This is a genomic window from Streptomyces violascens, assembly GCF_014649955.1.
GTDB lineage: Bacteria > Actinomycetota > Actinomycetes > Streptomycetales > Streptomycetaceae > Streptomyces > Streptomyces violascens.
This window is the reverse complement of record NZ_BMUA01000006.1, coordinates 169,862-283,039: the sequence shown is the minus strand read 5'-3', so window position 1 is coordinate 283,039 and position 113,178 is coordinate 169,862. Positions and strand designations below refer to the sequence as shown.

The following is a 113,178-nucleotide window of genomic DNA, read 5'->3' as shown; positions in this document are numbered from 1 at the left end:
TCGTCCGCCTGCTGCACGAGACCGTCCAGCATCGGAATGAGTCGCTTTCCCCGGGGGGTCGGCACGATTCCAGAACTCGACCGGACGAAAAGATCCCCGCCGAGCATTTTCTCTATACGGCGTAATTGGGCGGTCAGGCTGGGCTGTGGAAGATTGAGCCGGACTGCCGCCTTGGATATACTCCCGGCCTCTGCGATGATCGAAACAGCCCGTGCGTGTCTCAGTTCCAGATCCATATTCCTGCAACCTCGTAATTCAATTGGCGCGGCTGAATTGCAATGATGCCCGCTGTCAGAGCGCCCCTCCCTTCCCTCGAATCACTGGTCCAGGCATCGCTGTTCCCTCCCCCCCCCGGCCTTGGCCGGGAGCAGCCGGAACGGCAAGGGCCCCCGGCCCTGTTCCCTCTCCCTGCTATCGGTGCAGCCGACACGCCGAAGCTCTCGACGGCAAGGACCCATTTCGCCGTGGGCTCGCCTTCGAGCGATCGCAGGTAGTCCACTCACGTTAACATTTAAGGCATTGCGGTGCATCAATTCTAAATTCCGTGAAACCTTTGCGGGTAAACCGGACATTATCCGCAATGGGGTGCTCGGTGAAGGCCCCGCACGCATGAGCCCGCCTGCCCTTTGGCCCCGGGGTTTCCGGGGCCAAAGGGCAGGCGGGCTTACGGGTGCGGAGGCGTTGACGGTACGCGGGGTGTCAGAGTGCCTGGCCGGAACCGAGCAGAGCGCGCCTCGGCAGGCCGAGCACCACGTCCTGCTTCAGGATCGCCTCGTACGCCAGGTGCAGGGCGGGACCTGGCTCCAGGGCCAGGTCGCTGGCGAGCCGTCTGCGAGCGCCGTGGAAGACCTCGAGGGCCTCGGTCTGGCGGCCGTCGCGGTAGAGGGCCAGCATCAGGAGTTCGCTCAGCCGCTCCCGCTCGGAGTGCTCGGCGGCCAGCTGGCGCAGCTCGGACATCGAGACGCGCTCGGCATCGACCGCGAGCTTCGCCATGGTCAGGTCCTCGAACGCGGTGATCCGGCGCTCTTCGAGGCCGACCGCGTGGATCTGGCAGCGCATCCCGTCCCGCGCGTCCATGAGGGCGGCCCCCCGCCACAGGTCGAGGGCCTGCTCCAGCTTGACTATGGCCTCGGCCGGGGCGCGCTGCACCAGATCGGCGCCGGCCTCGGCGAGGGTGAGGAAGCGGTGGGCGTCCACGGTCTCGGCGGGGACGTCGAGGAGGTAGCCGTTGCTGCCGGTGCGGACGATCTCGTCCCCCTTGGCCCCGGTCACCGACTCCAGGAGTTTGCGCAGCCGGCTGATGATGGCCTGCAGGGCGTTGCGCGGGTTGGTCATCGACTGGTCCCCCCACAGCTCGTCCACGAGCTGGTCGAAGAGGACCGGGACCTGGGGAGTCATGGCGAGCAGGGTCAGGACGGCGCTCGCGCGCTTCGACGCCACGGGGGACTGCCGGTCCCCGTCGGACAGAGAAAGCTCACCCAGGACCTTGATTTCCACAGCGGTAACCCCCGTTATCAGCAAGTGTTGATGCCACTGTCGGCCACGTCCGCCAGGCCGGGGAAATATCACTTGCCCTTCGGCCGCAGAGGCCGATGGTATGGCTCCAAAAAAACCCACTAACCGGTTTGCGGGATGGCCTCCATGGATGTGGAGAGAACGTGGGGATACGGCGGAGTGTGTGTCGCTCACGCGGGCCCGAGCGGGCGCTCAGGACACTGACGTGTGGCTGGCATCCAGGGCTCCGCCCGGTGAATTCATTTCGTCGGTGAGTTCCCACCTCCGAGTTTCAGCCAAACCTTAAGGAGGTGGCCCGGGCATTCGGCCCTCCCTAGTGTTCCCCTCCGTGGCGCCACCCACCGGTCACCCGCCGGATCGGCTCCGGGCCTTCGGCGTCCGAACCGGGAAGGACGCCCATATGAACACGCTCGATCAGCTCGTCGAGGGAGCCCGCGCGGACCTGGCCGTACGCCAACAGCAGGTGCCGTTGGCCGAGTTGAGGGAACGCGTGCAGGGCGCCCGGCCCGCTCGGGACTGTGCGGCGCTGCTGCGCGGCACCCAGGGGGTGCGGGTCATCGCGGAGGTGAAGCGGGCCAGCCCCTCCAAGGGCGCGTTCGCCGAGATCGCCGACCCGGCCGCGCTCGCCGCCGACTACCGGGCCGGCGGCGCCGCCGCGATCAGCGTGCTCACCGAACGGCGCCGCTTCGGCGGCTCGCTCGCCGACCTGGACGCGGTGGCGGCCCGGGTCGATGTGCCGCTACTGCGCAAGGACTTCGTCGTCGACCCGTACCAGGTGTGGGAGGCGCGGGCGCACGGCGCGGAGCTCGTGCTGCTCATCGTCGCCGCGCTCGATCAGCCCCTGCTCGCCGATCTGCACGCGCTGGCCGTCGGGATCGGGCTCACCCCGCTCGTCGAGACGCACAGCGAGGAGGAGGTGGAGCGGGCGCTGCGGGCCGGGGCCCGGGTCGTCGGGGTCAACGCCCGCGACCTGCGCACCCTCGAAGTCGACCGCGCCACCTTCGCGCGCCTCGCCCCCGGAATCCCCGAAGGCGTGGTGCGCATCGCCGAGTCCGGCGTGCGCGGCCCCGGGGACGTCATCGCGTACGCCGCCCATGGGGCCGATGCCGTACTGGTCGGCGAGGCGGTGGTGACCGGCGGCAGCCCGGCGGCCGCCGTCGCGGCCCTGGTCGAGGCGGGCCGCGGCGCGCCCGCCTCGACCTGAGCGTTCAGCCGCCCTGGGCCGCGTACTTGGCGGTGACCGTCGTCCAGCGTTCCAGGACGGCGGCCGCGGCCCCCGAGTCGATCGCGTCGCCGGCCCGGGCCACGCCCTCGGCAAGCCGCTCCGCGACGGGCCGCTCGCTGGGGTTCAGGGCCGCGAGACCCGCCGCGGCCGAAAGGAGCACGGCGTCCCTGACCGGACCGCGCGCCCCCGCGAACGTCTCGTGGGCCACCCGCGCGTTGTGCGCCCGGTCCCCGCCGCGCAGGGCGTCGGGGGACGCGTACCCGATGCCGATGTCGCGCGGGTCGAACGACTCGGTCCGTACCTCGGACCCGATGACCGACCAGACCGTGGAGGTAGTGGTGACCGTCAGTTCGTCCATCCCGTCGTCGCCCCGGAACACAAGCGCCGACACCCCGCGGCGGGCCAGCACCTCGGCGAGCAGCGGCGCGAGCCGCCGGTCCGCGACGCCGACCGCCTGCGCTGTGGGGTCGGCCGGGTTGGCGATCGGACCGAGCGCGTTGAAGACGGTACGGACGCCGAGCTCCCGGCGCGGCGCGGCCGCGTGCCGCATCGAGGGGTGGAACACCGAGGCGAAGGCGAAGGTGATGCCGGTCTCCTCGGCGACCGTCGCGACCACCTCCGGCTCCAGGTCGAGGGCCACGCCCAGCTCTTCGAGGACGTCGGCCGAACCGCAGGCGGAGGACGCCGAGCGGTTGCCGTGCTTGACCACCCGGGCGCCCGCGGCGGCCGCCACGACCGCCGACATGGTGGACACGTTGACGCTGTTGGAGCCGTCGCCGCCGGTCCCGACGATGTCGAGGGCGGGCCCGGGCACCCGCAGCGGCACGGCGTGCCGGCGCATGGAGCCCACCAGGCCCTCGATCTCGTCGGCCGTCTCGCCCTTGGCGCGCAGCGCCACCACGAAGGCGGCCAGGCGGGCCGGGCCGACCCCGCCCGACATCACCTGATCCATCGCCCAGGCGGAGTCCTCGGTGGTGAGGTCCCTTCGGTCCAGTAGCGAGTTCAGCAATTCCGGCCAGGTACGACCCTGCGGCTCGGCAGTCACGGGGAATCTCCTTGAACGGCGCCATCGGAAGTATGCACAACCCATTCTGTGAGGCGCGCAAAGCGCCCTCCAGACCACTGTCCGGCGAGATGTACGGTCCAATTCGTAAAGGGGGGCAGGACCGGTGGCCCTGCACATGGCGGTGGAGGTGGTCAGGGACTCCTCGAATTCCCTGACCTCGCAGATCCAGAATTTCATCAAACGGGAGATAGCCGAGGGAATTCTCCATCCCGGCACCCGGCTGCCGTCCAGCAGGCGGCTCGCCGACGACCTCGACGTGTCACGCAGCGTGGTCGTGGAGGCGTACGGCCAACTCGTCGCCGAGGGCTACCTGGAGGCGGTCCAGGGCGCGGGCACCCGGGTCGTACGCCATCTCGGGGACGACCGGTCCGTGGTGCCCGCGCTGCTCGACGACCGGGCGGCGGCCGACCCGCTCGACGCGCCGCCCGCGCCGGTCCGCTGGGACCTGCGGCCCAGCGGCGGCAACCTCCCGGCGTTCCCGCGCCGCGAGTGGCTCGGCTGCTACCAGCGGGTGCTGTACAAGGCGGACTCGGGCGACCACGACTACCCGTCGCTGGCGGGAGAGCCGGACCTGCGCCTCGAACTCGCCGGCTGTCTCGGCCGGTTGAGAGGAGTGCGGACCACGCCCGCCGGGCTGATGGTGGTGGCCGGGTTCGCCCAGACGCTCGGCCTGATGTGTGCGGTCCTGCCCCGGATCGGCATCGACGCGCTCGCAATCGAGGACCCGGGCCACCCCGGGCAGCGCCAGTTCGTGCGCGAGAGCGGGCTGCGGGCCGTGCCGGTCCCGGTCGACGCGGAGGGCATCGACGTCGAGGCACTGGCCGCCTCGGGCGCCCGCGCCGTCCTGGTCACCCCCGGCCACCAGTTCCCGACCGGGGTCACGCTCTCGCCGCGCCGCCGCGAGGCCCTTGCCCGGTGGGCACGCGACGTCGACGGCTGGATCATCGAGGACGACTACGACGGAGGGCTCTGGTACGAACGCGGCGCCCGGCCCCTCGCGTTGCAGCGCACCGACCCCGAGCGGGTCGTCTACGCCGGCACCGCGAGCAAGTCCCTCGCTCCCGGCCTGCGGCTCGGCTGGCTGGCCGCGCCCGCGCCCCTGCTCGACCTCCTGATGCGAGCCCGCGCCCGCCAGGACCTCGGCACCGAGACCCTCACCCAGCTGACCTTCGCCGAACTCCTGCGCACCGGCCTCTTCGACCGCCACCTGCGCCGGCTCAACTCCCTGGCCCGCAGCCGCCGGGAGTCCCTGGAGGAGGCCGTACGCCGCCACCTTCCCGGGGCCGCGGTGCTCGGCCGGGGCGCCGGTCTGCACGCCTACCTCCAGCTGCCCCGGGGCACCGACGAGGCGGCTCTGGTCGCCCGGGCGCTGCGCCGCTCGGTGCTGCTGCGCGGCGCGGCCAGCTTCCACGCCGGGCCGGGACGCGGCGCCCCGGCCCTGGTGATCGGCCACGCCCACCTGCCGCGCTCCGGAGTCGGCGAGGCCGTCCGGCAGCTGGCGGCGGCCGCCCGCTGATGGATCAGACCCGGGAGAGCCCCGCAGGGGAGTGCCAACTCACCGCGGAAGCAAGGAAGTTGTCCAGCATCGTGAGCCCGCCCGTGGTGGTGATGCTCTCCGGGTGGAACTGCACGCCCTCGATCGGCAGGGTGCGGTGGCGCAGCCCCATCAGATAGCCGTGGTCGACGGCGACCGCCGTGGAGACCAGCTCCTCGGGGAGCGGCTCGGCGACGATCAGCGAGTGGTACCGGGTCACCTCCAGGGTGTGCCCGAGCCCCTCGAAGAGCCCGGCCCCGTCGTGCCGCACCGTGCTGGTCCGCCCGTGCATCACCTGGTCCGCCACCTCGACCCGCCCGCCGTGCGCGAGCGCGATCGCCTGGTGCCCCAGACACACGCCGAGCAGCGGAACCCGTCCGGCGAACTCGTGCACCAGCTCCACATGGCCGGACTGCGCGGGATGCCCGGGCCCGGGACCCAGCACCACAGCGTCGGGCTCGCGCCCGGCGAGCTCGCCGGGGGAGAGCGTGTGGGACCGTACGACCTCGGTCCGCGCCCCCAGGGTGCGCAGATACTGGTCGATGATGTGCACGAAACTGTCGTACGCGTCGATCAGCAGCACCTTCATGTCCGTGACGTCTCCTTCGGCCTGTGCGGTTCGGGTCACGACGACAGCTCCTGACCGGTGAGCGCCCAGTAGGCGGCCCCCATCTTCGCCAGCGTCTCGCGCCACTCGGACTCGGGCTCCGACTGGGCGACCATGCCCGCCGAGCTCTGCGTGGAGTACGTCTCGCCGTCGTACTCGATGGTGCGGATGGTGAGCGCCAGCTCGCTCCAGCCGCGTACGTCGACCAGGCCCACCGCGCCCGCGTAGCTGCCGCGCCGCTCCTGCTCCAGGCTGTCGATGATCTCCATGGCGCGGACCTTGGGCGCACCCGTCATCGTGCCCGCGGGGAAGGTCGCGCGCATCGCCTGCCAGGTGTCGACGTCCGGCTCCAGGCGGCCCGAGACCGTCGAGACGAGATGGAAGACGTGCGAGTACGTCTCCACCGCCATCAGCCGGTCCACCGGCTGGGTGCTCGGCCGGGTCACCCGCCCGATGTCGTTGCGGCACAGGTCGACCAGCATGATGTGCTCGGCCTGCTCCTTGGTGCTCTCGCGCATCTCCTTGATGCGGCGCTCGTTCTCCTCCGCGTCCGCGCAGCGCCGCGCGGTGCCCGCGATCGGCCGCATCGTGATCTCGTCGCCCTCGATCCGGTAGAACAGCTCGGGGCTGGCTCCGATGAGGGTCCGCCCGGCGCGCGGCATCAGGTACATGTAGGGCGACGGGTTGCGGCCGCGCAGCCTCCGGTAGACGTCGACCGGCTCCAACTCGGTGCGCACATCGATGCGGTGGCCGAGCTGGATCTGGTAGATGTCGCCGACCCGGATGTGCTCCAGGCACCGGTCGGCCCAGCCGAGGAAGGTCTCCCGGCTTACGCTGTCGCGCACGGAGAGCGGCTCCGGCGCCTCAGGCACCGGCTCGTCCCCGCCTGCGCCCCAGGCGGCCCCGGCGGCGAGGACCGCGTCCGCACCTCTCGGCCGGTCCGCGAACGCCGGGCTCTCCGCGCTGAGTTGGCGCACCCCGCCGTCGGCCAGGTCGTACCAGACGGTGTCGCGGAAGAGCGTGAGCGTGATGTCCGGGCCGTTCGGCGCCTTGCTGCGCTCGGGCAGGCGCTCCATGTGCCAGGCGGACTCGTACGCGAAGGTCGTCAGGAACCCGAAGGCGTACGCCGTCGTCGGGATGTCGGTGGCCACGTCGAACAGCGCCTGCGCCCCGGCCAGTACGTCCCACATCTGCCCGGCGTCGGCGAACGTCAGCCGGTGCACCCCGGACTCGACCGTGTGGCCGGCGAGACCGGCCGCACCGGCCCGCCCGGCCAGCGCCTCGGCGATCCGCGCGGCCCCGTCGATCTCCAGGTAGTCCTCGTGGACCCGGATCTCGGCGAGCCGGCCGAACCCGACGACGGCCCAGCGGCGGTCCTGGTCGGCGCCGTCCACGCTTTCGAAGAGGAATACGTCATCGGCGGCGAGGCTTTCGCGCAGCCGGACGTACAAATCGAGAGGATCGTGGTGCGGCAGCGCCGTATCGGTGACCCGCACACCGATCGTGCTGATTCCCGGCATGGTGAACTCCTCGTGCAGGAAGGACGGTTGGGAATGTGCGCCGACGCGGACCACTCGGCCATGAGCAGCAAATCAGCGGGCATACCACCGGTGCCAGACCAATCGGCGAGCCCCGATACGGACCACTCGCGATTCGCTTGACCCCGGCGGCCCGATTGGGCTGATCTGTTACCGGTCCGGTCCGACGCAGCCCTGTTATCGCCTGTTGTGGACCCGCCCCGAAACACTTTTCTCGCCCCACTTTCGCCAAGCCGCTCCTCCTCCCCGCCAGCCGTACCGGAGGCAGTAATGAGAAACAGCATCTGGGACCCGACAGCGAAGACTGCGGCCGAAAGCGCCGCCGAATCCTGGCGCGCCCGTCCCGCCGCCCAGCAGCCCGAATGGCCCGATGCGGACGAACTGCGTTCCGTCACCGCGGGGTTGGAGAAGTCACCGCCCCTGGTCTTCGCCGCCGAGTGCGATCTGCTGCGCCGGCGCATGGCCGCGGTCGCCCGCGGCGAGGCCGTGCTGCTGCAGGGCGGCGACTGCGCCGAGACGTTCGCGGGCACCACGACCGACGGCATCCACGGCAAGCTCAAGACGCTGCTTCAGATGGCCGCCGTACTCACCCACGCAGCGGCCCTGCCGGTCGTCAAGATCGGCCGGATGGCAGGCCAGTACGCCAAGCCGCGCTCCCAGAACCAGGAGCACCGCGACGGCGTGACCCTGCCGTCCTACCGGGGCGACGCGGTCAACGGCCTGGAGTTCACCGCCGCCTCGCGCCGCCCCGACCCGCAGCGGCTGCGCAAGATGTACGAGGCCTCGACCACCACGCTCAACCTGGTGCGGGCCCTGACCACCGGCGGTTTCGCGGACCTCAGCCAAGTGCACGCCTGGAACCGGGGGTTCGTGGCCGACTCGCACGTGGGCGAGCAGTACGAGGAGCTCGCCGACGAGATCGACCGCAGCCTCGCCTTCATGAAGGCGTGCGGCGTGGACACCCGGGAGCTGGGCACGGCCGAGTTCTTCGTCGGCCACGAGGGTCTGCTCCTCGACTACGAGGCGGCCCTGACCCGCACCGAAGCCGAGTCCGGCCGTACGTATGCCACCAGCGCCCACCTGCTGTGGATCGGCGAGCGGACCCGGGACCTGGACGGGGCGCACGTCGAGTACTTCTCGCGCATCGACAACCCCATCGCGGTCAAGCTCGGGCCCACCACCAGCCCCGACACCGTCCTCGGGCTGCTCGACCGGCTCGACCCGGACCGCGACCCGGGCCGGCTGACCTTCGTGGTCCGGGCCGGCGCCGAGCGCATCCGCGATCTGCTGCCCACCCTGGTGGAGAAGGTGAATGCGGAGGGGGCGCAGGTCTGCTGGGTCAGCGACCCGATGCACGGCAACACGATCACCGCCGCGAGCGGGCACAAGACCCGCCGGTTCGACGCGATCCTGGACGAGGTGCGCGGCTTCGTCGAGGTGCACGACGCGCTGGGCAGCCACCCGGGTGGCATCCATGTGGAGCTCACCGGCGACGACGTCACCGAGTGCGTGGGCGGTGGCAACGCGGTCCTCGCCGAGGAGCTGCACCACCGCTACGAGACGGCCTGCGACCCCCGCCTCAACCACACCCAGTCCCTGGACCTGGCCTTCCGGCTGGCCCGGATGTACCGCGAGCGCGGCCCGGTCAACGCCCGGCCGCGGAGCCTTCGATGATGTCGAACGGCGGGTGCTGGGCCAGATAGAAGTGATCCCCGGGCAGTGTCCGCACGTCGAACGCACCCCGGGTCGACTCCCGCCAGGCGGACGCCTGCTGGAGCGTCACCCGGGGGTCGTCGGCCCCGACCAGGGCCGTCACGGCGCAGCCCAACGGGGTGCGCGGCGGCGCGTCGTACGAGGCGAGCATGCGGAAATCGGCCCCGATATAGGGCAGGACGAGTTCCACGAAAGCGGGATTGCGCAGGAGCTCGGCATCGGTGCCGCCGAGTTCCACGAGAGTGGTCGCGATGGATTCGTCGTCCCAGTGGGCACCGGGATCGGGCCGCATCAGATGAGGGGCCCGCGCGCCCGAGGCGAAGAAATGATCGAGCTCCATTCCGCGGCTCGCAAGCTCCACGGCGGCCTCGTACGCGACGATGGCTCCCATGCTGTGTCCGAAAAACACCGTGGGCCGCCCGTCCTCACCCATCAACCGGGCTGCTTCCTGGGCGATTTCCCGTGCCATGGGAATCAACTCGGCGGCGGGCGTCTCGGCAATCCGCTCCGCACGTCCGGGATAGCACACCGCGTGAACATCGAAATCGCCGAGCGCCTTGCCCCAGCCCCGGAAGAAATAGGGCGAGCCTCCGGCGTGCGGAAAACAGACCACCCGCCGCGCCGCGAACGGCTGAGGCGCGACGCGTTGTATCCAGACCATTTGTTGCCCCCAAGACCCGTGCGGCGTGGCTCCGCATACGTGCGGTCCATGATCCGGTCGGGGGCTGACAGGGGGCTGACATCCTCGGCCGCGCGAAAGAGGCGCACCCGGTGCCGCGGGCGCGCCTCTCTCTGCTCTGCGGGAGACGCTCGCGTCAGACGTCGTAGTCCTGGTCGAAGCGGTCCTGCGCCTCCTGCTGGGCGCGCTGGGTCTCGCTCTGGGCCTTGTCCTGGGCTTGGCGGGCGCGCTCCTGAGTCTGGTCCTTCTTGTCGCCCATCGCCTGCTTGGCCTTGTTCTTGAGCTCCTGCGACTTGTCGTCGAACTGGTCCTTGATGCCCATCTGGCGTCACTCCTACAGGGGTGTGAGGGGGCGGGGGGCCGGGGCTGTTCCCGCGGCTCCCCGGGGCCTCGACCAGCGTGGCACGGAGGGACATTCCACGCATGTCAAGCCGTTACGGACAGTGCTCGGGCGTGGACGCGCGCGGTAGGGTCGAGGTCCGTGATCGAATTCAGGCCTCCCGACGCTCCCCTCCGTATCGCCGCCGCGCAGGCGCAGGCCGTTCCCGGCGATGTCGAGACCAACGCTGCCGCCGTGGCGCGGATGATCCGGGCCGCCGGGGAGGGCGGGGCGCGTGTCGCCGTCTTTCCCGAGAAGTTCCTCAGCGGCTACGAGATAGATCTGATCCGCGCCGACCCCGAGCGCTGTGCCGTACGGCCGGACGACCCCCGGCTCGCCCCGATCGCCGAGGCCTGCCGGGCGAGCGGGGTCACCGCCGTGGTCGGGGCCGCCGTACAGGACGGCGGGGAGCTGTACGTGTCCGCCCTCGCCGTCGACGGAACCGGCGTCGTCGGCCGCTACGACAAGCAGACCCTGTTCCAGCACGAGCGGGCGGTCTACCGCCAGGGTCGCGCCGGTGCGACCCTCCAAGTGGGCGGCTGGCGGCTGGGGTTGGGGGTCTGCTACGACTCCGGGTTCCCCGAGCACGCCCGCGCCGCCGCCCTCGACGGCTGCCACGCCTATGTCGTGGGCGCCCTGTTCGGCGAGGGCGGCGGCCACCACGAGTCCCGGATCTGGTTCCCGGCCCGGGCCTTCGACAACACGGTGTACGCGGTGCTCTCCAACCACGTGGGCGTGACCGGGGGCTGGCGCGCCTGCGGGGGCAGCGCGGTGTGGGGCCCCGACGGACGCGTCGTCGCCGAGGCCGGCCCCACGGACGAGGAACTCGTCCTCGCCGACCTGCTCCCTGAACACCTGCACGCGGCCCGCGAGGCGGAGCCGATGCTGCGCGACCTGCACGACACGGGGGCCGAGCCGCGCACGGTCCTGGGGTCGAACCGGGCCCGGTAACCCGCTGGTCGAGCGGCCCGCGGTGCGCCAGAGTGGGAGCCGACCCCACCAGGAGGAGATGAGCGATGTCGTACCCCGAGCCCCGGTATTTCGGCGAGAAGGGCGAGGTCAACGCGGTGTTCCGGCCGGCGGACACGCCCGCCGAACTGGCCGCGCCGAACGGGAGCCGTACGCATTACCTCGCCACCACGGAGTCCACGCAGGGCGAGTTCGGGCTCTACCGGCTCGACATGGCGCCCCGCGCCGGCGGCCCCAGCACCCACTTCCACCGCACGATCTCGGAGACCTTCTTCATCCTCGACGGCACGGTCCGCCTCTACAACGGCGAGCGGTGGACCGAGGCCGGCAAGGGCGACTTCCTGTACGTCCCGACCGGCGGCCTGCACGGCTTCCGCAACGACTCCGACGAGGCCGCCTCGATGCTGCTCCTCTTCGCGCCGGGCGCCCCGCGCGAGGAGTACTTCGAGAAGGTGGGCGAGGTCGCCCGGCTGAGCCCGCAGGAACGCACCGAGTTCTTCCTGAAGCACGACACGTACTGGACGGACTGAGGGCCCCATCGGGCACCCCCTAGCCCGCCCGCGGGGCCGGCTCCGCCACCCAGCCCGCGGTGAGGACCAGGCGTGAGGTGCGGTGTACGGCCAGGAAGCCGAAGGGGCGGTCGAAGGCCGCCTCTAGCCGCCTCACCCGGTACGGCGGGGGAGGCGGGACGCTGCCTGGGGCCGTCGCGACCGCGGTCACCGTGCCGGCGCGGAAGCCGAGTTCGCCGAAGGTCGCCCTCGCCGCCTGCCGCGCCGAGGCGATGGCCAGCGGTGCGGGGCTGATGCCGTCGAAGTGGCCGCTCGTCCGATCGCTCGCCGCCGCCAGGCCGAACAGGCGTGCCGATGCCAGCAGGTCGTGCTCTGCGGAGAGGTCGAACGGCACGGTGGTGACGTCGAGTTGGGGCTCCTGGGTGTTGCTGCGCACCTCCTGCACCGTCAGGCCCGGGCCCACCGCGCCCTGGACCAGGCGGTCCCCGGGCACGACCGGGCAGCGCCCCGCGAGGACGTCGACGCCGCCTGCCAGTACCTGACCTGCCATCAACTCCTCTTCGCCGAGCAGGAGATGGACGTCCACGCCGGTGTCGCCGAGGGCCCTGAGTACGGTCAGCGGGCCGTGTGCGGTCTCGGCGACGGCGACCTCGTCGAGCAGTGCGGTGGAGCGGCGCAGGGTGGTCGGCCGGCGATCGGCCCACGGCCCGGACCCGGGGTGCCTGGTCGAAACCCGGAAGGGCTCGACCCAGTCCGTCCGTACCGCCTGGGCCGCCGCGAGGATCAGCTCGGTGTCCGCGTCTGCCGCCACCGGCATGGCCTCGATCAGCCCGTCCGTGTGCTCGGATGCCCAGGCGTCCAGGGCCTTGCGGTCCGTCGCGGGGTCCGAGGTGAGCACCCCGTGGGTGCCCGGCGGGAGTTCGGCCGACCACTCGGGGCGCAGCGGCAGCGTCCGCCTGGTCCACAGCCCGGTCGCCGCGCGCACCCCGGGGATCATGCCGACATGGGCCAGGAACTCCCGGGCGGCGGCGGCCGCGTCCTCGGGGCGCAGGCCCACGGCGTCCGCCAGCTCGGCCCTCGCCGGGCCGTGCGCACCGGCCGCGAGGAGGGCGAGCAGCGGCCAGACGCCGGCCGCCGAGAAGACGGTGCCCGTCCTGCCCGCGTGGGTGCTTCCCCACCGTGCCGTCAGCGCGTTGGCCGCTTCGATCGCGGCAGCCCCGGATGCCATCCCGCCCCTCATTCCCCCGTGCTCGCCCGCGTACGATGCGCATTCGCGCAACAGTTCGCCGCAGCCCTATGAGGAGCACCGTACCCGTGGAGATACCGCCGCCGCCCGCACCCGGGCAGCAGCCACAGGAGCCGCAACCGGGCCAGGGGTACGGCTGGCCGGCGCCGCCTCAGGCGCCGGGGGGACACCCGGGTCCGGGCCCGGGCCCGTACCTCGGGCAGCCGATGAACGGCGGGCCCTGGTATCCGTATCCGCAGGCGCCGCAGCAGCCGCCGGTGAGCGGGCTCGCCATCGGCTCGCTGATCGCCGGCATCCTGTGCTGCATACCCCCGCTCGGTCTGATCCTGGGTGTCGTCGCGCTCGGGCAGATCAAGAAGAAGGGGCTGCGCGGCAAGGGCATGGCCGTCGCCGGCGTCGTGCTCTCGGCGCTCAGCACGCTGCTGCTGATCGTCTCGATCGCGACGGGCGGACTCGCGGACGGCTGGCGGGGCTTCAAGGACGGCTGGAACGACTCCGTCTCCGGCACCCGCAGCACCCTCGACCTGCGCAAGGGTGACTGCTTCGACGTGCCCGGCGGCAAGCTGGAGCGCGAGGTCGTCTCCGTACGGACCGTGCCGTGCAAGGGCAAGCACGACGCCGAGGTCTCCGGCTCGTTCCGGCTGAACGAGAACGGCGTCTACCCGGGCGCGGACGCCATCTCCACCGAGGCCGACGCGCGGTGCTGGGAGGTGGAGCAGGCGTACGCCATGGACAGCTGGAAGATCCCGGCGGGCGCGGAGCCTTACTACTACACGCCGAGCCCGAAGAGCTGGGCGCTCGGCGACCACAGCGTCACCTGCGCGTTCGCCTCGGAGGGCGGCAAGCTCGAAGGGTCGGTGCGCAATGACGCCGGCACGCTCGACGCCGACCAGCTCGCGTTCCTGAAGGCCGCGAACGACGTGGAGCGCACGCTGGCCAAGGCCCCCGACGAGGACCGGGTCGAGGACGACCTGCCCGGCTTCAAGAAGTGGGCGGGGGAGATGACCGGCACGCTGGGCCTGGATGCCGAGGACCTGACCGCGCACACCTGGTCGGCCGGCAAGCTCGCGTCCGTGCAGGCGTACATCGACGGCATGAAGACCGCGCAGATGGAGTGGGTGAAGGCGTCGGGCGCCGCCGACGCGGACGCGTTCTACCTGCACTCCGGGGCGGCGGACAAGGCGATGAAGCAGGCCGACGAGATCGCCGCGCGCGCCGCCCTCGGCCTCGCGACGACCCCGCCGTCCACCGACGGGCACCCCGGCGGCGGTGGCGGCGGAGCCGGCGGCAGTGGGGGCACCGGTTCCGGAACCGGTGGTTCCAAAAGCGTCTGAGGGGGTCTCGGGGAGGGCAGAACGTATCCGCTGTACCGCGGGTTCGCCCTGGGCAGAGGCTCTTCATCACTTCGAGTGAATGTCTGGCCTTTGCTTGCGGTCACCAACCCACGGTTGCCACGCTGTTGCTGTCTGTCAACCTGATGGGAGTGGCCCGTGACATTCGGTGAGCAGCCCGCCTATCTGCGCGTAGCCGGCGATCTGAGGCAGAAGATCGTGGACGGTTCGCTGCCGCCGCACACCCGGCTCCCCTCGCAGGCCAGGATCCGCGAGGAGTACGGGGTTTCGGACACCGTGGCGCTCGAAGCCCGCAAGGTCCTGATGGCCGAGGGCCTGGTCGAGGGCCGCTCCGGATCGGGCACCTATGTGCGCGAGCGCCCGGTGCCGCGCCGGGTCGCCCGCTCCGGTTATCGGCCCACGAAGGGCGCGAGCCCGTTCCGTCAGGAGCAGGCCGAGGAGGCGGCGCGCGGGACCTGGGAGTCCCGCAGCGAGCAGGAGGAGGCCACCGCCGAGATCGCCAAGCGGCTGGGCATCCGCCCCGGCGACCGTGTCATGCGCACGCGGTACGTGTTCCGCGACGCGGGCGAGCAGATGATGCTGTCCACGTCGTGGGAACCCCTCTCCGTCACCGGCCGCACACCGGTAATGCTGCCCGAGGAGGGGCCGCTCGGTGGGTGCGGGGTGGTCGAGCGGATGGGCGCGATCGACGTCGTGGTGGACAACGTGGTCGAGGAGGTCGGTGCGCGCCCGGGTCTCGCGGAGGAACTCCTCGCGCTCGGCGGGGTCCCCGGCCATGTCGTCCTGGTCATCGAGCGGACGTACTACGCCTCGGGGCTCGCGGTCGAGACGGCCGACGTCGTCGTCCCGGCCGACCGCTACCGGATCGCGTACCACCTGCCCGTGAAATAACCGCCCCGGCACACCGAGAAGGGGGCGCACCCGAGAGGTGCGCCCCCTTCTCGGTGTGCCGCCGATGACCGAATTCGTATCTCTTTGTGTAAACCCGTATCCGCTGAGTAAAGGTCAGGCGTAGGCTCGGGCATATGCGGATTGCGGTTTCCTGGGGATGCTTACTGACCTGCACGCCGACGCCGGGAGAGGTGCGATGAACGACAGTGGGGCTGTACTCGCCTGGCAGGTGATACGTCAGGACGACAACGGCAACCAGTACCGCGTCGGCAAGTACGCCACGCGCGCCGAGGCCGAGCAGATGGCCGACCGCCTCGACGTCCGCGGGCACAAGCAGCTCTACTGGGTCGAGCGGATCGGCGCCCCCGCCCAGCAGTAGCCCTTCCCGCAGGCAGGATGCGGGACGGCCCACGGGCGCGCGTTACGCTCCGGCGCATGAACGAGACCGTGGTGGTGGCCGGAGCCGTGTACGACCGGGGGCGCCTGCTCGCCGCCCGCCGCAGCGCCCCGCCCGAGCTGGCCGGCCGCTGGGAACTGCCCGGCGGCAAAGTGGAACCGGGCGAGAGCCCGCAACAGGCCCTCGTACGCGAACTCCGTGAGGAACTCGGCATCGAGACCGAGCCCCTTGAACGCATCGCGGGGGAGTGGCCCCTGAAGCCCGGCCTCGTCCTGCACGCCTGGACCGCGCGGCTGCTCGACGGCGAGCCCCGCCCGCTCCAGGACCACGACGAACTCCGCTGGCTCGCCCCCGAGGAGGCCGACGCCGTCGACTGGCTGCCCCAGGACCTCCCGGCGGTAGCGGAAGCGATGCGCATCCTGGGGGCCTTGAGCCGTTCGGGGCCCGGCGCCGCGCCCTGAAGGGGCGCGGGGCTGTGACATGGTGCGGCTCCGCCGCGTGGGCGCGACCAGCCCCGACGGTCCGCAGTCGGATGCGCCCCTTGGTCACCCCTTCTCACCCTCCCTGCGGAGCGAGACGCCGCCATACGCCCCACTTGGGGATAGGCCATACCAAATATCGGGTATGTGCCTATTAATCGTTTCTAAACCCCCCGAACCATCGGATGCGGGTGATCGGCGTGATCGACACCTCGGGCGAGTGCGCCGAGTGGACCTTCCCTGCTGAACCGGGGGCCGTACGGACCGCCAGGCACGCCGTCCGGGACGCCCTGCGCGGCTGGGCCCTCGACGGCGCGGCCGTGGACGTGGCGGTGCTCCTGGTCAGCGAGCTGGTGACCAACTCCCTGCGCTACGCGTCGGGGCCCATCGGGGTCCGGCTCGACCGGCTCGACAACACCACCCTGCTGGTGGAGGTTTCCGATCCGCTTCCAGATCCGCCGGTCGAACGCACAGCCGGAATCGACGACGAAGGGGGCCGGGGCATACAGCTCGTAGCCTGTTCCGCCCGGCGCTGGGGGACCCGCCACGGCAGAACGGGCAAGACCGTGTGGTTCGAGCTGGCTCTGCATGGTTAGAAGGAGGGAGGGACGGACGATCACAAGCCCCGGTTGAGAACCGGCCGACATCGGCTGGAAAAGAACGAGACCGGGTCGTGATCGTGAACGCCGTGCCGGCTGGGGCCGTAGTGCTGAATACTGCGGTCAAGGCCGGTCCGGTGCGGTGAGCTGGAGGGGACGGTCGCGTGAGCGAGATACCTGAGACGGCTGGCGATGTCGTGTGGCAGAGCAGCCCGCCTGGCTCGATCTATGACTACATCCGCGTCGCCTCGTTCTCGATCGGGCCCGACGGGCTGATCGAGCAGTGGAGCCTGCGGGCCGAGGAGCAGTTCGGCCTGGCCGCGGCCACCGTGATCGGCCGCGACCCCGTCGAGGCGTTCATGCCCCCCGAGCTGCGCCCGCGCGGCCACCGCCGGGTCACCGAGATCCTGGACGGCAAGGAGTGGACCGGCGTCGTCCCCTTCCGCATGCCGTCGCCCGACGGGGGCGACCGTGCCCAGGGTCTCGCCGAGCTCTACGTCATGCCGAGCCGTACGGCCGCCGACGAACGGGCGGCCCTTTGTATCGTCGTCGACGTACGCGCCCTGCGCGGCATCGAAACCGACCTGGCCGCCTCGCAGGCCATTTTTGGTCAATCTCCCTATGGCTTCCTGCTGTTCGGTACGGATCTCACGGTGCTGCGCGCCAACCGGCGGTTCGCCACCGTCTTCGGCGGGGCCCCCGAGGAACACCGTGGCCACACCGTCCACGACTACCTCTCCCGCCCCGAGGCCGACCGGATGTCCGTCGCGCTGCAGCGGGTCCTGGACACCGGGGAGTCCGTCAACGACCTGCAGATAGTGGGCTCCGCGCCCGGCGGCAGCGACCACAGGCACTGGTCGATCAACCTCTACCGGGTGCACAGCGGCACCGGGCGCCCGATCGGCGTCGCGGGCCTCGGCATCGATGTGACCCGCCGCCACAACGCGGCCCGCGAGGCCGCCGACGCCCGCCGCAACCTCGCCCTCCTGAACGAGGCGGGCGCCCGCATGGGCAACTCCCTCGACCTGGAGACCACCGCCCGCGAACTCCTCGACATCACCGTCCCCGGCTTCTGCGACCTCGCCTCCGTCGACCTCTACCAGACCCTGCTCGCCGGCGACGACCCCGGCGCCGGCCCCTCCGACGGGCGCGGCGAACTGCGCCGGGTCGCCTTCGCGAGCGCCGTCTCGGACGGGCCGCTGGCCGGCGGCGAGAGGGAGGTGGGCGTCGGCGACGTACACCGCTACCGGTTCCACTCGCCGTACGCGAGCGCCCTGCGCACCGCCCGTGTGCACACCGTGCGGGGCGCGGACGGCGGGCTCGTGCACACCATCCTCGCCGTGCCGATGGTGGCCCACGACACCGTCGTCGGCCTGGTGCAGTTCGCCCGCGCCAAGGGCAGCGAGCCGTTCGGCGAGCGCGACCGGGCGCTCGCCACCGAGCTCGCCTCGCGCGCCGCCGTCTGCATAGACAACGCCCGCCTCTACCGAAGGGAGCACGAGCGCGCGCTGATCCTCCAGCGCTCCCTGCTCCCGCCCGGCGACCCCGAGGCCGCCGGGCTCGACATCGCCTGCCGCTATCTGCCCGGCAGCGCCGAGTCCGAGGTCGGCGGCGACTGGTTCGACGTCATCGAACTGCCCGGCCACCGCACCGCGCTCGTCATCGGCGACGTGATGGGCCGCGGGCTGCGCGCCGCCGTCGCCATGGGCGAACTGCGCACCGCGGTGCGGACGTTGGCGCTGCTCGACCTCGAACCGGCCGAGGTCCTCTCCCACCTCGACGAGATCGCCCGCGGGCTCGGCGCGCCCGGCGGCAGCCAGCAGGCGTCCCGGGTCGCCCACAAGTCCCGCGACGCCGACCTCTCCGAGGTCTACCTCGCGACCTGTGTGTACGCGGTCTACGACCCGGTCACCCGGCGCTGTACGTTCGCCAACGCCGGGCACCTGCCACCCGTCCTGGTCGAACCCGGCGACGACCCGGGCGAGCCCGCGATGCTCCTGGACGTCCCGCCCGGGCTGCCGCTCGGGGTTGGCGGCGAGCCCTTCGAGGAGGTCGAGGTCGACCTGCCCGAGGGTGCGCTGCTCGCCCTCTACACCGACGGCCTCGTCGAGTCCCGGGACCACCCCCTCGACGAGGGCCTCAACGCCTTCCGCAAGACCCTCACCGACCCGGACCGCCCCCTGGAGGACGTCTGCGACCAGGTCCTCGGCTCCCTCGACACCCGCCACGGCGAGGACGACATCGCCCTGCTCCTCGCCCGCATCCAGGGCCTGCCCGCGGACGCGGTCGGCGACTGGCGCCTGCCGCGCGAACCCCGCTCGGTGGGCCGAGCCCGCGAGCTGGCCCGCACGCAGCTGCTGGCCTGGGACCTCGACGACCTCGTCGACACCACGGAACTCCTGGTCAGCGAGCTGGTAACCAACGCGCTGCGCTACGGCGACGGCGAGATCCGCCTCCGCCTCCTCCGCGACCGCACGCTGGTGTGCGAGGTGTGGGACGCGGGCCTGGTCCAGCCCAGGCGCCGCCGGGCCCGCGACACGGACGAGGGCGGGCGGGGCCTTCAGCTGGTAGGCCTGCTGAGCGCGGCCTGGGGCGCCCGCCGCACGCCGCGCGGCAAAACGGTGTGGTTCGAACTGCCCCTGCCGGACGGTGAGTCGCCCCCGCCGGAACTGACAGAGGAACAACTCCTGAGCATGTTCTGACCCCGTCTCCTCGAACGCCGGAGGGGCTCGGGCCGGGCTCGCAGGGCTTCCCGCGCCCTTGCCTAGGGGGTTGGAGGTGTTCCGGGTGGTGGGTGGCCCTGGCCGGGGGTGGTGCGGGTGTGGGTTCGGCGCTTTCGCTTCAGGTGGGCGTACGCGGCCGACGCGGCCGCCACGACGACCACGACCACGGGCAGCACGAGATCACTGGCCGAACTCCCGGATTCGTGGGTGCTGTTGGCGAGGGCGGGAGCGGCGCAGAGCAGGCTCCAGCACAGAGCGGCGAACGTGCCCAGGGCGGCACGGCGCCGGGCTCTTCCGACGGGCGGCGTCACGCTCCGAGCGTATGGCCGAAACAGAACCCTGGCGACCGGAAAGCGCCCCTGCACCGCATCCCGCCAGGCGCGCGGGACAGCGGGACTGTGCGACTCCGCGCGCGGGCGCGACCGGCCACCGATGGCCCGCCCCCGCCAGCTAATCTGGGGGGCAGGGCATCCGAGGGGGAGACGCAGGCGTGGGCGGGATACGCAGGTGGTGGGGCGGTCGCGGAGGCCGGTGGACGCGGCGCACCCTGCTCGCCACCACCCTGGTCGTGGTCGTCACCCTCGCCGCCGCCGGAGTGGCACTCCGCGCCCAGTACGCCGGCGCCCCCGGCGAGGACACCCGCACCCGCGGCCGGGACGCGTACTGGCTCGGACACGCCTGGGTCGACGGCCGCAAGAACGACAAGGACCTCGACGCCTTCACGGCCAAGCTCCGCGGCAGCGGCATCAAGGACCTCTTCGTGCACACCGGCCCCCTCGACCACGACGGCACCCTCCCCGCCACCCGCTACCCGAAGGCCCGCTGGCTGGTGGAGGGCGTGCATCGCAGGCTCCCGGACGTCCGGGTGCAGGCCTGGCTGGGGGACCAGCTGGCCAGTGAGGGCCCCGTCGGGCTGCGGCTGGGCAACCCCGCCACCCGCGCCGCCGTCGTCACGACCGCCCGCCAAGTCCTCGACGACGCCCACTTCGACGGCGTCCACTTCGACCTGGAACCGCTCCCCTCGGGCGACAGGAACTACCTCGCCCTGCTCGACTCGCTGCACGCGCTCACCCGGCCCCGCGGCGCCGTGCTGTCCGTGGCCGCGCACCAGATAGACCCGCTGCCCGCCCTGCACTCCGCGGCCGAAAGCCTCACCGGCCACGGCAAGTGGTGGGCACAGGCCTACTTCGGGCAGGTGGCCCGCCGCGTCGACCAGATCGCCGTGATGTCGTACGACACGGCGATGCCCGTGCAGAGCCTGTACGGCGGTTACGTCGCCCGCCAGACCGCACTCGCCCTCCAAGTCACCCCGAAGCAGACGGACTTGCTGATGGGGCTCCCCTTCTACGACGACGAGAGCATGTCCCACCACGGCTCCGCCGAGACGGTCGAGGCGGCCGTGCGCGGGGCCCGCCTGGGCCTGGCCCGCACCGACCGCCACCGCCAGCACTTCGGTGTCGCCCTGTACGTCGACTTCGCCGAGCGCGATGAGGACTGGGCCGCTTATCGAAAGGGCTGGGGCCGGCCTCAGAGTTGACGGCTCGTCAGGAGTCGCGGCGTCGGATCCGGCTTCCCAGCCACACCAGCGGGTCGTACTTGCGGTCCGCCGCCCGTTCCTTCAGCGGGATCAGCGCATTGTCGGTGATCTTGATGTGCTCGGGGCAGACCTCCGTACAGCACTTGGTGATGTTGCAGTAGCCGAGCCCGTGCTCGTCCTGGGCGGTCGCCTTGCGGTCCAGGCCCGCCTCGGACGCCGCGTCCAGCGGGTGCATGTCGAGCTCCGCGACGCGCATCAGGAAGCGCGGGCCCGCGAAAGCGCCCTTGTTCTCCTCGTGGTCGCGCACCACATGGCAGGTGTCCTGGCACAGGAAGCACTCGATGCACTTGCGGAACTCCTGCGAGCGTTCCACGTCGATCTGCTGCATCCGGTACTCGCCCGGCGCCACCCCCTTGGGCGGCACGAACGCCGGCACCTCCCGCGCCTTCGTGTAGTTGAACCCCACGTCCGTGACGAGGTCCCGTACAACGGGGAACGCCCGCAAGGGAGTTACCGTGATCACATCCGCCGGGTCGAACACCGACATCCTCGTCATGCACATCAGCCGCGGCCGCCCGTTGATCTCCGCGCTGCACGAACCGCACTTGCCCGCCTTGCAGTTCCAGCGGACCGCGAGGTCGGGGGCCTGGGTCGCCTGGAGGCGGTGGATGATGTCGAGGACCACCTCGCCGTCGTTCACCTCGACCGTGAAGTCGGTGAGCTCACCGCCGCCGGTGTCGCCCCGCCAGACCCGGAAGCTCGCATCGTACGTACTCACTCGTACAGCTCCTCTTCGGCGAGGTACTTGACCAGCTCCTCCTTCTCGAAGAGGGAGAGCAGATCGGCACGGATGGGGTCGGTCTCCTCGCGCACCAGCCTGATCTGGCCGCGCTCGGAGTCGGGCGGGGCCAGGCCCTCGGTGGGGTCGGCGAGGTGGCAGAGCAGGTTCACCCGGCGCCAGGCGCGGTCCATCGACGGCCAGTCCTCGCGGGTGTGGCCGCCGCGGCTCTCGGTGCGCTCAAGGGCGGCCCGCGCCACGCACTCGCTCACGAGCAGCATGTTGCGCAGGTCGAGCGCGAGGTGCCAGCCCGGGTTGAACTGGCGGTGCCCCTCGACCCCGGCCCGCCGCGCCCGCATGCGCAGCTCGGCGAGCTTGCGCAGCGCCTGGTGCATCTCGCCCTCCCGGCGGATGATGCCGACCAGGTCGTTCATGGCCTGCTGGAGCTCCTGGTGCAGGGTGTACGGGTTCTCGACGGGCGAGCCGTCCTCGGGAGCCTCGGCGCTGAACGGGCGCAGGGCCTCCGCGGCCGCCGTGTCGATCTGGATCTCGTCCACGGCGGGGCGCGCGGCGAGCGAGGCCGCGTACTCGGCGGCGTGCAGCCCGGCCCGCCGGCCGAAGACCAGCAGGTCGGAGAGCGAGTTCCCGCCGAGCCGGTTGGAGCCGTGCATGCCGCCCGCGACCTCGCCGGCCGCGAACAGGCCGGGCACGCCGCGGGCCGCCGCGGTGTCGGACTCGACCGCGATGCCGCCCATCACGTAGTGACAGGTCGGCCCGACCTCCATCGCCTCGGCCGTGATGTCCACGTCCGCCAGCTCCTTGAACTGGTGGTACATGGACGGCAGCCGGCGCCGGATCACCTCGGCGGGCATGCGCGTGGAGACGTCCAGGAAGACGCCGCCGTGCGGGGTGCCGCGGCCCGCCTTGACCTCGGCGTTGATGGCTCGGGCGACCTCGTCGCGGGGGAGCAGCTCGGGCGGGCGGCGGTTGTGGTCCGGGTCCTCGTACCAGCGGTCGCCCTCCTCCTCGGACTCCGCGTACTTCTCCTTGAAGACGTCCGGCACGTAGTCGAACATGAAGCGCTTGCCCTCGGAGTTCCTGAGCACCCCGCCGTCGCCGCGCACCGACTCGGTGACCAGGATCCCCTTGACCGACGGCGGCCAGACCATGCCCGTGGGGTGGAACTGCACGAACTCCATGTTCAGGAGCGGCGCCCCGGCGAGCAGCGCGAGCGCGTGCCCGTCGCCGGTGTACTCCCAGGAGTTGGACGTCACCTTGAACGACTTGCCGATGCCGCCGGTCGCGAGCACGACCGCGGGGGCCTCCAGGACGAAGAAGCGGCCGCTCTCGCGCTCGTAGCAGAAGGCGCCCGAGACGCGCTCGTCCTCCTTCAACACCCTGGTGACGGTGCATTCCTGAAAGACCTTCAGGCGGGCCTCGTAGTCCCCGAACTCCTTCTTGTCCTCCTGCTGAAGACTGACGATCTTCTGCTGCAGAGTGCGGATGAGCTCCAGGCCCGTACGGTCGCCGACGTGGGCGAGGCGCGGGTACTCGTGGCCGCCGAAGTTGCGCTGCGAGATCCGGCCGTCCGCCGTGCGGTCGAACAGGGCGCCCCAGGTCTCCAACTCCCATACGCGTTCGGGGGCTTCGCGGGCGTGCAGCTCCGCCATGCGCCACTGGTTCAGGAACTTGCCGCCGCGCATGGTGTCGCGGAAGTGGACCTGCCAGTTGTCGCCGGAGTTCACGTTGCCCATGGAGGCCGCGATGCCTCCCTCGGCCATGACGGTGTGCGCCTTGCCGAAGAGGGACTTGCAGATCACCGCCGTGCGGGCGCCCCGCTCGCGCGCCTCGATGGCGGCCCGCAGGCCCGCCCCGCCCGCGCCCACCACGACGACGTCCCACTGCTGCCGTTCGAGTTGTGTCATGTCTAGAAGAACCTCGGATCGTCGAACGCCCCGGTGGCGAGCAGGTACACGTAGAAGTCGGCGAGCGCGACACTGATCAACGACGCCCAGGCGAGCAGCATGTGACGCTCATTCAGCTTTCCGACCCAGCCCCAGAGCCGGTAGCGCACCGGATGCTTGGAGAAGTGCCGCAGCCGGCCGCCGATGATGTGCCGGCAGGAGTGGCAGGACAGGGTGTACGTCCAGATCAGCGCGATGTTGACCAGGAACACCAGACTGCCGAGCCCCATGTGGCCCCACCGGTAGTGCTCGTCGCGGAACGAGAGCACCGTGTCGTACGTCAGGACGCCGGCGACCAGGACCGCGAAGTAGAAGAAGTACCGGTGGACGTTCTGCAGGATGAGCGGGAAGCGGGTCTCGCCCGAGTACTTCTTGTGCGGCTCGGCCACCGCGCAGGCGGGCGGCGAGGCCCAGAAGCCCCGGTAGTACGCCTTGCGGTAGTAGTAGCAGGTCAGCCGGAAGCCGAGCGGGAAGATCAGGATGAGGAGCGCGGGGGACAGGCCCCACCAGCTGCCGAAGATCTCCGCGTTGGGGCCGTGCCGCATGGGTGCGCAGTTGTCGGCGAGGCACGGGGAGTAGAACGGCGAGACATAGGGCGCGTGGTAGTAGTCCGCATTCGCGAACGCCCGCCAGGTCGAGTACGCGATGAAGGCGAGCAGCCCCGCGGCGGTCACGGCCGGCGCCAGCCACCAGCGGTCGGTGCGCAGATGGCGGGGCGCGATGGCGGCGCGCGAGGCGTCGTGGACGCCGGTGCCGGTCCCCGCCGGGGGAGAGGGTTCCGTGCCTGTGGCCAAGAGTGGCTCCAGTGGAAGTCAGGGGGCGCGTCGGCCGCGGGACCGGGTGCTCCCGAGCCCTTCGTCGTCCGCATCGGTCCAGAGCGAGGTGTCGTACGGGGTGTCGGGGATGGTGACCAGGTCGGGCCGTGGCGCCGTGGCGCCGGGAGCCGTCTCGCGGAGCAGCGCGAGGCTCTCGCGCAGATGGTCGGCGTCGGTCTTCACCCGCCTGATCTCCAGGCCGTGCCCGACCTGTTTCTCCAGTCGCCCGAGGCTCTTCACGAGGTCGTCCAGGCAGCGCTGAGCCGCCGTCAACTCGTCCTGCAGGGACATGACTTGCCTGCCTTTCGCCGGAGCGGGTGGCAATGTTCATGCGCCTGAGAGTGTCGCGCCTCACATGCGCGGTTGTGAAGGTGCGTGCACGACGTTGTGGGGTTGCGGAATCGAGGCGCGCCCCCTATAGGGCCGGTGTTCGAAACGAGGCCGGCCGGGGGCGGCCGTGTTCGCGGGTGCGTTCGGCCGCACGGGTGGGGTTCGGGGCCCGCTGCGCCGTGTCGCCGCCGGGGCGGCGGGCCCGTCCTCTTCAGTGGCTGGGATAGGTGTGATCATCGCGAAATGGCATCGAGTCCCACAAATCTGACGAAGAGGTACAAGCCATGTCCCACGTCGGTGACCCGAACGGGAGGGCGCCCCGGATCGTCACGGCGATCCGGACCGCGGCCTCCGTCCGGGCGCGCTCCATCGCGCTCCTGACCACCGGGGCGCTCGTGCTCCCCGTGCTGCTGACCGGCTGCGGCTCAGCCGACAGCGGGACCGAGGCCGGAGCCGCGCCCCAGGACATCGCGGTCGCGGAGCGGCAGCAAGTCGCCGACGGGGGCACCCTGAAGTGGGCCGTCGACGCGATGCCCGAGACGCTCAACACCTTCCAGGCCGATGCCGACACCGCGACCCAGCGCGTCGCCCAGGCCGTGCTGCCCGCGCTGTTCACGCTGGACGAGCGGGGCCGGCCGCAGCGCAACGCCGACTACCTGGAGTCCGCCGAGGTCGTCCAGCGCGAGCCCAAGCAGGTCGTGCTCTACAAGCTCAACCAGAAGGCGGTGTGGAGCGACGGCCGCGAGATCGGCGCCCCCGACTTCGTCGCCCAGTGGCGCGCGCTCAGCGGCAAGGACTCGGCGTACTGGACCGCGCGCAACGCCGGGTACGAGCGCATCGAGAAGATCGAGAAGGGTGCCAACGACCTGGAGGTCAAGGTCACCTTCGCCAAGCCGTACGCCGACTGGCGCTCCCTGTTCAGCCCCCTCTACCCGAAGGACGTCACGGGCACCCCCGACTCCTTCAACGACGGCGCCCGTACGAAGCTGAAGGCGACCGCGGGGGCCTTCCGGCTCAAGGAGGCCGACCGCGCCAAGGGCGCCGTCACCCTGGAGCGCAACCCGCGCTGGTGGGGGCATCCGGCCAAGCTCGACACCCTGGTCCTGCAGGCCGTGCCGCGCGACAAGCGGGCCGCGGCCCTGGCCGCCGGCACCGTCGACATGGCCGAGATCGACCGCGCGGACGCCGACCGCATCACCCTCGCCGAACGCGACAAGGGCCAGGCCGTCACCCACGGGCCGGCCGCCGCGATCACGCCCGCCTCCGCGCTGCGCTCCTGGGCGATCGCCCACAGCGGCGAGGAAGAAAAGGCCGAGGCGGAGCAGGAGGCCCGCAAGGAGAGCCGGGCCGCCGTCGAGAAGTACGCCAAGGAACAGGCCGGGCTGCGTGGCTTCGCCATCCGCAAGACCCTGGAACCCGCCTACACCCAGCTCGCCCTCAACGGCGCCTCCGGGCCGCTGGCCGACGAGCGGGTCCGGCGGGCGGTCGCCCGCGCGCTGAACCGCCAGGAGCTCGCCGAGGAGGTCCTCAAGCCGCTCGGCCTGCCCGCCAAGCCCCCCGGCAGCCACCTGGCCCTGGCCGGCCAGGACGCGTACACCGACAGCAGCGACGCGCTGGGCAGCCATGACGAGAAGGAGGCGCGGGCGCTGCTCGCGGATGCCGGGTGGACGACCGACGGCGCCCGGATGAAGCCGAAGCAGGTGCCCGCCAAGGCGGGCAGCGAGTCCGACGGCGAGGACTCCGACGACGGCAAGCGCCTGGCGGCCGCGACCCACCCCGCCACCGGGAACCACCCCAACGACGAGGGCACCTACATCGTCGGCGACGACAAGCCCGGCAGCACCGGGTCCGGTACGTACGGGCTCACCCCGGCCCGCTCCGCCGCCGTCCAGAGCGCCGCGCTGCTCAAGCAGGCCCGCATCTTCGACACCGAGCCCGCCGAGCAGGGCAAGAAGGCCGCCGACAAGAACACCAAGACCGAAGCGCGGCCCAAGGGCGGCGCCCCCGGTGCGTACGCCCCGAAGGGCACCGCGGCCCCCGCGCCGCAGGGCGGCCCGCTCGGCAAGGACGGCAAGCCGCTCACCCTGCGCTTCGTGCTGCCCGCGGGGCCCGGCTCGCAGGCGCTGCGCACCATCGGCGACCGGATCGCGGCCGAGCTGAAGTCCGTCGGCATCAACACCGAGATCGTCAAGGTCGCCGACGACAGCTACTTCAAGGACCACATCGCGTCCGGCGACTTCGACCTGGCCCTGTACTCGTGGCCCGGCACCGCCTACCCGGCCACCGACGACCGGCCGATCTTCGCCAAGCCGGAGCCGGCCGCCGACGGCTCGCTGCTCGTCGAACAGAACTACAGCCGGGTCGGTACCGACCACATCGACCAGCTCTTCGAGCAGGCGGCCGCCGAGCTCGACGAGGACGAGGCCCGCGACCTCGTCCAGAAGGCCGACGCCAGGATCTGGGCGGCGGCCGGCTCGATTCCCCTCTACCAGCGTCCGCAGCTGGTCGCCGTGAAGCCGAATGTGGCCAATGCCGGGGCCTTCGGATTCGCCGCCCCGCACTTCCAGGACATCGGGTTCAGGAAGCCGGAACCGGCGCCCGACGCGACGAAGAACACTAAGAAACAGAAGGAGAACACTAAGAAGTAGAACGGAAAACAAGCAGGTCAGAAGCGGGCGCCGGTACCGGCGCCAAGCTCAGAACCTGCTCAAGTCACTTGCCCGCCGGCCCCGCCGGCGGGCAAGGTCGTGTACGCCCCTGACCCAGGCTCAATCACGACGTAGCCCCCTGCTCAAGATCGGCAGAATCGGCCCGGGAGGCCGTCGGCGCGGCGGCCCCGTACCATGGGAGGCAGCCGTGGCCTGTCTGCCCGGCGGGCGGACGAGGACTCGACCGCGTCAGACGCCTGATCCCACGATCGAGAGAAGCGCTAGCCAGCATGCCCACGCGCCACGACATCCGTAACGTCGCCATCGTCGCCCACGTCGACCACGGCAAGACCACCCTGGTCGACGCCATGCTCAAGCAGGCCGGCGCCTTCGCCGCGCACGCCGCCGAGTCGCTCGACGACCGCATGATGGACAGCAACGACCTGGAGCGTGAGAAGGGCATCACGATCCTGGCGAAGAACACCGCCGTCAAGTACCACCCCAAGGATGGCGGCGACGTCATCACCATCAACATCATCGACACCCCGGGCCACGCCGACTTCGGTGGCGAGGTCGAGCGCGGTCTGTCGATGGTGGACGCGGTCGTCCTGCTCGTGGACGCGTCCGAGGGCCCGCTGCCGCAGACGCGCTTCGTGCTGCGCAAGGCTCTCCAGCAGCGCCTGCCCGTCATCCTCTGCATCAACAAGACGGACCGCCCGGACTCCCGGATCGACGAGGTCGTCAACGAGACGTACGACCTGTTCCTGGACCTGGACGCGGATGAGGACCAGATCGAGTTCCCGATCGTCTACGCCTGCGCCCGTGACGGCGTCGCCTCGCTGACCAAGCCGGAGAACGGCACGGTCCCGGCCGACAGCGACAACCTGGAGCCGTTCTTCTCGACGATCCTCTCGCACGTCCCGGCCCCCGAGTACGACGAGGCCGCCCCGCTGCAGGCGCACGTCACCAACCTCGACGCCGACAACTTCCTGGGCCGCATCGCGCTGCTCCGCGTCGAGCAGGGCGAGCTGCGCAAGGGCCAGACGGTCGCGTGGATCAAGCGGGACGGCACCATCTCCAACGTCCGCATCACCGAGCTGATGATGACCGAGGCGCTCACCCGCAAGCCGGCCGAGATGGCCGGCCCCGGTGACATCTGCGCGGTCGCGGGCATCCCCGACATCATGATCGGCGAGACCCTGGCCGACCCGGAGAACCCGATCGCGCTGCCGCTGATCACGGTCGACCAGCCGGCGATCTCCATGACCATCGGTACGAACACCTCGCCGCTGGTCGGCCGCGGTGGCTCCGGCAAGGGCGCGGACGCCAAGGCGACCGTCAAGGACCGCAAGGTGACGGCCCGTCAGGTCAAGGACCGCCTGGACCGTGAACTCATCGGCAACGTCTCGCTGCGTGTCCTCGACACCGAGCGCCCCGACGCCTGGGAGGTCCAGGGCCGCGGTGAGCTCGCGCTCGCGATCCTCGTCGAGCAGATGCGCCGCGAGGGCTTCGAGCTGACCATCGGCAAGCCGCAGGTGGTCACCAAGCAGGTCGACGGCAAGACGTACGAGCCGGTCGAGCGCCTCACGGTCGACGTCCCCGAGGAGCACATGGGCGCGGTCACGCAGCTCATGGGCGTCCGCAAGGGCCGCATGGACAACATGTCCAACCACGGCTCCGGCTGGGTCCGCATGGAGTTCGTCGTCCCGTCCCGCGGCCTCATCGGCTTCCGTACGGAGTTCCTGACGAACACCCGCGGCACCGGCATCGCCCACTCGATCCACGAGGGCCACGAGCCGTGGTTCGGCACCCTGACGACCCGTAACAACGGCTCGCTCGTCGCCGACCGGGCCGGTTCGGTCACCCCCTTCGCGATGATCAACCTGCAGGAGCGCGGTGTGCTGTTCACCGAGCCCGGCACCGAGGTCTACGAGGGCATGATCGTCGGTGAGAACTCGCGCGCCGACGACATGGACGTGAACATCACCAAGGAGAAGAAGCTCACCAACATGCGTGCCGCTTCCGCCGACAACACCGAGAACGTGGTGCCGGCGCGCAAGCTCTCCCTGGAGCAGTCGCTCGAGTTCTGCCGCGACGACGAGTGCGTCGAGGTGACCCCGGAGGCCGTGCGTATCCGCAAGGTCGTCCTGGACGCCAAGGAGCGCGGCCGCACCGCCTCCCGCGCCAAGCGCAACTGACGTACCCCGTACGTCCAAGAAGGCCCGGTTCCGCGTACTTCGCGGGGCCGGGCCTTCGGCGTTGCCGGCCGGGTTTGGACGGCTGTGTACACACGCGCGGGCGATCAAGTTCAAAGGACTGTCAAAGAGCAGGTGGAGTGCCAGGTGGACGGTAGTGCCGTCATTTACATGGTCATCAGGATGATGTCGGAATACGACAAGGTGCCGGAAATGCTGAGCATTTCCGGCACCTATCGCCCAGATCGTCCCTCCACCTATTCAAGAATCAGTGGAAGGGGTCAGGCAAGTCAGCCCCTGCCAAATGGGACGTATTTGGCAGCACACTGACGCCATTCATTCTGGAAGGTGTTGTTCATCGCGCCGATATTCCCGCCATGCGATCGCAGATACCCAAAGATTCCGTCGCAGTTTGCCCACGTCGGCTCGAATCGCGAGGTACAGCTGTCCCCGCCGCCGCCCCCGAAGTCGCAGCTGCCGGCCGCGGCGGGCGAGGCGGTCGCCAGGCCGAGCACGGGCAGTGCAATGGCTACGGCCGTTGCGACAGCGCCCGCCTTCAGTCTGCGTGAGATGTTCATATTTCTTATTCCCCTCGATTGATGGACGTGTTGCGCCACACTTCACTGGCGGGATACGGCGGCAGCGCTTGCGATTGCGCGCTGCCGGGTCAATGGAATCCGTGACCTGCGGTGCCACTGGTCGGGTGGCACGCGGTGAAGCGTGTGGGGCTGATGCGATCTTGGCATTGGGTGCGTGGCGTCACAAGGGAGTTGAGGTTCTTCTGAGCTTTTCATGCGAAATACTTCCGAGCCGTATCCCGTTTGCCACACGGCCCGACCCTCCCCTCTTTCGGCCAACGGAGTTGATCCGGAATGGCGAGTCCCTTTGGTGCGGAAGCAGTGCGCGGGGCGGGCTCGTGAAGCAGCCGGGGGTAGCAGGGTGTGCTGGCTTCTGCGGCGGCCTTCGCGTCGGGCGGGGACTGCGCGGCCCTGGCGCGTCGGGCGGTCGGCCGGGTTGCCGACAGGTGCTTCGCGGCGGCCGTCCGGAGCCGATGACCCCTTGGTCAACTAGTTTTCGTGGGCGCAGTGCCCGGATATCGGCCGTCGCTCTCCGGAAGATGCGTTAACAGTCCGTTTCGGGGGTGTCTGTCTGTGCTCCGTTTGTCCGGATTTCGGACCGTTGCCTGCTGGCGATGTTGTCAAAACGAGACCCTTTAAGTGTGGTTTACAGCCCGGCCGTACTCAATAGTTGGCTCCATTGAGCTCGGGTCAATGGGTCACGCACTGTGGGGAGTGTCGACTCACGAGCACACTCGGGGTACTTGACGTCACAGCGCTGTCAGGGGTGTCAGCGCGCGTAGAAGTACCTCTCTTGTAGTGACAAGTGGACTCATGAGGAGGAAACCCATGCGTGGTGCTACGAGCGCCAAGTGGGTCGCGGGAGCGGCAATCATCGCCCTGGCTGCGACCGCCTGTGGCGGCGGAGACAAGGGCAGCGATGGCGCTCAGGGCGCTGTCGACCCGAACGGAATCTTTTCCGTCGAGCTTGGCGAGCCGGAGAACACGCTGGTTCCGTCGAACACGCAGGAGTCGAACGGCAGCCTCGCTGTCAACTCGATCTTCTCCCAGCTCGTCGACTACGACGCGCAGGGCAAGCTGACGATGGTCAATGCCGAGTCCGTCACTAGCTCGGACAGCAAGCTCTGGACCGTCAAGCTCAAGAAGGACTGGAAGTTCCACGACGGGACCCCGGTCACGGCCAACTCCTACGTCAACGCCTGGAACTGGGCCGCCAACGTCAACAACGCCCAGCTGAACTCGTCGTGGTTCGACGCGATCAAGGGCTACACGGACGTCCACCCTGCGGAGAAGGGCGCGAAGCCCACCGCGGACAAGATGTCCGGCCTGAAGGTGGTCGACGACACCACCTTCACCATCGAGCTCAACGCCCCCCTGCCGTACTTCGCGTACAAGCTCGGCTACACGGCCTACTCGCCGCTGCCGGACTCGTTCTTCAAGGACCCGAAGGCCGCGGGCGAGCACCCGATCGGCAACGGTCCGTACAAGTTCGAGAGCTGGGACCACAAGAAGCAGATAAAGGTCGTCCGCTACGACGACTACAAGGGCCCGGACAAGGCGAAGAACGGTGGTGTGATCTTCAAGAACTACACCACCCTTGAGGTCGCCTACCAGGACCTGAAGGCCAACAACGTCGACGTGCTGCGTCAGATCGGCCCGAAGGACCTGCCGCTCTACCGCCAGGACCTCGGCAAGCGCGCCGTGGACAAGCCGTACTCGGCGATCCAGACCATCGCGTTCGCCTTCTACACGGACCAGTGGAAGAACGCCAACCCGAAGGTCCTGCAGGGCCTTTCGATGGCGATCGACCGGAACACCATCACCAAGACCGTGCTCAACGGCACCCGCGAGCCCGCCGACGGCTGGGTCGCCAAGGGCGTCCTCGGCTACCAGCCGGACGCCGCGGGCGACATCACCAAGTACGACCCGGCCAAGGCGAAGCAGCTCATCCAGGACGGTGGCGGCGTCCCGGGCAACCAGGTCTCGATCCAGTACAACTCGGACGGTGGCCACAAGGAGTGGGTCGACGCCGTCTGCAACAGCATCACCCAGGCCACCGGCGTCAAGTGTGTCGGTGACGGCAAGGCCGACTTCCAGGCCGACCTCCAGGCCCGCAAGGGCAAGCAGGTCAAGTCGCTGTACCGCTCCGGCTGGGTGCTCGACTACCCGGTGAACGCCAACTTCATCAGCGACCTGTTCCGTACGGACGCGGGCGGCAACCAGGGCGGGTTCTCCAACAAGGCCCTGGACGAGAAGATCGCCAAGGCGGACTCCGCGGCCAGCCTGGACGACTCGGTAAAGCAGTACCAGGCTGTGGAGAAGGACCTGGTCAACTACATGCCTTCGATTCCGCTCTGGTACTACAAGGTCAACGCCGGTTACTCGACGAAGGTCTCCGACGTCGACTACAACCAGCAGGGTGACCCGGTCCTGACGGACATTCAGGTTCACAAGAAGTAATCAACGAAGCGTAGTTCGCACGCGGTGCGGGACCGACACGTCCATTCGGTCCCGCACCTGGCCGTACGCCGCGGCCGGGGCCCTTCCACGACATCCACCCCCTATTGGGTGCTCGGAGTTGGGAAGGGCCCGTCGGCTGCGGCTGCCACTTCTATGGAGGCACGATGGGGCGCTATGTCGCACGACGACTGCTCCAGATGATCCCGGTCTTCCTCGGGACAACTCTGCTGATCTTCCTGATGGTCTACTCACTGCCCGGCGACCCCGTGGCCGCGCTGTTCGGCGACAAGGCCGCCGACCCGACGACCGTAGCCAAGATCAGACACGATCTCGGTCTGGATCATTCGATCTGGAGGCAGTACTGGGACTACATGTCCGGCATCGTGCTGCACTTCGACTTCGGTAACCAGATCGCCAGCGGGCGACCGGTCACCGACATCCTGAGCAGCGCGTTCCCTGTGACGCTGCGCCTGGCCGGCCTCGCGTTCGTCTTCGAGGTCGTCGTCGGCATCGGCCTCGGCATCATGGCGGGCATGCGGGCCGGACGGCTCGCGGACAACGCCATCCTGATCTTCACCCTGCTGATCATCTCGGTGCCGGTGTTCGTGATCGGCAACATCCTCATCGGGACCTTCGGCGTCAACGCCGTGAGCCTCGACGAGAACACCAGCGAGCTGATCGTTCCCGCGATGGTGCTGGGTTCGCTCTCGCTCGCCTACGTCGTCCGGCTCACCAGGACCTCGATGGCTGAGAACCTGCGGGCCGACTACATGCGTACGGCCATCGCCAAGGGCCTGCCCCGGCGGCGGGTCGTCGGCGTCCACCTCATGCGCAACTCGCTGATCCCGGTCGTCACCTTCCTCGGCACCGACCTCGGCGCGCTGATGGGCGGCGCGGTGGTCACCGAGAGCATCTTCAACATCCATGGCGTCGGCGGCACCATCTACGAGTCGATCGTCCGTCGCGAGGGCACCACCCTCGTCGGTCTGGTGACGATCCTGGTCCTCGTCTACCTCGTCATGGCCCTGCTCGTCGACCTGCTGTACGCGGTCCTGGACCCGAGGATCCGTTATGCCTGACATGACCAAGACCGCTCCCGAGGCGGAGGCAATCGAGGACGCCCTCGCACCGCCCGCCGTCAAGGCGGAGAAGGCGCGCAGCCTGTGGGGTGACGCCTGGGCCGACCTGCGCCGCAACCCGTACTTCGTCGTGTCGTCGGTACTGATCCTTGTGCTGCTCGTCATCGCCGCGTTCCCGGGCTGGTTCACCAGCGCCTCGCCGACCACCGGCGACCTGGTGCACCACTACCTCGGCAAGCCGGAGCTCAGCAAGGTCGGTTCGGCCGAGTGGCTCGGCTACGACGTCCAGGGCCGCAGCGTGTATGCGCGCCTGATCCACGGCACCCGCGCCTCGATCATCGTCGGCATTTCCGTGACCCTGCTCGTGACCGTAATCGGCGGGCTCATCGGAATGATCGCCGGTTACTTCGGCGGCTGGATTGACGCGCTGCTCTCGGGCTTCATCACCAACGTGTTCTTCGGCATCCCCTTCCTGCTCGGCTCGATGGTGGTCCTGCAGTCGTTCACCTCGCGCTCGGTGTGGGTGGTGTCGCTGGCCCTTGCCTTCCTCGGCTGGACCCAGATCGCCCGCGTCATGCGCGGTGCGGTGCTCACGATCAAGCAAGCGGACTACGTGCACGCCGCCAAGGCGCTGGGCGCGTCCACCTCCCGGATCCTGTTCCGGCACATCCTGCCGAACGCGATGGCCCCGGTGATCGTGGTCGCCACCATTTCCCTGGGCGTCTTCATCTCGGCCGAGGCCACCCTGTCCTACCTCGGCCTCGGACTCTCGTCGCCCGCCATCTCCTGGGGTGTGGACATCTCCGGCGGTATCGCGCAGATCCGTACGGCGCAGCACATCATGCTGTACCCGTCGATCATGCTCAGCATCACCGTGCTGGCCTTCATCATGCTCGGCGAAGCTGTCCGCAACGCCCTCGACCCGAAGATGCGCTGAGGAGGGCATACGACGTGAGCATCATCGACACCACCAAGACCATCCCGGCGCCCCGCGGCGACGGGGAGCACCAGGGCCCCCTGCTCGAAGTCCGCGACCTGCACGTGGAGTTCCACACCCGCGACGGTGTGGCCAAGGCGGTCAACGGCGTCAACTACTCGGTGAACGCCGGCGAGACCCTCGCTGTGCTCGGCGAGTCCGGTTCCGGCAAGTCCGTGACCGCTCAGGCGATCATGGGCATCCTGGACATGCCGCCCGGCAAGATCCCGCAGGGCGAGATCTTCTTCCGCGGCGAGGACATGCTGAAGATGTCCGCCGAGGAGCGCCGCAAGGTCCGCGGCCGGAAGATCGCGATGATCTTCCAGGACGCGCTGTCCTCCCTGAACCCCGTGCTCAGCGTCGGCTACCAGCTGGGCGAGATGTTCCGGGTGCACCAGGGCCTGTCCAAGAAGGACGCCAAGGCCAGGTCCATCGAGCTGATGGACAAGGTCAAGATCCCGGCCGCCGCGGCCCGGGTCAACGACTACCCGCACCAGTTCTCCGGCGGTATGCGCCAGCGCATCATGATCGCGATGGCGCTCGCCCTGGAGCCGGACCTGATCATCGCGGACGAGCCGACCACCGCGCTCGACGTGACCGTCCAGGCCCAGGTCATGGACCTGCTCGCGGAGTTGCAGCGCGAGTACAACATGGGTCTGATCCTGATCACCCACGACCTGGGTGTGGTCGCCGACGTCGCGGACAAGATCGCGGTGATGTACGCGGGCCGCATCGTCGAGCAGGCCCCGGTGCACGAGATCTACAAGCGCCCCGCGCACCCGTACACCAAGGGACTGCTCGCCTCGATCCCGCGCCTTGACCAGAAGGGCCAGGAGCTCTTCGCGATCAAGGGGCTGCCGCCTAACCTCCTCAAGGTGCCCACGGGTTGTGCGTTCAATCCCCGTTGCACCATGGCGCAGGACATCTGCAGCACCGACGTTCCGGTGCTGCACCCGGTGGCCGAGCAGGACGGCACCGAGCTGGTCGGCCGCGGCAGCGCCTGCCACTTCTGGAAGGAGACCATCCATGGCTGAGCCCAAGAAGTCGGACGAGACCGTGGACGCGACCCCGAACGTCACCGAGATCGTGCAGCAGGACGCCTCGACCACCTCGGAGGTCGAAGCGATCCTGGACACCCGGGTCGACCGCGGCGAGCCGATCCTTCAGGTGCGCAACCTGGTCAAGCACTTTCCGCTGACCAGCGGCATCCTCGTCAAGAAGCAGGTCGGCGCGGTGAAGGCCGTCGACGGGATCTCCTTCGACCTGTACCAGGGCGAGACCCTGGGCATCGTCGGCGAGTCCGGCTGTGGCAAGTCCACCGTCGCCAAGCTCCTGATGACGCTGGAGAAGGCGACCGCCGGCGAGGTCTTCTACAAGGGCCAGGACATCACCAAGCTGTCCGGGCGCGCCCTGAAGGCCGTGCGCCGCAACATCCAGATGGTGTTCCAGGACCCGTACACCTCGCTGAACCCGCGCATGACGGTCGGCGACATCATCGGCGAGCCCTTCGACATCCACCCCGAGGTGGCCCCGAAGGGCGACCGGCGGCGCAAGGTCCAGGAGCTCCTGGATGTGGTGGGTCTCAACCCGGAGTACATCAACCGGTACCCGCACCAGTTCTCCGGCGGTCAGCGCCAGCGCATAGGCATCGCCCGCGGCCTCGCGCTCAACCCCGAGATCATCATCTGCGACGAGCCGGTCTCCGCCCTGGACGTCTCCGTCCAGGCGCAGGTCATCAACCTGATGGACAAGCTGCAGGGTGAGTTCAACCTCTCCTACATCTTCATCGCGCACGACCTGTCGATCGTCCGCCACATCTCGGACCGGGTCGGAGTCATGTACCTCGGCAAGATGGCCGAGATCGGCACGGACGAGCAGATCTACGAGCACCCGACGCACCCGTACACCCAGGCGCTGCTCTCCGCCGTGCCGGTGCCGGACCCGGAGGCGCGCGAGCACCGCGAGCGCATCATCCTGAGTGGTGACATCCCGTCCCCGGCCAACCCGCCGTCGGGATGCCGCTTCCGCACCCGCTGCTGGAAGGTGCAGGACCGCTGCTCGACCGAGGTCCCGCTGCTCGCGATCCCGGAGCGCTTCCAGGGTCTGGACAGCCCGGTGGCGCACGAGTCGGCGTGCCACTTCGCCGAAGAGAAGGACGTCGTCGGCGCAGCCTGACATCTGCACACACGGGTGGACCCACCGTTCCTTATCGGAATCGTGGGTCCATCCTTTTCTCCGCCGGTACACCCGAATGGGTGCGATGGATGTGCACTCTGTCCGTTCCTAGGGTGATATTTGGGGCCAAGTGAGACTTGGGACCCAAGTGGGACACTCTAGGAGGACTCCATGCGCCGAGCCACGCACGCCAAGTGGGCCGCAGGTGCGGTGGCCGTCGCCCTCGCGGCCACGGCCTGCGGCGGCGGAGGGAGCGGCGGCGGTGGTGGCGCCGAGGGGATCGTCAGCTCCTCCTGGGGCGACCCGCAGAACCCGCTGGAGCCGGCCAACACCAACGAGGTCCAGGGCGGCAAGGTCCTCGACATGCTGATGCGCGGCCTCAAGCGATACGACCCGAAGACCGGCGAGGCCAAGGACATGCTCGCCCAGAGCATCGAGACCTCGGACTCGGAGAACTTCAAGGTCACGCTCAAGGACGGCTGGACGTTCTCCAACGGAGAGAAGGTCACCGCCAAGTCCTTCGTGGACGCCTGGAACTACGGCGCCAACCTGAAGAACAACCAGAAGAACGCGTCGATGTTCTCCTACATCGACGGCTACGACCAGATCCACCCCAAGAGCGGGGCCCCGGCCGCCGACACCATGTCCGGCCTCAAGGTCGTCGACGACAAGACCTTCACGGTCAAGCTCAACCAGAAGTTCTCGACCTGGCCCGACACCCTCGGCTATCCCGCGTTCGCGCCGCTGCCCAGGGCCTTCTTCGACAACCACGCGGCCTGGCTGTCCAAGCCCGTCGGCAACGGTCCGTACACGGTGGACTCGTACACCAAGGGCTCCAAGCTGGCGATGCGCAAGTGGGCCGGGTACATGGGCGCGGACAAGGCGCAGAACGGCGGCATCGACCTCAAGGTCTACACCGACAACAACACCGCCTACACCGATCTGACGGCCGGCAACCTCGACCTCGTCGACGACGTGCCCGCCTCCCAGCTCAAGAACGTGAAGGCCGACCTCGGCGACCGCTACATCAACACCCCGGCCGGCATCATCCAGACCCTCGCCTTCCCGTACTACGACGCCGCCTGGAACACCCCGGACGCGGTCAAGGTCCGCAAGGGCATCTCCATGGCGATCAACCGCCAGCAGATCACCGACACCATCTTCCAGAAGACCCGCACCCCCGCCACCGACTGGACCTCACCGGTGCTCGGCGAGGCCGGCGGCTACAAGGCCGGGCTGTGCGGGGACTCCTGCACCTACAACCCCACCGAGGCCAAGAAGCTCATCACCGAGGGCGGGGGCTTTCCCGGCGGGCAGCTGAAGATCTCGTACAACGCGGACACCGGCTCGCACAAGGAATGGGTCGACGCGGTCTGCAACAGCATCAACAACGCGCTCGGCAACGACAAGGCGTGCGTCGGCGGGCCGGTCGGCACCTTCGCGGACTTCCGCAGTCAGATCACCCAGTCCAAGATGTCCGGCCCCTTCCGGGCGGGCTGGCAGATGGACTACCCGTTGATCCAGAACTTCCTCCAGCCGCTGTACTACACCGGCGCCTCCTCCAACGACGGCAAGTGGTCCAACGCCGAGTTCGACAAGCTGGTCGACCAGGCCAACGCCGACACCGACAAGGCGAAGGCGGTCGCCGACTTCCAGCAGGCCGAAGGGGTGCTCAGGGACCAGATGGGCGCCATCCCGCTCTGGTACCAGAACGGCAGCGCGGGCTACTCGACCCGGATCTCCAACGTCTCGCTGAACCCCTTCAGCGTCCCGGTCTACGACCAGATCAAGGTGAGCTGACGCCGCAGGGCACACGGCCCGGCGCGCTCAACCCGGCGCCGGGCCAGGCCCGTTGAGAGTTCCGACGACCCCCGGAGGGCCTCATGGGACGGTATGTGATCCGGCGTCTGCTCCAGATGATCCCGGTCTTCTTCGGGGCCACGCTGCTGATCTTCCTGATGGTGAACGTGATGGGGGACCCCATCGCGGGCCTGTGCGGCGACAAGGCCTGCGACCCCGCCACCGCCGCCCAGCTCAAGAAGGAGTTCGGCCTCGACAAGCCGGTGTGGCAGCAATACCTGACGTACATGGGGAACGTGTTCACCGGCGACTTCGGGACCGCGTTCAACGGGCAAAAGGTCACCGAGCTGATGTCGGCCGCCTTCCCCGTCACCATCCGGCTGACCATCGTGGCGATCCTCTTCGAGATCGTCATCGGCATCAGCCTCGGTGTGGTCACGGGGCTGCGGCGCGGCCGGCCCGTCGACACCGTCGTCCTGATGCTGACCCTCATCGTCATCGCCATCCCCGTGTTCGTCACGGGCCTGCTGCTCCAACTGCTGCTCGGCGTCGAATGGGGGGTCATCAGACCCACGGTCTCACCGGAGGCCCCGTTCAACGAACTCCTCATCCCAGGGCTCGTGCTGGCGTCCGTGTCGCTGGCGTACGTCACCCGGCTCACCCGGACCTCGATCGCCGAGAACTCGCGCGCCGACTACGTCCGCACCGCCGTCGCCAAGGGCCTGCCCAGGCGCCGGGTGATCACCAAGCACCTGCTGCGCAACTCGCTGATCCCCGTCGTCACCTTCATCGGCACGGACGTCGGCGCGCTGATGGGCGGCGCGATCGTCACCGAGCGGATCTTCAACATCCACGGCGTCGGCTACCAGCTCTACCAGGGCATCCTGCGCCAGAGCACCCAGACCGTGGTCGGCTTCGTGACCGTGCTCGTGCTGGTCTTCCTGGTCGCCAACCTCATCGTCGACCTTCTGTACGCCGTACTCGACCCGAGGATCCGCTATGCCTGAGCCCTACGACGACGGAGCGATCGCCGGGACGGGGGCCGGCGGGGCGATGGACCTCGCGACGAGCGAGGCGACGACGCTGGAGCAGCAGCCATCAGCCGCCTCCGGCGGACGGGCCCCCGGGGGCCCGCTCGGCACCGGGCCGTCCGAGAAGCCCCGCTCGCTCTGGTCGGACGCCTGGCGCGACCTGCGGCGCAACCCCGTCTTCATCATCTCGGGCCTGGTCATCCTCTTCCTGGTCGTCATCTCGCTGTGGCCCTCGCTGATCGCCGACGGCAACCCGCTCCAGTGCGACCTCGCCAAGGCGCAGGAGGGCTCCCAGCCGGGACACCCCTTCGGCTACAACGGGCAGGGCTGCGACGTCTACACGCGGACCGTCTACGGCGCCCGCACCTCGGTCACCGTCGGCGTGTGCACCACCGTCGGCGTGGCCCTGTTCGGATCGTTCGTCGGCGGGCTCGCCGGGTTCTTCGGCGGCGGCTGGGACGCGCTGCTCTCCCGCGTCACCGACATCTTCTTCGGCATCCCCGTGGTCCTCGGCGGCCTGGTCTTCCTGTCGGTGGTCACCTCCGCCACCGTCTGGCCGGTCATCGGCTTCATGATCCTGCTCGGCTGGCCGCAGATCGCCCGCATCGCCCGCGGCTCCGTCATCACCGCCAAACAGAACGACTACGTCCAGGCGGCCCGCGCGCTCGGCGCCTCCAACTCCCGCATGCTGCTCCGCCACATCGCGCCCAACGCGGTCGCCCCGGTCATCGTCGTGGCGACCATCGCACTCGGTACGTACATCGCGCTCGAAGCGACGCTGTCCTACCTCGGTGTCGGCCTCAAGCCGCCCACCGTCTCCTGGGGCATCGACATCTCGGCCGCCTCCCAGTACATCCGCAACGCCCCGCACATGCTGCTCTGGCCGGCCGGGGCGCTTGCGATCACGGTGCTCGCGTTCATCATGCTCGGCGACGCGGTGCGCGACGCCCTCGACCCCAAGCTGCGGTGAGGAGAGGGACCATGCTGCTCGAAGTGCGGGATCTCCACGTGGAGTTCAAGACGCGGGACGGGGTCGCCAAGGCCGTCAACGGGGTCAACTACTCGGTGGACGCGGGCGAGACGCTCGCCGTGCTCGGCGAGTCCGGCTCCGGCAAGTCCGTCACCGCGCAGGCCGTCATGGGCATCCTCGACATGCCGCCCGGACGCATCGCCGGCGGCGAGATCCTCTTCCAGGGCAAGGACCTCCTGGGGCTCAAGGAGGACGAGCGGCGCAAGATCCGCGGCTCCGAGATGGCCATGATCTTCCAGGACGCGCTGTCCTCCCTGAACCCGGTGCTCAGCGTGGGCGACCAGCTGTCGGAGATGTTCACCGTCCACCGCGGCATGTCCAGGAAGGACGGCAAGGCCAAGGCCGTCGAGCTGATGGACCGGGTGCGCATCCCCGCCGCGAAGGAGCGGGTCGGCCAGTACCCCCACCAGTTCTCCGGCGGCATGCGCCAGCGCATCATGATCGCGATGGCGATGGCGCTCGAACCGTCGCTGATCATCGCGGACGAGCCCACCACCGCCCTCGACGTCACCGTCCAGGCGCAGGTCATGGACCTGCTCGCCGAGTTGCAGCGCGAGTTGAACATGGGGCTCATCCTGATCACCCACGACCTGGGTGTCGTCGCCGATGTCGCGGACAAGATCGCGGTGATGTACGCGGGCCGCATCGTCGAGCAGGCCCCGGTGCACGAGATCTACAAGAAGCCCGCGCATCCGTACACCAAGGGGCTGCTCGAATCGATCCCGCGCCTGGACCAGAAGGGCCAGGAGCTGTACGCGATCAAGGGCCTTCCGCCGAACCTGATGCACATCCCGCCGGGCTGCGCCTTCAACCCGCGCTGCCCGATGGCCCAGGACGTCTGCCGGACCGACGTGCCGCCGCTGTTCGACGTGGCCGCCCGCCGGCAGAGCGCGTGCTTCTTCTGGAAGGAGACCCTCGATGGCTGAGGCCATTCTGGAGGTCAGAGACCTGGTCAAGCACTATCCGCTGACCCAGGGCATTCTCTTCAAGAAGCAGGTCGGCGCGGTCAAGGCGGTCGACGGGGTCTCCTTCGACCTCGCGCCCGGCGAGACGCTCGGCATCGTAGGCGAGTCCGGTTGCGGCAAGTCGACGGTCGCCAAGATGCTGGTCAACCTGGAACGCCCCACCGCCGGGCAGATCAAGTACAAGGGCGAGGACATCACGCAGATGTCCGGGCGGGCTTTGAAGGCCGTCCGCCGCAACATCCAGATGGTGTTCCAGGACCCGTACACCTCCCTCAACCCGCGCATGACGGTCGGCGACATCATCGGGGAGCCGTACGAGATCCACCCCGAGGTGGCCCCGAAGGGCAACCGCCGCCAGAAGGTCCAGGACCTGCTGGACGTGGTCGGGCTCAACCCGGAGTACATCAACCGGTACCCGCACCAGTTCAGCGGTGGCCAGCGCCAACGCATCGGCATCGCACGGGGGTTGGCGCTCCAACCCGAGATCATCGTCGCGGACGAGCCGGTCTCCGCGCTCGACGTCTCCGTGCAGGCGCAGGTCGTCAACCTCCTGGACCGCCTCCAGAACGAGTTCTCCCTCTCGTACGTCTTCATCGCGCACGACCTGTCCATCGTGCGGCACATCTCCGACCGGGTCGGGGTGATGTACCTCGGCCGGATCGTCGAGATCGGCCGCGACGAGGAGATCTACGACCACCCCACCCACCCCTACACCCAGGCGCTGCTCTCCGCGGTGCCGGTGCCCGACCCGGACGCGCGCGAGCACCGCGAGCGCATCATCCTGACCGGGGACGTGCCCTCGCCCGCGAACCCGCCGTCGGGCTGCCCCTTCCGTACGCGCTGCTGGAAGGCGCGGGAGCGGTGCGCTTTGGAGGTGCCGCTGCTTGAGGTGCCGGCCGAGTTCCGGCTTGCCTCGGGCCCGGCCCACCACCCCTCGGCCTGCCACTTCGCGGAGGAGAAGCGGGTGGTGCCGGACGCTGGTAGCGGGTAGGGGCCTTTTGCGCCCACGCGGCGGAGCCGCACGATGTCACAGTCCCGCGCCCCCGGAGTGCTCGGCTTCGCCGTCGCCTCAAGCAGCTGAACGCCGAGGCCCGCGCCCGCGGTGGTGGCTGGGGTGTGCGGACGGGGCCTCGACTCCGAGCGGAGGCTCAGGCTCGGGTCAACGGGCCGTATCCGTCGCCTCCTCGATCGCGGCGAGCGCGGGGTCGAGGACCACGTCCTCGTCCCGGGCCGTGATCGTCGGCTCCTCCGGGAAGTGGCAGGCCGTCAGATGCCCCTCCCGGTTGCCCTCGATGCGTACCAGCGGGGGCGTCTGGGTGGCGCAGCGTTCCTGGGCCTTCCAGCAGCGCGTACGGAACCGGCAGCCGGACGGCGGGTCGACCGGCGAGGGCACGTCCCCGGCGAGGCGGATGCGCTCGCGGCCCTCGCCCTCCTCGTCGACCACGGCCTCCGGCACCGCCGAGAGCAGGGCGTGGGTGTACGGGTGGCGCGGACGCCGGTAGATCGACTCGCGGTCGCCGACCTCGACGATCCGGCCCAGGTACATCACCGCGACCCGCTGCGAGAAGTGCCGCACGATCGCCAGGTCGTGCGCGATGAACAGGAACGCGATGTCCAGCTCCCGCTGGAGGTTCTGGAGCAGGTTGACCACCTGCGCCTGGATCGACACGTCGAGCGCCGAGACCGGCTCGTCGGCCACGATCAGCTTGGGCTCCATCCCCAACGCCCGTGCCACGCCGATACGTTGACGCTGACCTCCGGAGAACTCGTGCGGGAAGCGGTTGTAGTGCTCCGGGTTCAGGCCGACGGTCTCCAGGAGCTCGCGCACCCGCCGCTCCACACCGCCGGGCGGCTTGATGGCGTTGACCAGCATCGGGTTGGCGATGATGTCGCCGACCGTCTGGCGCGGGTTGAGCGAGGCGTACGGGTCCTGGAAGATCATCTGGATCTCGGACCTGATCGGGGCGATGTCCCGGCGGGAGGCGTGGGTGATGTCCTGCCCGGCGTAGACGACCTTTCCGGCGGTGGGCTCCAGGAGCCGGGTGACCAGGCGGCCGGTGGTCGACTTGCCGCAGCCGGACTCGCCGACCAGGCCGAGGGTCTCGCCCCGCCCGATGCTGAAGTCGATCCCGTCCACGGCGCGCACATCGCCGACGTGCCGCTTGAAGAGGAACCCCATGTTGATGGGGAAGTACTTGACGAGCCCGGCCACTTCGAGCAACGGGCCCGCGCCACCGGACCCGGGCGCGCCGTCCCGCTGCTTGGCGAGGATGGTGGCTTTCTCACTCATGGCGATGTCCCGCATTCCTTGTCAGCGCAGCCTCGGACGGATCTGGGTGCTGAAGATTTCCTCTTTCTGATTGCCCGTCAGGTGACAGGCGGACCCTCGGCGCTGCTCCTCCGGCAGATCGGGCCTGACGGTGTTGCAGGCCCCGCTCGCCACCTCCCCGGTGAAGGCGCACCGGGGGTGGAACGGGCATCCCGGCGGCGGCGAGAGCAGGCTCGGCGGGGCGCCGGGGATCGGCATCAGCGGGGTCTCCACCGAGGAGTCCAGGCGCGGTACGGAGCCGAGCAGCCCCCAGCTGTAGGGGTGCTGGGGCCGGTGCATGACCTCCTTGACGGTGCCGCGCTCCACGCACCGGCCGGCGTACATCACCATCACCTGGTCGGCGGTCTTGGCGATCACCCCGAGGTCGTGGGTGATGATGATGATCGCCGCGCCGGTCTCCTGCTGGAGGTCTTTCAGGAGATCGAGGATCTGGGCCTGGACGGTCACGTCGAGCGCGGTCGTGGGCTCGTCCGCGATCACCAGCTCCGGGTCGCAGACCAGCGCCATCGCGATCATGGCGCGCTGGCGCATGCCTCCGGAGAACTGGTGGGGATAGTCGTCGACGCGCAGCTCGGGCTGGGGGATGCCGACCTTGCGCAGCATGTCCACCGCCCGCGCCCGCGCCTCGCGGCGGGAGGCGCCGGTGTGCTTCATGAGGGGCTCGGCGATCTGCCGGCCCACCGTGTAGAACGGCGAGAGCGCGGCCAGCGAGTCCTGGAAGATCATCGCCATCTTCTTGCCGCGCAGCCGGTTCAGCTGCCGCTCGGTGGCGCCGGTCAGCTCCTGGCCGTCGAGCAGGATCTCGCCCTGGATCGTGGTGTTGCGCGGGTTGTGAAGCCCCAGGATCGCGAGGTTGGTCACCGACTTGCCGGAGCCCGACTCGCCGACGATGCCCAGCGTGGAGCCGCGTTCCAGATCGAAGGAGAGGCCGTCGACGGCCTTGACGGTGCCGTCCTCGGTGGCGAAATGGACGTACAGGTCGCGGACCGAGAGGAACGAGCGCGCCGGCGCGGAGACCGGCTCGGCGGCGGTCTGGCTCAGGGTGGACACAGGTGGTTCTCCTGAAGGTCTGCGGGCGTCAGGCGAGCCTGATCCGGGGGTCGATGAAGGCGTACGCCAGGTCCACGACGATGTTGCAGACGACGATGAGCGAGGCGCCGATGAGCATGACGGCCATCTCCAGGGGCAGGTCGCTGCGGAGCACCGCCTCCACCGAGAGCAGCCCGAGGCCGTGCAGGCCGAAGGTGACCTCGGTGATGATCGCGCCGCCGAGCACCGCGCTCAGGTCCACGCCGAAGATCGTGATGATGGTGGCCATCGCGCCGCGCAGCGCGTACCGAAGGAAGACGTAGCGGGACGACATGCCCTTCGCGCGGGCCGCCCTGATGTGGTCCTCGGAGAGCTGCTCGACCATCAACGAGCGCGTCTGGCGGCTGTAGTTGGACCAGAAGATCACCGAGAGGACCAGGCAGGGCAGGATCATCCCGGTGACCGACCCCCAGACGTCGTGCGCCCAGTCCACGTCGTGGCCCCGGTCGAGCCAGCCCAGTTTGGTGGAGAAGAACAGGATGGCGAGCGGTCCGATGAAGTAGATCTGCACCGACTGCCCGAGCAGCGAGGTGGCGCTGGCGACCCGGTCGAAGACCGTGCCCTGGCGCCAGGCCGAGATCAGGCCGAGCGAGACGCCGATGGTGAGGAAGACGGCGGCGCCGCCGACCGCGAGGGTCAGCGTCGTCGGATAGCTGTCGGCGATCGTGCCCCAGACCGGCTGCTGATTGGCGAAGGAATAGCCGAAGCAGGGCGCCGGGCAATCGCCGATCGGCATATGACGGCCGGCGAATATGCCGACCATGTAATGCCAGTACTGCGTCCAGATCGGCAGGTTGAGCCCGAGGTTCTTGCGGATCAGGGCGACATTCTGCGGATCACACTGCTTTCCGCAGGAGAGCAGCGCGGGGTCGGACGGCAGGAAGAAGAAGAGGAAATACGTGATCATGCTGATCAGAACCAGAATGACCATGGCACCGAGCACGCGGCGCACCAGGAAACGGAACATCGGCTGACTCTTCCGTCGCTATGCGGTTTCCCCGGCCCGCCTCGGGGCCGGGGAAACCGAGCCGCACGTGCTACTGCTTCACGAAGATCGAGTTCGGGTTGATCGTCCCGTAGACCTGGTTGTAGGTGACGCCGCCGAGGCCGGAACCGTACAGGTTGAAGTACTTGTCGAAGAGGAACGGAATCTGCGACGCGTCGGTCTGGAGCGTGTACTCGGAGAGCTGCTCCCAGGCGGCCGCCTGCTTGGGCAGGTCCGTGATCTGGTTGATGCGGTCGATCTCGGAGTTGACCTTCGGGTCGTTCAGGAACGAGTAGTTGTTGGTGCCGTCCACGAGGTTGCGGCCGTCCATGGTGGGCGGCACGACCGTCGAGCCGTTGGGCCAGTCGGCGCCCCAGCTCGCGCGGTACATGTCGTACGGCGTGTTCACCTTGCCGACCACCGTGTAGTACGAGGTCGTGTCGATCGCCTTGCGGTCGACCTGGAAGCCGGCCTTCTCCAGGGCCTTCTGGATGGTCAGCGTGACGGTGTCCCACTTCGGGGTGTTCGCGTAGGCCAGCGAGATCTTGTACGGGGTGGTGACGCCGGCGTCCTTCAGGAGCTGGAGGGACTTGTCGGGGTCGCCCATGGGCTTGGCGAGCTTGCCGAACGGGTCGAACTTCTTGTACCCGGACACCGTCGGGCTGAGCAGCGAGGTGCCGAGGTCGCCCTGCGCGCCGCCGCCCATGGCCTGCTGGACCTGCTGCAGCGGGAAGGCGTACTGGAGCGCCTGGCGCACCTTCGGGTTGGTGATCCGCTTGGTGTTGAGGTTGAACACCTCGACGTAGGGCTGGTACTCGTTCACCGTCCGGCTCTTGTACTGCGGGTCCGAGGTCAGCGTCTGCATCTTCGAGGGATCCGCCGACTGCGCCATGTTGATGGCGTACTTGTCGGTGCCCGTGTCCGCGGCGAGCCGGTTGGTGAGCCCCGGCTCCTGGATGCCGAGCTGGAACTCCCACTTGTCGGGGTAGGCGTTGCGGATCGGGTCGGTCTTCGGGTCCCAGTTGGTGTTGCGCACGAAGGACAGCGACTTGCCCGGCTGATAGCTCGCGATCTTGTACGGCCCTGTGGAGACCGGGTGGTTGTTGTACTTCTGCTTGTCGTCCTTGGCCTTGGGGACCGGCGAGATGTTGGGCATGGCCATCGCGTACGGGGTGTCCGCGTGCGGCTGGAGGAAGTGGAAGACGATCGTCTTGTCGTCGGGCGTCGAGATCAGCGCGTCCGGGATCTCCTTGCCGTCGTAGGGACCGGCGTACTTCTTGCGGTAGTCGGTGCCGTAGATCCACTTCTGGACGTACTGCGGTCCCTGCGTCTCGTAGTCGGCGAAGAGCCGCTCGATGCCGTACTTGATGTCCTTGCTGGTGACCGGCGTGCCGTCCTCGAACTTCACCCCGTCCTTGAGGGTGTACGTCCAGGTCTTCGACCCGTCGGAAGGCGTACCGGTGTCGGTGGCGAGGTCGCCGACGACGACCGTCTTGCCGGTCTTCGGGTCGATCTTGTAGCCGGTCAGCGAGCGGTTGTAGAGCAGCTGCACCGAGAGCTGGTCGCTCACGTACTGCTGGCCCGGGTCGAGGTAGTCGAAGCCCGCCTGGTCGAGGCTGTACGCCGTGCCGCCGCTCTTCGCGCCGTCGACCGCGACGGCCGGTCCGGTGGAGTCGGTCTTGGTGCCCACGCCGAAGTTCTGCACCTCGGCCTGCTTGCCCGTGCCCGGGCTCTTGCCGTCGTCGCTCGCCCCGCCGCTGCTGCACGCGGCCGTCAGCGCCAGTGCCCCCACCGCGAACACCGCGGAAACCTGGCGCGCCTTGTCTATTCTCATGAGTTCCTGCCTGTCAGGATGATCGGCTTCAGCGCACGGTCTTGGGGTCGAGAGCGTCCCGGACCGAATCCCCGAGCAGGTTGAACGCGACGACGAAGACGACCATCGCGATGCCGGGGAAGAACATGAAGGTGAGATCGGAGTCGTAGTACGTGGCCCCGGACTGGAAGAGCAGGCCCCAGTCGGGAGTCGGGCTGTGGACCCCGACGCCGAGGTAGGAGAGCCCCGCCTCGGCGGTGACGTTGACCGGGAGCAGCAGGGTCGCCTGCACGAGCACGGTCGACCAGATGTTGGGCAGCAGTTCCTTGCGGATGATCCGCCATCCCGATGCGCCGCTGAGCCGCGCCGCCTCGATGAACTCGCGCTCGCGCAGCGAGAGCACCTGGGCCCGGATGAGCCGGCCGATCGTCATCCAGCCGAGGACCAGCTGCACCAGGATCAGCGCCACCACCCGCACATAGGCGGGCTCCTCCTCGGTGGGCGAGACGAACAGGGCCACGATCACCGGGGTGAAGGCGATGAAGAACAGCTGCTGCGGGAAGGACAGCATGAGGTCCGAGAACCGGCCGAGGAAGTAGTCGGTCCTGCCCCCCAGATACCCCTGCACCAGGCCGATGAGGACGCCGATGACCACCGCGATCGTGGTGACCGCGAGGGCGATGAGCAGCGAGGTGCGGATTCCGTAGATCAAAAGCGTGAACACGTCGCGGCCGAGCTTCGGTTCGAGGCCGAACCAGAAGTCGCCGTCGATCCCGCCGTTGGGCTTGAGCGGAATGCCGTAGCTGTTCAGCATCCCGCGGTCCTGCCCGTACAGCTGGTAGGGATCTTTTCCGTACAGCTTGGAGATGAGTGGAGCGGCCACGGCGACCAGGATGAATCCGAGGACCGTAAAGGCACACAGGATTCCGGCCTTGTCGCGTTTGAACCGGATCCATGCGAGACGCCCGGGTGAGCGTCCGACAAGTTCGCCCGTCTTCGGTTCGATACCGTCGGCCGGGCCGGGGGCCTCACCTTCTCCGGGAAGTGGATCGGATGGCTCCATGGCAGCTCTTGTGGAACTCGACATTTCGCATTGCCCTCCGCGCAGGAAGGATTCAGCGGCGCTGTTGCGTCATTTGTTGACCGGAACATTCATGGGTGCGGCGGTGCGAGTCAAGAGGTTGGTACAGGCCGAGGTGAACTCATCGCTTTACTTGGTGCAAGATTTCATTCTTCGGTGCGGATGCGTGCTTGACAGGCTCCCGGCTTATCCGGAATCTCCTGCTAAATGCCCATCAATTTCCGTAACGCGGGGGCAACATGCCGGTCGCGGCGCCGATATACGGACATGGCACGGTGAGCACCGTACGGCCGTGCGGGTGCCGTGGCCGGCCGGGCGGCTTTCCGTGGCCCGGCCGGCCGTCACTCGTGCTGCTCGGGTCTACTGAAGCCCCAACGAGCGGCGCAGGAAGTCGACTTGGAGCAGCAGCAGGTTCTCGGCGACCTGCTCCTGCGGGGTCATGTGCGTCACGCCCGTGAGCGGGAGCACCTCATGGGGGTGGCCCGCCGCCAGGAGCGCGGAGGACAGCCGCAGGGAGTGGGCCACCACCACGTTGTCGTCCGCCATGCCGTGGATGACCATCAGCGGGCGGGCCGGGTCCGGGCGACTGGTCAACTCGCCGTTCCTGACCAGGGAGTTGGAGTCGTACACCTCGGGGTTCTCGGACGGGAGCCCCAGGTACCGCTCGGTGTAGTGGGTGTCGTACAGCTCCAGGTCCGTCACCGGCGCCCCGGCGATGCCCGCGTGGAAGACATCGGGCCGCCGCAGCACGGCGAGCGCGGACAGATAGCCGCCGAAGGACCAGCCCCGCATCGCCACCCGGCCGAGGTCCAGGGGGTAGGTGCCCGCCAGGCCGTGCAGCGCCTCGATCTGGTCGTCCAGGGCGAGGGTGAAGTCGTTCTTGACCGCCTTCTCCCAGGCCGGGGAGCGGCCGGGGGTGCCGCGGCCGTCGGCGACGACCACCGCGAAGCCCTGGTCGGCCAACCACTGCGAGGCGAGGTGCGCGTTGTGCGCGGCCACCACCCGCTGTCCGTGCGGTCCGCCGTACGGATCCATGAGTACGGGCAGCGGCCCGTCGGATTCGCGGTAGTGGGACGGGAGCAGAACGGCGCACGGGATCCGCTGTGCGCCCCCTTCGGTCAGCCGGAGCCGCACCGAGAGGCCGGGAGTCGCGGCATACGAGACGATCTTGGCCAGTTCCTTGCCGTCCCGCAGCACCCTGACATCCGCCCCGGGCCGGTCGGGCCGGGCGGAGCTGAGCACCGTGATCGCCCCTGAACGCACGGCCGAGTGGACTCCCGCGCCGTCCGAGACGCGTTCCGTACCCAGCTCATTGACCCGGTACACGTGGATCTCGCCGGTCTCGGGAGCACCGGCCGCCGCCGAGCGGGCCTTCGCACCCGCGGACGCAGAGATCAGGACATCGCTCTCGCCGATGTCGAGCACCGCCCTGACGTGCAACTGTGCGCCGGTCAGGGCCCGGTCGCCGACGGCCAGGACGCGCGCCCCGCCCTCGTCGGCGATCCGGACCAGCCGGCCGTCGGGAGCCCACGCCGGGACGCCCGGCAGGAGTTCGAGCCAGTCCGCGTCCTCGTCGACGTGCACGGTGCGCGTGGCGCCCGACGCGGGGTCGACGGCGAGGTGGAGCTGGGTGCGCTGGTCCCGGGACTGGACGAGCAGCAGCGGCGCCCCGTCCGAGGACCAGTGGACCCGGGCGAGATAGGGGTGGCGGACCCGGTCCCAGACGACCTCGGTACGGGTGCCGTCCAGCGCGTACAGGAAGAGCCGCACCTCGGCGTTGGGCGTGCCGGCCGCCGGATAGGCGACCTGCACGGGCTCCTGGCCGGGGTTGGCCGGGTCCGCGATCCACCAGCGCCGCACCGGCGAGTCGTCCGCGCGGGCGACCAGGAGCCGGTCCGAGCCGGGGCTCCACCAGTGGCCGCGCGAACGGGACATCTCCTCCGCGGCGATGAACTCCGCAAGCCCGTACGTCACTTCGGGTGACTCGGGCTCGGCGAGCGCCCGGTCGCCCTCGCCCTCGGCCCCCACGACCCGCAGCGCACCCCGCGCCACATAGGCCACATGGCGACCGTCGGGGGAGGGGCGGGGGTCGAGCACCGGGCCCGGCACCGGCAGTTCGCGGGCGGTGCCGGCGCGCAGTTCGGCGGTGAAAAGGCGTCCGGACAGCGCGAAGGCGGCGAGTTCGACGGCCGCGTCAGTGGCATACGCGACGATTCCGGCCGAACCCTCCCTGCTGCGCTCGCGCCGCGCCCGCTCCTGCGCCGAGAGCTGCTCGCCCCGGCCGCCGAGCAGCGTGCCGGGGTCCGCCGCGATCCGCTCCGTACCACCGCGCACCAGGTCGAGTACCCAGAGCCGGTTGCTGCGTTCGGTGCCGGACGGCGAGCGCAGGAAGACGATCCGCTCGCCGTCCGGCGACACGGTGAAGGCGCGGGGCGCACCGAGCGTGAAGCGCTGGGTCCGTGCTGAGTGCCGGGGGAACGAGAGCTGCCCGGGGTCCTCTGGGTGCCTGGATGCGGTGGTCGTCATGAGGGGAACCTAGTCGCCCCCGGTGCGGCCCGCCCAGGTGCGAGCCGCGTGCGCCCCATGTGCGCCCGTGCCCCGATCAATGCGTTCCCACGGAAAGTTATGATCCGTAGCGCTCGGTGGGTATGAACCTGCTGGCTGTATGCGCATTGCTGGGTCCGTCCGACCACCGGAACAGATGGAGGTGAACCGCCGTGGCACTCTCGATTTCGGCGGTGGTGCTGCTGGCGATCGTCGTCTTCCTGCTGGTCCGGAAATCCGGGCTCAAGGCCGGACACGCGGCGGTCTGCATGCTGCTCGGCTTCTATCTGGCGAGTTCGTCCATCGCCCCCACCATCAGCCAAGTGACCAGCAACGTGGCGGGGATGATCGGGGGGATCAAGTTCTAGCGAGCGCCCGCAGCCTGTCCTGAAGCCCGGCGGCGGGTGGGCGCCGCCCGGCCCCGGCCTCGTAGGCTGGGCCCATGTCGGAACTCCCCGCCCGCCGTCTTCTCCTGGTGCATGCGCACCCGGACGACGAGTCGATCAACAACGGCGCCACCATGGCCAAGTACGCCGCCGAAGGCGCGCACGTCGCTCTGGTGACCTGCACGCTCGGCGAGGAGGGCGAGGTCATCCCGCCGGAGCTCGCCCATCTCGCGCCCGACCGGGAGGGCGGCCTCGGCGCCCACCGGATCGGCGAACTCGCCGCCGCGATGAAGGAACTGGGCGTCACCGACCACCGTTTCCTCGGCGGCCCGGGCCGCTTCCACGACTCCGGAATGATGGGCGTCGAGCAGAACCACCGCGCCGACGCGTTCTGGAACACCGACGTGGACGAGGCGGCCGCGTACCTCGTAGAGGTGATCCGCTCCGTGCGCCCGCAGGTCCTCGTCACCTACGACCCAGACGGCGGCTACGGGCACCCCGACCACATCCAGGCGCACCGGGTCGCCATGCGCGCGGCCGAACTCGCCGCCGAGTCCGGGTACCGCCGCGACCTGGGCGATCCGCACTCCGTCGCGAAGATCTACTGGAACCGGGTGCCCCGCCCGGTCGCCGAGGCCGCCTTCGCCGAGCTGCGCACCGCGAACACGGACTTCCCCGGCATCGCCGCCATCGACGACGTACCGGGTGTCGTGGACGAGCCGGACATCACGGCCGAGATCGACGGCACCGCGTTCGCCGCTGCCAAAGCTGCCGCGATGCGCGCCCACGAGACGCAGATCGCCGTCCAGGGGCCCTACTTCGCACTCTCCAACGACCTGGGCCAGCCGATCTTCACCACCGAGTACTACCAATTGGCGGCGGGCGTGCCGGGAGTTCCGGCCGGGCAGCGCGAACACGACCTGTTTGAAGGTGTGGGCAAGTGAGTAAACGTACCGCCATGGATGACACAAGGACGGGCGGCGGCGCCGCGCGCATCGCGCTGTACCTGCTGCTCGTCGTGCTCGGCGCGCTCGTCGGCGTGGCCGGGGCGCTCGTGCAGACGGCCTGGTTCCCGGGCGGCCTCGTGCTGTCCCTCGCCGGAGCCGTCGGGCTCTTCTGGTCCGGTACGCAACTCATGGGCAGCCGGGGCGGCGTGGGGGCGCCCGCGGCCGGCTGGCTGGTCGCCGTCGTCCTGCTGACCGCCTCGCGCCCCGAGGGCGACTTCGTGTTCGGCGCCGGAGCAGGGTCGTACGTCTTCCTGCTCGGCGGGATGGTTGCAGCTGTGATCTGCGCCACGATCGGTGGATTCGCGCAACCCGGCGGTCCGGCCGCCCGACTTGGCAAGTGACGTGCGCAGTCGCGACGACGCAGTAGAAGGGGAGGGGGCGCGCCTTCTCCGGGCCGCCCCGTTTGCAACGACGGCGGCCAGTATGGTGGTGCGCGCCGCCGAGCCGCCCGTACAGAGGCACCACAAGAACGAGACCGGGTGGCGGAGCCAATCGGGAGAGAACCAGCCTTGAGTCGTGAAACTGACAGTCCGTCCTCCGGCCCCCAGGGGCGCGGCACAGCCGGGTACCCCTCGGGCACCCCGCCGTACGGAACCCCGTCGTCCGCGGGCCAGGGCGCTCCTGAAGCCGCTGCCGAGCCGGACGAGCCGAAGACCGAGACCACGCTGACGACGCGGATCCGGATCAACATCCCGGGCTCGCGGCCCATCCCGCCGGTCGTGGTGCGTACGCCGATGAGCGACGCCGCCAAGCCGGCGGACGCGGAAGGCGTGAGCGAGCGCACCGGTTCGGTGCCCAGGCCCGTGACGCCCGAGCCGGACGCCGAGGAACCGGCCGCCGAAGAGCGGCCCACCAGCAACTGGTTCGCCCCGCGCAAGTCCCCGACGGCGCCCTCCTCTCCGCCGACCCCGCCGGGCGGCACCCCGAGGGCCGACCTTCCGTACTTCTCCGACGGTTCGGGCACCGGGTCGCCGGGCGCCGACGGATCCGGCCGCCTCGACGGCCCGGCCGGGGCGCGCCCGGGCCAGCCGTCAGGACCGACCACGGGGCCCGTCACCGGGAACGCCGCGCTGCCGGTGCGGCCCGTCGCCGGCCGCACGGGCACGGGCCAGGGCGCCGCGCCGGGCTCCCGGCCTCCCGAGGGCTCGGCCTTCGGCGTGGACGCCGGTCAGCTCCCGGGCCCGCGGCCCGAGTTGGGCCGAGGCCTCGGTGAAGGCCCGGGCCCCGACACCGGGTTCGGTGACGGTCTTCGCCCCGGTGGCGACGGCGTACGGCCCGGCCAGGACTTCGGCCGGAACCCGGCCCAGGGTCCCGGCGCGGGCGGCAGTCACCCCTTCGCGCCCGGCGGCCAGAGCCCCGCCCCCGTGCTGTCCGACGACACGGCGATCCTCACCCCGCAGGCCCCGGCGCCGAGCCCGCTCACACACACCGTGGGCAACCCGCTCGCGAGCCCGGCCGTCAACCCGGCGGCGCCCGCCCCCGGCGGCCATGTCTCCGGCGACACTCTGACCAGCGGCATCCCGGTCGTCCCGCCGGAGCACCGGGGCAGCTCCTTCCCGCCCGGCCCCGGCGGCCCGAAGCTCACGCCGCCCCCGGCCGCCGACTTCGACGAGGCCGAGCCCCCGGCCCCGCCGCAGCGCACCACCAAGCCTGCGGCGCCCGCGCCCGCCAAGAAGGGCCGCTCCAAGCTGGCCCTGCTCGGTGGCGGCCTGGTCGCCCTGCTCGGCGTGGCGTACGGCGCCGGTCTCGTCCTGAACCACTCCGAGGTCCCCAAGGGCACCACGGTGCTCGGCGTCGACATCGGCGGCGGCACCAAGGAGGCGGCCGTCTCCAAGCTCGACCAGACCCTCGGCAAGCGCGCCATCCAGCCGCTGAACCTCACGGTCGACGGCAAGCAGACGCAGCTCAAGCCCGAGATCGCGGGGCTCTCGCTGGACAGCCAGGCGACCGTGCGGGCCGCGGCGGGCGCCGACTACAACCCGGTGTCCGTGATCGGCTCGCTCTTCGGCGGCAAACGGGTGGCCGAACCGGTGATCCCGGTCGACGAGGAGAAGCTCGGCGTCGCCCTGACCGACCTCGCCGGGACGTCGGGCTCGTCGACCGAGGGCACGATCAAGTTCGTGCCGGGCAAGGCCGTCGCCGTGCCGGGCAAGGCGGGCAAGGCGCTCGACGTGAACCGCTCGATGATCTCGGTGAAGGACGCGTACCGGACGATGGTGCAGACCGGCAAGTCCGACCCGGTGTCGCTGCCGGTCGCGGTCCGCCAGCCCACCATCAGCCAGACCGAGATCGACCGGGCGATGAAGGACTTCGCGCAGCCCGCGATGTCCGGGATCGTCACGATCAAGGCGGGCACCAAGTCGCTGCCCTTCGGCCCCTCGAAGTCGCTCCCCAAGATCCTCTCGATGAAGGCGAACGGGGGGAAGCTGGTGGAGGTCTACGACAAGGCCGCGATCACCGAGCTCATCGGCTCCACGTTCAAGGGGATCATGGTCAACCAGGGCGGCCAGAAGCACGAGGTGTCCGCGGACGACGTGGCCAACGCGATGAAGACCGCACTCCTCGGAAAGACCGCCGCCGAGCGGACCGCCACGATCGATCTCAACCCCAGCTAGCCGCTCCGAGGGTGCGGCCGGCACCGGGGAGTGCGAGGATCCCAGTGCGGGCCGTCCGTGGCAGGCAGTGCAGTTGCCCGCGCCCCTTGTGAGGCACGAACGCCCCCGTACCCCCGCGGTGCGGGGGCGGTGTCATGCCTGCATCCATGACATCCGTCATGCGGGAGTCACGACGCCCGGCACTGCCGCCGTGAGGTGCGTCCGGGCGAATCTTGACCCATGACGCAGACAGCACCTCCCGCCGAGCGGACCGCACAGTCCGTGGTGAGCTTCGAGAACGTGACCAAGAGCTACGGCAAGGTCCGTGCCGTGGCCGACCTGTCGCTGCGGCTGCACCCCGGCGAGACGGTCGCCCTGCTCGGCCCCAACGGCGCCGGCAAGTCCTCCACCCTCGACCTGCTGCTCGGCCTGCGCAACGCCGACTCCGGCAGGGTCAGCCTCTTCGGGATGACGCCCTCGCAGGCCATCAACGCCGGCAAGGTCGGCGCGATGCTGCAGAGCGGCGGCCTGATGGAGGACGTGACCGTGCGCGAGCTGGTCAAGCTCGGCTGCGACCTGCACCCCAAGCCGTACCCGGTCGCCGAGGTCATGGACCGCGCCGGGATCACCCAGATAGCCGATCGCAAGGTCAACAAGCTCTCCGGCGGCCAGGAGCAGCGCGTCCGCTTCGCGCTCGCGACCGCCGGGGCCAACGACCTGATCGTCCTCGACGAGCCGACCACCGGCATGGACGTCACCGCCCGCCAGGCCTTCTGGGCGACCATGCGCGAGCAGGCGGCCCAGGGCCGTACGGTCCTGTTCGCCACGCACTACCTGGAAGAGGCCGACGCGATCGCCGACCGGGTGCTCGTCCTGCACAAGGGCAAGCTGCTCGCGGACGGCACCGCGGCCGAGATCAAGGCCAAGGCCGGCGCCCGCCGGGTCAGCTTCGACCTCGAAGGCGCCATCGACGAGGCCGCGCTGCGCGGGCTCCCCTTCCTGTCCACCATCGACATCTCGGGCCGCACCGTCCGCATCCAGTCGCACGACGCCGACGCCACGATGCACGCGGTGTACGGGCTCGGCCTCTACCCGCGCAACCTCGAAGTCGCGGGCCTCGGCCTGGAGCAGGCCTTCGTCGCCATCACCTCGGCCGAGGAGGCCAACGCACGATGAACACGCTGATCAAGCTCGAAATCACCCGCACCCTGCGGAACAAGAAGTTCATGTTCTTCTCGGTGATCTACCCCTCGGCCCTCTACCTGCTCTTCGCGGCCTCGCAGAACAGCACCGACAAGGTCAAGGGCACCGACCTCACCTTCCCCGCCCTGTACATGGTCTCGATGGCCTCCTTCGGCGCGATCACCGCCGTCCTCATGGGCAACAGCGAGAAGATCGCCAAGGAGCGCGAGAAGGGCTGGGTGCGCCAGCTGCGCCTGACCACCCTGCCGGGCCGCGGCTACGTCCTCGCGAAGATCGCCAGCGCGGCCGTCGTGACCCTGCCCTGCATCGTGGTCGTCTTCCTCGTCGCGGCCGCCGCCAAGGGCGTGCGCTTCGAGGCCTGGCAGTGGGGCGCGCTGACCATCGCCATCTGGGCCGGTTCGCTCTGCTTCGCGGCCCTCGGCGTGGCCATCGGCTACATCGCCAGCGGTGACGCGGTCCGCCCGATCACGATGATCATCTACTTCGGCATGTCGATCCTGGGCGGTCTGTGGATGCCCAGCACCGTCTTCCCGCAGTGGCTGCAGAACATCGCGGAGTGGCTGCCCACGCACGCGTACGCTGCCCTCGGACAGGCCATCGAGCTGGGCAACGCCCCGCACGGCAAGGACCTCGCCATCCTCGTCTTCTACTTCCTGCTCTTCGCGGGCGGCGCGGCATGGCTGTACCGGAAGGACACCCTGAAGGCGTGAGTCCCCTGAACCAGGGCCGCAAGGACCCGGCGGTGCGGATCGGGCTGAGCCCCGAGACGCGCCGCCAGATGTGGCAGAAGCTGATGTGGGTCGGCATCTGGCTCGCCTTCATGACAGCCCCGATCGGCGACCTGCTCGACGGCAACCACACCATCGCGGCGACCGTGCTCGGCTGGCTGGGCCTCGCCGCCTTCGTGACGGTCTACCTGGCCCTGGTCCTGCGCCACACCGCCCGCCCCCTGGCCCACACGACGGTCTACAGCCTCCTGGGCTTCCTGGCGGGGCTGGCGGTCGTCCTCTCCCTGACCCTCGGCGCGTCCTGGCTCGTGCTCTTCGTGTACGTGTCCGTCTCCTGCGGGGCGACGCTGCCGATCACGCTCGCCACCTGGTCGATCCTGGTCACGACCGCCACGATGACCGCGATCGGGACGCGCGCCACCCACGTCGGCGACGTCGTGCCGGATCTGGTCATCCCCGCGATCCTGGGCGGCTTCGCCATGACGGGCGTGCGCCATCTGATCCGTACGTCGGTGGAACTGCGCGAGGCCCGGGCCACCGTGGCCCAGCTGGCCGCGAACGAGGAGCGGTTGAGGATGGCGCGCGATCTGCACGACCTGCTCGGCCACTCCCTGTCCCTCATCACGCTCAAGAGCGAGCTGGCCGGACGGATGCTGCCCGGCCACCCCGACCAGGCGGCCCAGCAGGTGGCCGACATCGAGCAGGTGAGCCGGCAGGCCCTCGTCGACGTACGGGCCGCCGTGAGCGGGTACCGCAGGGCGACCCTGCCCGCCGAACTCGCGGGCGCCCGGACCGCGTTGAGCGCGGCGGGCATCGAGGCGGACGTGCCGACCAAGGCGCCCGAGGGCCTGCCCGCCGCCGAGGAGGAGGTGCTCGCCTGGGTCCTTCGCGAGGCGGCCACCAATGTGGTGCGCCACAGCGGCGCCCGCCACTGCACGGTCACCATCGGCGAACGCCAGACGCTGGACGGCCGGTTCCTCGAACTGCGCGTCCAGGACGACGGCAAGTCCGGCTCGGCCTCCCCGGTCCCGGGCAACGGCCTGACCGGCCTCGCGGAACGCCTGGAGAAGGTGTCCGGAGTGCTGGAGACGGAACCCGGCCGCAAGGGCTTCACGCTGGTCGCCCGGATCCCCCTGATTCCGGACCCGCCCACGACCCCTCTAGTATCCGGATCATGATCCGACTACTCCTGGCCGAAGACCAGTCCATGGTCCGCGAGGCCCTCGCCGCGCTGCTCGGTCTGGAGCCGGACATGGAGGTGGTGGCGCAGGCCGCCCGGGGCGACGAGGTGCTCGCGGCGGCCCGCGAGCACACGGTGGACGTGGCCCTGCTCGACATCGAGATGCCGGGCATGACCGGCATCGAGGCGGCGGCGCAGCTGCACCGCGAGCTGCCGGACGTGAAGATCGTCATCCTGACCACCTTCGGGCGCCCCGGCTACCTGCGCAGCGCCATGGAGTCCGGCGCGGACGCCTTCCTGGTGAAGGACGCCCCGGCGGCCCAACTGGCAACGGCGGTACGGAAGGTGCTCGACGGCGAGCGGGTCATCGACCCGACGCTCGCGGCCGCTGCCCTCGCCGAGGGGGCGAACCCGCTGACCGACCGCGAGCGCGACGTGCTGCGGGCCGCGCAGGACGGCGCGACCAACGCCGAACTCGCCGCCGCCCTCTGCCTCTCTCAGGGCACCGTCCGCAACTACCTCTCCATGGCCATCCAGAAGCTGGCGGCCCGCAACCGTGCGGAGGCCGTCCGCATCGCGCGCGAGAAGGGCTGGCTGTAACCGGGCGGCTCAGGGGTCGAAGTCGTCGAGGGCGAGCTCGGCGACGGCCTCTTCCTCGTAGCCCTCGATGGGGCCGAGGTAGCGCGCCAGGCCGGGGTGCTCGGCGCAGAAGGTGACGTACGCGGTGACGGTGTCCTCGTAGAACCCGCCGGTGGACAGCGAGACGTATCCCTTCACGCCCGCGTCCCCGAACTGTTCGCGCGCGCCGATCAGGGCGATCCGGGCATAGGCGAGGCACCTGCGCAGCAGGGCGCACTCCCGCTCGGGGCCGGATGCGGGCAGGCCCTCGTCGATCATCCCGCGCCCGTTGACGGCGTACTCCTCCTGTACGGCGTCGACGTACGTCCCGTGGGTCGTGTCGACCAGCGCCGTGAGCAGCCGGGCGCCGCTGGGGGCCGTCGTCCACCCCTGGCGTACGACGTCGCGGAAGGGCGCCGGGACGTCGTCGTCGCCGAGCCCGGAGACATCGGTGCGGGCCAGGAGCCCGGCCATGGCCGTGTTGGTCTGCATGTGCCAGCCCGTCCCGCGTCGGGGGTGAAGATCCGCCGCCCCCATCGTGCACCGTGGGACCCCCGTGATCCATGACCCCGGGGGTCCCGGAGGCTTCAGCAGCTGACCAGGAGCAGGGTCAGGGCCGAGCAGACGTGGACCGCCGAGTTGTTGCCCGGGTCCGGGTCGGCGGGGGTCAGGTCGACCAGGGCGGCCGTGACCGGGAGGCTGCCGCTCGCCAGGAGGCCGGCGTGCAGCGTCAGCTTCTTCGAGACGGTGGCGCCGGCCGGGATCGCGCCGAGCGCGCAGACGGCGGTCCGGTTGGTCCCGTCGAGCGTGCAGCCGGGCGCGGAGGGCGCCGTGAACCCGGCCGGATAGCTGAACCACACCCGGGCGGCGCCGACGGCCGCGGGCCCGGTGTTGGTGACGTTCGCCGTGAACGTGGCCGCGTTGATGCCGAGCCCCTTGGGGGAGACGTCCAGGGTCACGGAGAGGTCGGCCTGTGCCGGGTCGGCGGCGGCCGGGGCGGCGAGGCCGAGGGTGGTGAGGAGGGGGAGGAGCAGGGCGGGGGCGAGGCGGGCGGCTATCGGTCTGAGGCGTGACACGGGGACTCCTGGCGAGGTCGGGGTGACATGGCTGCGCCGTCCTCAACAGGCCATCGGGAACGCCCGGTTGAGGGTGCGTCAACAGATTGTGACCGCTGGTCGCCGTTCCGGCAGGGTTTTCCGGCGGGGTGCGGGGATTGGCCGGATGTGGCGGGTTCAGGCCCCGGGCCGCCCGGTGCCGGGCCCCATGACGACACCCCGCCCCGCGTAGAACCGATCGAGGTCGGCCCACCGGACATGGACGAACTCCTGCGAGCGGCGGCCCTGGAATCCGGACGGATTGTGAAGGACGAGGGCGTCCTCGGTGACCCCCACCGCCAGGACCAGATGGCCGCCCCGGCGCTCCGGGGCCGGTGCGAGCTCGCGGATCGAGGGGTGGACGGAGAGCATCAACAGGTTCCCGGATGCGATGAGTCGGGGGATCTCGGCCATCGGCAGGTGGGGTCGGGCTGCCGCCTTCAGTCCCCATCGCTCGTGGGCGTACGCGGCGAACGGGGCGTAGATCAGCCCGTCAAGGCCGTCGTCCCGGCGGACGTACGCGCCCGCCGCGAGGCACTCCTCGGCGAGCTCCATCGGGGTCGGCGCCGAGCCCTGCCAGTACTCCAGCGCCATCCGCAGGCAGGCGACTCCGCACAGCCGCCAGGACCACCAGGCGTACTCCTCGGGGGTCTGGGCCCCGTACTCCCGCCACAACGGGTCCTGGGCCGCGTCCAGAGCGCCCTCGACGATCTCCTCCACGAGCTCGGGGGAGGCCCATTGGGAGTGGTAGGGGACGGGGTGGATGGCGCGGGGGTGGCGGTCGCTCATGGGGGGACCCTAAGCGGGGCGCCGCCCCGGGGCTCCGCCACGGCGGGCGCGACCGGCAGTGCTGGGTGCCCTACAGGGGCGCGGGGAACCGCGCGACCAGCCCCGCACGGTCTGCGGTCGAAAGCGGGTTGGGGGCGCGGGGAACTCCGCAATGGCCGTAGCGGGGCGGGGCCGTACCCAAACCACCCCCACCCCGCCGTAGCCGGATGGGCCCGCGCCCAGAAGAACCCCACCCCGGGCCGAGCTAATTGAGCATGGCCCGGGCCGCCCTCGCCCGGCGGCGAACCGATTCCGCGGTGGTCGGCTCCACCGGCTCCACCACGTCCGCGTACCGGTCGAGCTCGGCCGCCCCCGCCAGGAAGTCGCCCCGCTGCACCAGGAGTTGCGCCCGCTCGAAGCGCAGGCGGGCCGGGTGGGAGGGGAGCAGCAGGGAGAGCTCCACCGCCCACAGGGCGACGTCGCTGCGCTCCGGGCGCGCCGCGGCCCACGCGCGGATGTTGTTCAGGATGCGCAGGATGACGTCCAGCGGGGCGGCCGGGCTGAGCATCGACTCGTCGAGCGGCGCGCCCGTCGCCCCGGCCACCAGGAGCTCCGTATCCACGCCGGTCAGGAGGCGGCCCCCGTCGAACGGGTCGGCCAGGACCCGGTCCCGGGGCGGGCCGAAGCCCACCACGAAGTGGCCGGGCAGCGCGACCCCGTACACCGGCGCCCCGGCCCGCCGGGCCACCTCGATCCAGACCACCGAGAGCAGGATGGGCAGGCCCCGCCGGCGCCGCAGCACCTCGTGCAGCAGGGACGACTCCAGGCGCTGGTAGTCGGGTGGGCTGCCGTGGAAGCCGCAGGTGGCGCCGAGGAGTTCGGCCGTCGCAAGGGCCCAGGGGCGGGCGCCTGTGAGGCCGTAGGGGAGCAGCCCGGCGAGCCGGTCCAGCTCGATGTGGGCCGCGTCGATGCCCCGTTGGCCGAGCGCGGGGTCGGCGACCGCGCCGAGCAGGAGGCAGAGCGAAACCACGTCGGGACGCTCCGAGCGGGCCTCCTCGGCGAACTCCCGCCGCCAGTCGGTGACTTCCGGATTCATGTCAGCCTCGTACCCGGTCAGCGGGATCGGAAGTGGTGGTAGCTGTGGTGCGTCGCGAAGCCCTGGCCCTCGTAGAGCGCGCGGGCGGCGTCGTTGTCGGCCTCCACCTGGAGCCAGGCGGCCGATGCGCCCTCGTCCAGGGCGCGGCGGGCCAGCGCGGTCATGACGGCCGTCGCGAGGCCCTGGCGGCGCAGCGCCGGGTCCACCTCGACCGCCATGAAGCCCGCCCAGCGCCCGTCCACCACGCACCGCCCGATCGCCGCGGGCGCCGCCCCGTCGCCGGGTACCGAGGCGAACCACACCGAGGGCCCGCTGTTCAGGACCTCCAGGACGTGCTCGCCCGGGGTCAACGACCGCTGGTAGCGGCTCAGCCACGCCTCGTCGACCGTGCGATCGAGGCGTACCCGGGACACGTCCGCGTCCAGGTCGGCGATCGGCGCGAGCGCCGCGATCCGCACCTCGGCGCTCACCTCGCGCTCCCAGCCCGCCTGTTCAAGATCGGCGCAGAGGCGCTCCTGGGTGCCCGCGGCGCCCGTCGCGGTCTGGATGTACGCGGGAAGACCGCGGGCCGCGTACCAGGCGCGTACGTGGTCGAGGGCGTCCGGCAGCGGGAGGCCGGGGTCGCCGAGGGGGAGGACCGAGTTCGCCCGGCGGGTGAAGCCGGCCGCGGCCCTCAGCGTCCAGTCGCCGAGCCGCTCGCTCTCCACCGGCTGCCAGGCGCGCGCCAGGACCGGCGCGAGCTCCTCGAAGGAGGCGGCGGGACCGCGCCGGCGGGGCGGAGCCGCGGGCACGACCTTGCCCGCGACCAGCGTGGACTCCTCGATGCGCACCGTCTCGCCGCTCTTTCGTGTGATCGACAACACGCCGTTGTCCCATGATGTGAGTACGCCGACCGTGTCCGCGAACAGTGAGCCTGGAGTTCCGCTGGGGTCCAGGCGCCGGACTGATACGCGTTTGCCCGTATCGGCGGCCGTAATTCGGACCTCAAGCCGTCCGCCGGTGGTGAATTCCACAGGTCTCTCCGCCCCTCCTGTTCGGATCGTGCCCCGAACCGGAGATACTAGGTGTGGGCATCGACGACGCCGCGCTCCCGCGCGCCACGTGGACGGAGCCGCAGATCGGCCCGCCGCGCCCTATCGAGGAGGAACGACAGCGTGACCTACGTCATCGCGCAGCCTTGTGTCGACGTCAAGGACAAGGCGTGTATCGAAGAGTGCCCGGTCGACTGCATCTACGAGGGCTCCCGGTCCTTGTACATCCACCCGGATGAATGCGTCGACTGTGGCGCCTGCGAGCCGGTCTGCCCGGTCGAGGCGATCTTCTACGAGGACGACACCCCGGACGAGTGGAAGGACTACTACAAGGCGAACGTCGAGTTCTTCGACGAGCTCGGCTCGCCCGGTGGCGCCTCCAAGCTCGGCCTGATCGAGCGGGACCACCCCTTCATCGCAGCGCTGCCGCCGCAGAACGGCTGATCGCGCTTCCCCGGTCCCCGCACGGCTCAGCTGCCGTGCGGGGCCGCGGTGTTTCCCGGCCCGGCCGTCCGCAGCACCGTACGTACGAGAAAGTGAGCCCCTTTCGTGAGCGCAGTCTCCTCGCGCCTTCCCGTCTTCCCCTGGGACAAGCTGGAGCCGTACAAGGCGACGGCCGCGGCCCACCCGGACGGCATCGTGGACCTCTCCGTCGGCACGCCCGTCGACCCGGTCCCCGAGCTCGTGCGGCAGGCCCTGACCGGGGCCGCGAACTCGCCGGGCTATCCGACGGTGTGGGGCACGCCCGCGCTGCGGGACGCGATCAAGGGGTGGCTGGAGAAGCGCCTCGGCGCGCGCTCCGTCGAGCACACCAACATCCTGCCGGTGGTCGGCTCCAAGGAACTGGTGGCCTGGCTGCCCACCCAGCTCGGCCTCGGCGCCGGCGACCAGGTGGCCTACCCGCGGCTCGCGTACCCGACGTACGAGGTCGGCGCGCGCCTGTGCGGCGCGGAGCCCGTCGTGTACGACGACCCGACCGAGCTCGACCCCACCGACCTCAAGCTGCTCTGGCTCAACTCGCCGTCCAACCCGACCGGCCGGGTCCTCGCCAAGGACGAGCTCGTACGCATCGTGGCGTGGGCCCGCGAGCACGGCGTGCTGGTCTTCTCGGACGAGTGCTACCTGGAGCTGGGCTGGGAGGCCGAGCCCGTCTCGGTGCTGCACCCGGACGTGTGCGGCGGCAGCTACGAGGGCATCGTGTCCGTCCACTCGCTGTCCAAGCGCTCCAACCTGGCCGGCTACCGGGCGGCGTTCATCGCCGGTGACGCGGCCGTTCTGGGCGAGCTGCTCCAGATCCGCAAGCACGGCGGCATGATGACCGCCGCGCCCGTGCAGGCGGCCACCGTCGCGGCCCTGGGCGACGACGCGCACGTACAGGAGCAGCGGGCGCGGTACGCGGCGCGGCGGGCGGCGCTGCGCGAGGCCCTGGTCAAGCACGGCTTCCGCATCGAGCACAGCGAGGCCAGCCTGTACCTGTGGGCGACCCGCGACGAGGGCTGCTGGGAGACGGTGGCCCACCTCGCCGAGCTCGGCATCCTGGTGGCGCCCGGAGACTTCTACGGCGAGGCGGGCGAGCGGTTCGTGCGGGTCGCGTTCACGGCGACCGACGAACGCGTCGAGGCGGCCGTGAAGCGGCTCGGGCAGTAGCCCGTCGGCGTACGCACACGAAGGGGCCCGGGGAGTCTGCACTCCCCGGGCCCCTTCGCATCACCTTGCGCTGCGGCTCAGCCGCCGATCGGCAGGCCCTTCAGCGGGAGCTGCTCGGCGCCCGCCAGGCCCGGGGTGGGCACGCCCTGGGGGGTGGGCAGGCCGCCCTGGGTGGCGGTCTGGGCGGCCTGGCCGAGGATCTCGCCCGCGCTGCCCGCCGCGTCACCGGCCGTCTTCTGGGCGGCCGGGGTGGCCACCTTGCCCGCCTGTCCGACCGTCCTGCCCGCCATCGGAGCGGCCTTCTTGAGGGTGGCGGCGCCGGTGTCGCCGGCCAGGCCGGTGGCCTTCTGGGCCACCCCGTCGACGGTGTTGCTGACCGTGCTGGGGTCCATCTGGGTCAGGCCGCCGAGGTTGGGCGCGGTCTGGGGAAGTTCCACGGCGCTTGCGGAGCCGGCCGCACCGACCACGGGCGCTGCACCTGCCGCGATGAGCAGCGCGGCGCGGGCGATCCGACGGGTCAGGGGGAGGGACATGATGCTCCTTCAGACGGTTGGAAATGTGTGACTGTCCGGCGTTCGGACGCAGTGACAACCGCTGTGAGGGGAGGGGAGGTTGCGGTGACCATAGGTAAAGAGTTCGTAATGCGTCGCATTATCTACTCCGGATAAAAACGGGCAAATGAATCACCGCCCATGGCTGTGACGGCTCGTCAGATTCCTTTGTTTTCAAGGGAATTGACGATTCTTCGGATCGGCGTCCGGACGCGGGTGCGAAACCTCATGCCTGGAAGGAAGGGGTACTTCGGTCGAGTGCCCTGCCGAACGGACAGCCGGTTATGGCGCGAGGGTGATTCGTACCTCTTGCGTACCGTCGCCCGAGGGACCGGCGGCGGAACCCCGCCCGGTCGAGGCGGGGGCCGTCGCGGAGGCCGGGGCCTTGGACCAGCCGTCGGCCGAGTCGTCCGCGCTCCAGGTGCGGCCCGCGTAGGAGACCTGCGCGATGTGCAGCGAGGAGGCCTGGGCGACCGCCCAGTGCGCCAGCGCCCAGCCGCGCTGCTCCCGCTCGGCGCCCGCCCCGGCCGTGCCCTCGGTGACGCGCACCGGCACCGTGACCTCGCGGCCCGCGCCGGTCGACTGCCCGTCCGGAGCCGTGCCCTCACCGAACGCCTTCGTCAGCCCGGCACGCACCTGCGCGGGGTCGCCCGGCCGCGCGTTCTTGGCGACCGTGCAGGTCAGCGACGCGGACTCGCGGCCGGTCAGCGCGGCCGTGAGGACCGCCGCGTCCGGCTCGTGCTTCGCGTACGCCTGCGGGTAGGCGCTGCGCTGCACCTTCTGCGCGGCCACGGTCAGCGGCAGCCGCGAGTAGCCGGGGACCTCGGCGAGGTGCTTGTAGAACTTCCCGGCCGAGTAGACCGGATCCATGATCTGTTCGGCGTTGCCCCAGCCCTGCGAGGGCCGTTGCTGGAACAGGCCGAGCGAGTCCCGGTCGCCGTGGTTCAGATTGCGCAGGCCCGACTCCTGCATCGCGGTGGCAAGGGCGATCGTCACCGCCCGCTCCGGCATCCCGTGCGAGATGCCGACGGCCGAGATGGTCGCCGCGTTCTCGGCCTGCTCGGGGCTCATCTCGAACGTGGCCCCCTGCCCGTCACCCGTCCCCGCCACGCATCTGGGCGCGCCCGGACCCCCGCTCACGTACTGCACCACCAGATATCCGGCGATCGCGAGCAGGACCACGAGGGCCGCTCCGATACGCAGGAGGCGGCCGCGTCGGGAGGGGCGCGGGAGGTCGATGGGCTCGGACACGGTGCCCACCGTACTGGAGCGCGAAGAGAGCCTCGGCGGGGGAGCTAGGGTCGGATCCATGGCCGATACCACCCTGGATCTCACCGCGGACGCGCCCACGCTGACCGCCCAGCTCGTCGACTTCGCCTCCGTGAGCGGCGAGGAGAAGCCCCTCGCGGACGCCATCGAGCGCGAGCTGCGCAAGCTGGCGCACCTCACCGTCGACCGGCACGGCAACAACATCGTGGCGCGCACGAACCTGGGCCGGCCCGAGCGGATCATCCTGGCCGGGCACATCGACACCGTGCCGATCGCCGACAACGTGCCCTCCCGCCTCGACGAGGACGGCGTGCTGTGGGGCTGCGGGACGAGCGACATGAAGTCGGGCGTGGCGGTCCAGCTGCGCATCGCACAGACGGTGACCGCGCCCAACCGGGACCTGACCTTCGTGTTCTACGACAACGAAGAGGTCGCGGCCCACCTCAACGGCCTCGGCAAGGTCGCCGAGGCCCACCCCGAGTGGCTGGCGGGCGACTTCGCGGTGCTGCTCGAACCGTCCGACACCGAGGTCGAGGGCGGCTGCCAGGGCACGCTGCGGGTCCTGCTGAAGACCCGGGGCGAGCGCGCCCACTCCGCGCGCAGCTGGATGGGCTCCAACGCCATCCACAAGGCCGCCCCCATCCTCGCGAAGCTGGCCGCCTACGAGCCGCGCCGCCCGGTGATCGACGGCCTGGAGTACCACGAGGGCCTCAACGCCGTACGCGTCGAGGGCGGCGTCGCCGGCAATGTGATCCCGGACGAGTGCACGGTCGTCGTCAACTACCGGTACGCCCCCGACATCACGGGCGAGCAGGCCGTCGCCCACGTCCGCGAGGTCTTCGCGGACTGCGACATCGCCGAGTTCGTCGTCGACGACCACTCGGGGGCCGCGCTGCCCGGGCTCTCGCACCCGGCGGCGGCCGCCTTCATGGCGGCGGTCGGCGGCACCGCGCGGCCCAAGTTCGGCTGGACCGACGTCTCGCGCTTCGGCGACCTCGGTGTGCCCGCCGTCAACTACGGGCCCGGCGACGCGCTGCTCGCCCACAAGCGCAACGAACACGTCGTCGTGGACCGGATCACGCGGTGCGAGCAGCGGCTGTACGCCTGGCTGACCGACTGAGCCTTCTGGTGACCGACCGAGCCTTCCTCTGAGGGCTCGATGACGTCCTGAGGGGCTCGCTCCGGGCGGGCGAGCCCTTCTTCCAAGTCTTTCAAGGCTTCGGTCGTGGTGCGGCCTGCCTGAATTTCGCCATTCGTAACGTTCACCGACCTACCCTGGCTGAGCACGCGCAACATCGTCAGCGGAGGGAGCACGGCATGGCCAACCCCGAGGGAAGCCCGTTTCCGGCGGAGCAGCGGCTGGAACAGCGGCTCGGACCAGTGCTTCGCCGCCGCGATCAGGTGCAGGCCGGCACCACCGACCAGCGCCTCCTGGACTCCGAGGGCGACTCCCAGTGGGTGCACACCGACCCGTGGCGGGTCATGCGCATTCAGTCCGAGTTCGTCGAAGGCTTCGGCGCGCTCGCCGAACTGCCCAGCGCCATCAGCGTGTTCGGCTCGGCCCGTACACCGGCCGGGTCGCCCGAGTACGAGGCGGGCGTGCGGATCGGGCGGGCCCTGGTCGACGCGGGCTTCGCCGTGATCACCGGCGGCGGCCCCGGCGCGATGGAGGCCGCCAACCGGGGCGCGCGGGAGGGCAACGGCGTCTCCGTCGGCCTCGGCATCGAGCTCCCCTTCGAGCAGGGGCTCAACCCGCACGTCGACATCGGGGTCAACTTCCGCTACTTCTTCGTGCGCAAGACGATGTTCGTCAAGTACGCGCAGGGCTTCGTGGTGCTGCCGGGCGGACTCGGCACCCTGGACGAGCTGTTCGAGGCCCTCACCCTGGTCCAGACCCGCAAGGTCACCCGCTTCCCGATCGTGCTGTTCGGCACGGAGTACTGGGGCGGGCTCGTGGACTGGCTGAGGAACACCGTGGTCGGCCAGGGCAAGGCCTCCGCGGGCGACCTCCTGCTGTTCCACGTCACCGACGACGTGGACGAGGCGGTCGCGCTGGTCACCAAGGAGACGGGACGCTAGGCGCGCCCCCGGGCCAGAAGGGGGACGGGACGCCAGGCGCGCCCTAGGCCAGCCCCCGCCGGGCCACCGCTGGGGCGCGGTGGCCCGCGATGGAGGCCACCATGTCCAGGACCTGGCGGGTCTCGGCCACCTCGTGGACGCGGTAGACCCGGGCACCCAGCCACGCGGACACCGCCGTCGTCGCCAGCGTCCCGATCACCCGCTCCTTGACCGGCCGGTCCAGCGTCTCGCCCACGAAGTCCTTGTTGGACAGCGAGACCAGGACCGGCCACCCGGTGTCGGACATCTCCTGGAGGCGCCGCGTCGCCTCCAGGCTGTGCCGGGTGTTCTTCCCGAAGTCGTGACCGGGGTCGATCATGATCCCGTCGGGCCGCACCCCCAGCTCCACGGCCCGCTCCGCGAGGCCCACAGTGACCCGCAGGATGTCCGCGACCACGTCGTCGTACGCGATCCGGTGCGGTCGGGTGCGCGGCTCCACACCGCCCGCGTGGGTGCACACAAGGCCCGCCCCGTAGCGCGCCGCGACCTCGGCGAGCTTGGGGTCGACGCCGCCCCACGCGTCGTTCAGGACGTCCGCGCCCGCCTCGCAGACCGCCGCGCCCACGTCGTGCCGCCAGGTGTCCACGCTGATGACCACGTCGGGGAACCGCCTGCGCACCTCGGCCACGAAGCCGACCGTGCGCCGCGCCTCCTCCTCGGGCGTGACCTCGTCGCCGGGGCCCGCCTTCACCCCGCCGATGTCGATGATGGCCGCGCCCTCGGCCACCGCCTGCTCCACGCGGGCGAGCGCGGGCTCGTCGTGGAAGGTCGCACCCTGGTCGTAGAAGGAGTCGGGGGTCCGGTTCACGATGGCCATGATCACCGGTTCGTACGCGGCGAACTCGCGTCTTCCCAGCCGCAGCGTGCCGCGGTCCGTTCCGCTGTGCATCCCCTGTGTCCTTTGCTGTGGTCCGGGCCGTTGTTCGCCTGCGACCCTAACTGTCAGTGCCGCATGGCACGATCGGACCCGAACAGTTTCCGGCGTCGGGAAGAGGCTCGCTCGTGTTCTGGTTCTTGCTGATCGCGATGGTCGTCGTGGTCGCCGCCGTGACCCTCGCCGTCGTGGGCGGAGGTGGCGACGACGGCGCGGTGCTGCCCGACGCCGAGCCGGAGCACCTGGTGGACCCGCTGCCCGAGCACCGCCCCGTGGCCCGGGCGGACGTGGAGGCGCTGCGCATCCCGGTGGTGCTGCGGGGCTACCGGATGGCGGACGTCGACGACGTGCTGAGCAGGCTGGGCGCGGAGCTCGCCGAGCGGGACGCGCGGATCGCCGAGCTCCACACCACCCTCGAAAGCAGCCGGAAGCGCCTCGTGGCCGGCGGCCAGGGCCCCGCGCCACAGGACCTCGCCGCACAGGAGCCCGCGTCCGAGCCGTCCGACGAGGAGCACCGGCGATGAGCGGCGCGATCCCAGGGCCCGACGGCCGGCTGCGCTGCCCCTGGGGGCTCTCGGCCGAGGAGTACGTGGCGTACCACGACACCGAGTGGGGCCGCGCGGTGCACGGCGACGACGCGCTGTACGAACGGCTCTGCCTGGAGGCCTTCCAGTCGGGGCTCTCCTGGATCACGATCCTGCGCCGCCGCGAGGGCTTCCGGAAGGCCTTCGCCGACTTCAGGATCGCGAAGGTGGCCGAGTTCACCGACGCCGACAAGGAGCGTCTGCTCGGCGACGCGGGCATCATCCGCAACCGCCTCAAGATCGAGGCGACGATCGCCAACGCGCAGGCGCTCGCCACCTGGTCACCCGGCGAGCTGGACGCCCTCATCTGGTCGTACGCCCCGGACCCGGCGACCCGCCCGGCCCCGCGCACCCTGTCCGAAGTCCCGGCCGTCACCGACGAGTCGACGGCCCTGTCCAAGGACCTGAAGAAGCGCGGCCTGCGCTTCATCGGCCCGACCACGGCGTACGCCCTGATGCAGGCGTGCGGCCTGGTCGACGACCACCTCGTGGACTGCGTGGCACGGGGCGGCGCCTGAGCACCGCCCCGGACCGCCCGGCTCAGCGGCCGACGTACTTCGGCTTCTCCTTGGCGAGGAACGCGGCCACCGCGATGGCGTGGTCCTCGGAGGCGCCCGCCTTCGACTGGAGCTCGTCCTCCTTCTCCAGCGCCTCGGCCAGGGTGTGGCCCGCGCCGTAGGCCAGCGACGCCTTGAGCGCGCCGTACGCCACGGTCGGTCCCTCGGCCAGCGCCCGGGCCACGGCGAGGGCCTGCTCGGCCAGCTCGGCGGCCGGTACGACCTTGTTGACCAGGCCGATCTCGTACGCCTCGGACGCGGAGATCGAGCGCGGGAACAGCAGCAGGTCGGCCGCGCGGGACTGGCCGATCAGGCGCGGCAGCGTCCACGAGACGCCTGAGTCGGCGGTCAGGGCCACCCCGGCGAAGGACGTGTTGAACGCGGAGGTGTCCGCGACCACCCGGTAGTCCGCGGCCAGCGCGAAGCCGAGCCCGGCGCCCGCCGCCACCCCGTTGACGCCGGCCACCACGGGCTTCGGCATCTCGGTGAGCGCCTTCAGGATCGGGTTGTAGTGCTCCCGCACGGTGCTCATCGTCTGCCCGGTGCCCGCCTCGCGGTCCGCCGTCAGCGACGCGACGTGCTCCTTCAGGTCCTGGCCGACGCAGAACGCCCGGCCGGTCGCGGTCAGCAGCACGGCCCTCACCGCCGGGTCGCAGGCCGCGGCCCGCACCGCCTCGCGGAGCGCGACCTTCGCCTCCGTATTCATGGCGTTCATGGCCTCGGGCCGGTTGATCGTGATCGTCGCGAGCCCGTCGCTCACCTCGTACAGCACGGTGTCGGCCATGGTGGGATCCCCTCCGTCGCGGATGCTCTCAGGTGTCGTATCCGCTCAGCATGGCGGAGATCACGAGCGGTGGGCATGTGACCTGCGTCAAACAATCGGGGCATCGGGAGGAACGCGCGGCGGCGAAGTATCGCAGGCGGATCGCCGAATTGAGTGGTTTTGATAGAGCGCGTTGCCCAAGCGATGCCGACCGATGTTGGTCATCGGGTCCTGCGATGCGGGATAATGACCTGGAAGCAATGTGTTCGATGCCGTGACGCGTGCCCAATCCCGGGGGCCGTCGGCTGACGATGAGCTGGTTTCAGGAAGGGGAACGAGCATGGCGGCCATGAAGCCGCGGACGGGCGACGGCCCGCTCGAGGTGACCAAGGAGGGGCGGGGCATTGTCATGCGCGTTCCGCTCGAAGGCGGCGGTCGGCTTGTCGTCGAGCTGACTCCGGACGAGGCCGATGCACTCGGCGATGCCCTGAAGAAGGTCGTCGGCTGAGTTAGCGGGTTCGACCCAGACTCTTCACCGCCCCGGTTCGGCATGCATGCCAGTGCATGCCGAACCGGGGCGGTGTTGTGTGTGGGGGCCGGGCGCGAGCGGGAGGCCGGTCAGCCGCGGCGTACCGCGCAGAGCAGCCCGTCGCCGACCGGAAGCAGCGACTCCACGAGCTCCGTGCTCTCCCGCACCGTGCGCAGCAGTTCGCGCAGCCGCAGCACCTCGGCCGGCTGGATCCCCGAATCGACCGTACGGCCGTCGGCGAAGACGCCCTCGAAGCAGACGATTCCGCCCGGTCGCAGCAGGCGCAACGATTCAGCGAGCACGTCGAGCGACTCCAGGCGGTCGCCGTCGCAGAACACCAGGTCGTACCCGCCGTCCGCGAGCCGCGGCAGGACGTCCAGGGCGCGCCCGGGGATGAACCGGGCCCGGTTGCCCGCGAACCCGGCCGCGCGGAACGCCTGCTTGGCGAACTGCTGGCGGTCCGGCTCCGGGTCGACGGTGGTCAGCACGCCGTCCGGACGCAGGCCCTGCAGAAGGTAGATGCCGGAGACGCCGGTTCCGGTGCCGATCTCCGCGACCGCCTTCGCGTCCGCCGTGGCAGCGAGCAGCCGCAGCGCGGCGCCTGTCCCCGGGGACACCGAACGCAGGCCTGCCTCCCGGGCCCGGTCACGGGCCCAGCGCAGCGCGTCGTCCTCGGCGACAAAGGCGTCCGCGAACGCCCAGCTCGTCTGCCGGTTGGCGGTAATGGCCCTCTCCTGTCCCCTTGGTTGGCGCAACGGTGACTGTATCCGCTGGAGTCGGGAACCCGCAGATGGGACCGCGCGTTATGGAGGGCAGGGGGAACTGCGGGGGAGCACATGGACAAGTTCGGGGAAGAGGGCCGGAAGCCGGTCCCAAATGCACGTAAAGATTCTTATCCGGAGCTAACGGGCGAGGTGGCTATGGTAGGGGCTCCACTGGACACCACCAGAGCCGACAGGGGAGGTGCGGCTGCGCCTGTGGATCGGGGAGGAGTGCTGCGGCGCTTTCTCAGGTCGGCGGGTGAGCCGAAATCCGTGACCAACTTTGCTGACCGTTCCCGCGCTACCAGCTCCGCAACCACCGCGACCTTCGCCGACGCGGATTCCCAGGCGTGGACTCCCCCTTCGTGGGAGGAGATCGTCAGCACGCACAGCGGCCGGGTCTACCGCCTCGCCTACCGCCTGACGGGAAACCAGCACGACGCCGAGGACCTCACGCAAGAGGTCTTCGTCCGTGTCTTCCGCTCCCTGTCGACGTACACGCCGGGCACGTTCGAGGGCTGGCTGCACCGCATCACCACCAACCTCTTCCTGGACATGGTCCGTCGCCGCCAGCGCATCCGTTTCGACGCGCTCGGGGACGACGCGGCGGAGCGCCTTCCCAGCCGCGAGCCCAACCCCCAACAGGTCTTCAACGACGCCCACTTCGACGCCGACGTCCAGCAGGCGCTGGACACCCTCGCGCCCGAGTTCCGCGCGGCCGTCGTCCTGTGCGACATCGAGGGCCTCTCGTACGAGGAGATCGCGGCCACCCTCGGAGTGAAGCTCGGCACCGTCCGCAGCCGGATCCACCGCGGCCGCTCCCACCTGCGCAAGGCCCTCCAGCACCGTTCGCCCGAAGCCCGCGCCGAGCAGCAGCGCGCGCTGGCGGGGGTGGCGCCGGGAGCTCTCGGGGTGGCCGGAGAGGGGACGGCGTGAGTGGTACGAGTCCCACCCCGGCGGAACAGCACCTCGGGGACCGGCTCGCGGCCCTGGTCGACGGCGAGCTGGACCACGATGCCCGCGAGCGCGTCCTGTCCCACCTCGCGACCTGCGCCAAGTGCAAGGCGGAGGCCGACGCCCAGCGCAACCTGAAGAACGTCTTCGCCCAGGTGGCCCCGCCGCCGCCCTCCGAGGGCTTCCTCGCCCGGCTCCAGGGCCTGCCCGGCGGACCCACCGGGCCCGGAGGTGACGACGACGGTTCACCGTTCGGCGGGGGGCGCCAGGCCGACGGGTTCTTCGGAGGATTCGGGGTGCTGACCCCCACCGCGGGCGGCCCCCGGGACCCGCGCGTTCCCCGCTCGGGCGGCTTCGGCTACGTCCCGGTCGGCTCCCATGCGGCGGTTCTGCCCGACGGGCTGAGCGGCGGCTTCCGCATCCACGAGGTGGGCAGGTCCGAGCAGGACCGGCCGGGCACGGCATGGCGCGGCCGCAGATTCGCGTTCGCCGCCGCCAGTGCCGTCTCCCTGGCGGCGATCGCGCTCGGCGGCACGCTGCCGCTGAGCTCGACGTCCGGCGCCCGCGCGGCGGGCAGTGGCAATAATGTCGTCCCGGTGCGCTCCAACTCCCAGGCGCCGAGCGGCAGTTCGGCCGAGGACCGGCGTCGTGGCGGCGCCGCGGCAACCCTCCTTTCGGCCATGTCCGCACAGCCGACGGCCCCGGCCCCGCGCGGCCTGAGCGGCATGCCCGCGCAGAACGGGCCCGTCCAGCCGCTGGGCGGCGCGTTCCCGGCGGCCCGGCTGAACGGCTCGTCGCTGCCTCCGTTGATACGGTCGGCCGTGGCGACGCTTCCGCTCACCACGACGGACCTCACCACCGGGGTGCTCGCCGTCATGCCGTCCGCGGCCCCGGCGGCGCCGACGTATCTGGCGGCTCCGGTCGCCTCGGGGCTTCCGCTCACGGCCCGGCGCTGACCGCGCCCTGCCCTCGCCCCCGGCAACCTGGTTGAATCCGGGGGAGGGGTGCTCGTCGGAGCACGCAGGGAAGCCAGTTGCGGGGAGAGCATGAACGAGCAGAAGCCCACCGGGCCGAAGCCGAAGTGGTGGAGCCGACCGCAGGCAGGCCGCCCCCGCGAAACCGAAGCCCCGGCAGCGGAGACCCCGGCATCGGCGCCCTCGACCGAAGTTCCGGCCGACACCTACGACTTGGCTCCGCCGGTGTCGGCGGGCGAGGCAGCCGCGACCTCGGCGGCCGAGACAGACCCGGCGAGCCCGGCGCACCCGATATCGGCCCCGTCGCCCCAGGACGCACCCCCGGCCGTCCCGGCGCCGCAGAGCGACGAGGCGGGCGCCCCGCAAGCGGCACATGACGTACCTCCGGAGCCCGCCACCGAACTCAGCACCGAGTCGGTCCGCGCCACCGAGTCCGAGCCCCTCGCGCCCCGGCAGCCCCTGCACGCGCCGGATCCCTATGGCACGCCGCCCTATGGAGGCCCCGGGCCGTGGGCGCCCGCGCCGCCCGTGCAGCGGCCGGTGCCGACGCCGCCGGGTGGCACCTCGCTGCCCCAGCAGTCCGCCTACGCCGCGCCTCAGGCACCGGCAGCCCAGGTGCCCGCGCCGCAAGCCCCCGTACAGCAGACCCCTGCACCGCAGGCACCCGCGCCCGGGGCCTCGTACGCCGCGCCTGCGGCGCCTCCCGTGCCGCCCGCCTCGCAGTGGGTGCAGTACGACCCCTGGGCCGCGCCCGGGGAGCCGCTCAGCCGGATCGGGCGGCCCGAGCCGAAGAGGCGGCGGCGCGGGGCGCTGCTCGTCGGCGCCGTGCTGCTCGCGCTGGTCGCGGGCGGCATCGGCGGCGGGGTCGGCGCGTACGTCGAGCGCAACGGCGGCATCACCAGCGTCAAGCTGCCGCAGTCCGGCAAGGAGCCGCAGGGCCGGGCGCCGGACAGCGTCGCCGGGATCGCGGCCAGCGCGCTGCCCAGCGTGGTCACCATCCATGTCACCGGCGCCACCGAGTCCGGCACCGGCACCGGCTTCGTGCTCGACAACGCCGGGCACATCCTGACCAACAACCACGTCGTACAGCCCGCGGGGGACTCGGGGAAGATCTCGGTGACCTTCAGCGGGGGCGAGAGCGCGCCCGCCCAGGTGGTCGGCCGCGACTCCGGGTACGACCTCGCGGTCGTCAAGGTCGACGGCGTATCGGGGATGAAGCCGCTGCCGCTCGGCAACTCCGACAACGTCCTGGTCGGCGATCCGGTGGTGGCGATCGGGGCGCCCTTCGACCTCTCCAACACCGTGACGTCCGGGATCATCAGCGCCAAGGAGCGCCCGATCACGGCCGGGGGCGAGAGCGGCGACGGCAGTGACGTCAGCTATGTCGACGCGCTCCAGACCGACGCCCCCATAAACCCGGGCAATTCCGGCGGCCCGCTCGTCGACTCCAAGGCCCGGGTCATCGGCATCAACAGCGCGATCAGGTCGGCCGGGAGCGGCAGCACGGAGGGCAGCGGCGGCCAGGCGGGATCGATCGGGCTCGGCTTCGCCATACCGGTCAACCAGGCCAAGCGGGTCGCCGAGGAGCTGATCAACACCGGCAAGGCCACGCACCCCGTGATCGGCGTCACGCTCGACATGAAGTTCACCGGAGACGGCGCCCGCGTCGGCGACAAGGCGAGCGACGGCAAGCCGGCCGTCGCCGCCGACGGCCCCGGCGCTAAGGCCGGCATCAGGTCGCAGGACGTGATCACCAAGGTGGACGGCCAGCGGGTGCACAGCGGCGAGGAGTTGATAGTGAAGATCCGCGCGCACCGGCCCGGAGACCAGCTCAAGCTCACCGTCCAGCGGGACGGCAAGCAGCAGGAGCTCACCTTGACGCTCGGCTCCTCGTCCTGACCCCGATCCCCCGGGGCGCCCGCGGACCGGGCGCCCCACCGGCCCCGTACCGATGCCCAAAGGTCACCCCGCGGGTACCGCGCCGACAGTTCCGCCGGGTACCGTGGAGCGGTCCATGACCGGACGCGGAGCTGAGTATCAAGCGCCGAGATCGCGAGCACTGAGAACACGAGGAGCAGCGGGTGTTCAACGACATCGGGCCCATGGAGCTGGTCACACTCGTGGTGCTCGCCGTGCTCATCTTCGGTCCGGACAAGCTGCCCAAGCTGATCCAGGACGTCTCGAACGTCATCCGCAAGGTGCGCAGCTTCTCCGAGAGCGCCAAGCAGGACATCCGGGCCGAGCTCGGTCCCGAGTTCAAGGACTTCGAGTTCGAGGACCTCAACCCCAAGACGTTCGTCCGCAAGCAGCTCATGGACAACGACGACCTGGGGCTCAAGGAGATCCGCAACAGTTTCGACCTCCGCAAGGACATGGAAGAGGTCGCGGACGCGGTGCACGGCCGCGAATCGGCCACCGCCACCACCGCCACCACGGCCGCCAACGGCTCGGTGAACGGCTCGGGCGGCACCCCCGACCTGCTGAAGAAGCGCGAGAAGCTGGACCCGGGCGAGCGCCCCCCGTTCGACGCCGACGCCACCTGATACACGCCAATCCGCCTCGCGCTTTTCGGGTGAGCCGCGGCGGGGTGGCTATCCTCCATCTGTCCGGCAGCCAGGACGCCCGCCGGGGCGGGCCGCTCCGGACGCTAGATCCAGGAGGCGGCCGGGCAGATGGAGACGACAAGCCGGGTAGCGGGGGAGTCCGCACACGGGGCGCCCAAGGGCACCCAGTCCACACCGGAGGGAGCGCCGGTGGCCCGGCGTACGCTCGACGGCTATCTGCGAGCGCCCTTCCCCTGGTACGGCCTCGACGACGCGTTCACCGGGGCACGCTGGCTCATGCAGGTCGCGCAGGCCGCCGACGGCACCGTGCAGCACGGCTCGATCGGGCACGGCGACGAGCCGTCGATACGGCCCGAGGCGGCGGCCGGGGCCGCGGCGGACCGGGAGCGGTTCGCGGTGGTCGTGACCATCGCCGCCAACCCGGTGCGCCACAGCGGCGACGGCGGCGTCCTGGAGGCCACGTCGGTCTCCTCGGCGGCCTGGCTGGCCGGTTCGGGGCTGCTGTCCTTCACCTGGCCCGCACAGATGGACCACGTCCGGCGCGGTGAGTGGCTGGACCAGCAGACCGAGACGGCCTGGGAGCTCGCCGACGACCTGGAGGGCCCCGACTGGTCGACGCTCTCGCTCCCCGTCGACGGGGAGCCGACGGACTTCCACTACCGCGAGTCCGAGTTCGGCTGGATCCTCGCCGGTTCGGCCCAGAACGGCGTGCACCTGGGGGCGTACGGGCGCGGTCTGAGCGCGTACGGGCTCGCCTTCTCGGTGGTCAAGGACATCAGGGCGTACGAATGACCTGGCGCGCCCGCGCCTGAGGCGCGCCCACGCCGATGGCCGCATGCGTAAGGGGCGCCCGCAATGGCGAGGCGCCCCTTACGGCTGCTGCGTACGCGTCCTAGAACTTGTTGCGCGGGGTGATCCCGAGGGACATGCCCGACAGGCCGCGGGCGCGGCCGCCCAGCTTGCCCGCGATGGCGCGCAGGGCGGCGCCCGCGGGGGAGTCCGGGTTCGACAGGACGACCGGGCGGCCGTCGTCGCCGCCCTCGCGCAGGCGGACGTCGATCGGGATGGAGCCGAGCACCGGCACATTGGCGCCGGTCGTCTTGGTCAGGCCGTCCGCGACCTTCTGGCCGCCGCCGGTGCCGAACACGTCGACCATCTCGTCGCAGTGCGGGCAGGGCAGCCCGGCCATGTTCTCGACCACGCCGACGATCTTCTGGTGGGTCTGCACGGCGATGGAGCCGGCCCGCTCGGCGACCTCGGCCGCGGCCTGCTGCGGGGTCGTCACGACGAGGATCTCGGCGTTGGGGACAAGCTGGGCCACCGAGATCGCGATGTCACCGGTGCCCGGCGGCAGGTCGAGCAGCAGGACGTCCAGGTCGCCCCAGTACACGTCCGCGAGGAACTGCTGAAGGGCGCGGTGCAGCATCGGGCCGCGCCACACGACCGGCGCGTTGCCCGGCGTGAACATGCCGATGGAGATGACCTTCACGCCGTTCGCGGACGGCGGCATGATCATGTTCTCGACCTGCGTCGGCTTGCCGTCGGCGCCCAGCATGCGGGGCACCGAGTGGCCGTAGATGTCGGCGTCGACGACACCGACCTTCAGGCCGTCCGCCGCCATCGCGGCCGCCAGGTTCACCGTCACCGAGGACTTGCCGACGCCGCCCTTGCCGGAGGCGACCGCGTAGACGCGGGTGAGCGAGCCGGGCTGGGCGAAGGGGACCTCGCGCTCGGCGGTGCCGCCGCGCAGTGACGTCGCGAGCTCCTTGCGCTGCTCGTCGCTCATCACGTCGAGCGTCACATCGACGCGGCTGACACCCTCGACCCGCTCGACCGCCTCCGTCACGTTCTTGGTGATGGTCTCGCGCATCGGGCAGCCGGAGACGGTCAGGTACACCGTGACGGCAACCGCCCCGTCCGCACCGATCTCCACCGCTTTGACCATGCCGAGTTCAGTGATCGGTCGGTGGATCTCGGGGTCGTTCACCGTCGCCAGTGCCTCAAGCACCGCGTCTTCCGTAGCCATACCGCCGATGGTACGGCGCTTACCGCACAGTACGGAAAGCCCTGTCAGCGGTCGCCTTCGTCACGTCCGTAGGCCCGCTCCGGCGGGAATACGCTTCTGCGCTCCTCCATCTCCTTGATCAGGTCCTGGAGTTCGGAGCGGATCCAGTCGCGCGTGGCCACCTCGCCGAGGCCCATCCTGAGTGCGGCGATTTCGCGGGTGAGGTACTCGGTGTCCGCGATGGAGCGCTCGTTCTGCTTGCGGTCCTGTTCGTGGGTGACCCGGTCGCGGTCGTCCTGCCGGTTCTGCGCGAGCAGGATCAGCGGGGCCGCGTACGAGGCCTGGAGCGACAGGGCGAGGGTCAGGAAGATGAACGGGTAGTTGTCGAAGCGCAGGTTGCTCGGCGCGAAGATGTTCCAGGCGACCCAGAGGATGATGATCAGGGTCATCCAGACGATGAACCGCCCGGTGCCCAGGAACCGCGCGATCCGCTCGCTGAAGCGGCCGAACGCCTCCGGGTCCCACTCCGGGAGCAGCCGCACGCGCGGCGCGCGCGGCTGGTCGAGGCGGGTGCGGCCGCGCGGCAGCGCGCTCGCGCCGCTCGCGCGGGTGCGCTCCTCCGCCCGGTCAGTGCCGCCCATCCGGTACCCCCTCCGGCCCGTGGAACTCCGTCTCGCGCCAGTCGTCCGGCAGCAGGTGGTCGAGCACGTCGTCGACGGTCACGGCGCCGAGCAGCGAGCCGCTGTCGTCCACCACGGGGGCCGCGACCATGTTGTACGCGGCGAGGAAGCTGGTCACCGAGGGCAGCGAGGCGTCCGGCGGCAGCGGCTTCAGATCGCTGTCCACCACCGAGCTGACCAGAGCGAACGGCGGCTCGCGCAGCAGCCGCTGGAAGTGCACGGTGCCCAGGTACTTGCCGGTCGGCGTCTCGTCCGGCGGCCGGCACACGTACACCTGCGCGGCGAGCGCCGGCGAGAGGTCCTGCTGGCGGACGCGGGCCAGGGCGTCTGCGACCGTGGCGTCGGGGCGCAGCACGATCGGCTCGGTCGTCATCAGACCGCCCGCGGTGCGCTCCTCGTACGACAGGAGTCGGCGCACGTCGGCCGCGTCGTCGGGCTGCATCAGCGTGAGGAGGCGCTCCTTGTCCTCCTCGGGCAGCTCGGAGAGCAGGTCGGCGGCGTCGTCCGGGTCCATCGCCTCCAGGACGTCGGCGGCGCGCTCGTCCTTCAGCTTGCCGAGGATCTCGACCTGGTCGTCGTCGGGCAGCTCCTCCAGGACGTCCGCGAGCCGGTCGTCGTCGAGGGCTGCGGCCACCTCGGCGCGGCGCTTGGGCGAGAGGTGGTGCATGACGTTGGCGAGGTCGGCGGGGCGCAGCTGCTCGAACGTGGCGACCAGGTTCTCGGCGCCCTGGCCGTGCTCCTCCAGGGAGAAGCCGGTGACGGCCGACCACTCGACGGTCAGCGTCTCGCCCTTGCGGCGCAGCGCGCCCGACTTGCCCCGGCGTACGAAGACCTTGTCGATCTCCCAGTCGCGACGGGCCGGCAGCTGCTGGATCGCCACGTCCAGGACGGTCACCTGCTCGCCGGTCTCGACCAGCGTGACCCGGCGGTCCAGGAGTTCGCCGAGGACCAGGCGCTCGGTCGGGCGCTGCTCGAAGCGGCGCAGATTGACCACGCCGGTGGTGATGACCTGGCCCGATTCGACGCCGGTGACCCGGGTCATGGGCAGGAAGATCAGCCTGCGGCCCGCCACTTCGACGACGATGCCGAGCAGCCGGGGAGGCCGGCGGCCGACCCGCAGCATCGCCACGAGGTCGCGCACCCGGCCGACCTGGTCGCCGTTGGGGTCGAAGACGGCGACGCCGGAGAGGTGCGATACGAAGACCCGGGGGGCGCCTGCCGCCATACGAGCGCCTCCTTACTGTTCAGGGTTGCTCCGCACCACCGCGATCGCTGCGGGACAAGGGTTTCAGGCTAGCCGGTGGCGGCACGGTACGCCCTTGCGGGGCGCCCGTACGGCGCTCTGCCGGGCAGCGTAGACACTGCGGGTAGGGTGCGGTCTGCCGACCCCCCCATATCCATGCGAGAGGCAGTGCGCAGGTGACCTCATCCCCTTTGTCCGTGCGGGTGCGGGTCCACGCCCGCCGGGCAGCCCTGCCCCTCGCGCTGTGCGCGGCGCTCACCGCGTGCGGTACGGATCCGGACGAGGGGACCAACGGCGTCGGCAAGCTCTCCGCGACCGAGATCGAGAGCAGGGCGCGGACGGCGGCGGACGGCGCGGACGCGGTACGTCTGTCGGGGACGCTGGTCAGCAAGGGCGGCTCGTACAAGATCGACATGAAGCTGAAGGGCACCGGCGGGACGGGCACGGTGACTTCGCAGAAGAGCACGTTCGGGCTGCTGAGGGTGGGGGAGGACCTGTTCCTCAAGGCGGACGCCGGGTTCTGGTCGCACAGCGAGTCGGGGGGCGCGGCTTCGGCTGCGGGCAAGCTCGACGACAAGTACGTCAAGGTGCCCTCGGGGGATCCCGCCTACCAGCAGCTGCGCGGGTTCACCGAGAAGTCGGTGCTGCTCAAGGGGATGCTCGGGCTCGAGGGTGCGCTGTCCAAGGGCGACCGGTCCGAGGTCGGCGACGTCCGTACGGTACGGATCGCGGCGGGTCCGGACGGCGAGGGCGGCACCCTCGACGTCTCCCTCCAGGGCACGCCCTATCCCCTCCGCTTCGAGCGGGCGGGCGGGGCGGGCGTCCTCGAACTGGCCGACTGGAACAAGGACTTCCCGCTCGCCGCGCCGGCGAAGGGCGACACGGTGGACTACGGCAAACAACTCCCGAAGACCTGACCGGGTGTGCCCGCGGCCCCCTGGGGCTCCGCCCCCGGGTTCAGCGCCGCTTCCGCCGGAACAGCAGGCTCGGGAGGGCCGCGGGCACCGCGTGCCTCGTTGTCGCCGGGGACGGGACCGGGGGTCTGGCCAGGGAGCCTTCCGGGGCCGCCCCGAGGGCGCCCGTCGGAGTGAGGCTGAGGAGGCGGCACTGGGCTGCCCAGCGGGCCGGCATCGCCTCGCCGTCCGGGGCGTTCAGGCGCTTGCCCTTCAGTTCGGCCACCGCCGCGTCCCAGGCGGGCGTGCCCGGCGGGATCTCGGAGACCGTCGCGGTCCAGGCGACCAGTCGCCCGCCCTTGTCCTTCGAGCGGACCGTCACCGCCGCCGTGCCGCCGTCCGTCAGGCCCTCCAGCGGCTGCTCGCCCGGGCCGTCCCCGACCACGTACGCCGCCCCGTCGAGCCACACGTGCCACAGGGCCCGCTCGGCCACCCCGGTGCCGCGCACCCAGATGAGACCGGACTTCTTCGTGGCCTCCTCGACGAGGGCCTGGTCGAGCAACGTCTGCGTCATGGCACAACAGTAGCCATAACGGCAGAGGGCCCAGGGCCCCGGGAATAGTCAGTTCCGTAATCCGCCCATGCCCCTTACGCTTCCGGCGTGACCACTGCCACCACCTCCGCACCGCCGGTCGCCGCGGGCGTCCCCCGGCTCGACGTCGCGCTGCTCGCCGTCGCGATCTCCAGCGTCTCGCTGTCCGCGCCGCTGATCGCCGCCACCGCCGCGCCCGCGCTCGCCATCGCCTTCTGGCGCAACGCCCTCGCGGTCGGGGCGCTGACCCCGGTGGCCTGGTTCAAGTACCGTGCCCGGCTGCGCGCGCTGACCCGGCGCGAGGTGGGGCTCACGATCGGCGCGGGAGGCCTCCTGGCGCTGCACTTCGGGCTGTGGCTGCCCAGCCTGAGCATGACGTCCGTCGCCTCGTCGACCGCGCTGTGCACCACCACCCCGATATGGACGACCATCGCGCTGCGCCTGCGCGGCCACCGCCCGCCCGCCATGGTGTGGGCCGGCACCCTTGCCGCGTGCGCCGGCGTCGTCATGCTCACCGGCGTCGACCTCAGCCTGTCGCCCCGCGCGCTCGCGGGTGACGCCCTCGCGCTCGGCGGCGGCATCGCGGCCGCCGGGTACGTGCTGCTCGGCGCCGAGGTCCGCAAGAGCGTGGACACCGTCCCGTACACGTACCTCTGCTACGGCACGGCCGCCGCCGGGCTCCTGACGGCCGCCCTCGTCAGCGGGGCCGACCTCACCTCGTACGACGGCGGGACCTGGCTGAAGCTCGCCGTGCTCACGCTCGCGGCCCAGCTGCTCGGCCACTCGCTGCTGAACCGGGTGGTGGCGAGCCTCGGCCCGTCCGTCACCTCTACGGCGATCCTGCTCGAAACCCCCGGCGCCGCCCTCATCGCGGCCCTCTGGCTCGGCCAGCAGCCCCCGGCCCTCGCCTACCCGGCGCTGCTCGTGATCCTGGCCGGGCTCGCCCTCGTCGTACGGGCGAGCCGCAATTGACCGCCTACAGCCAGCCGTTGCGCTTCAGGGTGCGGTGGATCGCGAAGCAGGCCACGGCCACCAGGCCCATCGCCACGGGGTAGCCGTACTTCCAGTGCAGCTCCGGCATGTGCTCGAAATTCATGCCGTACACACCGCACACCATCGTCGGTACGGCGATGATCGCCGCCCAGGACGTGATCTTGCGCATGTCCTCGTTCTGGGCGACGGAGGCCTGCGCGAGGTTGGCCTGGAGGATCGAGTTGAGCAGCTCGTCGAAGCCGATGACCTGCTCCTGCACGCGGGCGAGGTGGTCCGCGACGTCGCGGAAGTACTTCTGGATGTCCGGGTCGACCAGGCGCATCGGCCGCTCGCTCAGGAGCTGCATCGGGCGCAGCAGCGGGGAGACCGCGCGCTTGAACTCCAGTACCTCGCGCTTGAGTTGGTAGATCCGGCCGGCGTCCACACCGCGCGGGCTGCCCTTGGCCGGGGCCGAGAAGACCTCGATCTCGACCTCGTCGATGTCGTCCTGGACCGCGTCCACGACCGCGAGGTAGCCGTCGACCACCTGGTCGGCGATCGCGTGGAGGACGGCGGAGGGGCCCTTGGCGAGGAGCTCCGGATCGTCCTGGAGGCGCTTGCGCAGCGCGCGCAGCGAGCCCTGGCCGCCGTGCCGGACGGTGATGACGAAGTCCCGCCCGGTGAAGCACATCACCTCGCCGGTCTCCACGACCTCGCTGGTCGCGGTGAGTTCGGCGTGCTCGACGTAGTGGATCGTCTTGAAGACGGTGAAGAGGGTGTCGTCGTAGCGCTCCAGCTTCGGGCGCTGGTGGGCGTGGACCGCGTCCTCCACGGCCAGCGGGTGCAGCCCGAACTCGGCGGCGATACCGGCGAATTCGGCCTCGGTCGGCTCGTGCAGACCGATCCACACGAAGCCCCCGCCCTCGCGCACCCGGCGCATCGCCTCACGGGGGGTCAGGCAGGACGTGTCCTCGGCGGACTGGACGCGCTGCCCGTCGCGGTAGACCGCGCAGTCCACGACGGCACTGCTCGCCGAGGGGTCGCGGGTGTTGTCGTAGCCGCTGTACGGGGTGCTGGTCTTGCGCAGCGCGGGACGGACCACGGCACGCAGGTCACGGATCATCGACATGGCAGGACTCCTTCGCGGAGGGCCGTCGCGGGGCATGACGCTTGGAACTGCCCGGAATGGGGACGTACGGCGACGAAAAAAACCAGGGGATCGAATCGACCCCGAAAGGCATCCATCGCACACGTTCGCAAAGCGGGCGGCACCACAGGGGCACGCGGAGACGGCGTTCGCTACTGAACGGACAAGGTGAGGCGATGTGCTCTTCCGTCGGGCGAAACGCCAGGAGGCTCAGGTGTTTCCGGACCCGGATGCCGGGTAAGGAGGGTCTCAGCTCACCGGGAACAACGCAGGCGCGTGGAAGAGCGGTTGGTACTGCCAGGCCGACTTCGATCCATCGCAGCCCCACCTCCTCCAGCCGGTCCCCCGTGGGGGACTTCCTGCTGTCCTGAACAGCGGCCAAGACTATCAGCCCACTGTTGCGTCAAGCCTCTTCTTTGCCGCTTGCATACGCCTTCTATGCTCGCCCCATGGTTGATGTTCTTGCTCTGGTCGAGGCCCGCCTGCACACCGCGCTGGGCGAGCCGGACGCGCGCGCGGCGGTCACCTTTCTCGGTACGGACCGCATCGAGGTGCTGCGGTTCACCGAGGGCGACATCGTCCGGTACGCCACGCTCGGCATGTCCGCCCAGCCGATGGCCGACCCCACCTCCGCGCTCGCCGACCCGGTGAAGGGCCCCCGGGCCGAGCTCGTCCTGTCCGTACGCGCCGGGCTCGCCGACACCGACAAGGTGCTCCGCCCGCTTGCCGTGCTCGCCGCGTCGCCGCAGGTCGAGGGCCTGGTGGTGGCGCCGGGCGCCTCGCTCGACGTCGGCGAACCGCTGTGGCCGGGCGCCCCGTTCAGCTCGGTCCTGGTCGCCGAGCCGGGCGGCCTCGTGGAGGACCTGGAGCTCGACGCCCCGATGGACCCGGTGCGCTTCCTGCCCCTGCTTCCGATGACCACGAACGAGGCGGCGTGGAAGCGGGTGCGGGGTGCGAAGGAGCTGGAGGAGCGCTGGCTGACCCAGGGCACGGATCTGCGCGACCCCCTGCGCAAGTCTGTGGGTCTGGACTAGCCGCCGCACAGCCAAACCGGTCGCGACAGGCTTCCCGGACCCGTACCGACCGGCTTCCGGACCCCCGCCGACAGGCGGACCGCACTCCGGACGGGTGATCGTCCTTGACGGGGCCACGACGGGGGAGGACCGTGGGGCTCTATGAGGGGCGAACCCAGTTGCCCGAGGTGCGGAGGCCGGGTCAGGGCGCCCGGTCTCTTTGCCGACACCTGGCAGTGCGATGTGCACGGCCCCGTCTTTCCGCTCCAGCCGGTCGTCCCACCCAGTGTCGAGGCCCTGGAGGTCGTTGTGCGCCGGGCGCAGGTACCGGTGTGGATGCCCTGGCCGCTGCCCGTGGGCTGGCTGTTCACGGGCGTCGCGTACGCCGGTGACGACCGCAGCGGCGGCCGCGCGACCGCCGTCGCCTGCTCGGGCCCGGGCCCGCTCGGCGGCATCGGCGAGCTGATCCTGGTCGCGGAGGAGCTGGGCGTGGGGCTCGGCGCGCGCTACGCGGGCATCGACGCACCCGACCCCGGCCCGTTCATGAGCGTCGACAAGCCCGCGCACACCAAGGTCCTCGCGGCCGGCAGGCCCACCCCGCTGTGGCACGTCACGCGCACCCCGGACGACCGTGCGGTCTTCGCGGGCGAGGCGCGCGGCCTGTGGCTGTGGGCGATCGTCTGGCCGGAACAGTCCGGGCTCCTCATGTACGACGAGCTCGTCCTGACCGATCTGCGCGACGCGGGCGCCGAGACGGAGCTCGTGCCGTGCGGAGCCCTAACCCCGCGCATCCTGTCCTGAGGCGCCCGATCGTCCTGACGGTCCTGATGGCGGGTCCGCTCGCGGGCGGGCGGGGAGGAGCGGGCGGGCGGTTATCCTTGACTGTCCCCTGATCCGCCCCTTATGCCCTGGAGTACGCGTCGTGCGCATCGATCTGCACACCCACTCCACGGCCTCGGACGGTACGGACACCCCCGCCGAGCTGGTCCGCAACGCGGCCGCCGCCGGGCTCGACGTCGTCGCGCTGACCGACCACGACACCACCCGCGGGTACGCCGAGGCCATCGCCGCGCTTCCCGCCGGGCTCACGCTGGTCACCGGCGCCGAACTCTCCTGCCGCATCGACGGCGTCGGCCTGCACATGCTGGCCTACCTCTTCGACCCCGAGGAGCCCGAGCTCTCCCGCGAGCGCGAACTGGTGCGGGACGATCGGGTGCCGCGCGCACAGGGCATGGTCGCCAAGCTCCAGGAGCTCGGCGTGCCCGTCACCTGGGAACAGGTCGCGCGAATCGCGGGCGACGGCTCGGTCGGCCGCCCGCACGTCGCCGAGGCGCTCGTCGAACTCGGCGTCGTCGACTCCGTCTCGGACGCCTTCGTGCCGGACTGGCTCGCCGACGGCGGCCGCGCCTACGTCGGCAAGCACGAGCTCGACCCCTTCGACGCGATCCGCCTGGTCAAGGCCGCGGGTGGCGTCACCGTCTTCGCCCACCCGCTGGCCCTCAAGCGCGGCCAGGTGGTACCCGAGTCGGCGATAGCCCAGCTGGCCGCCGCGGGGCTCGACGGCATCGAGGTCGACCACACCGACCACGACGCCCCCACCCGGGAGCGGCTGCGCGGCCTCGCCCGCGAGCTGGGGCTCCTCGCCACCGGCTCCAGCGACTACCACGGCAGCCGCAAGACCGTACGGCTCGGGGAGTTCACCACCGACCCCGAGATCTACGGCGAGATCACCCGCCGCGCCACGGGGGCCTTCCCCGTGCCGGGTGCGGGCGGAAGCGCCCGCCCGTAGGGAGAGCGCGCCTCTCCCGATCCCCGGGGGCCCCGCCCCCGTATCCCCGCTCCTCGAACCCCCGCCCGGCACCCCCGCGCGGTCCCGGGGGCCGGGCCCGGCCGACCTGCGCAGCAGTGCACCGGCCCGCTCATGTACGCACCTCACTCGCAAGGCTCACCGTGTTCGACGCTGCCGTCTTCGGCTCCCTCTTCCTCACCCTGTTCGTCATCATGGATCCCCCCGGGATCACGCCGATCTTCCTCGCGCTGACCGCCGGCCGGGCCGCCAAGGTCCAGCGCAGGATGGCCTGGCAGGCCGCCGCCGTCGCGCTCGGAGTGATCACGCTCTTCGGTCTCGTGGGCCACCAGATCCTGACCTATCTGCACATCGACGTCCCGGCGCTGATGATCGCGGGCGGTCTGCTGCTGCTCCTCATCGCGCTCGACCTGCTCACCGGCAAGACCGACGAGCCCAAGCAGACCAAGGACGTCAACGTCGCGCTCGTGCCGCTCGGCATGCCGCTGCTCGCCGGGCCCGGCGCGATCGTGCAGGTCATCCTGGCCGTCCAGAACCACGACTCGGTGGCGGGGCAGGTCTCGGTCTGGGCTGCGATCATCGCGATCCACGTCGTCCTGTACGTGACCATGCGGTACTCGCTGCTGATCATCCGCGTCATCAAGGACGGCGGCGTCGTCCTGGTGACCCGGCTCGCGGGCATGATGCTGTCGGCCCTCGCGGTGCAGCAGATCATCAACGGCATCACCCAGGTGATCCACGGCAGTTGAGCCCCCTGACATGCCAAAAGCGCCCCCGTACGCATCGGTACGGGGGCGCTTCGCGTACGGCACCCGCGGCCGTTCGATCGGCTCGCGGGGGCACTACCTCTAACGCGTTACGAGGCCACGGACTCGGCCGGGCGGATGTAGATGCGCTGACCCATTGCGGCGGCCTGCTGCACAATCCGGTTGACGGAGGCGGCGTCCACGACGGTGCTGTCAACGGCGGTACCGTCGACGTCGTCCAGGCGCATGATTTCGAAGCGCACGGCTTCTCCCTTCGTCTGATCCTCCTGCTAGGAGAACTACTGGTGCGGGGGGCTGCCAACAGCCTGCTCCCACGAGGCGTCAGGGCGGTTGCCCGCCCGTTAAGAGTGGATTGCGTGGCTACGGTGCAACGCGTTCCGTCCTGTTCAACGGGTTGCCTCCAGCAAACATTCCCTACGCTAAGGAAATTTTTTGAGTTGCTAAGGATCTGGCCCTGACGGCGACCGGATGTGCCCGGTTGTGCCCCGTGCGTCACGACCTCGACAATGGAAAACGTATGGACGACTCCCAGGAACCACAGCCGGCCCAGGCGCCCGACGACCGCGCCGCCCAGCTGGACCGCAAGCTGGACGCCACCAACGAGCTGCTCCAGCGCATGCTCGCCGAGGTCGCGAAGACGCCCTCCACGCACGCGATCTTCGTCGACGCGGGGTATGTCTACGCGGCCGCCGGCCTCCTCGTCACCGGCACCGAGGACCGCCGCTCCTTCGACCTCGACGCCGAGGGGCTCATCGAAGCGTTCATCGACAAGGCGCGCACGATCTTCGCGGACAGCCGGCTGCTGCGGGTCTACTGGTACGACGGCGCCCGGCGCCGCATCCACACCCCGGAACAGCAGTCGATCGCCGAGCTCCCCGACGTCAAGGTCCGGCTCGGCAACCTCAACGCCAACAACCAGCAGAAGGGCGTCGACTCCCTGATCCGCTCCGACCTGGAATCACTGGCCCGGCACCGCGCCATCAGCGACGCGGCGCTCATCGGCGGCGACGAGGACCTCGTCTCGGCGGTCGAGGCCGCGCAGGGGTACGGCGCGCGCGTCCACCTCTGGGGCATCGAGGCTGCCGAGGGACGCAACCAGGCCGAGCCGCTGCTCTGGGAGGTCGACAGCCAGCGCACCTTCGACCTCGACTTCTGCAAGCCGTACGTCACTCGGCGGCCCGTCACGATGTACGAGCAGGAGGGGCCGGCACCGTCGCGCGAGGACGTGCGGTTCGTGGGGGCGCGGATCGCCGCGACGTGGCTCTCCGAGCGGGGCCGGGCCGCTCTGGCCGAGCTCCTGCCCGGCCACCCGTACCTGCCCGGTCCGGTGGACCAGGACCTTCTGATCGAGGCGGAGCGGCTTCTCCAGTACTCGCTGAGGGGGCATGCGGATCTGCGCCGCTCCCTGCGCGACGGGTTCTGGCAGCACTTGCAGTCGCAGTACTAGGGGCGGCGTCTGCTACCTGCGGGTGGGCAGTGAAGGGGCGGTCGTCACCGTTGACCAGAACTCTGTCAGAGCCCTCGCCAGCTCCCCCGGATGGGAGACGTTGGGGGAGTGGTCCGCGCCCGGGATCACCGTGTGCCGCGCGTTCACGCTGCGGGCCAGGTGGGCCAGTTCGCTCACCGCCCACACCGTCTCGCCGGAGCCGTACGCCACATGGAGGGGAAGGGGCAGCGCCGCAAGCCCCTCCGTGCGGTCCGGCTCCACCCTCAACTGCCGCCCCGTCGCGATGAGTTGGGCGGGCTGCGTGCTGAACCAGCGGCGTTCCAGGAACGCCACGATCTCCGGCGGATCCGGAACGTACGCCGGGTCCCGGCCGTCCAGCCACTGCGTCGCCGCCCACACCCACGACGGCGGAAGCACCGGAAGCGCCGCCTGGAGCATCCGGATCTTGGTGCGCTGCTCGGGGCCGACCCGGCCGGGGCCGGACGCAAGCAGCGTCAGGGAGAGGAACGCGGACGGGTCCAGCCGGGCCGCGGACCGGGCCACGAACCCGCCGAAGGAGTGCCCGACGAGGTGCACGGGCCCGTCGCCGAGCGCCGAGGCCTGCGCGAGCACGTCGGAGCCGAGGGCGCGCGGGCTGTAGCCGGACGTACGCCGTGGCCCCGGGCTTTCGAACTGCCCGCGCCCGTCGACCGCCACGGCCCGGTACCCGGCGTCCGCGAGCGGGTCGAGGAGCCCGAGGAAGTCCTCCTTGCTCCCGGTGTACCCGGGCACGAGCAGCACGGTCCCGCGCACGGCACCCTCGGGCCGCGAGTCGAGCACGGCGAACTCCTGGCGCGAGGTGGCCAGTCGGTACGCACGCGTACGCGCCGGAAGGTCGAGGGAGCGCGGCTTACTCATGGGTAGAGCGTATCCGGACCGCTGCTGAGAGTCCGGTCCAGGAACGCGAACGGCCCGGCACCCCACAGGGGGGACCGGGCCGTTTCGGGTGGTGCTGGTCACGCCTCGGGCGCGACCGCAGCCTTCTTCGCGCGGGTGCGCCGCGGCTTCGCCGGGGCCTCGGCCTCGACGGCTTCGACCACGGGCTCGGCGGCCTTCTTGCGCGTGCGGCGCGGCTTGACCGGGGCCTCGGCCTCGACGACTGCCTCGGGGGCGGCCTCCGCGACCTTCTTGGCCCGGGTCCGACGCGGCGCGGCCGGAGCCTCGGCCGCCTCGGGGGCGGCGTCGGCGACCTTCTTGGCGCGGGTGCGCCGCGGCTTGGCGGGCGCCTCGGCCTCGACGACCGGAGCCGCCTCGACGGCCTCGACGACGGCCTCCGCCGCCTTCTTGCGCGTGCGGCGCGGCTTGACCGGGGCCTCGGCCTCGACGGCCGCTTCGACGACCGCCTCGGGGGCGGCCTCGGCGACCTTCTTGGCGCGGGTGCGCCGCGGCTTGGCCGGGGCCTCGGCCTCGACGACCGGAGCCGCCTCGACCGTCTCGACGACGGCCTCCGCCGCCTTCTTCGTCCGCGTACGACGCGGCTTGACGGGCGCTTCCGCGACCGCGACCGCGGCGGCCGGAGCCTCGGCGACCTCGGTCATCGCGGCGGTGGTCCTGGCCTTCGCGGCCCTGGCCAGCTCAAGCGCGGCCGACTCCGGCGTCACGAAACCGACCTCGGAGGCCGGGTCGGCCTTGCGCACCCGGCGGCGGCGCGGCTTGGGCTCGACCGGCGCGACGGCGGGCGCGGCAGCGACCGGCGCGGGACGGCGGCGCGGCTCGGCCTTGACGACGGCGACGGGCTCGGCGACCACCGCGGCCGGAGCCGCTGCGATCACCGGAGCCGCCTCGATCACCGGCGCGGCAGCGGCCTGCGGCGCGGCCGACGGCGCACCCACGCGGGTACGGCGACGACGACGCGGCGTGCGCGGCTCGGCCACGGTCTCGGTGGCCACGGCGGCTTCGGCGGCCGGGGCCGCGACCGGAGCTGCCGTGGTCTCGACGCCCTCGGCCGCAGCGCCACCGCGGGTGCGGCGACGCTGACGCGGCGTACGCGTACGGGCCGGGCGCTCCTCGGTGACGACGGGAGCCGCGGCGGCGGACCTGCGCCCGCGACCGCCGGTCTCGCCGAGGTCCTCGACCTCTTCGGCCGCCAGGCCCGCGCGGGTGCGCTCGCCCCTGGGCAGCACGCCCTTCGTGCCCGCCGGGATCTTCAGCTCCTCGAACAGGTGCGGCGACGTGGAGTACGTCTCGACCGGGTCGGGGAACTTCAGGTCGAGCGCCTTGTTGATCAGCTGCCAGCGCGGGATGTCGTCCCAGTCGACCAGCGTGATCGCGATGCCCTTGTTGCCGGCGCGGCCGGTGCGGCCGATGCGGTGGAGGTAGGTCTTCTCCTCCTCCGGCGACTGGTAGTTGATGACGTGCGTGACGCCCTCGACGTCGATGCCGCGCGCGGCGACGTCGGTGCAGACCAGCACGTCGACCTTGCCGTTGCGGAAGGCGCGAAGGGCCTGCTCACGGGCGCCCTGGCCGAGGTCGCCGTGGACCGCGCCGGAGGCGAAGCCGCGCTTGGCGAGCTGCTCGGCGATGTCCGCGGCGGTCCGCTTCGTACGGCAGAAGATCATCGCGAGCCCGCGGCCCTCGGCCTGCAGTATGCGCGCGACCATCTCCGGCTTGTCCATGGAGTGGGCGCGGTAGACGAACTGCTCGGTGTTGGCGACGGTCGTGCCCTCGTCGTCCGGCGAGGTGGCGCGGATGTGCGTCGGCTGCGACATGTAGCGGCGGGCGAGGCCGATGACGGCGCCCGGCATCGTCGCGGAGAACAGCATCGTCTGCCGCTTCGGCGGAAGCAGCTGGATGATCTTCTCGACGTCGGGCAGGAAGCCGAGGTCGAGCATCTCGTCCGCCTCGTCGAGGACGAGCACCTTGACGTGGGAAAGGTCGAGCTTCTTCTGCCCCGCGAGGTCGAGCAGGCGGCCCGGGGTGCCGACGATCACGTCGACGCCCTTCTTGAGCGCCTCGACCTGGGGCTCGTACGCCCGGCCGCCGTAGATGGCGAGCACGCGGACGTTGCGGACCTTGCCCGCGGTGAGGAGGTCGTTGGTGACCTGCTGGCACAGCTCGCGGGTCGGTACGACGACGAGGGCCTGCGGGGTGTTGGTGAGCCGCTCGGGTGTGGCCCGGCCGGCTTCGACGTCGGCGGGGACGGTGACCCGCTCCAGGATCGGCAGACCGAAACCGAGCGTCTTGCCGGTGCCGGTCTTGGCCTGCCCGATGATGTCGGTGCCGGAGAGCGCTACGGGGAGCGTCATCTCCTGGATGGGGAAGGGGGACACGATGCCGACGGCTTCAAGGGCTTCGGCGGTCTCGGGAAGGATCCCGAGCTCTCGGAACGTAGTCAGGGTGCTGCCTCTTCTGTGAGACGCGGTACGGAGGCGAACGCGGCGGGTCGTACCGTGCCCATTTCGTCCGGCGGGGATCAGATTCGATCGTGTTGCCGGGTGGCGCGGGACCACTGCCGTCGCTCAAGCGCTCGTGCCGCTGAGGGATCCCTCTTCGGTGGCACGTACTGAAACGTGCCCTGCGGAGGGCTGTCGGGTCGGAGCCGACCGGAGCAACCGACCGGGCATCCTCATTCGTGCAGCCCGTCGAAATACTCGGCAGGCGCATTACCACTGTACCCCGGATTCGCGCATGTGTGTTGGGAGAATTCGCGAGACCGGTGCGACGGGTGTGAGCAAGGAGGCCCTTACAGCCCGTCCCCGGCGGGCTATTGTGCGGTTTATGGAGACGTCTGACAACGCCACTGCAGCCGAAGAAACCACCCCGGAGCCCGAGCGCACCGGGATCGCCGCCCAGGACTGGGCGACGGCCTCCGCGGTTCCCCAGTACCGCGCCGCGGTCGTGGACCTCCTCGGCGCCCTCGCCTACGGAGAGCTCGCGGCCTTCGAGCGGCTCGCGGACGACGCGAAGCTGGCGCCGTCCCTGGAGGACAAGGCGGAGCTGGCGAAGATGGCGTCCGCCGAGTTCCACCACTTCGAGCGGCTGCGGGACCGGCTCGCGCAGATCGACGCCGAGCCGACGGCCGCGATGGAGCCGTTCGCCAAGGCCCTCGACGACTTCCACCACCAGACCGCCCCGTCGGACTGGCTGGAGGGCCTGGTCAAGGCGTACGTGGGCGACTCGATCGCGAGCGACTTCTACCGCGAGGTCGCCAACCACCTGGACTCCGACACCCGCTCCCTGGTCCTGTCGGTCCTCGACGACACCGGGCACGGCAACTTCGCCGTGGAGAAGGTGCGGGCCGCGATCGAGGCGGACCCGCGCGTCGGCGGCCGGCTCGCGCTGTGGGCGCGGCGTCTGATGGGCGAGGCCCTTTCGCAGGCCCAGCGCGTGGTCGCCGAGCGCGACGCGCTCTCGACGATGCTGGTCGGCGGGGTCGACGGGGTGGCCGCGGGCTTCGACCTCGCGGCGGTCGGCGAGATGTTCACCCGGATCACCAAGGCCCACACCAAGCGGATGGCGGCGCTGGGTCTCGCGGCCTGATCCGTAGGAGCGAGTACTAAACCGCCGCCTACGCCGCCGAACGGCGCAGGCGGCGGGTCGGCCGCAGCAGCAGCGAGAGCAGGACGGACGCGACGAAGGTGGCGCCGAGCACCGTCGTCACTCCATGACCCGGGCCGATCGCCGAATGCGTCAGGAACGCGCCGAAGAGTGCGGCGAGCGGGCCGACGGACAGAACGGTGCGACGGTCGGGCAGCCGGTGGGAAAGCCGAGCCGCGGCGGCCCACGCGAGGGCGAATCCCAGCAGTACGGAGCCAAGGGCTTCAAGAAGCATGTGCGTCGCCTCCCGGGGGTGCGGCCAGGGCGGATCGGTCACAGCCGTCCTACCCGAGCCCTGCGGAACGCAACCCTCCCCTCACTGGGAGGAAGCAACGCGGGCGTGTCCTCGGACGGTCCCCATTCTTATGTGCTTACGGTCACACCTGGTGTCAACCGATGCCGTGCGAGCAGAAGCCGCACGTAGGTTCCGCACAGGTGACTCCGCGCTGGCGCCGGGGCTCCTTCGTTCTCTCGGGTGCCGTTCGGCGGCACGGAGGTCACACCATGAGCCAGCGTCGGCCGGTGCCCAGACTCGCAGCGTTGGACGGGCTCCGGCTCGTCGCCGCTCTGATGGTGGTCTGCTACCACTACCTCGCGCTGAGCAGACCCTGGGGCCACGACCCGGTGACGGTCTTCCCGACGCTGCACAGGTTCGCCGAGTTCGGCTGGCTCGGGGTCGAGGTGTTCTTCCTGGTCAGCGGGTTTGTGATCTGCATGAGCGTGTGGGGCCGCAGCCTCGGCGACTTCGCCGTCTCGCGGATCTCCCGGCTGTTTCCGGCCTATTGGGTCGCCGTGCCGCTGACCGCGCTGGTCGTCAACAAATGGCCGGAGATCACTTCGATACGCGGCTGGGACGACGTCGTCGTCAACCTGACGATGGTCCAGGCGGGCAACAACACGAGGAACGTCGACGACGTGTACTGGACGCTCTTCGTGGAGCTCAAGTTCTACGTCCTGATGGCGATCGTCGTGCTCTGCGGAGTGACCTACCGCAACGTGCTGATCTTCTGCGGCGCCTGGACCGTGGCGGCGGCCCTCGCGCCCAGCCTCGGCATCCCGGCGCTCGCAGCGTTCGCGATGCCGCAGTACGCGCCGTACTTCATCGCCGGCATCGCCTTCTATCTGATGCGCCGCTTCGGATCCAACGCCCTGCTGTGGGGCATCGTCCTGTTCCAACTCCTGCTCGCGCAGCGGTACATCCACTACCGCGTCGCCATCAACCTCGGTCACGTCGCCGCCGATCAGCTGCCGAGCTGGCCGGTCCGGCTGATCGTCGTCGCCGGGTTCGCCGTCGTCGGGGCGATCGCCCTGGGCGCCTTCGACAAGGTCCAGTGGACATGGCTCTCCACGGCCGGCGCGATCACCTATCCGCTGTATCTGATCCACATGTTCATCGGCATGACGCTGATCCACCACTTCCGCCATCTGCTCCCCGCACCCGTGCTCGTGGGCGCGGTGATCGCGCTGATGATGACTGCCGCCTGGCTCATCCACCGCCTCGTGGAACGCCCCGCGGGCAAGTGGGTCCGCGACGCCATGAAGCGCGGCATCGAAGACGTACGCCTCAATTCTCCCGCCCGTCGACGGACTCGGCCGCTGCCCCCGCTTCCGCCCGCTCCCGAGGAGCGGCGGCCCCTGCACAATGCGGGAGTCCACTGAGCGGGACACCGGGGAAACGAAAAAGAAGGGGTGCCACCAGTGATCACTGGTGGCACCCCTTCTTCGTGTCCTTGTGTACTACAGCGCGCCGAAGCCCACGCGGCGGACCGCCGGCTCGCCGATTTCCACGTATGCGATCTTGTCGGCCGGTACCAGGACCTTGCGGCCCTTGTCGTCCGTGAGGCTGAGCAGCTGCGCCTTGCCGCCGAGGGCGTCGGATACCGCGCTCTCGACTTCTTCGGCGGACTGCCCGCTCTCCAGAACGATCTCCCGGGGTGCGTGCTGCACGCCGATCTTGACCTCCACGGCTATGTCCCTCCGACCTCGTGCGGTGCGCGGTCAGCCGCGCCGTACGCTGCACACATTAGCCCGGGGAGGCGACCGGAAATGGCCGGTCGCAGAACGCCAGGAGCGAACAGAATTCAGGAATGACCGCGCGCCGGCCGCTCAGTGGCCCTCGGTGCCGTGCAGCGGGAAGCCCGCGATACCGCGCCAGGCGAGCGAGGTGAGGAGCTGGACCGCCTGGTCGCGGGGGATGGCCGACTCGCTGGAGAGCCAGTAGCGGGCGACCACCTGGGAGACCCCGCCCAGGCCAACGGCGAGCAGCATCGACTCGTCCTTGGAGAGGCCGGTGTCCTCGGCGATGACGTCCGAGATCGCCTCGGCGCACTGGAGGCTGACCCGGTCCACGCGCTCGCGCACGGCGGGCTCGTTGGTGAGGTCCGACTCGAAGACGAGCCGGAAGGCGCCGCCCTCGTCCTCGACGTACGCGAAGTAGGCGTCCATGGTCGCGGCGACGCGGAGCTTGTTGTCCGAGGTCGACGCCAGGGCGGTGCGGACCGCGTGCAGGAGTGACTCGCAGTGCTGGTCGAGGAGGGCCAGGTAGAGCTCCAGCTTGCCGGGGAAGTGCTGGTAGAGCACCGGCTTGGAGACGCCCGCGCGCTCGGCGATGTCGTCCATCGCGGCCGCGTGGTAACCCTGTGCGACGAAAACCTCCTGAGCCGCGCCCAGGAGCTGATTGCGGCGGGCCCGGCGCGGCAGGCGCGTGCCTCGCGGGCGCGCCGCCTCGGTCTGCTCGATGGCTGTCACGCCGCCTCCCAAAGTTGTTCCGGTGCGCGATGTACGCGCGCCGCCATCGTACTTTTGGGTAACCCGGCTGTGCGCGGTGCGAACGCAGAATTTCACGGACCGGACGCGCTGGGTAGCCGGAGATACCCGCGGGAAACCGAACAAATCATCGGTAGTCGTCCTCGTCGAGGGCGACCACGCGCGCCTGTTCGACGGCGTCGGCCTCGTTGGCGGCGCCGGGGTCGACGCGGGTCAGCGGGTCGTCGTGGTCCTGTCGTACGTCCGTGTGCTGTTCGGCCGCGTCCGCCTCGTTGGTCTCCTCGGACAGTTCCGCGGTGTCGTCGTCTTCGTCCTGGAAGGTTTCCGGATCGCTGGGATCGACGGACATGGCTGCTCCCTTTTCCTGCACTTCGAGTGATTCGGGGGCTCCCTTATGAGCCTAGGAGTTCCCCGGGCAAGCCGCTATACGGCCTGTGATGGCGAACACATGAACCACGGCGTGATCGTCTCGTAACATTGCCGCATGTCTTCGACCGAGCTGCCGGAAACCCTCGCCGCCGCCTCCCTGGCGCCACGGGTGGGAGCGGTCAGGGTCGTGGAGGGCGAGGAACTGCGCTCCGTGAGCCTGCCCGGTCTCACCCTGACCGTCCGGTCGCGCCCCGGCACCGGCCCCGGCCTGGAACCCGCGCTGTACGTCCACGGGCTCGGCGGGTCCTCGCAGAACTGGTCGACGCTGATGCCGCTGCTCGCCGACCGCCTGGAGGGCGAGGCGCTCGATCTGCCCGGCTTCGGGGACTCCCCGCCGCCGGACGACGGCAACTACTCGGTCACCGGCCACGCCCGTGCCGTGATCCGCCTGCTCGACTCGGCGGGCCGCGGCCCCGTCCACCTCATCGGCAACTCGCTGGGCGGCGCCGTCTCGACCCGCGTCGCGGCCGTACGCCCCGACCTGGTGCGCACCCTCACCCTCATCTCGCCCGCGCTCCCCGAGATCCGCGTGCAGCGCAGCGCCTGGCCGACCGCGCTGGTCGCGCTGCCGGGCGTCGCCTCGCTGTTCGCGAGGCTGAGCCGGGACTGGACCGCCGAGGACCGCACCCGGGGCGTGATGGCCCTCTGTTACGGCGACCCCGGCCGGGTGAGCCCGGAGGGGTTCGAGGCCGCGGTCCAGGAGATGGAGCGGCGCCTCCAACTCCCTTATTTCTGGGACGCGATGACCCGCTCGGCGCGGGGCATCGTGGACGCCTACACGCTGGGCGGCCAGCACGGACTGTGGCGGCAGGCGGAGCGGGTGCTCGCGCCGACGCTGCTCGTCTACGGGCAGCGCGACCAGCTGGTCTCGTACCGGATGGCCCGCCGGGCCGCGGCCGCCTTCCGCGACTCGCGGCTCCTCACGCTGCCCGATGCCGGGCACGTGGCGATGATGGAGTATCCCGCGACGGTCGCCCAGGCCGTGCGGGAGCTGCTCGACGAGAGCGCCGGCAGACACCGCGGCGCCGGCCGGGCGGCCCCCGGCCGGGATACCGGCGACCGAGAAACCACCGACCGCGAAAACAGGAGCTGATCCGGGGCGTGGGACGACACAGCCGACCCAAGGGCCCCAGCGACTCGGTGCCCATACCCGAAACGCCCCCGGCCCCGCAGGCCGAGTCGGCCGTCGCCTCCGGCAGCGGCCGGCGCAGACGGCAGGCCCCGGGCGACGGCCCCGCCCCGCACCACGGCGGCGGCACTCCGGCCTTCGGCACCCCGCAGGTGCGCGGCGGACATCCGCAGCACCCCGAGCACGGGCCCGATGCCCAGGCCCGCCGCGGCGACTGGCACGGCAGGCCGCACACCGTCCAGCAGAATCCTTACGGCGCCGCGGCCCGCATCCCGGGCCCGCGGCGTTCCTCCATCGAGGCCTTCGACGGGCCCCCGCCGGCCGACACCGGGGCGAACCGCACCGTCGGCCTCGCGTCCCCGGCGCCCGAACCCGACGCCAAGGCCAAGGAGTCGAACGGCTCCAAGGGCTCGAAGGGCTCCAAGGGGCGGACGTTCACCGGGATCGCGGCCGCCGCGGTGACGACCGTGCTCGCGGTCGTCGTCGCCGGGCAGGTCACCTCGGACGGCAACAAGCACGATGTCGCCGGCCGGTCCACCGGCGACAGCGACCGTGACACGGACGGGAGTTCGGCCTCCCGGGGCAGCGAGCGGGCCACCCCGCAGGCGGCCCCCGCGGTCCAGACGTACGACCAGAAGATGGCCCAGCAGTTCCCGCTGGACCCCAAGCTCACCGCGTCCGGCACGTTCGACGCCGTGCCCGGGTTCGACGCGGCGCCCGGCAAGGGGCGCAAGTACCGCTACCGGGTCGACGTCGAGCAGGGGCTCGGCCTGGACGGCGCGCTCTTCGCCGAGGCCGTGCAGAAGACCCTCAACGACGACCGCAGCTGGGGCCACGGCGGCACGATGACCTTCGAGCGGATCTCGTCGGGCAAGCCGGACTTCATCGTCACGCTGGCCAGCCCCGGGACCACCGGCGCCTGGTGCGCCAAGTCCGGGCTCGACACCAACGAGGACAACGTCTCCTGCGACTCGGCCGCCACCGACCGCGTGATGATCAACGCGTTCCGCTGGGCGCAGGGCTCGGAGACGTTCGGCTGGGGCAAGGCGATGCTCACCTACCGGCAGATGCTCATCAATCACGAGGTCGGCCACCGGCTCGGGCACAACCATGTGAGCTGCCGCACGCCCGGCGCGCTCGCCCCGGTGATGCAGCAGCAGACCAAGTCCCTGGACATCGACGGGATCAAGTGCCTGCCCAACCCCTGGGTGTACCCCCAGGGTTGATCCCGCCACGGTGCGACATGTCCACGATGTGGGACGGCCGTCTCGTTCTCGATTGACAGTGAACAGCGGGTCGTTCATATTTCTCGGCATGTCGCACCGTCACGCCACCCCCGAACGCGCCGCCATCGAGCTGGCGCTCATCGGCGTGACCGGGCACAGCGTGGCCGACATTCTCTGTAGCTGACGCCGTCCCGAGCGCGTTCGATTTCCCCCTTTTCCCTTTTTTGCGCCCGGGCATTCCCGTGCTTTCGCACGGTTTCCGCACGCGGGCGCGGCCACCCCCTTTCCTTTCGGTGCTGTGGGCGCCCGTATTTCCCGCCCTGCCCAGCAGTTACCGAGAGGTCTACTTCCGATGCGTCACACGTCCATTTCGTCGGGGAATGTCGCCAGAGCGGCAGCGATAGCCGTGGTTCTCGCCGTGGGCGCCGTCGCCTGCGGCCCCGAGGACGGCGGCGCCAAGAGCGCCGGGTCCGGCGCGTCCGGCACGCCCCACAAGGGCGGCGCGCTCAGCGTCCTCAACAACGAGGCGCAGACCGACTTCGACCCCGCGCGGCTCTACACCTCCGGCGGCGGCAACGTCCCCTCGCTCGTCTTCCGCACCCTGACCACCCGCAATCGCGAGAACGGCGCCGAAGGCACGAAGGTGGTGCCCGACCTCGCGACCGACACGGGCAGGCCCAATGCCGACGCCACCGTGTGGACGTACACGCTCAAGGACGGCCTCACCTACGAGGACGGCAGCCCGATCACCACCGCCGACATCAAGTACGGCATCGAGCGCTCCTTTGCCGCCGAACTGTCCGGCGGCGCACCGTACTTGAGGGACTGGCTGGTCGGCGGCGCCCAGTACCAGGGCCCCTACAAGGACGGCGGCAAGGGGCTCGCCTCGATCGAGACGCCCGACGCCAAGACCATCGTGTTCCACCTGAACAAGCCCGAGGGCGAGTTCCCCTTCCTCGCCACCCAGACGCAGTTCGCGCCGGTCCCCAAGGCCAAGGACAACGGCACCAAGTACGAGGAGCACCCCGTCTCCTCGGGCCCGTACAAGGTCGTCAAGAACGAGAACGACGGCGAGCACCTGGTCCTGGAGCGCAACCCCCACTGGTCCGAGGCGACCGACACCGAGCGCAAGGCCTACCCCGACACCATCGACGTACGCTCCGGGCTCGACCAGGCCGTCATCAACCAGCGGCTCTCCGCGTCCCAGGGCCCGGACGCCGCCGCCGTCACCACCGACACCAACCTGGGACCGGCCGAACTCGCCAAGGTCACCAGCGACAAGCAGCTCGCCGCGCGGGTCGGCACCGGGCACTTCGGCTACACCAACTACATCGCGTTCAACCCGAACGTGAAGCCCTTCGACAACCCCAAGGTCCGCCAGGCCATCGCGTACGCCGTCGACCGCACCTCGGCCGTCAACGCCGTGGGCGGCTCCTCGCTCGCCGAGCCCGCCACCACCTTCCTGCCTCACCAGAAGGCCTTCGGGTACACCCCGTACGACCTCTTCCCGGCGGGCGCGTCCGGCAACGCGGCCAAGGCCAAGGAGCTCCTGAAGGAGGCGGGCTACGCCGACGGGCTCACCGTCACGCTCACCCACTCCAACGCCAAGGGCGGCCCCAAGGGGCCCGAGGTCGCCACCGCCCTCCAGGACGCGCTGAAGAAGGCGGGCATCACCGTCAAGCTCCAGGGCCTCGAAGGCAACGACTACAACGACACCGTGGCCAGCGCGAAGAAGGAGCCCGGCTTCTTCCTGCGCGGCTGGGGCGCCGACTGGCCCTCCGGCGGCCCGTTCCTCGCGCCGATCTTCGACGGGCGCCAGATCGTGCGGGACGGGGCCAACTTCAACACCGGCTTCCTGAACGACGCCTCCGTCAACAGCGAGATCGACGAGATCAACAAGCTGACCGACCTGACCGCGGCCGCCCCGCGCTGGGGCGCGCTCGACAAGAAGATAGGCGAGCAGGCCGTGGTCGTGCCGCTGTTCCACCCCGTCTACAAGCGGCTGGTCGGCAAGGACGTCAAGAACGTCGTCATCAGCGACTGGACCGGCGTGCTCGACATCTCGCAGGTAGCGGTCAAGTAGCCATGTCCGAAGCCCTGTTGACCACCGGGGCGGGCGTCGTCGCGCCCGCCCCCGGCGGTCGCCTCTTCTGGCGGCGGCTGCGCGCCCAGCGCGCGGTCACCGCCGCGGCGGCCGTCTTCGTCCTGCTCGTCCTGGTCGCACTCGCGGCCCCGCTGCTCACCGCGCTCGAAGGCCAGGACCCCAACGCCTTCCACCCCACGCTCGTCGACTCGGCCAGCGGCGGCGTGCCCATCGGCCCGTTCGGCGGGATCAGCGGGGAGCACTGGCTCGGCGTCGAGCCGCAGACCGGCCGCGACCTGTTCGCCCGGATCGTCTACGGCGCCCGCGTCTCGCTCGGCGTCGCCTTCGTCGCCACCCTCATCCAGGTCGCGCTCGGTGTCGCCCTCGGCCTGTTCGCCGCGCTCGGCGGCCGCTGGGCCGACCAGATCGTCAGCCGTGTCACCGACGTCGCGGCCGCCCTGCCGATGCTCGTCATCACGCTCGGTCTGCTCGCGGTGGCCCCGGCCTCGATCCCGCGGCCGGTCCTGATCACGCTGATCATCGCCGGGCTCGGCTGGTTCGGCACGTCGAAGATCGTGCGGGCGGGTGCCCTCTCGCTCAAGACGCTCGACCACGTCTCGGCGGCGCGGCTCAGCGGCTGGGGCACCTGGGCGATCGCCCGCCGCGAGCTGCTTCCCGCACTCGCCGCGCCCGTCATCACGTACGCGGTCCTGCTCGTCCCCACCAATGTGGTGGCCGAGGCGGCGCTGTCCTTCCTCGGGGTGGGCATCAAGCCGCCGACCCCGTCCTGGGGCCAGATGCTCACCGACGCCAACACCTGGTACCAGGCGGCCCCGACCTATCTGCTCCTGCCGGCCGGCCTGCTCTTCATCACCGTCCTCTCGCTGACGGTGATTGGCGAGGGTGTGCGGACGGCGCTTGACCCGAGAGCGGCATCGAGGCTCCGGGTGGGCACCCGCAAGGGGCTCAAGTCGCGTAAGCCACTTCGTCAGTCACCTCGTAAGTCGCTCAAGGAGAAGGCAAGTTGACCGGCTTCACGGGCTTTCTGCTGAGGCGGATCGCCGGAGCCGTCTTCGTGCTCCTCGCCCTGTCCGTCATCGTGTACGCCGTGTTCTACGTGGCTCCCGGCAACGTCGCCCAGATCGTCTGCGGCGAACGCTGCTCGCCGCAGCAAGTCGCCCTGGTCCACGACAAGCTGAGGCTCGGCGACCCGCTGTACCTCCAGTACGGCCACTTCGTCCAGGGCATCTTCGCCGGCCGCGACTTCTCGTCCGGTACGGGGATGGTGCACTGCTCGACGCCCTGCCTCGGCCAGTCCTACCGCACCGACGAGCAGGTCACCGACCTCATCCTCGGCAAGCTCCCGGTCACCGGCTCGCTGGTGGTCGGCGCGTTCGTGCTGTGGCTGCTCATCGGCGTCGGCACCGGGGTGCTTTCCGCGTGGAAGCGCGGCGGAATGACCGAACGGCTGCTGACCTGGCTGACCCTGGCGGGCACGTCCACGCCGGTGTTCGTCATCGGCCTGCTGCTGATCATCATCCTGTGCTCGACGCTGCAGTGGCTGCCGTTCCCGCAGTACGTGCCGTTCACGGACAACCCGCAACAGTGGTTCTGGGGCCTGCTGCTGCCCTGGTTCTCCCTCGCCCTGATCGAATCGGCCAAATACGCGCGGCTGACCAGGAGTTCGATGCTGGAGACGCTCGCCGAGGACCATGTGCGCACGTTCCGGGCGTACGGGCTGACCGAGCGGGCCGTCGTCGGGCGCCATGCGCTGCGCGGCGCGGTCGCCCCGGTCATCGCGCTCAGCGCGCTCGACGCGGGGACCATGTTCGGCAGCGCGGTGCTCACCGAGACGCTCTTCGGCATCCCGGGCATCGGGCAGCAGCTCGTGCAGTCGGTGCGCACGGTCGACCTGCCGGTGGTGGTCGGCGTGGTCCTGACCACCGGATTCTTCGTGGTGCTTGCCAATGCGGTCGCGGACGTCCTGTACGCGATGGCGGATCGACGGGTGGTGCTCTCATGACCGAGCCTTTGGTCGAGGTGTCCGACCTCGGCATCTCCTTCGGCGACGTACGGGCCGTCGACGGCCTCTCCTTCGCGCTCCGGCCCGGGGCGGCGCTGGGAGTGGTCGGCGAATCCGGCTCGGGCAAGAGCGCGTCGGCGTACGCGCTGCTCGGCCTGCACCGGGGTACGGGGGCGCGGGTTACGGGTGCGATCCGGGTAGCAGGGGTGGATGTGATGGCCGCCTCCGACTCCGAACTCCGTTCCCTGCGCGGGGGGTTGGCGGCGATGGTCTTCCAGGACCCGCTGTCCTCGCTCGACCCGTACTACACGATCGGCGACCAGATCGCGGAGGTGTACCGGGTGCACAAGGGCGGCTCCCGGCGGGCCGCCCGGGCCCGCGCCGTCTCGGTCCTGGACCGGGTGGGCATCCCGGACGCGGCCCGCAAGTCCCGCTCCCGCCCCCACGAGTTCAGCGGGGGCATGCGGCAGCGGGCCCTGATCGCGATGGCGCTGGCGTGCGAGCCGCGCCTGCTGATCGCGGACGAGCCGACGACCGCGCTCGACGTGACCGTCCAGGCGCAGATCCTGGACCTGCTGCACGATCTGCGCCGCGAGACGGGTCTCGGCCTGGTCCTGGTCACCCATGACGTGGGGGTTGCGGCGGAGAGCGTGGACGAGGTGCTGGTGATGCGGGCGGGGAGGGAGGTGGAGCGGGGGCCGGTGGGAGTTGTGCTGGGGGCTCCGCGGGAGCGGTACACACGGGCGCTGCTGTCGGCTGTGCCAAGGCTTTCCCCCACCCCGCCCCTTCCCGAGACCCTCCGGGGGAGTGCGCCCGGCCGCGACCCGGTGGATGCTGCTGGGGATCCGCCCCAGACCCCGTTCGCGCCCGAAAGGCGCTCGTCCTCAAACGCCGGGCGGGCTGGAGGTGCCGGTGAGGGCGATTCGCAAGCGACGGCCGGTGCCGGTCGGTGTGGGGATGCCGGGGTGTCCGACCCCGGCAGCGGCGCGGGGAACTGCGCGAGCGGCCACGCACGGTCCGCAGCCGAACCGGAGCCCTCCGAACCCCAGTCGCTGCCCACCGTTGCCGGCCACCAGGCCGCATCCGAATCCCACCCCCGGAGGGTCTCGGGGAGGGGCGGGGTGGGGGAGGGCTCCGAAGAAGGCGGCGTCGTGCTCCAAGCGACCGGCCTCCACAAGACCTTCGGCCGCGGCCGAACCGCATTCACCGCCGTCGACGGTGTCAGCCTCGCCGTCCGCCGCGGGGAAACCCTCGGCATCGTCGGAGAGAGCGGGAGCGGGAAGACCACCCTCGGCCGCATGCTGGTCGGGCTGCTCCGGCCCAGCGCCGGGCGCGTCACCGGCACCGGCGACGTCCAGATGGTCTTCCAGGACCCCGTTTCCTCCCTCAACCCCCGCCGGTCCATCGGCGAATCCGTGGCCGACCCCCTCAGGGCGAGAGGAGAGCGGGACGACAGCCGCATCCGGGAGCGGGTCGGCGAGCTGCTCCAGAAGGTGGGTCTCGACCCCGATCGCTACGACAGCTACCCGCACGAGTTCAGCGGCGGCCAGCGCCAGCGCGTAGGGATCGCCCGCGCGCTGGCCGCCGAGCCGACACTCATCGTGTGCGATGAGCCCGTATCCGCGCTCGACGTCACCACCCAGGCTCAAGTCACCGCGCTGCTCGGCCAGTTGCAGCGCGAGCTCGGGCTCGCGCTCGTCTTCGTCGCGCACGACCTCGCCGTGGTGCGGCAGGTCAGCGACCGGGTCGCCGTCATGCGGCAGGGGCGGATCGTGGAGGAGGGCGAGGTCGACGTCGTGTACGGGGCGCCGAAGGACCCGTACACCCGGCAGCTGCTCGCCGCCGTACCCTCGCTGGATCCCGCGCTCGCCGCCACCCGTCGCGCGGCCCGGCGCGAGCTGCGCGAGGCATCCCGGGAGGCGGCCCCCGAGGAAGTGGCCGTGGCGTAGCCGTGTGTGACCGAATCGACCCGTAGCGCGACCGAACGCCATCGGGTCGGGAAAGTTACGTGCATTCACCCCTTCCGGTGGCGCGATGGACAACCGTCCGTCGCGCCACCGGCATAACCGCTTACGTTCGTCCCGCTGCGAGTCGCCGTTGCCAACGGTGGCCGCCCACAAGGGAGATCGGGGGTGCGCACATGCGGATCGGACTGCTCACGGATGGCGGTTATCCGTACACGACCGGTGAGTCCAGGCTGTGGTGCGACCGGCTCGTGCGCGGGCTCGCGCGGCACGAGTTCGACATATTCGCGCTCAGTCGGAGTGCCGAGCAGGAACAACAGGGGCTGCTCGCGCTGCCTCCGCACGTGCGTCAGGTGCGTACCGCCTCTCCCTGGGCCGCGCCCGAAACCTGTCACGCCGGGCGCAGACGCGCCGAGCGCGGGTACGGGCGGCGCGAACGCCGGGAGTTCGCCGGGCACTTCGGGCGGCTGGCCGGCTCCATCTGCACCGAGCGGGCCGACGGCGACGCGTTCTCGGACGGGCTCTACGGGCTCGCCTCCCTCGCGCGTGAGCACGGCGGGCTCGGCGGCGAGCTGCGTTCCGAGACGGCTGTCCGCATTCTGGAAGCCGCCTGCCGTGCCCCCGGCGCGAACCGGGCCGTGCAGGCCGCCCGGGTGCCCGACCACCTCGCCTTCGCCACTCTCCTGGAGCGCGCCCTGCGCCCGCTCTCCCTCGACTGGTACGGCGACGACGCGCTCGGCGCGGTCGACCTCTGCCATGCCACATCCGGCGGCCGCGCCGCCCTGCCCGGACTGCTGGCCAAACGCTTCTGCGGGGTCCCGCTCCTGGTCACCGAGTACGGCGTACAGCTCCGCGCCCAATACCTCGCCAACGCCCAACTCTCCGTCCCGGTAAGGGCGTTGCAGGCTGCCTTCCAGCGCCGGCTCGCCGCCGAGGTGTACGCGCGGGCCGAGCTCATCACCCCCGGCAACACCCACACGCGTCGCTGGCAGGAGCGCTGCGGAGCCGACCGCGCCAAGCTGCGCACCGTCTACCCCGGCATGTCCGCCGACCGGTTCCACGCGGTGGGGGAGGGCGCGTACGAGGGCGAGCCCAACACCCTGGTGTGGGTCGGGCGGATCGAGCCCGCCAAGGACCTCATCGCGCTGCTCCACGCCTTCGCCGAGGTCCGCAAGGCCGAACCCGAGGCGCGGCTGCGCCTGATCGCGGCGCCCGCCGAGGGCGCCGAGGCCGTCACCTACCTCGCGCACTGCCGGGCGCTCGCCGCCCAGCTCTTCCCCGACGAAGCCGCCGACGCCCACGCGGTCGGCGACAACCCCGTCTCGTTCGAGGAGATCGGCGGCCCCGAGGCGCCCGAACTCGCCGACGCGTACGCCGCCGGAAGCGTCGTCGTCCTGTCCAGCGTCGTCGAGGGCTTCCCCATCAGCCTCGTCGAGGCCATGTTCTGCGGCCGGGCCACCGTCTCGACCGACACCGGCGCGGTCGTCGAAGTCATCGGCGGTACGGGACTGGTGGTGCCGCCGCGCAATCCGCGCGCCCTCGCCGATGCCTGCGTGGCGCTGCTCCGCGACCCCGAACGGCGCTCGCGCCTGGGCGCCGCCGCCCGCGCCCGCGCGCTCGAACTGTTCACCGTGGAGCAGAACCTCGCGGCATTTCGCGGCATTTACCTGGAGCTCATGTCGCACAACCCGGTCCACCGCGAGAACGCCGACGACTCGGTCGCCCCGCAGCCCTTCGCGCACCCCGCCGAAGCCCATGTGCCCGGCCGCTGGGCGGCCCCCACCGCGGCTCGCGTGCGGTCCAACTCGCCGTCCAACGGCCCCAGTTGGGCGGGCGGCCCGATCGCGATCCTGTTGCAGCAGCGCCTCGACGCCGCAGCGGAAGGGGCGGACGCGTGACCGACATCCCCTCCGCCCCGGCCGCCGGAGCGGCCTGGGGCGCCCGTCCCAAGGACGCCCTCGCCCCGACGCCCGACCGGAGCGGCACGGGCCGCGCCGCCACCCCCCGGCGCGGCCCCGCCGACCCCGTCAGAGCCCTCATGCACCGCCACCGCGCACTCTGCGAACGCGCCGTCGACCCGCTGGAGATCGCGGCAGGCCTCGAAGCGCACGGCGTCACCGACCGCACCGCCGCCCGCTTCCGTCACCGCGACGTCTTCTCGCTCGCCGAAGAGCTCTACGCCCGCGTGCCCCGCGACACCGAAACGCCGTCTGCGACAAGGGAGTTGGCTCCGGAGCCCGCCGGGTGGGCGCTGTGGGCCCTGCTGCCCGGCGTCGTCTGTGCGCTCGCCGTCGAGGGTGTCCAGCTCACCGCCGGCGGGGTCCGGCTCGTGGCCGGGGCGGTCGGCGCGGCCGCCTTCGTCGTCGCGCTCACCCTGACCCTGCGGCGCGGCCCCCTGCGCGCCGGCCCCCGCGCCAGGCCCGCTGCCCGCCTCTGCGCCGCCTGGCTCATGGCGTACGCCATCGGCGGCGACGGGTTGCTCGCCGAGGCCGTGCGGGGCGGCCCCGACGGAGGCTGGCCGCTCGACCCGGCGGCCGCCACCGGCCTCGCCTTCGCCGTGGCCCCCGCGATGTGGTGCGCGCACCTCTTCTCCGTACAGGCGCGCCGGAAGCTCGAATCCAGCCGGGGCCTCGCCGAGTTCGCCGGGCGCTCCCGCCCGCTGCTCCTGGCGACCGTGGCCCTGTTCCTCGTCGGCCTCACCGCATGCCTGGCGATCGCTCAACTGGCCTACGGCGCCGATGCGTTCGCGGCCGCAGCCGCGCTCGGGGTGCTGCTCTGGCTCGCCCGGCTGCTCGCCGCGCACGGCTTTGCCGGAGCCGCGACCAAGGTGCTCGCCGCCGCCGCGAGTGCCGAACTGCTCGCGCTCGCCTTCGTGTTCGCCGGGCGGCTGCCCGGCTGCGCCGCCCTCGGCCGCCCCGTCGAAGCCGTGGTGCGGACCTGGGGCGCCGGGGCGCTGCCCGCCGCCGTGTGCGGCGCCGCCGCCCTCGCCCTGCTCGCCCGAGCCGCCGCCGTGCTGGCCCGCGCCTCGGCCCACTGTGACCAGTGAGGCGCCCGACGACCGACGCGCCCACCCCACCGAAGCGCCGCGATCGCCCGACCCCCTTACGGAGCGGGCGAGGCGGCATTGAAGGAGAACGACACATGACCGCCCTGCCACCGGCCTCCCGCCGCCCGCACGGAAGGACCGTGCGATGAGGGTGCTGCTGCTCGGAGCCAACGGATACCTCGGCCGGTTCGTCGCCGACCGCCTGCTCGCCGACCCCGCCGTGCAGCTCACCGCCCTCGGGCGCGGCGACGACGCGGACGTACGGTTCGACCTCGCCACCGGCAGCCCGGGAGCCCTCACCCGCTTCCTCGACGCCGTGCACCCCGGGGTCGTCGTCAACTGCGCCGGGGCCACCCGAGGCGGCGCCCGCGAGCTGACCCGGCACAACACCGTCGCCGTCGCCACCGTCTGCGAGGCCCTGCGGCGCAGCGGCTGCGGCGCACGTCTCGTCCAGATCGGCTGCGCCTCGGAGTACGGGCCCTCGCAGCCCGGCTCCTCCACCGCCGAGGACGCCGTGCCGCGCCCCGGCGGGCCGTACGGCGTCTCCAAGCTCGCCGCGACCGAACTCGTCCTCGGCTCCGGCCTCGACGCGATCGTGCTGCGCGTCTTCTCGCCCGTCGGCCCCGGCACCCCCGCAGGCTCGCCGCTCGGGCGCCTGGCCGAAGCGATGCGGCGGGCCATGCAGTCCGGCGACGGCGAGCTGAAGCTCGGCGGGCTCGGCGTGCAGCGGGACTTCGTGGACGTACGCGATGTGGCGCGGGCCGTGCACGCCGCCTCGCTCTCCGCCGCCCAGGGCGTGGTCAACATCGGCACCGGACGCTCGGTGAAGCTCCGCGACGCGGCCGCCGTCCTGGCCAGGGTCGCGGGCTACGCGGGCACCCTGCACGAACTCGACGGGCCGCCCGTCATGCGCCCCGGTCTCATCGGCTCCCCGCGCTCCGGCGAGGCCGCGCTCGAACACCTCGCCACGCCCGCCCCGTACCCCGACGGCTGCGGCAGCTGGCAGCAGGCCGACGTACGCACCGCCCGCGACCGGCTCGGCTGGCGGCCCCGGATCAACCTGGAGGAATCGCTCGCCGACATCTGGATGGAGGCGGCATGCCGAATCTGACCCGGCTCCTCGGGCAGCGCTCGGCGACCGGCGCCGACCGGCTCGGCCTCGGTGTCCCCGGCTACGCCCACCCGCTCGTCGCCCCCGTCGAATGGGCCGAACTCACCCGCCCCGGAACGCCGTTGCACTGGGCCGTGCTCAATGTCTCCGGCGGCACCCCCGGCGGCCCCGGCAGCCGGCCCGACCCGCACTGCCTCGAAGCCGTCGGCAAACTGCGCAACGCGGGCATCCGGGTGCTCGGCCACGTCGACACGGCGTACGGCAGCCGCCCCTTCGGCGAGCAGATCTCCGAGGCGCACCGCTACCTCGACTGGTACCGGGTCGACGGCTTTCTGCTCGACCGATGTCCCACAGAGCGAGACGCGCTTCCCGAAATGCGGCGCACCGCCGACACGCTGCGGGCCCTGCGCGACGGTGCCCACCTGGTCTTCGGGCACGGGACGCACCCGTACCCCGGCTATGCGGAGGCCGCCGACCAGCTGATCACGTACACCGGGCCGTGGACCGACTACCGCTGGTCGCAGGTGGCCGAATGGACCGCCGACTATCCGTCGGAGCGCTTCTGCCACCTGGTGCACGGGGTGCCCCGAACGCATCTGGAGGAGGCGCTGCGGATCGCCCGCTGGCAGGGCGCGGGCACGATCTACTTCACGGACCGCGTCGACCGCTCCGGCCGGGGGAACGGCCATATCGACCCATTCCAGACCCTGCCCGGCTACTGGGACGAAATCGTCTCGCGGATCGGACCGGGTATCTCGGAATGAGGGGGCGCGTGGCAGTGTTACGGAGAGAACAACCGTACTGAGTTACCGACCGACGGAGTTTCCGTGTCGCTGCCACCCCTGGTCGAGCCAGCAGCTGAGCTCACCGTAGACGAGGTCCGCAGGTATTCGCGCCACCTGATCATCCCCGACGTCGGGATGGACGGGCAGAAGCGGCTGAAGAACGCGAAGGTGCTCGCCGTGGGCGCCGGCGGTCTCGGCTCCCCGGCCCTGATGTACCTGGCCGCCGCCGGTGTCGGCACGCTCGGCATCGTGGAGTTCGACGAGGTCGACGAGTCGAACCTCCAGCGCCAGATCATCCACAGCCAGGCCGACATCGGCCGCTCCAAGGCGGAGTCCGCGCGGGACTCCGTCCTCGGCATCAACCCGTACGTGAACGTCGTCCTGCACGAAGAGCGGCTCGAAGCCGAGAACGTGATGGACATCTTCAGCCAGTACGACCTGATCGTCGACGGCACGGACAACTTCGCGACGCGTTACCTGGTGAACGACGCGTGCGTGCTCCTGAACAAGCCGTACGTCTGGGGTTCGATCTACCGCTTCGACGGCCAGGCCTCCGTCTTCTGGTCCGAGCACGGTCCCTGCTACCGCTGCCTCTACCCGGAGCCCCCGCCGCCGGGCATGGTCCCGAGCTGCGCCGAGGGCGGCGTGCTCGGCGTCCTGTGCGCGTCGATCGGCTCGATCCAGGTCACCGAGGCGATCAAGGTCCTCGCGGGCGTCGGCGAGCCGCTGGTCGGCCGCCTGATGATCTACGACGCCCTGGAGATGCAGTACCGCCAGGTCAAGGTCCGCAAGGACCCCGACTGCGCGGTCTGCGGCCCGAACGCGACGGTCACCGAGCTCATCGACTACGAGGCCTTCTGCGGCGTCGTGTCCGAGGAGGCCCAGGAAGCGGCCATGGGCTCGACGATCACTCCCAAGCAGCTCAAGGAGTGGATCGACGCGGACGAGAAGATCGAGATCATCGACGTCCGCGAGCCGAACGAGTACGAGATCGTCTCGATCCCGGGCGCCAAGCTGATTCCGAAGAACGAGTTCCTGATGGGCACGGCGCTCGAATCGCTGCCCCAGGACAAGCGCATCGTCCTGCACTGCAAGACGGGCGTCCGCTCGGCGGAGGTCCTCGCGGTCCTCAAGGCGGCGGGGTTCGCCGACGCGGTCCACGTAGGGGGCGGCGTGATCGGCTGGGTCAACCAGATCGAACCGGAGAAGCCGATCTACTAAGCGCTGGGTACTCGGACCGCGGGCCGTCCGTGGCCGGTCGCGCAGTTCCCCGCGCCCCTTAAGGCCATGGGGGTCGGCCCGCACTTCTCGTGCGGGCCGGCCCCTTTGTCGTTCTGCGTGATCGCATCCGGCCACGACGAGCCGCAGTCGAAAACGCACCCAAAGCGGCGCCGGGTCACTGGCAGACGGCCCCCGCAGAAGGCACCTTTCCTTCCAGGAGGTAAGCGTTCACAGCCCCCTGCACACACTTGTTGCCGCTGTTGTACGCCCCGTGCCCCTGCCCCTTGTAGGTGAGCTCGACGCCGACCCCGGGGCCCAGCTTGTCCACCATGTTCTTCGCGCCCACGTACGGCGTCGCGGGATCCCCCGTGTTGCCGACGACCACGATCGGGGCGGCGCCCGGTGCGCTCACGTCCGGGGTGGTCCACTGGCCGACGACCGGCCAGTGGGAGCAGCCCATGAGGCCCCAGGCCATGAAGTCGCCGAAGACGGGCGAGGCCTTGCGGAACTCGGGGAGCTTGGCCTTCGTTTGCTCCAGTGAGTAACGCTCTTTGAAATCAGCGCAGTTGATGGCCGTATTGGCGGCCTGGATGTTGCTGTACGTGCCGTCCTTGGAGCGCCCGTTCATGGCGTCGGACAGGGCGAGGAGCAGCGCGCCCTGTCCGCCCTCCGCCTCGTCGACGCCCTGTTCGAGGAGCTGCCAGTACTCCTTGGAGTACAGGGCCTGGGCGATGCCGTTGGTGGCCTGGGTCTGGGTGAGCTGCCGGCCGCTGTTGCCGGC

General features: G+C 70.8%; 107 protein-coding genes and 1 pseudogene (2 of these 108 only partly in view). 65 read left to right on the top strand and 43 right to left on the bottom strand.

The genetic code is table 11. The annotated features are described in order from the left end of the window. The 3 genes and pseudogenes from IE206_RS16165 to IE206_RS16160 form a co-directional block, all read right to left on the bottom strand. Positions 1-32, bottom strand: partial view of a LysR substrate-binding domain-containing protein gene (locus IE206_RS16165; protein WP_226598877.1) — the start only. The gene continues 742 nt to the left of window position 1, outside the view; the window shows 32 of its 774 coding nt (coding positions 1-32); its start codon is at positions 30-32; its stop codon lies off the left edge, out of view. 24 nt (positions 33-56) lie between these two features. After that, a pseudogene (locus tag IE206_RS42450) lies at positions 57-236 on the bottom strand (helix-turn-helix domain-containing protein); the annotation flags it as partial. Positions 237-699: 463 nt separating this feature from the next. Next, the gene (locus IE206_RS16160; protein WP_226598865.1) at positions 700-1,497 is read right to left on the bottom strand and encodes an AfsR/SARP family transcriptional regulator; all 798 of its coding nucleotides are present in this window, start codon (positions 1,495-1,497) and stop codon (positions 700-702) included. Positions 1,498-1,915: 418 nt separating this feature from the next. Between IE206_RS16160 and trpC the strand changes: the two genes are divergently transcribed. Continuing rightward, positions 1,916-2,719 (top strand): indole-3-glycerol phosphate synthase TrpC, encoded by an 804-nt coding sequence (trpC, locus tag IE206_RS16155; RefSeq protein WP_189962840.1) that lies wholly within the window; start codon positions 1,916-1,918, stop codon positions 2,717-2,719. Between the two features lie 4 nt (positions 2,720-2,723). Here the strand turns inward: trpC and trpD are convergent, their stop codons facing one another. Next, positions 2,724-3,785 (bottom strand): anthranilate phosphoribosyltransferase, encoded by a 1,062-nt coding sequence (trpD, locus tag IE206_RS16150; RefSeq protein WP_226598864.1) that lies wholly within the window; start codon positions 3,783-3,785, stop codon positions 2,724-2,726. A 124-nt stretch (positions 3,786-3,909) separates the two neighbouring features. Between trpD and pdxR the strand changes: the two genes are divergently transcribed. Further along, positions 3,910-5,322 carry a MocR-like pyridoxine biosynthesis transcription factor PdxR gene (gene pdxR / locus IE206_RS16145; RefSeq protein ID WP_189962838.1) on the top strand — a complete coding sequence of 471 codons (1,413 nt, stop codon included), beginning with the start codon at positions 3,910-3,912 and terminating at the stop codon, positions 5,320-5,322. 4 nt (positions 5,323-5,326) lie between these two features. Here pdxR and IE206_RS16140 read toward each other — a convergent pair whose 3' ends face one another. Both IE206_RS16140 and IE206_RS16135 read right to left on the bottom strand, forming a co-directional pair. Continuing rightward, positions 5,327-5,929, bottom strand: coding sequence for an anthranilate synthase component II (locus IE206_RS16140; RefSeq protein WP_189962895.1), 603 nt, complete (start codon positions 5,927-5,929; stop codon positions 5,327-5,329). 35 nt (positions 5,930-5,964) lie between these two features. Beyond that, positions 5,965-7,467 carry an anthranilate synthase component I family protein gene (locus IE206_RS16135; protein WP_189962837.1) on the bottom strand — a complete coding sequence of 501 codons (1,503 nt, stop codon included), beginning with the start codon at positions 7,465-7,467 and terminating at the stop codon, positions 5,965-5,967. A gap of 288 nt (positions 7,468-7,755) precedes the next feature. Between IE206_RS16135 and IE206_RS16130 the strand changes: the two genes are divergently transcribed. Further along, a complete protein-coding gene (locus tag IE206_RS16130; protein ID WP_189962836.1) occupies positions 7,756-9,159 on the top strand; it encodes a class II 3-deoxy-7-phosphoheptulonate synthase in 1,404 nt (467 codons plus the stop codon). Here the strand turns inward: IE206_RS16130 and IE206_RS16125 are convergent. Beyond that, positions 9,131-9,859 (bottom strand): thioesterase II family protein, encoded by a 729-nt coding sequence (locus IE206_RS16125; RefSeq protein WP_189962835.1) that lies wholly within the window; start codon positions 9,857-9,859, stop codon positions 9,131-9,133. The two genes, IE206_RS16130 and IE206_RS16125, sit on opposite strands and share 29 nt — an antisense overlap. A gap of 154 nt (positions 9,860-10,013) precedes the next feature. Continuing rightward, on the bottom strand, positions 10,014-10,199 hold the full coding sequence (locus IE206_RS16120) for a hypothetical protein (protein WP_189962834.1): 186 nt from the start codon (positions 10,197-10,199) through the stop codon (positions 10,014-10,016). Between the two features lie 159 nt (positions 10,200-10,358). Between IE206_RS16120 and IE206_RS16115 the strand changes: the two genes are divergently transcribed. Continuing rightward, positions 10,359-11,207, top strand: coding sequence for a carbon-nitrogen hydrolase family protein (locus tag IE206_RS16115; RefSeq protein ID WP_189962833.1), 849 nt, complete (start codon positions 10,359-10,361; stop codon positions 11,205-11,207). Between the two features lie 65 nt (positions 11,208-11,272). Then, positions 11,273-11,755, top strand: a complete 483-nt coding sequence (locus IE206_RS16110; protein WP_189962832.1) for a cupin domain-containing protein — start codon at positions 11,273-11,275, stop codon at positions 11,753-11,755. A 19-nt stretch (positions 11,756-11,774) separates the two neighbouring features. Here IE206_RS16110 and IE206_RS16105 read toward each other — a convergent pair whose 3' ends face one another. Beyond that, on the bottom strand, positions 11,775-12,962 hold the full coding sequence (locus IE206_RS16105; RefSeq protein ID WP_189962831.1) for a serpin family protein: 1,188 nt from the start codon (positions 12,960-12,962) through the stop codon (positions 11,775-11,777). Between the two features lie 86 nt (positions 12,963-13,048). Here IE206_RS16105 and IE206_RS16100 point away from each other — a divergent pair, with 86 nt between their 5' ends. The 6 genes from IE206_RS16100 to IE206_RS16075 all read left to right on the top strand — a co-directional run bounded on the left by IE206_RS16100 (position 13,049) and on the right by IE206_RS16075 (position 19,400). Beyond that, entirely contained in the window at positions 13,049-14,314 is a 1,266-nt protein-coding gene (locus IE206_RS16100; protein WP_189962830.1) for a DUF4190 domain-containing protein, read from the top strand. 156 nt (positions 14,315-14,470) lie between these two features. Then, positions 14,471-15,223, top strand: a complete 753-nt coding sequence (locus IE206_RS16095; protein ID WP_053729995.1) for a GntR family transcriptional regulator — start codon at positions 14,471-14,473, stop codon at positions 15,221-15,223. 196 nt (positions 15,224-15,419) lie between these two features. Further along, entirely contained in the window at positions 15,420-15,602 is a 183-nt protein-coding gene (locus IE206_RS16090; protein ID WP_189962829.1) for an SPOR domain-containing protein, read from the top strand. Positions 15,603-15,658: 56 nt separating this feature from the next. Next, positions 15,659-16,081: a (deoxy)nucleoside triphosphate pyrophosphohydrolase gene (locus IE206_RS16085; protein ID WP_189962828.1), complete on the top strand. Its 423-nt coding sequence runs from the start codon at positions 15,659-15,661 to the stop codon at positions 16,079-16,081. Positions 16,082-16,290: 209 nt separating this feature from the next. Beyond that, positions 16,291-16,695 (top strand): ATP-binding protein, encoded by a 405-nt coding sequence (locus IE206_RS16080; RefSeq protein WP_189962894.1) that lies wholly within the window; start codon positions 16,291-16,293, stop codon positions 16,693-16,695. A gap of 167 nt (positions 16,696-16,862) precedes the next feature. After that, the gene (locus IE206_RS16075) at positions 16,863-19,400 is read left to right on the top strand and encodes a SpoIIE family protein phosphatase (RefSeq protein WP_189962827.1); all 2,538 of its coding nucleotides are present in this window, start codon (positions 16,863-16,865) and stop codon (positions 19,398-19,400) included. A gap of 62 nt (positions 19,401-19,462) precedes the next feature. Here IE206_RS16075 and IE206_RS16070 read toward each other — a convergent pair whose 3' ends face one another. Next, positions 19,463-19,732, bottom strand: a complete 270-nt coding sequence (locus IE206_RS16070; protein WP_189962826.1) for a hypothetical protein — start codon at positions 19,730-19,732, stop codon at positions 19,463-19,465. A gap of 188 nt (positions 19,733-19,920) precedes the next feature. Between IE206_RS16070 and IE206_RS16065 the strand changes: the two genes are divergently transcribed. Continuing rightward, positions 19,921-20,958, top strand: a complete 1,038-nt coding sequence (locus tag IE206_RS16065; RefSeq protein WP_189962893.1) for a glycosyl hydrolase family 18 protein — start codon at positions 19,921-19,923, stop codon at positions 20,956-20,958. Between the two features lie 7 nt (positions 20,959-20,965). Here the strand turns inward: IE206_RS16065 and IE206_RS16060 are convergent, their stop codons facing one another. From IE206_RS16060 to IE206_RS16045, 4 genes are read right to left on the bottom strand one after another with little or no spacing between them, the layout of a single operon-like run. Continuing rightward, positions 20,966-21,736 (bottom strand): succinate dehydrogenase/fumarate reductase iron-sulfur subunit, encoded by a 771-nt coding sequence (locus IE206_RS16060; RefSeq protein WP_189962825.1) that lies wholly within the window; start codon positions 21,734-21,736, stop codon positions 20,966-20,968. Next, positions 21,733-23,661: a fumarate reductase/succinate dehydrogenase flavoprotein subunit gene (locus tag IE206_RS16055; protein WP_189962824.1), complete on the bottom strand. Its 1,929-nt coding sequence runs from the start codon at positions 23,659-23,661 to the stop codon at positions 21,733-21,735. Before IE206_RS16055 ends, IE206_RS16060 begins: the two co-directional genes overlap by 4 nt. 2 nt (positions 23,662-23,663) lie before the next feature. Continuing rightward, entirely contained in the window at positions 23,664-24,494 is an 831-nt protein-coding gene (gene sdhC, locus IE206_RS16050; RefSeq protein WP_189962823.1) for a succinate dehydrogenase subunit SdhC, read from the bottom strand. Between the two features lie 18 nt (positions 24,495-24,512). Then, entirely contained in the window at positions 24,513-24,806 is a 294-nt protein-coding gene (locus tag IE206_RS16045; protein WP_189962822.1) for an Rv0250c family protein, read from the bottom strand. A gap of 323 nt (positions 24,807-25,129) precedes the next feature. On the opposite strand from IE206_RS16045, the gene IE206_RS16040 reads away from it, so the two are divergent. From IE206_RS16040 to IE206_RS15985, 12 genes are all read left to right on the top strand, one after another. Then, entirely contained in the window at positions 25,130-27,493 is a 2,364-nt protein-coding gene (locus IE206_RS16040; protein ID WP_189962821.1) for an ABC transporter family substrate-binding protein, read from the top strand. A 290-nt stretch (positions 27,494-27,783) separates the two neighbouring features. After that, positions 27,784-29,691 (top strand): translational GTPase TypA, encoded by a 1,908-nt coding sequence (typA, locus tag IE206_RS16035; RefSeq protein WP_189962820.1) that lies wholly within the window; start codon positions 27,784-27,786, stop codon positions 29,689-29,691. Positions 29,692-31,094: 1,403 nt separating this feature from the next. Beyond that, entirely contained in the window at positions 31,095-32,726 is a 1,632-nt protein-coding gene (locus tag IE206_RS16030) for a peptide ABC transporter substrate-binding protein (protein WP_189962819.1), read from the top strand. 164 nt (positions 32,727-32,890) lie between these two features. Next, positions 32,891-33,805, top strand: coding sequence for an ABC transporter permease (locus IE206_RS16025; protein WP_189962818.1), 915 nt, complete (start codon positions 32,891-32,893; stop codon positions 33,803-33,805). After that, a complete protein-coding gene (locus tag IE206_RS16020; RefSeq protein WP_189962817.1) occupies positions 33,798-34,742 on the top strand; it encodes an ABC transporter permease in 945 nt (314 codons plus the stop codon). The genes IE206_RS16025 and IE206_RS16020 overlap by 8 nt, the downstream gene beginning before the upstream one ends. 14 nt (positions 34,743-34,756) lie before the next feature. Then, positions 34,757-35,815, top strand: coding sequence for an ABC transporter ATP-binding protein (locus IE206_RS16015; RefSeq protein WP_189962816.1), 1,059 nt, complete (start codon positions 34,757-34,759; stop codon positions 35,813-35,815). Next, on the top strand, positions 35,808-36,956 hold the full coding sequence (locus IE206_RS16010; protein WP_189962815.1) for an ABC transporter ATP-binding protein: 1,149 nt from the start codon (positions 35,808-35,810) through the stop codon (positions 36,954-36,956). The genes IE206_RS16015 and IE206_RS16010 overlap by 8 nt, the downstream gene beginning before the upstream one ends. Positions 36,957-37,127: 171 nt before the next feature. Further along, a complete protein-coding gene (locus tag IE206_RS16005) occupies positions 37,128-38,756 on the top strand; it encodes a peptide ABC transporter substrate-binding protein (protein WP_189962814.1) in 1,629 nt (542 codons plus the stop codon). A gap of 83 nt (positions 38,757-38,839) precedes the next feature. Continuing rightward, positions 38,840-39,763 carry an ABC transporter permease gene (locus tag IE206_RS16000; protein ID WP_189962813.1) on the top strand — a complete coding sequence of 308 codons (924 nt, stop codon included), beginning with the start codon at positions 38,840-38,842 and terminating at the stop codon, positions 39,761-39,763. Continuing rightward, a complete protein-coding gene (locus IE206_RS15995; RefSeq protein WP_189962812.1) occupies positions 39,756-40,757 on the top strand; it encodes an ABC transporter permease in 1,002 nt (333 codons plus the stop codon). Before IE206_RS16000 ends, IE206_RS15995 begins: the two co-directional genes overlap by 8 nt. Positions 40,758-40,768: 11 nt before the next feature. After that, the gene (locus IE206_RS15990; protein ID WP_189962811.1) at positions 40,769-41,743 is read left to right on the top strand and encodes an ABC transporter ATP-binding protein; all 975 of its coding nucleotides are present in this window, start codon (positions 40,769-40,771) and stop codon (positions 41,741-41,743) included. Next, positions 41,736-42,773: an ABC transporter ATP-binding protein gene (locus tag IE206_RS15985; RefSeq protein WP_189962810.1), complete on the top strand. Its 1,038-nt coding sequence runs from the start codon at positions 41,736-41,738 to the stop codon at positions 42,771-42,773. Before IE206_RS15990 ends, IE206_RS15985 begins: the two co-directional genes overlap by 8 nt. Before the next feature lie 168 nt (positions 42,774-42,941). Here the strand turns inward: IE206_RS15985 and IE206_RS15980 are convergent, their stop codons facing one another. The 6 genes from IE206_RS15980 to IE206_RS15955 all read right to left on the bottom strand — a co-directional run bounded on the left by IE206_RS15980 (position 42,942) and on the right by IE206_RS15955 (position 51,605). Continuing rightward, on the bottom strand, positions 42,942-44,072 hold the full coding sequence (locus IE206_RS15980; protein ID WP_189962809.1) for an ABC transporter ATP-binding protein: 1,131 nt from the start codon (positions 44,070-44,072) through the stop codon (positions 42,942-42,944). Between the two features lie 21 nt (positions 44,073-44,093). Beyond that, on the bottom strand, positions 44,094-45,161 hold the full coding sequence (locus IE206_RS15975; protein ID WP_189962808.1) for an ABC transporter ATP-binding protein: 1,068 nt from the start codon (positions 45,159-45,161) through the stop codon (positions 44,094-44,096). A 28-nt stretch (positions 45,162-45,189) separates the two neighbouring features. Beyond that, positions 45,190-46,167: an ABC transporter permease gene (locus IE206_RS15970; protein ID WP_189962807.1), complete on the bottom strand. Its 978-nt coding sequence runs from the start codon at positions 46,165-46,167 to the stop codon at positions 45,190-45,192. Positions 46,168-46,237: 70 nt separating this feature from the next. Further along, positions 46,238-48,019 (bottom strand): ABC transporter substrate-binding protein, encoded by a 1,782-nt coding sequence (locus tag IE206_RS15965; protein WP_189962806.1) that lies wholly within the window; start codon positions 48,017-48,019, stop codon positions 46,238-46,240. Between the two features lie 28 nt (positions 48,020-48,047). Next, a complete protein-coding gene (locus tag IE206_RS15960) occupies positions 48,048-49,085 on the bottom strand; it encodes an ABC transporter permease (RefSeq protein WP_189962805.1) in 1,038 nt (345 codons plus the stop codon). Between the two features lie 354 nt (positions 49,086-49,439). Then, entirely contained in the window at positions 49,440-51,605 is a 2,166-nt protein-coding gene (locus IE206_RS15955) for a S9 family peptidase (protein ID WP_189962804.1), read from the bottom strand. A gap of 191 nt (positions 51,606-51,796) precedes the next feature. Here IE206_RS15955 and IE206_RS15950 point away from each other — a divergent pair, with 191 nt between their 5' ends. The 8 genes from IE206_RS15950 (at position 51,797) to IE206_RS15915 (ending at position 59,321) form a co-directional block, all read left to right on the top strand. Continuing rightward, on the top strand, positions 51,797-51,991 hold the full coding sequence (locus IE206_RS15950) for a DUF2304 family protein (protein WP_053729969.1): 195 nt from the start codon (positions 51,797-51,799) through the stop codon (positions 51,989-51,991). Between the two features lie 74 nt (positions 51,992-52,065). Continuing rightward, on the top strand, positions 52,066-52,953 hold the full coding sequence (gene mshB, locus IE206_RS15945; RefSeq protein ID WP_189962803.1) for an N-acetyl-1-D-myo-inositol-2-amino-2-deoxy-alpha-D-glucopyranoside deacetylase: 888 nt from the start codon (positions 52,066-52,068) through the stop codon (positions 52,951-52,953). A 14-nt stretch (positions 52,954-52,967) separates the two neighbouring features. Continuing rightward, the gene (locus IE206_RS15940) at positions 52,968-53,357 is read left to right on the top strand and encodes a DUF6113 family protein (RefSeq protein WP_189962802.1); all 390 of its coding nucleotides are present in this window, start codon (positions 52,968-52,970) and stop codon (positions 53,355-53,357) included. 168 nt (positions 53,358-53,525) lie between these two features. Further along, positions 53,526-55,631 (top strand): peptidoglycan binding domain-containing protein, encoded by a 2,106-nt coding sequence (locus IE206_RS15935; protein WP_189962801.1) that lies wholly within the window; start codon positions 53,526-53,528, stop codon positions 55,629-55,631. A 219-nt stretch (positions 55,632-55,850) separates the two neighbouring features. After that, positions 55,851-56,786, top strand: a complete 936-nt coding sequence (locus tag IE206_RS15930) for an ABC transporter ATP-binding protein (RefSeq protein ID WP_189962800.1) — start codon at positions 55,851-55,853, stop codon at positions 56,784-56,786. Further along, on the top strand, positions 56,783-57,523 hold the full coding sequence (locus IE206_RS15925; protein WP_189962799.1) for an ABC transporter permease: 741 nt from the start codon (positions 56,783-56,785) through the stop codon (positions 57,521-57,523). Before IE206_RS15930 ends, IE206_RS15925 begins: the two co-directional genes overlap by 4 nt. A 68-nt stretch (positions 57,524-57,591) precedes the next feature. Continuing rightward, positions 57,592-58,719, top strand: coding sequence for a sensor histidine kinase (locus IE206_RS15920; protein ID WP_226600042.1), 1,128 nt, complete (start codon positions 57,592-57,594; stop codon positions 58,717-58,719). Next, positions 58,716-59,321 (top strand): response regulator transcription factor, encoded by a 606-nt coding sequence (locus IE206_RS15915; protein ID WP_373300924.1) that lies wholly within the window; start codon positions 58,716-58,718, stop codon positions 59,319-59,321. The genes IE206_RS15920 and IE206_RS15915 overlap by 4 nt, the downstream gene beginning before the upstream one ends. A gap of 9 nt (positions 59,322-59,330) precedes the next feature. Here IE206_RS15915 and IE206_RS15910 read toward each other — a convergent pair whose 3' ends face one another. From IE206_RS15910 to IE206_RS15890, 5 genes are all read right to left on the bottom strand, one after another. Continuing rightward, entirely contained in the window at positions 59,331-59,831 is a 501-nt protein-coding gene (locus IE206_RS15910; RefSeq protein WP_226599905.1) for a hypothetical protein, read from the bottom strand. Between the two features lie 95 nt (positions 59,832-59,926). After that, complete coding sequence (locus IE206_RS15905; RefSeq protein WP_189962797.1) at positions 59,927-60,415, bottom strand: DUF11 domain-containing protein; 489 nt, start codon at positions 60,413-60,415, stop codon at positions 59,927-59,929. A 156-nt stretch (positions 60,416-60,571) separates the two neighbouring features. Next, positions 60,572-61,222, bottom strand: coding sequence for a C39 family peptidase (locus IE206_RS15900; protein WP_189962796.1), 651 nt, complete (start codon positions 61,220-61,222; stop codon positions 60,572-60,574). A 244-nt stretch (positions 61,223-61,466) separates the two neighbouring features. Continuing rightward, positions 61,467-62,297: a transglutaminase family protein gene (locus tag IE206_RS15895; RefSeq protein ID WP_189962795.1), complete on the bottom strand. Its 831-nt coding sequence runs from the start codon at positions 62,295-62,297 to the stop codon at positions 61,467-61,469. 17 nt (positions 62,298-62,314) lie between these two features. Further along, a complete protein-coding gene (locus IE206_RS15890) occupies positions 62,315-63,310 on the bottom strand; it encodes a GNAT family N-acetyltransferase (RefSeq protein WP_189962794.1) in 996 nt (331 codons plus the stop codon). Between the two features lie 141 nt (positions 63,311-63,451). Here IE206_RS15890 and fdxA point away from each other — a divergent pair, with 141 nt between their 5' ends. Both fdxA and dapC read left to right on the top strand, forming a co-directional pair. Next, the gene (gene fdxA / locus IE206_RS15885; RefSeq protein ID WP_018845645.1) at positions 63,452-63,772 is read left to right on the top strand and encodes a ferredoxin; all 321 of its coding nucleotides are present in this window, start codon (positions 63,452-63,454) and stop codon (positions 63,770-63,772) included. A gap of 105 nt (positions 63,773-63,877) precedes the next feature. Continuing rightward, the gene (dapC, locus tag IE206_RS15880) at positions 63,878-64,975 is read left to right on the top strand and encodes a succinyldiaminopimelate transaminase (protein WP_189962793.1); all 1,098 of its coding nucleotides are present in this window, start codon (positions 63,878-63,880) and stop codon (positions 64,973-64,975) included. Between the two features lie 77 nt (positions 64,976-65,052). Here the strand turns inward: dapC and IE206_RS15875 are convergent, their stop codons facing one another. Further along, positions 65,053-65,508 carry an ATP-binding protein gene (locus IE206_RS15875; protein WP_189962792.1) on the bottom strand — a complete coding sequence of 152 codons (456 nt, stop codon included), beginning with the start codon at positions 65,506-65,508 and terminating at the stop codon, positions 65,053-65,055. Between the two features lie 300 nt (positions 65,509-65,808). Beyond that, on the bottom strand, positions 65,809-66,777 hold the full coding sequence (locus IE206_RS15870) for a VldE C-terminal domain-containing protein (protein ID WP_444545507.1): 969 nt from the start codon (positions 66,775-66,777) through the stop codon (positions 65,809-65,811). A 58-nt stretch (positions 66,778-66,835) separates the two neighbouring features. On the opposite strand from IE206_RS15870, the gene dapE reads away from it, so the two are divergent. Next, entirely contained in the window at positions 66,836-67,915 is a 1,080-nt protein-coding gene (dapE, locus tag IE206_RS15865; protein ID WP_189962791.1) for a succinyl-diaminopimelate desuccinylase, read from the top strand. A 197-nt stretch (positions 67,916-68,112) separates the two neighbouring features. Continuing rightward, the gene (locus tag IE206_RS15860) at positions 68,113-68,874 is read left to right on the top strand and encodes an LOG family protein (RefSeq protein WP_189962790.1); all 762 of its coding nucleotides are present in this window, start codon (positions 68,113-68,115) and stop codon (positions 68,872-68,874) included. Positions 68,875-68,917: 43 nt separating this feature from the next. Here the strand turns inward: IE206_RS15860 and folP are convergent, their stop codons facing one another. Further along, the gene (gene folP, locus IE206_RS15855) at positions 68,918-69,802 is read right to left on the bottom strand and encodes a dihydropteroate synthase (RefSeq protein WP_189962789.1); all 885 of its coding nucleotides are present in this window, start codon (positions 69,800-69,802) and stop codon (positions 68,918-68,920) included. A 113-nt stretch (positions 69,803-69,915) separates the two neighbouring features. On the opposite strand from folP, the gene IE206_RS15850 reads away from it, so the two are divergent. Together IE206_RS15850 and IE206_RS15845 are read left to right on the top strand one after the other, a co-directional pair. Further along, entirely contained in the window at positions 69,916-70,311 is a 396-nt protein-coding gene (locus IE206_RS15850; RefSeq protein WP_226599903.1) for a DivIVA domain-containing protein, read from the top strand. Beyond that, a complete protein-coding gene (locus IE206_RS15845) occupies positions 70,308-70,889 on the top strand; it encodes a DNA-3-methyladenine glycosylase I (protein WP_189962788.1) in 582 nt (193 codons plus the stop codon). The genes IE206_RS15850 and IE206_RS15845 overlap by 4 nt, the downstream gene beginning before the upstream one ends. Before the next feature lie 22 nt (positions 70,890-70,911). On the opposite strand, the gene chcB is transcribed toward IE206_RS15845, so the two are convergent. After that, the gene (gene chcB, locus IE206_RS15840; RefSeq protein WP_189962787.1) at positions 70,912-71,712 is read right to left on the bottom strand and encodes a 2-cyclohexenylcarbonyl CoA isomerase; all 801 of its coding nucleotides are present in this window, start codon (positions 71,710-71,712) and stop codon (positions 70,912-70,914) included. Positions 71,713-72,031: 319 nt separating this feature from the next. On the opposite strand from chcB, the gene IE206_RS15835 reads away from it, so the two are divergent. After that, the gene (locus IE206_RS15835) at positions 72,032-72,199 is read left to right on the top strand and encodes a DUF3117 domain-containing protein (protein ID WP_003966491.1); all 168 of its coding nucleotides are present in this window, start codon (positions 72,032-72,034) and stop codon (positions 72,197-72,199) included. Positions 72,200-72,309: 110 nt separating this feature from the next. On the opposite strand, the gene IE206_RS15830 is transcribed toward IE206_RS15835, so the two are convergent. Then, a complete protein-coding gene (locus IE206_RS15830; RefSeq protein WP_189962786.1) occupies positions 72,310-72,975 on the bottom strand; it encodes an O-methyltransferase in 666 nt (221 codons plus the stop codon). A gap of 165 nt (positions 72,976-73,140) precedes the next feature. Between IE206_RS15830 and sigE the strand changes: the two genes are divergently transcribed. From sigE to IE206_RS15805, 5 genes are all read left to right on the top strand, one after another. Further along, on the top strand, positions 73,141-73,917 hold the full coding sequence (sigE, locus tag IE206_RS15825; protein ID WP_189962785.1) for an RNA polymerase sigma factor SigE: 777 nt from the start codon (positions 73,141-73,143) through the stop codon (positions 73,915-73,917). Next, entirely contained in the window at positions 73,914-74,891 is a 978-nt protein-coding gene (locus tag IE206_RS15820) for an anti-sigma factor family protein (protein WP_189962784.1), read from the top strand. The genes sigE and IE206_RS15820 overlap by 4 nt, the downstream gene beginning before the upstream one ends. Positions 74,892-74,981: 90 nt before the next feature. Further along, the gene (locus IE206_RS15815) at positions 74,982-76,808 is read left to right on the top strand and encodes a S1C family serine protease (protein WP_189962783.1); all 1,827 of its coding nucleotides are present in this window, start codon (positions 74,982-74,984) and stop codon (positions 76,806-76,808) included. 182 nt (positions 76,809-76,990) lie between these two features. Further along, the gene (locus tag IE206_RS15810; RefSeq protein ID WP_189962782.1) at positions 76,991-77,452 is read left to right on the top strand and encodes a sec-independent translocase; all 462 of its coding nucleotides are present in this window, start codon (positions 76,991-76,993) and stop codon (positions 77,450-77,452) included. Between the two features lie 129 nt (positions 77,453-77,581). Then, positions 77,582-78,265, top strand: coding sequence for a hypothetical protein (locus tag IE206_RS15805; RefSeq protein ID WP_189962781.1), 684 nt, complete (start codon positions 77,582-77,584; stop codon positions 78,263-78,265). Between the two features lie 100 nt (positions 78,266-78,365). On the opposite strand, the gene IE206_RS15800 is transcribed toward IE206_RS15805, so the two are convergent. From IE206_RS15800 to IE206_RS15790, 3 genes are read right to left on the bottom strand one after another with little or no spacing between them, the layout of a single operon-like run. After that, complete coding sequence (locus tag IE206_RS15800; RefSeq protein WP_189962780.1) at positions 78,366-79,499, bottom strand: Mrp/NBP35 family ATP-binding protein; 1,134 nt, start codon at positions 79,497-79,499, stop codon at positions 78,366-78,368. A gap of 44 nt (positions 79,500-79,543) precedes the next feature. After that, positions 79,544-80,119, bottom strand: coding sequence for a DUF1003 domain-containing protein (locus IE206_RS15795; protein ID WP_189962779.1), 576 nt, complete (start codon positions 80,117-80,119; stop codon positions 79,544-79,546). Continuing rightward, positions 80,106-81,383: a magnesium transporter MgtE N-terminal domain-containing protein gene (locus tag IE206_RS15790; protein ID WP_189962778.1), complete on the bottom strand. Its 1,278-nt coding sequence runs from the start codon at positions 81,381-81,383 to the stop codon at positions 80,106-80,108. Before IE206_RS15790 ends, IE206_RS15795 begins: the two co-directional genes overlap by 14 nt. A gap of 194 nt (positions 81,384-81,577) precedes the next feature. Between IE206_RS15790 and IE206_RS15785 the strand changes: the two genes are divergently transcribed. Beyond that, positions 81,578-82,318, top strand: coding sequence for a hypothetical protein (locus IE206_RS15785; RefSeq protein WP_189962777.1), 741 nt, complete (start codon positions 81,578-81,580; stop codon positions 82,316-82,318). Between the two features lie 40 nt (positions 82,319-82,358). Here the strand turns inward: IE206_RS15785 and IE206_RS15780 are convergent, their stop codons facing one another. Continuing rightward, entirely contained in the window at positions 82,359-82,868 is a 510-nt protein-coding gene (locus IE206_RS15780; RefSeq protein WP_189962776.1) for a hypothetical protein, read from the bottom strand. An 87-nt stretch (positions 82,869-82,955) separates the two neighbouring features. On the opposite strand from IE206_RS15780, the gene IE206_RS15775 reads away from it, so the two are divergent. Beyond that, on the top strand, positions 82,956-83,858 hold the full coding sequence (locus tag IE206_RS15775) for a DMT family transporter (protein ID WP_189962775.1): 903 nt from the start codon (positions 82,956-82,958) through the stop codon (positions 83,856-83,858). Between the two features lie 4 nt (positions 83,859-83,862). On the opposite strand, the gene IE206_RS15770 is transcribed toward IE206_RS15775, so the two are convergent. Next, positions 83,863-84,987 (bottom strand): magnesium and cobalt transport protein CorA, encoded by a 1,125-nt coding sequence (locus IE206_RS15770; protein WP_189962774.1) that lies wholly within the window; start codon positions 84,985-84,987, stop codon positions 83,863-83,865. Positions 84,988-85,454: 467 nt separating this feature from the next. Between IE206_RS15770 and IE206_RS15765 the strand changes: the two genes are divergently transcribed. The 4 genes from IE206_RS15765 to IE206_RS15750 all read left to right on the top strand — a co-directional run bounded on the left by IE206_RS15765 (position 85,455) and on the right by IE206_RS15750 (position 88,574). Next, positions 85,455-86,039 carry a suppressor of fused domain protein gene (locus IE206_RS15765; protein ID WP_189962773.1) on the top strand — a complete coding sequence of 195 codons (585 nt, stop codon included), beginning with the start codon at positions 85,455-85,457 and terminating at the stop codon, positions 86,037-86,039. Between the two features lie 141 nt (positions 86,040-86,180). After that, positions 86,181-86,819, top strand: a complete 639-nt coding sequence (locus tag IE206_RS15760) for a DUF6758 family protein (protein ID WP_189962772.1) — start codon at positions 86,181-86,183, stop codon at positions 86,817-86,819. Between the two features lie 121 nt (positions 86,820-86,940). Next, entirely contained in the window at positions 86,941-87,807 is an 867-nt protein-coding gene (locus tag IE206_RS15755; protein WP_189962771.1) for a PHP domain-containing protein, read from the top strand. Between the two features lie 161 nt (positions 87,808-87,968). Beyond that, on the top strand, positions 87,969-88,574 hold the full coding sequence (locus IE206_RS15750; protein WP_189962770.1) for a MarC family protein: 606 nt from the start codon (positions 87,969-87,971) through the stop codon (positions 88,572-88,574). A gap of 107 nt (positions 88,575-88,681) precedes the next feature. Here IE206_RS15750 and IE206_RS15745 read toward each other — a convergent pair whose 3' ends face one another. Further along, positions 88,682-88,834: a DUF8834 family protein gene (locus tag IE206_RS15745; protein WP_189962769.1), complete on the bottom strand. Its 153-nt coding sequence runs from the start codon at positions 88,832-88,834 to the stop codon at positions 88,682-88,684. A 275-nt stretch (positions 88,835-89,109) separates the two neighbouring features. Here IE206_RS15745 and IE206_RS15740 point away from each other — a divergent pair, with 275 nt between their 5' ends. Beyond that, positions 89,110-90,039 (top strand): NYN domain-containing protein, encoded by a 930-nt coding sequence (locus tag IE206_RS15740; RefSeq protein WP_226599900.1) that lies wholly within the window; start codon positions 89,110-89,112, stop codon positions 90,037-90,039. Positions 90,040-90,051: 12 nt separating this feature from the next. On the opposite strand, the gene IE206_RS15735 is transcribed toward IE206_RS15740, so the two are convergent. Continuing rightward, complete coding sequence (locus tag IE206_RS15735; RefSeq protein WP_189962768.1) at positions 90,052-90,936, bottom strand: alpha/beta fold hydrolase; 885 nt, start codon at positions 90,934-90,936, stop codon at positions 90,052-90,054. Between the two features lie 98 nt (positions 90,937-91,034). After that, positions 91,035-93,323: a DEAD/DEAH box helicase gene (locus IE206_RS15730; RefSeq protein WP_226599898.1), complete on the bottom strand. Its 2,289-nt coding sequence runs from the start codon at positions 93,321-93,323 to the stop codon at positions 91,035-91,037. 472 nt (positions 93,324-93,795) lie between these two features. Between IE206_RS15730 and IE206_RS15725 the strand changes: the two genes are divergently transcribed. Further along, positions 93,796-94,557: a ferritin-like fold-containing protein gene (locus tag IE206_RS15725; protein WP_189962767.1), complete on the top strand. Its 762-nt coding sequence runs from the start codon at positions 93,796-93,798 to the stop codon at positions 94,555-94,557. Between the two features lie 28 nt (positions 94,558-94,585). Here the strand turns inward: IE206_RS15725 and IE206_RS15720 are convergent, their stop codons facing one another. Then, on the bottom strand, positions 94,586-94,849 hold the full coding sequence (locus tag IE206_RS15720; protein WP_189962766.1) for a hypothetical protein: 264 nt from the start codon (positions 94,847-94,849) through the stop codon (positions 94,586-94,588). A gap of 269 nt (positions 94,850-95,118) precedes the next feature. Here IE206_RS15720 and IE206_RS15715 point away from each other — a divergent pair, with 269 nt between their 5' ends. Next, positions 95,119-96,273 carry an acyltransferase family protein gene (locus IE206_RS15715; protein WP_189962765.1) on the top strand — a complete coding sequence of 385 codons (1,155 nt, stop codon included), beginning with the start codon at positions 95,119-95,121 and terminating at the stop codon, positions 96,271-96,273. 78 nt (positions 96,274-96,351) lie between these two features. Here the strand turns inward: IE206_RS15715 and IE206_RS15710 are convergent, their stop codons facing one another. From IE206_RS15710 to IE206_RS15700, 3 genes are all read right to left on the bottom strand, one after another. Further along, complete coding sequence (locus IE206_RS15710; RefSeq protein ID WP_053729924.1) at positions 96,352-96,579, bottom strand: DUF3107 domain-containing protein; 228 nt, start codon at positions 96,577-96,579, stop codon at positions 96,352-96,354. Between the two features lie 141 nt (positions 96,580-96,720). Next, positions 96,721-97,362: a TetR/AcrR family transcriptional regulator gene (locus tag IE206_RS15705; protein ID WP_053729923.1), complete on the bottom strand. Its 642-nt coding sequence runs from the start codon at positions 97,360-97,362 to the stop codon at positions 96,721-96,723. 145 nt (positions 97,363-97,507) lie between these two features. Next, a complete protein-coding gene (locus IE206_RS15700; protein ID WP_189962764.1) occupies positions 97,508-97,729 on the bottom strand; it encodes an Rv3202a family protein in 222 nt (73 codons plus the stop codon). 135 nt (positions 97,730-97,864) lie between these two features. Here IE206_RS15700 and IE206_RS15695 point away from each other — a divergent pair, with 135 nt between their 5' ends. The 12 genes from IE206_RS15695 to moeZ all read left to right on the top strand — a co-directional run bounded on the left by IE206_RS15695 (position 97,865) and on the right by moeZ (position 112,397). Continuing rightward, the gene (locus IE206_RS15695) at positions 97,865-98,902 is read left to right on the top strand and encodes an alpha/beta fold hydrolase (RefSeq protein ID WP_189962763.1); all 1,038 of its coding nucleotides are present in this window, start codon (positions 97,865-97,867) and stop codon (positions 98,900-98,902) included. A gap of 8 nt (positions 98,903-98,910) precedes the next feature. Further along, entirely contained in the window at positions 98,911-100,164 is a 1,254-nt protein-coding gene (locus IE206_RS15690) for a DUF3152 domain-containing protein (RefSeq protein WP_226599894.1), read from the top strand. A gap of 88 nt (positions 100,165-100,252) precedes the next feature. Beyond that, positions 100,253-100,348 (top strand): Ms4533A family Cys-rich leader peptide, encoded by a 96-nt coding sequence (locus tag IE206_RS43565; protein ID WP_317617795.1) that lies wholly within the window; start codon positions 100,253-100,255, stop codon positions 100,346-100,348. 168 nt (positions 100,349-100,516) lie between these two features. Continuing rightward, positions 100,517-102,247, top strand: a complete 1,731-nt coding sequence (locus tag IE206_RS15685; RefSeq protein ID WP_189962762.1) for an ABC transporter substrate-binding protein — start codon at positions 100,517-100,519, stop codon at positions 102,245-102,247. A 2-nt stretch (positions 102,248-102,249) separates the two neighbouring features. Further along, positions 102,250-103,275, top strand: a complete 1,026-nt coding sequence (locus tag IE206_RS15680) for an ABC transporter permease (RefSeq protein ID WP_189962761.1) — start codon at positions 102,250-102,252, stop codon at positions 103,273-103,275. Further along, positions 103,272-104,270 (top strand): ABC transporter permease, encoded by a 999-nt coding sequence (locus IE206_RS15675; protein ID WP_189962760.1) that lies wholly within the window; start codon positions 103,272-103,274, stop codon positions 104,268-104,270. The genes IE206_RS15680 and IE206_RS15675 overlap by 4 nt, the downstream gene beginning before the upstream one ends. Further along, the gene (locus IE206_RS15670; protein ID WP_189962759.1) at positions 104,267-106,219 is read left to right on the top strand and encodes a dipeptide ABC transporter ATP-binding protein; all 1,953 of its coding nucleotides are present in this window, start codon (positions 104,267-104,269) and stop codon (positions 106,217-106,219) included. Before IE206_RS15675 ends, IE206_RS15670 begins: the two co-directional genes overlap by 4 nt. 191 nt (positions 106,220-106,410) lie before the next feature. Beyond that, on the top strand, positions 106,411-108,132 hold the full coding sequence (locus tag IE206_RS15665) for a DUF3492 domain-containing protein (protein ID WP_189962758.1): 1,722 nt from the start codon (positions 106,411-106,413) through the stop codon (positions 108,130-108,132). Then, positions 108,129-109,280 carry a hypothetical protein gene (locus IE206_RS15660; protein ID WP_189962757.1) on the top strand — a complete coding sequence of 384 codons (1,152 nt, stop codon included), beginning with the start codon at positions 108,129-108,131 and terminating at the stop codon, positions 109,278-109,280. The genes IE206_RS15665 and IE206_RS15660 overlap by 4 nt, the downstream gene beginning before the upstream one ends. Positions 109,281-109,425: 145 nt before the next feature. Then, positions 109,426-110,391, top strand: coding sequence for an NAD-dependent epimerase/dehydratase family protein (locus tag IE206_RS15655; protein ID WP_189962756.1), 966 nt, complete (start codon positions 109,426-109,428; stop codon positions 110,389-110,391). Next, positions 110,379-111,155, top strand: coding sequence for a spherulation-specific family 4 protein (locus tag IE206_RS15650; RefSeq protein ID WP_189962755.1), 777 nt, complete (start codon positions 110,379-110,381; stop codon positions 111,153-111,155). Before IE206_RS15655 ends, IE206_RS15650 begins: the two co-directional genes overlap by 13 nt. 63 nt (positions 111,156-111,218) lie before the next feature. Beyond that, positions 111,219-112,397 carry an adenylyltransferase/sulfurtransferase MoeZ gene (gene moeZ / locus IE206_RS15645; protein WP_189962754.1) on the top strand — a complete coding sequence of 393 codons (1,179 nt, stop codon included), beginning with the start codon at positions 111,219-111,221 and terminating at the stop codon, positions 112,395-112,397. A 175-nt stretch (positions 112,398-112,572) separates the two neighbouring features. Here moeZ and IE206_RS15640 read toward each other — a convergent pair whose 3' ends face one another. Further along, positions 112,573-113,178, bottom strand: the end of a protein-coding gene (locus tag IE206_RS15640; RefSeq protein WP_189962753.1) for an alpha/beta hydrolase. The gene runs 981 nt beyond the window's last position; the window shows 606 of its 1,587 coding nt (coding positions 982-1,587); its start codon lies off the right edge, out of view; the stop codon is at positions 112,573-112,575.

Coding starts and splice junctions, on each gene's coding strand:
- trpC (WP_189962840.1), top strand. CDS start 1,916: ATGAACACGCTCGATCAGCTCGTCGAGGGAGCCCGCGCGGACCTGGCC.
- IE206_RS16140 (WP_189962895.1), bottom strand. CDS start 5,929: ATGAAGGTGCTGCTGATCGACGCGTACGACAGTTTCGTGCACATCATC.
- IE206_RS16135 (WP_189962837.1), bottom strand. CDS start 7,467: ATGCCGGGAATCAGCACGATCGGTGTGCGGGTCACCGATACGGCGCTG.
- IE206_RS16130 (WP_189962836.1), top strand. CDS start 7,756: ATGAGAAACAGCATCTGGGACCCGACAGCGAAGACTGCGGCCGAAAGC.
- IE206_RS16125 (WP_189962835.1), bottom strand. CDS start 9,859: ATGGTCTGGATACAACGCGTCGCGCCTCAGCCGTTCGCGGCGCGGCGG.
- IE206_RS16120 (WP_189962834.1), bottom strand. CDS start 10,199: ATGGGCATCAAGGACCAGTTCGACGACAAGTCGCAGGAGCTCAAGAAC.
- IE206_RS16110 (WP_189962832.1), top strand. CDS start 11,273: ATGTCGTACCCCGAGCCCCGGTATTTCGGCGAGAAGGGCGAGGTCAAC.
- IE206_RS16105 (WP_189962831.1), bottom strand. CDS start 12,962: ATGGCATCCGGGGCTGCCGCGATCGAAGCGGCCAACGCGCTGACGGCA.
- IE206_RS16090 (WP_189962829.1), top strand. CDS start 15,420: ATGAACGACAGTGGGGCTGTACTCGCCTGGCAGGTGATACGTCAGGAC.
- IE206_RS16085 (WP_189962828.1), top strand. CDS start 15,659: ATGAACGAGACCGTGGTGGTGGCCGGAGCCGTGTACGACCGGGGGCGC.
- IE206_RS16055 (WP_189962824.1), bottom strand. CDS start 23,661: ATGACACAACTCGAACGGCAGCAGTGGGACGTCGTCGTGGTGGGCGCG.
- IE206_RS16045 (WP_189962822.1), bottom strand. CDS start 24,806: ATGTCCCTGCAGGACGAGTTGACGGCGGCTCAGCGCTGCCTGGACGAC.
- IE206_RS16040 (WP_189962821.1), top strand. CDS start 25,130: ATGTCCCACGTCGGTGACCCGAACGGGAGGGCGCCCCGGATCGTCACG.
- typA (WP_189962820.1), top strand. CDS start 27,784: ATGCCCACGCGCCACGACATCCGTAACGTCGCCATCGTCGCCCACGTC.
- IE206_RS16030 (WP_189962819.1), top strand. CDS start 31,095: ATGCGTGGTGCTACGAGCGCCAAGTGGGTCGCGGGAGCGGCAATCATC.
- IE206_RS16025 (WP_189962818.1), top strand. CDS start 32,891: ATGGGGCGCTATGTCGCACGACGACTGCTCCAGATGATCCCGGTCTTC.
- IE206_RS16020 (WP_189962817.1), top strand. CDS start 33,798: ATGCCTGACATGACCAAGACCGCTCCCGAGGCGGAGGCAATCGAGGAC.
- IE206_RS16010 (WP_189962815.1), top strand. CDS start 35,808: ATGGCTGAGCCCAAGAAGTCGGACGAGACCGTGGACGCGACCCCGAAC.
- IE206_RS16005 (WP_189962814.1), top strand. CDS start 37,128: ATGCGCCGAGCCACGCACGCCAAGTGGGCCGCAGGTGCGGTGGCCGTC.
- IE206_RS16000 (WP_189962813.1), top strand. CDS start 38,840: ATGGGACGGTATGTGATCCGGCGTCTGCTCCAGATGATCCCGGTCTTC.
- IE206_RS15995 (WP_189962812.1), top strand. CDS start 39,756: ATGCCTGAGCCCTACGACGACGGAGCGATCGCCGGGACGGGGGCCGGC.
- IE206_RS15990 (WP_189962811.1), top strand. CDS start 40,769: ATGCTGCTCGAAGTGCGGGATCTCCACGTGGAGTTCAAGACGCGGGAC.
- IE206_RS15985 (WP_189962810.1), top strand. CDS start 41,736: ATGGCTGAGGCCATTCTGGAGGTCAGAGACCTGGTCAAGCACTATCCG.
- IE206_RS15980 (WP_189962809.1), bottom strand. CDS start 44,072: ATGAGTGAGAAAGCCACCATCCTCGCCAAGCAGCGGGACGGCGCGCCC.
- IE206_RS15970 (WP_189962807.1), bottom strand. CDS start 46,167: ATGTTCCGTTTCCTGGTGCGCCGCGTGCTCGGTGCCATGGTCATTCTG.
- IE206_RS15965 (WP_189962806.1), bottom strand. CDS start 48,019: ATGAGAATAGACAAGGCGCGCCAGGTTTCCGCGGTGTTCGCGGTGGGG.
- IE206_RS15960 (WP_189962805.1), bottom strand. CDS start 49,085: ATGTCGAGTTCCACAAGAGCTGCCATGGAGCCATCCGATCCACTTCCC.
- IE206_RS15955 (WP_189962804.1), bottom strand. CDS start 51,605: ATGACGACCACCGCATCCAGGCACCCAGAGGACCCCGGGCAGCTCTCG.
- mshB (WP_189962803.1), top strand. CDS start 52,066: ATGTCGGAACTCCCCGCCCGCCGTCTTCTCCTGGTGCATGCGCACCCG.
- IE206_RS15940 (WP_189962802.1), top strand. CDS start 52,968: ATGGATGACACAAGGACGGGCGGCGGCGCCGCGCGCATCGCGCTGTAC.
- IE206_RS15930 (WP_189962800.1), top strand. CDS start 55,851: ATGACGCAGACAGCACCTCCCGCCGAGCGGACCGCACAGTCCGTGGTG.
- IE206_RS15925 (WP_189962799.1), top strand. CDS start 56,783: ATGAACACGCTGATCAAGCTCGAAATCACCCGCACCCTGCGGAACAAG.
- IE206_RS15920 (WP_226600042.1), top strand. CDS start 57,592: ATGTGGCAGAAGCTGATGTGGGTCGGCATCTGGCTCGCCTTCATGACA.
- IE206_RS15915 (WP_373300924.1), top strand. CDS start 58,716: ATGATCCGACTACTCCTGGCCGAAGACCAGTCCATGGTCCGCGAGGCC.
- IE206_RS15910 (WP_226599905.1), bottom strand. CDS start 59,831: ATGCAGACCAACACGGCCATGGCCGGGCTCCTGGCCCGCACCGATGTC.
- IE206_RS15900 (WP_189962796.1), bottom strand. CDS start 61,222: ATGAGCGACCGCCACCCCCGCGCCATCCACCCCGTCCCCTACCACTCC.
- IE206_RS15895 (WP_189962795.1), bottom strand. CDS start 62,297: ATGAATCCGGAAGTCACCGACTGGCGGCGGGAGTTCGCCGAGGAGGCC.
- IE206_RS15875 (WP_189962792.1), bottom strand. CDS start 65,508: ATGTCCCTCCCCCTGACCCGTCGGATCGCCCGCGCCGCGCTGCTCATC.
- dapE (WP_189962791.1), top strand. CDS start 66,836: ATGGCCGATACCACCCTGGATCTCACCGCGGACGCGCCCACGCTGACC.
- IE206_RS15860 (WP_189962790.1), top strand. CDS start 68,113: ATGGCCAACCCCGAGGGAAGCCCGTTTCCGGCGGAGCAGCGGCTGGAA.
- folP (WP_189962789.1), bottom strand. CDS start 69,802: ATGCACAGCGGAACGGACCGCGGCACGCTGCGGCTGGGAAGACGCGAG.
- IE206_RS15845 (WP_189962788.1), top strand. CDS start 70,308: ATGAGCGGCGCGATCCCAGGGCCCGACGGCCGGCTGCGCTGCCCCTGG.
- chcB (WP_189962787.1), bottom strand. CDS start 71,712: ATGGCCGACACCGTGCTGTACGAGGTGAGCGACGGGCTCGCGACGATC.
- IE206_RS15835 (WP_003966491.1), top strand. CDS start 72,032: ATGGCGGCCATGAAGCCGCGGACGGGCGACGGCCCGCTCGAGGTGACC.
- sigE (WP_189962785.1), top strand. CDS start 73,141: ATGGTAGGGGCTCCACTGGACACCACCAGAGCCGACAGGGGAGGTGCG.
- IE206_RS15815 (WP_189962783.1), top strand. CDS start 74,982: ATGAACGAGCAGAAGCCCACCGGGCCGAAGCCGAAGTGGTGGAGCCGA.
- IE206_RS15805 (WP_189962781.1), top strand. CDS start 77,582: ATGGAGACGACAAGCCGGGTAGCGGGGGAGTCCGCACACGGGGCGCCC.
- IE206_RS15800 (WP_189962780.1), bottom strand. CDS start 79,499: ATGGCTACGGAAGACGCGGTGCTTGAGGCACTGGCGACGGTGAACGAC.
- IE206_RS15795 (WP_189962779.1), bottom strand. CDS start 80,119: ATGGGCGGCACTGACCGGGCGGAGGAGCGCACCCGCGCGAGCGGCGCG.
- IE206_RS15790 (WP_189962778.1), bottom strand. CDS start 81,383: ATGGCGGCAGGCGCCCCCCGGGTCTTCGTATCGCACCTCTCCGGCGTC.
- IE206_RS15780 (WP_189962776.1), bottom strand. CDS start 82,868: ATGACGCAGACGTTGCTCGACCAGGCCCTCGTCGAGGAGGCCACGAAG.
- IE206_RS15770 (WP_189962774.1), bottom strand. CDS start 84,987: ATGTCGATGATCCGTGACCTGCGTGCCGTGGTCCGTCCCGCGCTGCGC.
- IE206_RS15765 (WP_189962773.1), top strand. CDS start 85,455: ATGGTTGATGTTCTTGCTCTGGTCGAGGCCCGCCTGCACACCGCGCTG.
- IE206_RS15760 (WP_189962772.1), top strand. CDS start 86,181: ATGAGGGGCGAACCCAGTTGCCCGAGGTGCGGAGGCCGGGTCAGGGCG.
- IE206_RS15740 (WP_226599900.1), top strand. CDS start 89,110: ATGGACGACTCCCAGGAACCACAGCCGGCCCAGGCGCCCGACGACCGC.
- IE206_RS15735 (WP_189962768.1), bottom strand. CDS start 90,936: ATGAGTAAGCCGCGCTCCCTCGACCTTCCGGCGCGTACGCGTGCGTAC.
- IE206_RS15730 (WP_226599898.1), bottom strand. CDS start 93,323: ATGACGCTCCCCGTAGCGCTCTCCGGCACCGACATCATCGGGCAGGCC.
- IE206_RS15725 (WP_189962767.1), top strand. CDS start 93,796: ATGGAGACGTCTGACAACGCCACTGCAGCCGAAGAAACCACCCCGGAG.
- IE206_RS15720 (WP_189962766.1), bottom strand. CDS start 94,849: ATGCTTCTTGAAGCCCTTGGCTCCGTACTGCTGGGATTCGCCCTCGCG.
- IE206_RS15715 (WP_189962765.1), top strand. CDS start 95,119: ATGAGCCAGCGTCGGCCGGTGCCCAGACTCGCAGCGTTGGACGGGCTC.
- IE206_RS15700 (WP_189962764.1), bottom strand. CDS start 97,729: ATGTCCGTCGATCCCAGCGATCCGGAAACCTTCCAGGACGAAGACGAC.
- IE206_RS15695 (WP_189962763.1), top strand. CDS start 97,865: ATGTCTTCGACCGAGCTGCCGGAAACCCTCGCCGCCGCCTCCCTGGCG.
- IE206_RS43565 (WP_317617795.1), top strand. CDS start 100,253: ATGTCGCACCGTCACGCCACCCCCGAACGCGCCGCCATCGAGCTGGCG.
- IE206_RS15685 (WP_189962762.1), top strand. CDS start 100,517: ATGCGTCACACGTCCATTTCGTCGGGGAATGTCGCCAGAGCGGCAGCG.
- IE206_RS15680 (WP_189962761.1), top strand. CDS start 102,250: ATGTCCGAAGCCCTGTTGACCACCGGGGCGGGCGTCGTCGCGCCCGCC.
- IE206_RS15670 (WP_189962759.1), top strand. CDS start 104,267: ATGACCGAGCCTTTGGTCGAGGTGTCCGACCTCGGCATCTCCTTCGGC.
- IE206_RS15665 (WP_189962758.1), top strand. CDS start 106,411: ATGCGGATCGGACTGCTCACGGATGGCGGTTATCCGTACACGACCGGT.
- IE206_RS15655 (WP_189962756.1), top strand. CDS start 109,426: ATGAGGGTGCTGCTGCTCGGAGCCAACGGATACCTCGGCCGGTTCGTC.
- IE206_RS15650 (WP_189962755.1), top strand. CDS start 110,379: ATGCCGAATCTGACCCGGCTCCTCGGGCAGCGCTCGGCGACCGGCGCC.